The sequence below is a fragment of the Paenibacillus sp. J2L1-98 genome, from assembly GCF_056269405.1.
Window position 1 is genome coordinate 57,406 of sequence record NZ_JBWDNW010000009.1, and the last position, 115,343, is coordinate 172,748.

100 protein-coding genes and 1 pseudogene (2 of these 101 only partly in view) are annotated in these 115,343 nt (G+C 47.6%); 85 read left to right on the plus strand and 16 right to left on the minus strand.

The genetic code is table 11. The features are described 5' to 3' along the window. The 9 genes from AC0YNZ_RS17535 to AC0YNZ_RS17575 form a co-directional block, all read left to right on the plus strand. Window positions 1-1,528, plus strand: partial view of a 2-isopropylmalate synthase gene (locus AC0YNZ_RS17535; RefSeq protein ID WP_475827973.1) — the 3' portion only. The gene continues 26 nt to the left of window position 1, outside the view; only the last 1,528 of its 1,554 coding nucleotides appear in the window; the start codon falls outside the window, past its left edge; it ends in the stop codon at window positions 1,526-1,528. 47 nt (window positions 1,529-1,575) lie between these two features. After that, window positions 1,576-1,725: a hypothetical protein gene (locus AC0YNZ_RS17540; RefSeq protein ID WP_475827846.1), complete on the plus strand. Its 150-nt coding sequence runs from the start codon at window positions 1,576-1,578 to the stop codon at window positions 1,723-1,725. Window positions 1,726-1,731: 6 nt separating this feature from the next. Next, window positions 1,732-2,388 carry a class I SAM-dependent methyltransferase gene (locus tag AC0YNZ_RS17545; RefSeq protein ID WP_475827847.1) on the plus strand — a complete coding sequence of 219 codons (657 nt, stop codon included), beginning with the start codon at window positions 1,732-1,734 and terminating at the stop codon, window positions 2,386-2,388. 536 nt (window positions 2,389-2,924) lie between these two features. Then, window positions 2,925-3,668, plus strand: coding sequence for an ABC transporter ATP-binding protein (locus AC0YNZ_RS17550; RefSeq protein WP_475827848.1), 744 nt, complete (start codon window positions 2,925-2,927; stop codon window positions 3,666-3,668). Window positions 3,669-3,734: 66 nt separating this feature from the next. Further along, complete coding sequence (locus AC0YNZ_RS17555; protein WP_475827849.1) at window positions 3,735-3,944, plus strand: hypothetical protein; 210 nt, start codon at window positions 3,735-3,737, stop codon at window positions 3,942-3,944. Between the two features lie 48 nt (window positions 3,945-3,992). Further along, window positions 3,993-4,922 (plus strand): polyprenyl synthetase family protein, encoded by a 930-nt coding sequence (locus AC0YNZ_RS17560; protein ID WP_475827850.1) that lies wholly within the window; start codon window positions 3,993-3,995, stop codon window positions 4,920-4,922. Between the two features lie 127 nt (window positions 4,923-5,049). Further along, complete coding sequence (comX, locus tag AC0YNZ_RS17565; RefSeq protein WP_181426258.1) at window positions 5,050-5,220, plus strand: competence pheromone ComX; 171 nt, start codon at window positions 5,050-5,052, stop codon at window positions 5,218-5,220. A 32-nt stretch (window positions 5,221-5,252) separates the two neighbouring features. After that, window positions 5,253-7,649 carry an ATP-binding protein gene (locus AC0YNZ_RS17570; RefSeq protein ID WP_475827851.1) on the plus strand — a complete coding sequence of 799 codons (2,397 nt, stop codon included), beginning with the start codon at window positions 5,253-5,255 and terminating at the stop codon, window positions 7,647-7,649. Beyond that, on the plus strand, window positions 7,627-8,277 hold the full coding sequence (locus AC0YNZ_RS17575; protein ID WP_110772555.1) for a response regulator transcription factor: 651 nt from the start codon (window positions 7,627-7,629) through the stop codon (window positions 8,275-8,277). Before AC0YNZ_RS17570 ends, AC0YNZ_RS17575 begins: the two co-directional genes overlap by 23 nt. A 142-nt stretch (window positions 8,278-8,419) precedes the next feature. Here the strand turns inward: AC0YNZ_RS17575 and AC0YNZ_RS17580 are convergent, their stop codons facing one another. Together AC0YNZ_RS17580 and abc-f are read right to left on the minus strand one after the other, a co-directional pair. Then, window positions 8,420-9,355 (minus strand): phosphotransferase family protein, encoded by a 936-nt coding sequence (locus AC0YNZ_RS17580; protein WP_475827852.1) that lies wholly within the window; start codon window positions 9,353-9,355, stop codon window positions 8,420-8,422. A gap of 25 nt (window positions 9,356-9,380) precedes the next feature. Beyond that, entirely contained in the window at window positions 9,381-11,315 is a 1,935-nt protein-coding gene (gene abc-f / locus AC0YNZ_RS17585; protein WP_475827853.1) for a ribosomal protection-like ABC-F family protein, read from the minus strand. A gap of 153 nt (window positions 11,316-11,468) precedes the next feature. Between abc-f and AC0YNZ_RS17590 the strand changes: the two genes are divergently transcribed. The 8 genes from AC0YNZ_RS17590 (at window position 11,469) to AC0YNZ_RS17625 (ending at window position 17,229) form a co-directional block, all read left to right on the plus strand. After that, window positions 11,469-12,077 carry a 5-formyltetrahydrofolate cyclo-ligase gene (locus tag AC0YNZ_RS17590; RefSeq protein ID WP_475827854.1) on the plus strand — a complete coding sequence of 203 codons (609 nt, stop codon included), beginning with the start codon at window positions 11,469-11,471 and terminating at the stop codon, window positions 12,075-12,077. An 89-nt stretch (window positions 12,078-12,166) separates the two neighbouring features. After that, the gene (gene moaC, locus AC0YNZ_RS17595; protein ID WP_475827855.1) at window positions 12,167-12,646 is read left to right on the plus strand and encodes a cyclic pyranopterin monophosphate synthase MoaC; all 480 of its coding nucleotides are present in this window, start codon (window positions 12,167-12,169) and stop codon (window positions 12,644-12,646) included. Window positions 12,647-12,673: 27 nt separating this feature from the next. Then, on the plus strand, window positions 12,674-13,168 hold the full coding sequence (locus AC0YNZ_RS17600; protein ID WP_475827856.1) for a MogA/MoaB family molybdenum cofactor biosynthesis protein: 495 nt from the start codon (window positions 12,674-12,676) through the stop codon (window positions 13,166-13,168). Further along, window positions 13,165-14,217 (plus strand): molybdopterin-binding protein, encoded by a 1,053-nt coding sequence (locus AC0YNZ_RS17605; protein WP_475827857.1) that lies wholly within the window; start codon window positions 13,165-13,167, stop codon window positions 14,215-14,217. The genes AC0YNZ_RS17600 and AC0YNZ_RS17605 overlap by 4 nt, the downstream gene beginning before the upstream one ends. Window positions 14,218-14,273: 56 nt before the next feature. Next, the gene (locus AC0YNZ_RS17610) at window positions 14,274-14,507 is read left to right on the plus strand and encodes a twin-arginine translocase TatA/TatE family subunit (protein WP_110772562.1); all 234 of its coding nucleotides are present in this window, start codon (window positions 14,274-14,276) and stop codon (window positions 14,505-14,507) included. Between the two features lie 130 nt (window positions 14,508-14,637). Then, the gene (tatC, locus tag AC0YNZ_RS17615; RefSeq protein ID WP_475827974.1) at window positions 14,638-15,390 is read left to right on the plus strand and encodes a twin-arginine translocase subunit TatC; all 753 of its coding nucleotides are present in this window, start codon (window positions 14,638-14,640) and stop codon (window positions 15,388-15,390) included. A gap of 661 nt (window positions 15,391-16,051) precedes the next feature. Further along, window positions 16,052-16,828, plus strand: a complete 777-nt coding sequence (locus AC0YNZ_RS17620; RefSeq protein WP_475827858.1) for a heparinase II/III domain-containing protein — start codon at window positions 16,052-16,054, stop codon at window positions 16,826-16,828. Beyond that, a complete protein-coding gene (locus AC0YNZ_RS17625; protein ID WP_475827859.1) occupies window positions 16,768-17,229 on the plus strand; it encodes a hypothetical protein in 462 nt (153 codons plus the stop codon). The genes AC0YNZ_RS17620 and AC0YNZ_RS17625 overlap by 61 nt, the downstream gene beginning before the upstream one ends. A 268-nt stretch (window positions 17,230-17,497) precedes the next feature. Here AC0YNZ_RS17625 and AC0YNZ_RS17630 read toward each other — a convergent pair whose 3' ends face one another. The 4 genes from AC0YNZ_RS17630 to AC0YNZ_RS17645 all read right to left on the minus strand — a co-directional run bounded on the left by AC0YNZ_RS17630 (window position 17,498) and on the right by AC0YNZ_RS17645 (window position 23,406). After that, window positions 17,498-18,334, minus strand: a complete 837-nt coding sequence (locus AC0YNZ_RS17630; RefSeq protein ID WP_475827860.1) for a sugar phosphate isomerase/epimerase family protein — start codon at window positions 18,332-18,334, stop codon at window positions 17,498-17,500. A gap of 62 nt (window positions 18,335-18,396) precedes the next feature. Then, a complete protein-coding gene (locus AC0YNZ_RS17635) occupies window positions 18,397-19,932 on the minus strand; it encodes a GMC oxidoreductase (protein WP_475827861.1) in 1,536 nt (511 codons plus the stop codon). 266 nt (window positions 19,933-20,198) lie between these two features. Then, window positions 20,199-21,815 (minus strand): beta-N-acetylhexosaminidase, encoded by a 1,617-nt coding sequence (locus tag AC0YNZ_RS17640; RefSeq protein WP_475827862.1) that lies wholly within the window; start codon window positions 21,813-21,815, stop codon window positions 20,199-20,201. Between the two features lie 700 nt (window positions 21,816-22,515). Further along, window positions 22,516-23,406 (minus strand): helix-turn-helix domain-containing protein, encoded by an 891-nt coding sequence (locus AC0YNZ_RS17645; RefSeq protein ID WP_475827863.1) that lies wholly within the window; start codon window positions 23,404-23,406, stop codon window positions 22,516-22,518. Window positions 23,407-23,625: 219 nt separating this feature from the next. Between AC0YNZ_RS17645 and AC0YNZ_RS17650 the strand changes: the two genes are divergently transcribed. The 23 genes and pseudogenes from AC0YNZ_RS17650 to AC0YNZ_RS17760 form a co-directional block, all read left to right on the plus strand. After that, on the plus strand, window positions 23,626-24,774 hold the full coding sequence (locus AC0YNZ_RS17650) for a glycoside hydrolase family 88 protein (RefSeq protein ID WP_475827864.1): 1,149 nt from the start codon (window positions 23,626-23,628) through the stop codon (window positions 24,772-24,774). Between the two features lie 342 nt (window positions 24,775-25,116). Next, entirely contained in the window at window positions 25,117-26,073 is a 957-nt protein-coding gene (locus tag AC0YNZ_RS17655; RefSeq protein ID WP_475827865.1) for an ABC transporter permease, read from the plus strand. 110 nt (window positions 26,074-26,183) lie between these two features. Continuing rightward, window positions 26,184-27,062 carry a carbohydrate ABC transporter permease gene (locus AC0YNZ_RS17660; RefSeq protein ID WP_475827866.1) on the plus strand — a complete coding sequence of 293 codons (879 nt, stop codon included), beginning with the start codon at window positions 26,184-26,186 and terminating at the stop codon, window positions 27,060-27,062. Window positions 27,063-27,170: 108 nt separating this feature from the next. Next, complete coding sequence (locus AC0YNZ_RS17665) at window positions 27,171-28,721, plus strand: extracellular solute-binding protein (RefSeq protein WP_475827867.1); 1,551 nt, start codon at window positions 27,171-27,173, stop codon at window positions 28,719-28,721. 84 nt (window positions 28,722-28,805) lie between these two features. Beyond that, window positions 28,806-29,843: a response regulator transcription factor gene (locus AC0YNZ_RS17670; RefSeq protein WP_475827868.1), complete on the plus strand. Its 1,038-nt coding sequence runs from the start codon at window positions 28,806-28,808 to the stop codon at window positions 29,841-29,843. Between the two features lie 26 nt (window positions 29,844-29,869). After that, window positions 29,870-31,669: a cache domain-containing sensor histidine kinase gene (locus AC0YNZ_RS17675; protein ID WP_475827975.1), complete on the plus strand. Its 1,800-nt coding sequence runs from the start codon at window positions 29,870-29,872 to the stop codon at window positions 31,667-31,669. Between the two features lie 292 nt (window positions 31,670-31,961). Then, on the plus strand, window positions 31,962-33,080 hold the full coding sequence (locus AC0YNZ_RS17680; protein ID WP_475827869.1) for an alginate lyase family protein: 1,119 nt from the start codon (window positions 31,962-31,964) through the stop codon (window positions 33,078-33,080). 150 nt (window positions 33,081-33,230) lie between these two features. Continuing rightward, on the plus strand, window positions 33,231-34,982 hold the full coding sequence (gene uidA / locus AC0YNZ_RS17685; protein ID WP_475827870.1) for a beta-glucuronidase: 1,752 nt from the start codon (window positions 33,231-33,233) through the stop codon (window positions 34,980-34,982). A 124-nt stretch (window positions 34,983-35,106) separates the two neighbouring features. Further along, window positions 35,107-36,771 (plus strand): GMC oxidoreductase, encoded by a 1,665-nt coding sequence (locus AC0YNZ_RS17690; protein WP_475827871.1) that lies wholly within the window; start codon window positions 35,107-35,109, stop codon window positions 36,769-36,771. Between the two features lie 6 nt (window positions 36,772-36,777). Next, entirely contained in the window at window positions 36,778-38,274 is a 1,497-nt protein-coding gene (locus AC0YNZ_RS17695; RefSeq protein ID WP_475827872.1) for a GMC oxidoreductase, read from the plus strand. Window positions 38,275-38,288: 14 nt separating this feature from the next. After that, complete coding sequence (locus AC0YNZ_RS17700; protein WP_475827873.1) at window positions 38,289-39,116, plus strand: sugar phosphate isomerase/epimerase family protein; 828 nt, start codon at window positions 38,289-38,291, stop codon at window positions 39,114-39,116. 487 nt (window positions 39,117-39,603) lie between these two features. Next, window positions 39,604-40,770 carry a YhgE/Pip domain-containing protein gene (locus AC0YNZ_RS17705; protein ID WP_475827874.1) on the plus strand — a complete coding sequence of 389 codons (1,167 nt, stop codon included), beginning with the start codon at window positions 39,604-39,606 and terminating at the stop codon, window positions 40,768-40,770. Window positions 40,771-40,846: 76 nt separating this feature from the next. Then, on the plus strand, window positions 40,847-41,437 hold the full coding sequence (locus tag AC0YNZ_RS17710) for a TetR/AcrR family transcriptional regulator (protein WP_475827875.1): 591 nt from the start codon (window positions 40,847-40,849) through the stop codon (window positions 41,435-41,437). A gap of 304 nt (window positions 41,438-41,741) precedes the next feature. Beyond that, window positions 41,742-43,574, plus strand: coding sequence for a hypothetical protein (locus AC0YNZ_RS17715; protein ID WP_475827876.1), 1,833 nt, complete (start codon window positions 41,742-41,744; stop codon window positions 43,572-43,574). 37 nt (window positions 43,575-43,611) lie between these two features. Further along, complete coding sequence (locus tag AC0YNZ_RS17720) at window positions 43,612-44,742, plus strand: glycoside hydrolase family 88 protein (RefSeq protein WP_475827976.1); 1,131 nt, start codon at window positions 43,612-43,614, stop codon at window positions 44,740-44,742. Between the two features lie 18 nt (window positions 44,743-44,760). After that, window positions 44,761-45,978 carry a DUF2264 domain-containing protein gene (locus AC0YNZ_RS17725; RefSeq protein ID WP_475827877.1) on the plus strand — a complete coding sequence of 406 codons (1,218 nt, stop codon included), beginning with the start codon at window positions 44,761-44,763 and terminating at the stop codon, window positions 45,976-45,978. A 650-nt stretch (window positions 45,979-46,628) separates the two neighbouring features. After that, window positions 46,629-46,910 carry a co-chaperone GroES gene (gene groES / locus AC0YNZ_RS17730; RefSeq protein ID WP_053374210.1) on the plus strand — a complete coding sequence of 94 codons (282 nt, stop codon included), beginning with the start codon at window positions 46,629-46,631 and terminating at the stop codon, window positions 46,908-46,910. Between the two features lie 74 nt (window positions 46,911-46,984). Then, window positions 46,985-48,613, plus strand: a complete 1,629-nt coding sequence (groL, locus tag AC0YNZ_RS17735; RefSeq protein ID WP_110772567.1) for a chaperonin GroEL — start codon at window positions 46,985-46,987, stop codon at window positions 48,611-48,613. 122 nt (window positions 48,614-48,735) lie between these two features. Next, the gene (locus AC0YNZ_RS17740; RefSeq protein ID WP_475827878.1) at window positions 48,736-49,023 is read left to right on the plus strand and encodes a hypothetical protein; all 288 of its coding nucleotides are present in this window, start codon (window positions 48,736-48,738) and stop codon (window positions 49,021-49,023) included. Window positions 49,024-49,462: 439 nt separating this feature from the next. Further along, complete coding sequence (locus AC0YNZ_RS17745; RefSeq protein ID WP_475827879.1) at window positions 49,463-50,167, plus strand: EndoU domain-containing protein; 705 nt, start codon at window positions 49,463-49,465, stop codon at window positions 50,165-50,167. Window positions 50,168-50,252: 85 nt separating this feature from the next. Continuing rightward, entirely contained in the window at window positions 50,253-50,816 is a 564-nt protein-coding gene (locus AC0YNZ_RS17750) for a hypothetical protein (RefSeq protein ID WP_475827880.1), read from the plus strand. Between the two features lie 35 nt (window positions 50,817-50,851). Continuing rightward, the gene (locus AC0YNZ_RS17755; protein ID WP_475827881.1) at window positions 50,852-51,697 is read left to right on the plus strand and encodes a hypothetical protein; all 846 of its coding nucleotides are present in this window, start codon (window positions 50,852-50,854) and stop codon (window positions 51,695-51,697) included. Between the two features lie 10 nt (window positions 51,698-51,707). Further along, window positions 51,708-51,821, plus strand: a pseudogene (locus AC0YNZ_RS17760) (TCP-1/cpn60 chaperonin family protein); the annotation flags it as partial. A 185-nt stretch (window positions 51,822-52,006) separates the two neighbouring features. Here AC0YNZ_RS17760 and AC0YNZ_RS17765 read toward each other — a convergent pair. Further along, a complete protein-coding gene (locus tag AC0YNZ_RS17765; protein WP_475827882.1) occupies window positions 52,007-52,675 on the minus strand; it encodes a FadR/GntR family transcriptional regulator in 669 nt (222 codons plus the stop codon). A gap of 324 nt (window positions 52,676-52,999) precedes the next feature. Here AC0YNZ_RS17765 and AC0YNZ_RS17770 point away from each other — a divergent pair, with 324 nt between their 5' ends. The 5 genes from AC0YNZ_RS17770 to AC0YNZ_RS17790 all read left to right on the plus strand — a co-directional run bounded on the left by AC0YNZ_RS17770 (window position 53,000) and on the right by AC0YNZ_RS17790 (window position 58,812). Further along, on the plus strand, window positions 53,000-53,644 hold the full coding sequence (locus AC0YNZ_RS17770) for a bifunctional 4-hydroxy-2-oxoglutarate aldolase/2-dehydro-3-deoxy-phosphogluconate aldolase (protein ID WP_475827883.1): 645 nt from the start codon (window positions 53,000-53,002) through the stop codon (window positions 53,642-53,644). 13 nt (window positions 53,645-53,657) lie between these two features. Next, window positions 53,658-54,809 (plus strand): galactonate dehydratase, encoded by a 1,152-nt coding sequence (gene dgoD / locus AC0YNZ_RS17775; protein ID WP_475827884.1) that lies wholly within the window; start codon window positions 53,658-53,660, stop codon window positions 54,807-54,809. A gap of 459 nt (window positions 54,810-55,268) precedes the next feature. Continuing rightward, window positions 55,269-56,231: an ABC transporter permease gene (locus AC0YNZ_RS17780; RefSeq protein ID WP_475827885.1), complete on the plus strand. Its 963-nt coding sequence runs from the start codon at window positions 55,269-55,271 to the stop codon at window positions 56,229-56,231. A gap of 18 nt (window positions 56,232-56,249) precedes the next feature. Beyond that, window positions 56,250-57,158, plus strand: coding sequence for a carbohydrate ABC transporter permease (locus AC0YNZ_RS17785; protein ID WP_475827886.1), 909 nt, complete (start codon window positions 56,250-56,252; stop codon window positions 57,156-57,158). Between the two features lie 40 nt (window positions 57,159-57,198). Next, the gene (locus AC0YNZ_RS17790; protein WP_475827887.1) at window positions 57,199-58,812 is read left to right on the plus strand and encodes an extracellular solute-binding protein; all 1,614 of its coding nucleotides are present in this window, start codon (window positions 57,199-57,201) and stop codon (window positions 58,810-58,812) included. A gap of 90 nt (window positions 58,813-58,902) precedes the next feature. On the opposite strand, the gene AC0YNZ_RS17795 is transcribed toward AC0YNZ_RS17790, so the two are convergent. Beyond that, window positions 58,903-61,206, minus strand: coding sequence for a helix-turn-helix domain-containing protein (locus AC0YNZ_RS17795; protein ID WP_475827888.1), 2,304 nt, complete (start codon window positions 61,204-61,206; stop codon window positions 58,903-58,905). Between the two features lie 150 nt (window positions 61,207-61,356). Here AC0YNZ_RS17795 and AC0YNZ_RS17800 point away from each other — a divergent pair, with 150 nt between their 5' ends. The 8 genes from AC0YNZ_RS17800 to AC0YNZ_RS17835 all read left to right on the plus strand — a co-directional run bounded on the left by AC0YNZ_RS17800 (window position 61,357) and on the right by AC0YNZ_RS17835 (window position 71,432). Further along, complete coding sequence (locus AC0YNZ_RS17800) at window positions 61,357-62,643, plus strand: alpha-L-fucosidase (RefSeq protein WP_475827889.1); 1,287 nt, start codon at window positions 61,357-61,359, stop codon at window positions 62,641-62,643. 25 nt (window positions 62,644-62,668) lie between these two features. Further along, complete coding sequence (locus tag AC0YNZ_RS17805) at window positions 62,669-63,547, plus strand: sugar phosphate isomerase/epimerase family protein (RefSeq protein ID WP_475827890.1); 879 nt, start codon at window positions 62,669-62,671, stop codon at window positions 63,545-63,547. A gap of 44 nt (window positions 63,548-63,591) precedes the next feature. Beyond that, window positions 63,592-64,617, plus strand: a complete 1,026-nt coding sequence (locus AC0YNZ_RS17810; RefSeq protein ID WP_475827891.1) for a carbohydrate-binding family 9-like protein — start codon at window positions 63,592-63,594, stop codon at window positions 64,615-64,617. A gap of 6 nt (window positions 64,618-64,623) precedes the next feature. Continuing rightward, window positions 64,624-67,269: a transglutaminase domain-containing protein gene (locus AC0YNZ_RS17815; protein WP_475827892.1), complete on the plus strand. Its 2,646-nt coding sequence runs from the start codon at window positions 64,624-64,626 to the stop codon at window positions 67,267-67,269. Continuing rightward, the gene (locus AC0YNZ_RS17820) at window positions 67,266-68,303 is read left to right on the plus strand and encodes a glycoside hydrolase family 18 protein (RefSeq protein WP_475827893.1); all 1,038 of its coding nucleotides are present in this window, start codon (window positions 67,266-67,268) and stop codon (window positions 68,301-68,303) included. The genes AC0YNZ_RS17815 and AC0YNZ_RS17820 overlap by 4 nt, the downstream gene beginning before the upstream one ends. 697 nt (window positions 68,304-69,000) lie before the next feature. Then, window positions 69,001-70,086, plus strand: coding sequence for an RNA-guided endonuclease InsQ/TnpB family protein (locus AC0YNZ_RS17825; protein WP_475827894.1), 1,086 nt, complete (start codon window positions 69,001-69,003; stop codon window positions 70,084-70,086). A gap of 274 nt (window positions 70,087-70,360) precedes the next feature. After that, on the plus strand, window positions 70,361-70,654 hold the full coding sequence (locus AC0YNZ_RS17830) for a hypothetical protein (protein ID WP_475827895.1): 294 nt from the start codon (window positions 70,361-70,363) through the stop codon (window positions 70,652-70,654). Between the two features lie 13 nt (window positions 70,655-70,667). Continuing rightward, window positions 70,668-71,432: a hypothetical protein gene (locus tag AC0YNZ_RS17835; protein WP_475827896.1), complete on the plus strand. Its 765-nt coding sequence runs from the start codon at window positions 70,668-70,670 to the stop codon at window positions 71,430-71,432. Window positions 71,433-71,522: 90 nt separating this feature from the next. Here the strand turns inward: AC0YNZ_RS17835 and AC0YNZ_RS17840 are convergent, their stop codons facing one another. Further along, window positions 71,523-72,083: a hypothetical protein gene (locus AC0YNZ_RS17840; protein WP_475827897.1), complete on the minus strand. Its 561-nt coding sequence runs from the start codon at window positions 72,081-72,083 to the stop codon at window positions 71,523-71,525. Between the two features lie 473 nt (window positions 72,084-72,556). On the opposite strand from AC0YNZ_RS17840, the gene AC0YNZ_RS17845 reads away from it, so the two are divergent. The 5 genes from AC0YNZ_RS17845 (at window position 72,557) to ligD (ending at window position 77,805) form a co-directional block, all read left to right on the plus strand. Beyond that, a complete protein-coding gene (locus tag AC0YNZ_RS17845) occupies window positions 72,557-73,447 on the plus strand; it encodes a hypothetical protein (RefSeq protein ID WP_475827898.1) in 891 nt (296 codons plus the stop codon). Between the two features lie 144 nt (window positions 73,448-73,591). Then, complete coding sequence (locus AC0YNZ_RS17850) at window positions 73,592-74,671, plus strand: YheC/YheD family endospore coat-associated protein (RefSeq protein ID WP_475827977.1); 1,080 nt, start codon at window positions 73,592-73,594, stop codon at window positions 74,669-74,671. 210 nt (window positions 74,672-74,881) lie between these two features. Beyond that, window positions 74,882-75,835, plus strand: a complete 954-nt coding sequence (locus AC0YNZ_RS17855; protein WP_475827978.1) for an ATP-dependent DNA ligase — start codon at window positions 74,882-74,884, stop codon at window positions 75,833-75,835. A gap of 237 nt (window positions 75,836-76,072) precedes the next feature. Then, window positions 76,073-76,912: a deoxyribonuclease IV gene (locus AC0YNZ_RS17860; protein ID WP_475827899.1), complete on the plus strand. Its 840-nt coding sequence runs from the start codon at window positions 76,073-76,075 to the stop codon at window positions 76,910-76,912. Beyond that, window positions 76,909-77,805, plus strand: a complete 897-nt coding sequence (gene ligD / locus AC0YNZ_RS17865) for a non-homologous end-joining DNA ligase (RefSeq protein ID WP_475827900.1) — start codon at window positions 76,909-76,911, stop codon at window positions 77,803-77,805. Before AC0YNZ_RS17860 ends, ligD begins: the two co-directional genes overlap by 4 nt. A gap of 47 nt (window positions 77,806-77,852) precedes the next feature. Here ligD and ku read toward each other — a convergent pair whose 3' ends face one another. From ku to AC0YNZ_RS17880, 3 genes are all read right to left on the minus strand, one after another. Continuing rightward, window positions 77,853-78,689 (minus strand): non-homologous end joining protein Ku, encoded by an 837-nt coding sequence (gene ku, locus AC0YNZ_RS17870; RefSeq protein ID WP_475827901.1) that lies wholly within the window; start codon window positions 78,687-78,689, stop codon window positions 77,853-77,855. Window positions 78,690-78,836: 147 nt separating this feature from the next. After that, window positions 78,837-79,148 (minus strand): hypothetical protein, encoded by a 312-nt coding sequence (locus tag AC0YNZ_RS17875; protein WP_475827902.1) that lies wholly within the window; start codon window positions 79,146-79,148, stop codon window positions 78,837-78,839. Between the two features lie 157 nt (window positions 79,149-79,305). Beyond that, entirely contained in the window at window positions 79,306-79,530 is a 225-nt protein-coding gene (locus tag AC0YNZ_RS17880; RefSeq protein ID WP_475827903.1) for a hypothetical protein, read from the minus strand. A gap of 216 nt (window positions 79,531-79,746) precedes the next feature. Here AC0YNZ_RS17880 and AC0YNZ_RS17885 point away from each other — a divergent pair, with 216 nt between their 5' ends. From AC0YNZ_RS17885 to AC0YNZ_RS17950, 14 genes are all read left to right on the plus strand, one after another. Next, window positions 79,747-81,564, plus strand: coding sequence for a cache domain-containing sensor histidine kinase (locus AC0YNZ_RS17885; protein WP_475827904.1), 1,818 nt, complete (start codon window positions 79,747-79,749; stop codon window positions 81,562-81,564). Further along, a complete protein-coding gene (locus AC0YNZ_RS17890; protein WP_475827905.1) occupies window positions 81,557-83,077 on the plus strand; it encodes a response regulator in 1,521 nt (506 codons plus the stop codon). Before AC0YNZ_RS17885 ends, AC0YNZ_RS17890 begins: the two co-directional genes overlap by 8 nt. A 197-nt stretch (window positions 83,078-83,274) precedes the next feature. Continuing rightward, window positions 83,275-84,744 (plus strand): ABC transporter substrate-binding protein, encoded by a 1,470-nt coding sequence (locus AC0YNZ_RS17895; RefSeq protein ID WP_475827906.1) that lies wholly within the window; start codon window positions 83,275-83,277, stop codon window positions 84,742-84,744. Between the two features lie 81 nt (window positions 84,745-84,825). Further along, window positions 84,826-85,764, plus strand: a complete 939-nt coding sequence (locus AC0YNZ_RS17900; protein WP_475827907.1) for an ABC transporter permease — start codon at window positions 84,826-84,828, stop codon at window positions 85,762-85,764. A 54-nt stretch (window positions 85,765-85,818) separates the two neighbouring features. Then, window positions 85,819-86,736 (plus strand): carbohydrate ABC transporter permease, encoded by a 918-nt coding sequence (locus AC0YNZ_RS17905; RefSeq protein ID WP_475827908.1) that lies wholly within the window; start codon window positions 85,819-85,821, stop codon window positions 86,734-86,736. 34 nt (window positions 86,737-86,770) lie between these two features. Next, window positions 86,771-88,090: a glycoside hydrolase family 125 protein gene (locus AC0YNZ_RS17910; protein ID WP_110772595.1), complete on the plus strand. Its 1,320-nt coding sequence runs from the start codon at window positions 86,771-86,773 to the stop codon at window positions 88,088-88,090. Next, entirely contained in the window at window positions 88,087-91,224 is a 3,138-nt protein-coding gene (locus AC0YNZ_RS17915; protein WP_475827909.1) for a beta-galactosidase, read from the plus strand. The genes AC0YNZ_RS17910 and AC0YNZ_RS17915 overlap by 4 nt, the downstream gene beginning before the upstream one ends. 19 nt (window positions 91,225-91,243) lie before the next feature. After that, window positions 91,244-93,982 carry an alpha-mannosidase gene (locus AC0YNZ_RS17920; RefSeq protein WP_475827910.1) on the plus strand — a complete coding sequence of 913 codons (2,739 nt, stop codon included), beginning with the start codon at window positions 91,244-91,246 and terminating at the stop codon, window positions 93,980-93,982. Window positions 93,983-94,117: 135 nt separating this feature from the next. Continuing rightward, entirely contained in the window at window positions 94,118-95,659 is a 1,542-nt protein-coding gene (locus AC0YNZ_RS17925) for a spore germination protein (RefSeq protein ID WP_475827911.1), read from the plus strand. 32 nt (window positions 95,660-95,691) lie between these two features. After that, a complete protein-coding gene (locus AC0YNZ_RS17930; RefSeq protein ID WP_475827912.1) occupies window positions 95,692-96,873 on the plus strand; it encodes a Ger(x)C family spore germination protein in 1,182 nt (393 codons plus the stop codon). A gap of 27 nt (window positions 96,874-96,900) precedes the next feature. Continuing rightward, on the plus strand, window positions 96,901-97,110 hold the full coding sequence (locus AC0YNZ_RS17935; protein WP_475827913.1) for a hypothetical protein: 210 nt from the start codon (window positions 96,901-96,903) through the stop codon (window positions 97,108-97,110). Between the two features lie 40 nt (window positions 97,111-97,150). After that, window positions 97,151-98,269, plus strand: coding sequence for a GerAB/ArcD/ProY family transporter (locus tag AC0YNZ_RS17940; protein ID WP_475827914.1), 1,119 nt, complete (start codon window positions 97,151-97,153; stop codon window positions 98,267-98,269). A 130-nt stretch (window positions 98,270-98,399) separates the two neighbouring features. Then, window positions 98,400-98,639: a YolD-like family protein gene (locus AC0YNZ_RS17945; protein WP_056640488.1), complete on the plus strand. Its 240-nt coding sequence runs from the start codon at window positions 98,400-98,402 to the stop codon at window positions 98,637-98,639. A 205-nt stretch (window positions 98,640-98,844) separates the two neighbouring features. After that, the gene (locus AC0YNZ_RS17950; RefSeq protein ID WP_475827915.1) at window positions 98,845-100,077 is read left to right on the plus strand and encodes an aminopeptidase; all 1,233 of its coding nucleotides are present in this window, start codon (window positions 98,845-98,847) and stop codon (window positions 100,075-100,077) included. A 90-nt stretch (window positions 100,078-100,167) separates the two neighbouring features. Here the strand turns inward: AC0YNZ_RS17950 and AC0YNZ_RS17955 are convergent, their stop codons facing one another. Further along, a complete protein-coding gene (locus AC0YNZ_RS17955; protein ID WP_475827916.1) occupies window positions 100,168-100,578 on the minus strand; it encodes an ImmA/IrrE family metallo-endopeptidase in 411 nt (136 codons plus the stop codon). Between the two features lie 8 nt (window positions 100,579-100,586). Next, window positions 100,587-101,012 (minus strand): helix-turn-helix domain-containing protein, encoded by a 426-nt coding sequence (locus AC0YNZ_RS17960; RefSeq protein WP_475827917.1) that lies wholly within the window; start codon window positions 101,010-101,012, stop codon window positions 100,587-100,589. Between the two features lie 268 nt (window positions 101,013-101,280). On the opposite strand from AC0YNZ_RS17960, the gene AC0YNZ_RS17965 reads away from it, so the two are divergent. From AC0YNZ_RS17965 to AC0YNZ_RS17980, 4 genes are all read left to right on the plus strand, one after another. Continuing rightward, window positions 101,281-101,439 (plus strand): YvrJ family protein, encoded by a 159-nt coding sequence (locus AC0YNZ_RS17965; protein WP_442952955.1) that lies wholly within the window; start codon window positions 101,281-101,283, stop codon window positions 101,437-101,439. 19 nt (window positions 101,440-101,458) lie between these two features. Then, window positions 101,459-101,671, plus strand: coding sequence for a hypothetical protein (locus AC0YNZ_RS17970; RefSeq protein WP_475827979.1), 213 nt, complete (start codon window positions 101,459-101,461; stop codon window positions 101,669-101,671). Window positions 101,672-102,194: 523 nt separating this feature from the next. Further along, window positions 102,195-102,980: a DeoR/GlpR family DNA-binding transcription regulator gene (locus AC0YNZ_RS17975; protein ID WP_475827918.1), complete on the plus strand. Its 786-nt coding sequence runs from the start codon at window positions 102,195-102,197 to the stop codon at window positions 102,978-102,980. A 136-nt stretch (window positions 102,981-103,116) separates the two neighbouring features. Then, window positions 103,117-103,395, plus strand: coding sequence for a hypothetical protein (locus AC0YNZ_RS17980; RefSeq protein ID WP_475827919.1), 279 nt, complete (start codon window positions 103,117-103,119; stop codon window positions 103,393-103,395). A 98-nt stretch (window positions 103,396-103,493) separates the two neighbouring features. Here AC0YNZ_RS17980 and AC0YNZ_RS17985 read toward each other — a convergent pair whose 3' ends face one another. Beyond that, on the minus strand, window positions 103,494-104,627 hold the full coding sequence (locus tag AC0YNZ_RS17985) for an alanine racemase (protein WP_475827920.1): 1,134 nt from the start codon (window positions 104,625-104,627) through the stop codon (window positions 103,494-103,496). A gap of 214 nt (window positions 104,628-104,841) precedes the next feature. Between AC0YNZ_RS17985 and AC0YNZ_RS17990 the strand changes: the two genes are divergently transcribed. From AC0YNZ_RS17990 to AC0YNZ_RS18020, 7 genes are all read left to right on the plus strand, one after another. Continuing rightward, window positions 104,842-105,900, plus strand: coding sequence for a CobW family GTP-binding protein (locus tag AC0YNZ_RS17990; protein ID WP_475827921.1), 1,059 nt, complete (start codon window positions 104,842-104,844; stop codon window positions 105,898-105,900). 139 nt (window positions 105,901-106,039) lie between these two features. Further along, window positions 106,040-106,558, plus strand: coding sequence for a hypothetical protein (locus AC0YNZ_RS17995; protein ID WP_475827922.1), 519 nt, complete (start codon window positions 106,040-106,042; stop codon window positions 106,556-106,558). Between the two features lie 294 nt (window positions 106,559-106,852). Then, window positions 106,853-109,345 carry a bifunctional diguanylate cyclase/phosphodiesterase gene (locus AC0YNZ_RS18000; protein WP_475827923.1) on the plus strand — a complete coding sequence of 831 codons (2,493 nt, stop codon included), beginning with the start codon at window positions 106,853-106,855 and terminating at the stop codon, window positions 109,343-109,345. 166 nt (window positions 109,346-109,511) lie between these two features. Beyond that, window positions 109,512-110,039 (plus strand): sigma-70 family RNA polymerase sigma factor, encoded by a 528-nt coding sequence (locus AC0YNZ_RS18005; RefSeq protein WP_475827924.1) that lies wholly within the window; start codon window positions 109,512-109,514, stop codon window positions 110,037-110,039. A gap of 63 nt (window positions 110,040-110,102) precedes the next feature. Further along, on the plus strand, window positions 110,103-111,290 hold the full coding sequence (locus tag AC0YNZ_RS18010; RefSeq protein ID WP_475827925.1) for a hypothetical protein: 1,188 nt from the start codon (window positions 110,103-110,105) through the stop codon (window positions 111,288-111,290). Further along, window positions 111,287-112,240 carry an ABC transporter ATP-binding protein gene (locus tag AC0YNZ_RS18015; RefSeq protein WP_475827926.1) on the plus strand — a complete coding sequence of 318 codons (954 nt, stop codon included), beginning with the start codon at window positions 111,287-111,289 and terminating at the stop codon, window positions 112,238-112,240. The genes AC0YNZ_RS18010 and AC0YNZ_RS18015 overlap by 4 nt, the downstream gene beginning before the upstream one ends. Continuing rightward, window positions 112,237-113,115, plus strand: coding sequence for an ABC transporter permease subunit (locus AC0YNZ_RS18020; RefSeq protein WP_475827927.1), 879 nt, complete (start codon window positions 112,237-112,239; stop codon window positions 113,113-113,115). Before AC0YNZ_RS18015 ends, AC0YNZ_RS18020 begins: the two co-directional genes overlap by 4 nt. Window positions 113,116-113,152: 37 nt before the next feature. Here the strand turns inward: AC0YNZ_RS18020 and AC0YNZ_RS18025 are convergent, their stop codons facing one another. Continuing rightward, window positions 113,153-113,842 carry a hypothetical protein gene (locus AC0YNZ_RS18025; protein WP_475827928.1) on the minus strand — a complete coding sequence of 230 codons (690 nt, stop codon included), beginning with the start codon at window positions 113,840-113,842 and terminating at the stop codon, window positions 113,153-113,155. 156 nt (window positions 113,843-113,998) lie between these two features. Between AC0YNZ_RS18025 and AC0YNZ_RS18030 the strand changes: the two genes are divergently transcribed. Then, window positions 113,999-115,048 carry a LacI family DNA-binding transcriptional regulator gene (locus tag AC0YNZ_RS18030; protein WP_475827929.1) on the plus strand — a complete coding sequence of 350 codons (1,050 nt, stop codon included), beginning with the start codon at window positions 113,999-114,001 and terminating at the stop codon, window positions 115,046-115,048. Between the two features lie 148 nt (window positions 115,049-115,196). After that, window positions 115,197-115,343 carry the beginning of an alpha-galactosidase gene (locus tag AC0YNZ_RS18035; RefSeq protein WP_475827930.1) on the plus strand. It continues 2,046 nt past the right edge of the window, so 147 of the gene's 2,193 nt are visible here — the first part of the coding sequence; the start codon lies at window positions 115,197-115,199; the stop codon falls past the right edge of the window.

Below are 115,343 nucleotides of genomic sequence, written 5' to 3' on the forward strand. Positions count from 1 at the left end.
GACGCTGCGTGATGGCGAGCAATCGCCCGGCGCTTCCATCGATCCGGAACGTAAAATCATTATTGCCCGCCAGCTTGGCAAACTGGGCATCGATGTCATTGAGCCCGGCTTTGCGGTATCGAGTCCAGGCGAATTCGCAGCTATACAGCAAATTTCCCGCGAGCTGCAGCATGTTGAGATCGCCGGATTTGCCAGAGCGGTAAAGCTGGATATCGACGCTGCCGTGAAAGCGACGCAGGATGCGGCTCGAAGACGGCTTCACTTATTCATCTCCTCGTCGGACATTCATCTTAACCATCAGCTGCGCAAATCGCGCGACGAGGTGGTTAAGATTGCCCGGGATATGGTCGCCTACGGCAAGCAATTCGTTGATGAAATTGAATTTTCCGCGATGGATTCCACGCGATCGGGCAGAGAGTTTGTCATCCAGCTCGTTGAGGCGGTAATTGCCGAAGGAGCGACAATTATTAATTTGCCCGATACGCTCGGTTACGCGATGCCCGAGGAGATGAGCGAGCTGTTCCGCGCTGTTCGGACGCAGGCTAGAGGCGGCGACCGTGTAAGATACAGCGCGCATTGCCATAATGACCTTGGTCTTGCGGTAGCCAACAGCATTGCAGCGATCCATGCGGGCGCTACGCAGATTGAAGTAACCGTAAACGGAATCGGCGAAAGAGCGGGCAACTGCTCCTTGGAAGAGCTGGTTATGGCGATTGAAACGCGCAAGGATGCGATTCAAGCGGAAACGAACATTCAAATTGGAGAGATTTACGAAACGTCACGAATGGTCAGCCGCGCCATGAACTTCCCTATCGCTTATAATAAGCCGATCGTTGGACGCAATGCGTTTCAACACGAATCGGGCATCCATCAGGACGGCCTGCTGAAAAACCGCAATACGTATGAAATCATGGATCCGGAAGCAATGGGTATCTCGCGGAATATGATTATTCTGGGCAAGCATTCCGGCCGCCATGCGATTAAGCATCGCCTTTCGGAATACGGCATCGAGATGTCCGATGCTCAAATGCAGGATGTGTATGAGAAGTTCAAGGAAACAGCCGATGCTCAAAAAATCGTCACTGACGATGAGTTGATCCGAATTGCCGGCGAGCTGACACAGACGCAGCCAGATCCATACGTGCTGGTTGATCTGCATGTTCATGCCGGATCGCAGCGTTCGCGCACGGCAATGGTAACGATTCGTGAAAATGAGCGCGGAGCAGAGCAGACATTTGTTGCGATGGGAGCAGGCCCGCTTGAGGCGGTTATCCATGCGATCCAGCAAGCAATTCCGGTTGCAGCCGAGTTTGAGGATCTGGAGCTGCATTCGTTATCAACAGGCGAGGACGCTTATGGGGAAGCCGTCGTCAGCATTGTGCACAAGCAGCAGCGCTTCCGGGGCACTTCCATTCATAACGACATCGTACTTGCAGCGGCGCAGGCCTATGTCTCAGCATGCAATCAAGCGGTTATGACAACGGGAAGCAGAAATGTTGATGCTGGTCCAAGTAGGGCGGCTAACTGACAAAACAAAGATTAAATTCGAAATAACCGTCAAGGGAGAGGTTTTTTTTGAACAAAATTATTCAATATTACAATCAATTTGATGAATGGGGGCGTCTCGAAAGAGCGCCCCTTGAATTTACCGTTAATTGGCAGCATATTAGACGGTTTCTGCCAAAGAACGGGCATGTTTTGGATAACGGTGCGGGACCTGGCTAATATGCGATGGAGCTGGCCGGTTGCGGCTACGACGTTACACTAACGGACTTGACGCCACGGCTGGTGCAAATGGCAAGCGAGAAGGCAAATGAGCTTGGTTTAACTGAACGTTTTAAAGGCTTCCATGTTGCCGATGCCAGAAACTTAACGATATTTCCGGATGAGCAGTTTGACGGTTCCCTTATGATGGGACCGCTTTATCACTTACAGCTGCAGGAGGAGCGGGACCAGGCTGTTAAAGAGCTTTATCGCGTGACGCGGAGCGGTGGATATGTGTTTGTCGCATTTATGACGAGGATCAGACATTTGCTGAGTGCGCTCGCTCACCCGCAGAGCTGGAGGCCTCTCGACAATATCGGAGATATTCAATCCTTCATGGAAACGGGCGTTTTTAATCATACCGATGAAGGCAGATTTACAGGCGCTTATTACTACGATATAGCTGACATTAAACCGTACATGGAATCACATGGCTTTGAATCGGTTAAACTGATCGGCTCATCGAGTGTTGCCGGCGCTTTTGCTCAAGAGCAGTTCGAGTATTGGCGATCGCTTGGGGAGAGCGAATATGCGAAATATATGGCGCTTATATTTGAGTACGCGGATAATGTCAATCTACTAGGTTCATCCTCTCACTTGCTTTATATCGGAAAAAGAAATTAAGCAATAATTTTTCCAAAATTAGTGTTGTGCACAAAGTTATCCACAATTGAGTGCGTTTCTGTGTATAAAACGGTGAAAAGCCCGAAAATACTGGATTTACTGAAGCTAAACAATGTGAGCGAAAAGGGGATATTTTTTTCACAATGTGGATGTGGATAATGTGTATAACGTGGATAAAGTTTTTAAAACGTATGAGTTTGTACCTATAAAACGACGAAATCCGCGAAAATACTACTGCAATACTCCTGTACTATCGACAGAATTAACTAACAATTTATACAGAGTTGTTGATATCTTTGTGGATAACCGTGGATAGCTCATTTTTCGATAAAGTGGAAATAAGACTAAGGTTTTCCTTCCGTTTTGCGCTTTCTTTGCGGTCACGCAAAAATTTTGCGTGAAATACCAGTCAGGTTTTCGGTGAAAAAATAAGTATTATGCGTTATCGTGAAACTAAGACGCATTTAAAACATATAACTCACCTTAAATCAAATAGCTCTCGCAATTTATAAGTGTGAATGGAGGTTAACCAAGGGATGGATAAGCAAACGATCATTCAGGTAAGTTCGGTCAGCAAATATTATGGTGCGAATAAGGCAGTGGATCGAGTATCCTTCAAAGTAAATGAAGGAGAAATTTTCGGCATTATCGGCACACATGGCGCTGGAAAGACGACGCTGCTTGAAATGCTAATGGGCATTCGTATGCCAGACCAAGGCAGCATCCGCATATACGGTCATGATGTGGTGCTTGAAGCAGAACGGTTGAAGGAAGACATCGGAATCCATCTGCAAAGCACGTCTTTGGTCGATAAAATGAATGTTCGAGAGGCAATGGAGCTTTTTCAGGGCTTTTATAAACGGAAATCTGATTTGGACCGTATCATTGAACAGTTCGGACTTAGCCAGTATTCGGATAGATTAGTAAAGCGTTTATCAGGCGGTTGGAGACAACGCACGGCATTAGCGATCGCATTAGTAAATGACCCGAAAATTATATTTTTGGATGAGCCGACAACGGGACTTGACCCGCAAGCCAAAAAGGATTATTGGTCGTTGCTGCAGCTGCTTCAGCAGCAGGGGAAAACAATCGTTGTCGCCTCACATGATATGGAGGAAATTCAACGTAATTGCAATCGTGTTTGCGTTATGCGTAAGGGGGAATTTGTTACTTGCGATAATCCGTCGACACTGATTGCGCAATTGCCGGGCGGCGGTATGACAATGGAAGCCGTTTATATGCATCATGCAGTTGAAATGAATAGGAGTGTTAGCGTATAAGGAGACGGTAGATTCGGAAGAGACTGATAACTGTATACGTAAACCTCAAGGAGGGCTTTTAAGTAAATGGATCATCGCGATTACATCGAAGGTCCGTCACTCGAGCGCAGAAAGCTGCTAGAAAAGAGAATGGAGATGATTGCTAACTTAATGAATCAATTAAATGAGGGGGAAAATCAGAAGCAAGAGCATCAATCGGACAAAAAGCGCAAACGCATCGAAGACTGCAGCGGCATAATGACAATAGTAACGGTCCTTCACCGTATGTTCACATAGCGATTTCATAGTATAATATAATGATCTTGATTTGGCGGAGGATCGATTGTGAACAATTGCATTCCACTCATTGGTCAACAAATGCGATGGCAGGTTCAGCGCTATTTTACAGCTGAACCTCTTGTTCATTTCGCAGAGCTTTTTATTGAGGACAAGCTGGTTGAATCCATTCGCTTCGGGCAGCTGACGGTTATTCACTATCGTATGTTCGGCGGCAAAGGCGATGAAGTGTACCATGCTGCTGCGGCAGTAGAGCTGTTTATTTTGGCGTCGGATATATTGGATGATTTGCAGGATCAGGACGCGCCGCACAAGCCGTGGATGCAGGTTCCTCAGCCTGTCGCGATTCATGTCGCTTCAGCACTCCTAACGTTGTCGCAGCAAGCGATGTTAGACTGTACGTCAAATGATGAAATCCGAATGGCTCTTCTGAAAATGATGAATGCTAAGCTGCTTCAGGCTGCTAACGGTCAAATGATCGACATTTTGAATGAAATGACGGATGAGCAATCCTACTTGGATATGGTTAAGCAAAAATCAGGAACACTTCTGCAGTTTGCTTGCATGGCCGGCGTAATGCTGGCAGGCCAGCCATGGAATAACGTCGTTGCGGAATACGCGACGGAGATAGGAATAGCGGCCCAAATTCAAAATGACCTCCGTGATTTGCTGCGTTGGGATGACAAAAGTGACTTCCTAAAGCGGAAACGCACCCTGCTTACGATGTATTTACTCGAGGGCGATGCGGAAGAGGATCAGTGGATTAAAGCATATTATCAAGGAAATATATCTGCTGAAGACGTTGCGCCAAAGCGCGAGCTTTTTCTCGAAACATGCGAAAGAACCGGAACTATTTTGTATGGTTCTGTCATGAGCAGGATGCACTACAATCGATTTGAGGAATTACTAGAATCTATTCAGGAAATAAGTCCTTGGAAATCGACGTTTTTGCAGATATTGAACCAAAAAAATGCATAATAACAAACCGCGCAAAAGTCATTTCGGTAATTACCAATCACTTTTGCGTTTATTGTCGATTCGTTTCCTGTTATAGTAGATACGTGTACCAATAATACTATTTTAGTAGAGAAGCGGAGGAGTTTAAATGTTAAAAGAAACGATTCGTCAATTGGTAAGCAGCACAGAAAAAATGTCCATGACCATGGGTGGTCAGTTGCAGCTAGCAGGTGTTTCCGCAGCAGAACAAAAAGCTCTTTTTGGTGAACTAAAGGAAAAAAACGAGAAGAATAGCGGTTACGCATACATGTGGAACTAGCATAATGATTTGTTGGAAGGGAAGAGGATTGCATGAGACCTAACATATTTAATCGCATTGTTGCAAGCCTCTTCCTGATCGTCTTTCTAGCTTCTATTTTTTACCTGACTTCAGTAATAGTTAGAATTCCTTCAATTGGCGCTGTATTGATGGAGGAATCCGGTCATCGTTATTTTGTAAAGTCGATAGAACCAGCAGGACAAGCGGAAGTAAAAGGAATTAAAATCGGAGATCAGGTATTAGAAGTAGATGGAAAGCCAGTTCAGGAGTTTGAAAATGTTAAGAAATATAATTCGATCGAATATGCCGATTATGTTCTTGTTCTGCATAACGATAATTTAGCGCAGAAGATTGAGTTTCCTAAGGGATGGACTGGAGATCATTCTTTATGGGAGCTGCTGATTCAGTTATATATCCCAGGCGTATCGCTCATTATTTTTTGTGCCTTTTCAGGATTTCTGTATGCTAAACGAAGAAATGACAAAGCAGCAATCTTTCTTATTTTGTTTTTTATATCTATCGGACTAAGTTATTATAGCTCTGCAGCATCAAGCCGCAGCGATCCCGTAGGACTAACTATTATTTATTTGGTTTTGCCATTTATACCAATGCTGTTTATGAGCTTTATGAATATTTACCTGCAGAGATTTGACGTTCAATTCATTAGCAAGCCAATATTGAATACTTTATTTGTATTAGTTGGCCTGGTAGGTATCGGAAGCTTGTTTTATATTTGGACAGATCTAGCATCCAGCAATATCTATACTTATCTTCAAATAGCCTATAGCAGTTCCGTACTGGTAGGTAATTTTGCATGCGTTTATATGCTAATTCGAAAATTTATTAAGCATCGGCGTACAAAGATGCATTCTTTATTTACCATTACGCTAATTTCGCATCTAGTAGCGTTTACCCCGTTTGCTTTATTGAATTTATTGCCTCAAATCATTGGTAAGGAGCAGGTTTTGCCTGCGGCGTTTACTGCGCTTTTCCTATTCGTTTTGCCAATCGTCTATTTTTATCTTTCAACCTCAAATCAATTGTTTGATATCGATTTTATTTTGACGAGATTCAAATACTATACAGCGCTTGCCCTGGTTCCATCGATAATTGTGTCAGCACTTGTAGCGTTTGTTATGCTAGGGGAGAAAGATCCGTCGTGGTCCGCATGGTTTGGCGTATTTTTTGTCATTTACATCGGAATGACGTTGTTTTTATATGCGAAGGAACAAATCGACCAACGCTTTAGGCCTAAGCTCTTTAAGGCGATGTATAGCTACCAGGATAGTCTTGACCGCTTCTCGCGTAAAGTTGCCAGAGTGATGAAGCAAGGGGATTTGGAAGCAGTCCTTAAACAAGAAATATCAGAGCTTCTTCCGGTAAAACGTATTACCTTTTTACTAGTGGAGCAATCGGAGAATACGGTTTATCCGATGGGAGAGCATCCTGAGGAGCTCATAACTGCGGAATTTTTGCTGGGAACAGTGAATTCCTTGCAAGTTGGCGAGTTAATTGAGCTGCCATATGGGCTGGGTCTTGTTATAGGCAGGCAGCGGTCGAGGTACCATATATTATGGATCGGTATGAAGACGAACCATACCCGCTTTAACTCTGACGAGCTTCGCTGGTTAAAGACGATGTCGAACTATGCCAGCATCGTATTTGAAAACTTATATTTAATCGAGGGATTGATCGAGGATCTCGAGTCTGAAGTTCGCAAAGAGCATTCCACCTCGCCTTGGGTACTTCGCCTTCTATTCTGTCTATCTGAGAATGAAAGAAGAAAGCTTGCTGCGGATTTGCATGACTCGGCACTGCAGGATCAGCTTCTCTGGTACCGAAAGCTGGAAGCTATCATGATGGATTATCCGATCTCCGATAAACTTGGACACGAGCTAGAGGATATAAAAGAAGGACTCCTTGATGTAATCCATCAAATACGCGAGACCTGTAATGAGCTGCGTCCGCCGCTGTTGAAAGAGATGGGCGTAGTTGAGGCAGTTGAATCTATCATTGAGCACACTCAAATGCGCGTGAACTTTGCTGTCGATTTCCGTGCAAAAGCATTTAATCGACCGCTCAATGAGGAGCAAATTACGGCCATTTACCGTATCGTGCAAGAATTACTCCGCAATGCGGACAAGCATTCGCATGCAAAATTAGTTATTCTTGAGCTTGAACTACGCAAAGGAACCATATATTTCCGATATCAAGATGATGGTGTCGGTATGGATGTCAATCAAATGATTGTCTCTTTTGAGCATATGGGCTTGTCAGGCATTAAAGAGCGGGTGACGGGTCTTGAAGGAGACATATCATTTTATTCAGAGCGCGGTAACGGCCTAGAGGTTGTTATTTTGTTGCCAGAAATTATGACAACCGGCAGATCGGAGAGGGGTATATCGCGTGATTCGTATCTTATTAGTTGATGACCATCCTTCCGTTGGGGAAGGGACAAAAAATATGATTGAGCAGGACTCCGAGATGTCGGTATCGGTCGTTTTATCCGCTATCGAAGCTCTGGATATTGTGCAAATCGACCACTTCGATCTCATATTATGTGATCTGAATATGCCAGGCATTAGCGGACTAGAATTGACGAAGCGTCTCATTCAACAGGATCCTGAGCGCAAGGTTATCATTTATTCCGGCTACGAGATTGGTTCGCATTTTAATTTGCTCATTGAGTCGGGTGTTTCCGGTTTTATATCAAAGACGGTATCCAGGGAGCAGCTGCATAATGCGATCAGGTGCGCGATGAGAGGGGAAACAGTTATTCCTATCTCACTATTAAAGCAGCTTAGGCGGCATGAGGTAACGATTGGACGCTCGGAAGTAACGATTGAAGATGTATCCATCAACGAGAAAGAGCAAACGATTTTGCATGAGGTAGCTACCGGCATTAGCAATAAGGAGCTGGCTGTCATGCTGCATGTGAGTCAGAGAAACGTGGAATATCAGTTATCGCGTATTTTCGAAAAATTAAATGTCCGTTCTCGCTCGGAAGCGATAAAAGAGGCTCAGCGTTTAGGCTTGATAAGCTTAGAACAATATTAGTCATAATTTTAGATTCGGAATGCTTTACATTCATTTACTGAATTAAGCATTTAACGGGTTAATTATAAACGGCAGGCTAAGGAATTCCTTAGCCTGCCGTTTCGTGTTAAAGCCCTAAAACATATAAACAGAAATTCTGGTTTTACTGGTTGGCTGCTCTTTCCAGCAAGCTGAGCATGTAGCTGTCCAAGCGCTCGACCATTAACGAATTGGTTAGTCCGGTTACTCCAAATGCAGGCCAGCCTGGATATACGGAAGGTGGCCCGGACAGGACTTCGATCAAGGATAGGAGATCCCAATAGGGCTCATATTGAAAGGTAGAGCCGGCATGTTTCTCATAAGCAGTCAAAAAAGCATCAGCAGCCGCAACGTCATAGAGCTGAGCTAAATTTAACCGGCAATGACCAATGTCGATTCCGGCAGGACCTTGGCATGCATTGACCCAATCGACAACACCGCTCACTTTGTTGTTCGACCACAGCACGTTCGTCGGATGATAATCCCGATGAATAAAGCAGGGTTTCACAGTAGGCCGTGGTCCCTTAACCAAAGCGATGACCTTGTGCCAAGACTCAGGATAGCTGGACCAGGAAGGAGCTTGCAAAGAAGAAATGTCATTGTATGTGAAATAGTTCCAGGGAAAATGGTCAGCAGCGACAGTATGAATCTGAGCGAGCGCTTCCGCCAAACCATCTAGCCACAGCTTAAAATTTGGCGGATGCAGGACAACGGTACCAACTAGCTGAGACATCAATACAGCAGGGATTCCGCATTCGGCACCAGTCTTGTCAAAAGCAAGGATTCGTGGTGCGTGTACGCCCGTCTTCGCCGCCCAGCGCAGGCTTTCTGCTTCATGCAGCGGCAAATCGGGCTCTTGGCGCAACCATTCCACATTGTTGAATTGCCGTAAAACGACTTTTGATTCGACTCCATTGACTTGAAGTGCGATGCTGTGGACAAGGGACGACATACCGCCATGCAGCCGATTAACGGATTGAATCGAAGCTTGCGGGTGTACGGCTTCAAGTACCCATTGCTGCAGGCGTTCAGAAAGCTCTTGTTTAGAATCGGCGTTCATTGCCTATCCGCCCTCTCTTATTTTTTTACATATATTGCTCCCATTCCTCATAGGCGGTCGATAAAGAGGTTTTGCGAGCTTCCAAGGCAGCTTGGATTTCTTGAATGCGGATATAATCATTGAAAATTGCAGGATCAGCAAGCTGCTCCTCCAACTCGGTAATTTGCTGCTCAAGCGACGCAATTTCTTGCTCTAATTGTTCGACTTTGCGCTGCCTCGTGCGTTCTTCCCGTTTGGCTTGTTTGTCAGCCTCGTAGGAGTTTGCAGGCGCATTGTCGGAATTAGCTGCAGATTTCGAGCCTGAAGCCTGTTTTGACAGTGCCTCGAGCCGGGCTTCTTCGATTTCATTTTTTTTCTCTATCATTTCGTCATAATTTCCTAGGAAATGATCGGTTCCTGACGGTTTGAGTTCGACAATGCGTTCAGCCATCTTGTTCAGGAAGTAACGGTCATGTGAAATGAAGAGCAATGTTCCTTCATAATCGAGCAAGGCGGCTTCAAGCACTTCTTTGCTGAAAAGATCGAGATGATTGGTAGGCTCATCCAAAATAAGCAAATTGGCCTGAGCAAGCATGAGCTTGGCTAATGAAACACGTGCCTTCTCGCCGCCGCTAAGCGATGAAATACGTTTCAATACATCTTCGCCGCTGAATAAGAAATTGCCGAGCACAGTACGTATACGTGCTTCCTCCATATGGGAGTAGCTGCCCCAAACCTCTTCAAGAACCGTATTTTGGCCGTTCAGCCTCGTTTGCTCCTGGTCGTAGTAGCCGATCTTAACATGGGTTCCAAAGTGAATCGTACCTGTAGTCGGGGCGTTTTGACCGACAATAACCTTCAACAGGGTTGATTTTCCAATACCGTTAGGGCCAAGCAACGCGACGGTTTCGCCGCGTGTAAGCTGAAAGGAAACATTGCGGAAAAGAGGCGTATCCTTACCTGGGAAAGTAACGGATACATCATTTACAGCCAGTACGTCTTTACCTGTTGAACGCTCGATCTCGAATGTGAAGTGGGCTTTCTTCAGATCACCCTGCGGCTTGTCCAGACGCTCCATTTTGTCCAACGCTTTGCGCCTGCTCTGCGCTCGCTTGGTTGTCGAAGCGCGAACCAGATTGCGCTGAACGAATTGCTCCATGCGCGCAATTTCATCCTGCTGCTTCTCGAATTGCCGCATACCAATTTCGTAATCGGCAGCTTTCAGCTCCATATAGCGGCTATAGTTTCCGGTGAACCGCTTGGAGGTATGACGCTCGATCTCAATAATCGTCTGAACGAGCGCATCAAGAAAGTACCGGTCATGGGATACGACAAGAATGGCACCCGAATAACCGCGCAAGTAAGATTCTAGCCAGGTTAATGTCTCGATATCGAGATAGTTGGTAGGCTCATCAAGCATGAGCAAATCCGGTGCTTGAAGCAAAATACGTGCCAAGGCAAGACGGGTTTTCTGGCCGCCGCTTAGCGTTGAAATTAAGGTATCAGCGGGAAAGCTTCCGAAGCCCATCCCGTGAAGAACGCTGTTAATGCGCGTATTGATTTCGAAGCCGCCTTGCTCACGGTACCAGTCCGAGCGCTTGGCGTAGCGGTCGAGAGTATCCGCATAGCGTTTCTCGTCCTCATGAAGAGCAGGATCGGCAATTTTGATTTCGAGCTCGCGAAGCTCCTGCTCGGCTTCGATTAAATGGGAAAATACAGCGCGCATCTCCGCTTCGATGGTTCGATTGGATTGTAAGCCGCTGTTCTGAGCGAGATATCCGATTTTTGTTTCTTTTGCTTTATGGATAGCGCCCGAATCAGCAGACATTTCGCCTGCAATAATTTTAAGGAGCGTTGACTTGCCGGCGCCGTTTACGCCTACGAGACCAATTCGTTCCCGTTCCAGCACCTGCATGGAAATATTGGATAATACGACATTTACGCCGTAGCTCTTTGTAACGTTAGAAACCTGAAGCAGCATTTTGAAACCTCCAACAAATAATTGTAAAGAAAGGATGCTTTCACTACTCAATAGTGTACCATAAACGAGCGCTGGCATTGGCGAAAGTTGCACAACAGTGGTAAACTACAATTAATGAAAGAAAATGATGGGAAGTAGAATAGGTGAATGCTTTTGGTTGAACGATATCAATTTGGCGATAAAGCTTACATAAGAAAAGAAATGGAAATAAAACGGAATAGCATTTCGCCTGAGCAGCGGAAATTGTGGTCACAGTCTGCCTGCGCGAAAGCGGGAATTTTGCTGGAAAGCCGTTCTATAACAGCGTTTATGGTGTATTTATCTTTTCGGAGCGAGCTTGATTTATCCAGTCTCATTGAATGGGGCTGGCAGACGGGGCGTGACGTGATTGCGCCAAGATGCATCGCGGAGGACCGCACGATGACGCTGCATTATTTGCGGAGTTGGGACGATCTGATGCCTGGTGCTTACGGTATTATGGAGCCGAATCCTGCTGTAACACCGCCAATCGACAATGGCTATGCGCCGGATGTTGTGTTTGTTCCAGGCCTCGCCTTCGATCGGCAAGGTGGCCGCCTTGGCTACGGCGGAGGATATTATGACCGCTTTGCGGAAACGGTTATTAGAGGAGCTGGCGGACAAGCCCAGACTTTGTGGCTAGGAGTGTCGTTCGAAGCACAGCTCATGGCTAAAGTTCCTCTTGAGGAGCACGATCTAATCATGAATGGAATGATTACCGAACAAGACGTTTATTTGCTATAGCGCAAGATTTGAGGTAAGCAATCATCGCGAAACGAAGCTTTTGCCGCTAGAGGGCGAAGCATCCGTTTACGCTAGAAGGAGCGATAGAGGTGGAGCTGACACATTTTAACGAGCAGGGCCGAGCGCGCATGGTGGACATCTCCGATAAGGAAGTCACTTCACGTACGGCAGTCGCTCAAACCAGAGTTACGATGAACCCGGATACATTAGCACAAATCAAGGCAGGCAAGATCGGAAAGGGCGATGTGCTGGCTGTGGCTCAGGTTGCTGCAGTAATGGCCGCCAAAAAAACTGCGGACTGGATTCCAATGTGCCACCCGCTTCCGCTTACAGGCATAAATGTGGTATTCAGCGATAATGGGACGGATGAGCTATACATAGAAGGCACTGTAAAGACTACTGGAAAAACAGGTGTTGAAATGGAGGCACTTACAGCCGTATCTGCGGCAGCTCTAACGGTGTATGACATGTGCAAGGCGCTGCAAAAGGATATGATCATTGGGCCGACGCAGCTCGTTTCCAAAACAGGCGGTAAAAGCGGCGATTATCGAATTTCGTCAAACTCGTAACCAGATTAGGGATGGGAGGAATGGAAGATGCGGTGGAAGGTAGCAATATTAACAGCAAGCGATAAAGGCTCACGCGGGGAACGTGAAGATACAAGCGCACAGGTTATTCGTGAGTTAATTGAGGAAGAGCTGGGCGGCGAAATTGTCGATTACCGGATTGTCCCGGATGAGCAGGATGAAATTATGGCAGCTATCATTGAAATGACCGAGTATTTCCATGCCGATCTTGTACTTACAACTGGTGGAACAGGTCTTGCAGAGCGCGATGTTACTCCTGAAGCAACGCTTAAGGTCATTGACCGCGCTGTTCCTGGGCTTGCGGAAGCGATGCGTATGGGAGCGCTCCAGAAGACGAGAAGAGCGATGCTCTCTAGAGGAGTGTGCGGCATTAGAGGCAGCTCGCTCATCGTTAACCTGCCTGGAAGTCCGAAAGGCGTCCATGAGAGCCTGATGGCGATCATGGATCAATTGCCGCATGCGCTGGGCATTTTATCCGGACAACTGGGGGAGCATAGCGTATGAGCCAAAAGCAGCAAACGGAGGAAGGCGCTCAGCAGCTGGGAACGACTATCCTTAGAGAGGTGTCGGTATACGATGCGGTTGGACTGCGCCTCGCTCATGATTTGACGCGAATTATTCCCGGTACGTTCAAGGGGCGCTTATTCAAAAAAGGCCATGTCGTGACGGAAGCAGACATCCCAAATCTTCTCGATATCGGCAAAGAGCATATTTATATCATGGAGCTTGGCGATGACGAGCTTCATGAGGATGATGCAGCGATTCGAATGGCTGAAGCTTTATATGGCGGTCAACTGCTGCTATCCGAGCCGCATGAAGGCAAGGTGAGCATCAAATCGAATCTGCTTGGCTTGGCGGATATAGACAAAGGAATTGTTGATGCCATAAATGCTTTAGGTGAAATTGCGCTTGCTACGGTCAAGACGAATACAGTCGTTAAGCCAGGGCAACCGCTCGCCGCGACGAGAGCGATCCCGCTTGTCGTACCTAAAACAAAGGTTGAAACGGTAGAGCTGCTGGCTGCTGAATACCGCCAGGCAAATGGCGGAGCGTCGCCGCTGCGCGTACGCCCTTTCCGCAAATTTCGCGTAGGACTGCTAACGACCGGCGGAGAAGTCTTTAACGGCAGAATCGAAGATAAATTTGGTCCGGCCGTAAGAAGCAAGCTGGAGGAGCTGGGATCTGAGGTCGGGGAGCAGAGGTTTGCTCCCGATGACCGACAAATAATTGTCAAGGAAATACACTATTTGCTTGATCAACGTTATGATATGATACTAGTGACGGGCGGAATGTCGGTAGATCCCGACGATCGCACGCCGGGCGCGATTAAAGCCTCGGGAGCAGATATCGTAAGCTATGGGACGCCAATGCTTCCAGGCTCGATGCTGCTTGTCGGTTATTTAAACGGAGTACCAATTATGGGCTTGCCAGGCTGTGTCATGCATGATCCGTATACGTCCTTCGACGTTCTTCTGCCGCGTATTCTGGCGGGCGATACGATTGCCCGCGAAGATATAATCAGCATGGGATACGGCGGTTTAAATAGCTGTTAGTTGTTTGATGCTTACAGAGCAGGTTTACTACGTAAAAATTTGAGGAGGTTAACGAAATGTCAGGAATAGGTGCAACGGGTATCATACTGCTCGTGTTGGTCGCTTTACTTCTGTTTGGACCGAATAAACTGCCAGAGCTTGGCCGTGCTTTTGGACGGACGCTGCGTGAGTTTAAGTCTGGTGCCAGAGAAATCATGGACGACGACGACCGCAAGGATAAGGAATCTAGCCGGGTTGAAGTAAATCGTTCAGAAAATATAGATAAAGACAATAAGCGGCTTCCGGATTAATCGGGCCCGCTTTTTTCTTGAACAAAAGGCAGTAAACAGCAGGCGAAGGAGGTAAGTGCAGGTGGGAACGGAAGAAAGCAGCAAATCGGAGCAGACGTCACGTAAAGCGATTCTTCGCGAGGAAGGGCTCATGCCGCTTCTGGAGCATATCGGAGAGCTGCGGAAGAGAATCTTTTACGTGCTTATCATACTAACAATAGGGCTAATCCTCGGAATCATATTCGCGCAGCCTACTTATAACTTTCTAATGAGTCAAAAGCCTGCAAATACGATTTCCTTACATACGTTTTCGCTTTGGGACGGAATCGGCATGTACATGAAATTCGCATTTGTCATCGCCTTGATTTTGGCACTGCCTGTAATTGCCTATCAGCTATGGGCATTCGTCAAGCCGGCATTGCGCAAGAGCGAGCAGCGTTCCACGCTGAAATACGTACCGTTCGCTCTCATTATGTTTTTAATCGGGCTGGCATTTTCGTATTATGTTGTGTTTCCGCTCGCGTTCAACTTTACAAGAACCATTTCGCAGCATTTGAACCTGGAGGAAACGTATGGCATCGCACAATATTTTACGTTTATGTTTAATTTATTAATTCCGATATCGCTCCTATTCGAGCTGCCGCTCGTCATCATGTTTTTAACGGCTATCCGTTTGGTGAATCCGAAGCGGCTTCGCAAAATGCGTCGCCTTGCCTATTTCATAATGGTGGTTATCGGAGTTATGATTACGCCGCCGGATTTCATATCTGATATTCTAGTGGCAATTCCATTAATCATTTTGTATGAGGTAAGCGTGTTTCTATCCGGAACGGTGCACAAAAAACAGCTGGCGGCCGATGCCAAATGGGAAGCGGAATATGGGGAATCGTATAATAAGGCTTAGCAAGAAAGTATAACGACAGGATAATCCCTACTAAAAAACCTTGATAATTCAAGGTTTTTTTTCTTTATAGGGGAATTCATGTCGTTTTTTTTACGACATGAATTTCCCTATAAAGTAGTTGAGCGACAAGAATATCACTTTAATATATGCAAAGACGCTTAACCTCTTGGAAAACTCCCATCGCAACGGTGCCAGACGCAAGAAAATTAACCATAAGCGCGCAGGTTTTATTATTTCACCTGTCTACCGTATGGGGAGCATATCAGACTTTATTTTCTCGTCCATGGCCGCCGCTGTTTCTATTATTGGTTCAGTCTAATACTTTATTCTCCTTGAACAGTTGTAAAAAAAAGAATACGGATTCAAAAGTTGAACATTGCCTTCTTGCGCATCAGCTTCTATCATCTTGGTGAATGAACAAAACTTTGTAATGAGAGGGTGCTTCTATGGGACGAATGTTGATTCTACTCGTAAGTTTGTCCTTGTTTCTATCTACCTGTATATCGGTGAAGTATGGACGCGTTTTTGCCGCCAATGACGAATTCGATGACCTCCGCTTGAAATGGGTTAATCTGCTCACTTGTGCAAGCGCTTACAGTATGCCGGTTTCGGACTCATTCCTAGAGGCTAAAATTAACGAGGCGGATGCCAAAATCACTTCATGCGTGAACTCCGTTCCTTGCATTCAACCCGAATTAACAATTATATGAACGCAGTCAATCGATTTGTCCCGAATCCTTACGCCCAGACTGTGAAATCGGCGTACTACCCGAACGTTACCGCCTCGGCCGGAATGATGACGGGAGCCAATCTGACCGATCAAGCGTTTAGCGTAGCCCTTCACGGTATTATCGTCATCCTGTCCGTCTTTCGCGCGGCTGCTTCCTCCGAAGGGAGCGGCCTGACCAAGTTGGTGAACGGAAGAGGCTGGCATCTGCTTGTCAAGCATAGTCCGTTTGGGGGAGAGCACGATCATATGGACCGGCGTGGCCTGTCTTTCGGGAGCGGAAGCGTTTCGCTGATTGCCGATCCGGGAACGACGGCGTATGGCGTTCCGCTTCATTATGGATGGTTCAAGCATACGTATTCGCACAATACGGTTTGTCTGAACGGTCAGGACCAGCCTCCGGCCGACGCAAAGCGGCTTCAGTTCCGGGACGAGAGCTGGGGCTGCATGGTGGAAGCGGCGGTGGAGCGGAAAGGGGGGCACTATAGGATGCGGGATTGCATTCAACTCCCTGCGGAAATGTGCCCTTGGCACGAAGAATCGTACGCCGGCGCCCGCATACGCAGAATGAACATCATGACGGACTTTCTTTTGGTGGACATCGTGAAGGTTTACGTTCCGGAGTCGAGGGAAATGAAATTGATACGGTTATGCATATCAGCGGTCAACTTGCCGGCCAATCGGATTGGCAGCGATCGGAAGAACGGCTAAGCGAGCTAACGCAAGCCTTGTTCGTGGACAAGAAGTCCAAGCCGCTTGACGGTCAAGAGAGTCTGAAATGGACTGTAGGTGGAGGGACGCTTCAGCATTTCAGCTGGTGCTCTCGTTCTGCCATTCTTCTCAAAGCCCATACGCCGGACAATCCGCCCAATACGACCCGGCAATCCTTCATCCAGAGAGCTTGGGCGCAAGGGGAGACGGTGTTCGTGAATGCTTTCCGTTTCAACGCTGACAGCCAAGGCGATCCAGCCTCAGAATGGTCGATGTCCATCGAAAGTGCGCGCCCCTGCAAGGAGCTGGTTGTAACCGTTCATTGTTCAGGGCAACCGTTCCGCTTTGCTTTGCAATGGGGAGAAGATGAGCATCTTACGCCTTCTGTGATTCATATCTAATCGTCTTGCAAGCGGAATTCCGAAGGTACCATGCGGTCTTTTCCTTAAAGCTTCTGTAAAAATAGTGCTTGCTGCCTTAGCCGAGCTGTTCGTCTATGGGGGGGGATTGGAATGTATACAACACCATTAATAAAAAAGCGGTATGGACGTTATGGTAATAATCATTGGATCGCATACAGCCCAAAGTTAAAGAGAGATGTAAATTTATTTAGTGATCTTGAATTTGATCATTGGGTGTTAATTGAAACCGATCCGACAGGTGGGCCATTTAACCCCAACAAACCCCTGCTTCTTTAAGCAGTTTCTTCAATGCTTTTGCGGCTGTTACGGAGAAATCAGGATGTGCTATACCAGGTGTGCCTTTTGGTTCAACCGAAATAAAGCCGGAATAATGTTTCTCTTTTAATGCAGCGATTAGTTTTCTTATTTCACCGTCGCCTTCGCCGGCAGGAACTACTTCGCCCGTATTTACTCTGGCGTCTTTCATATGAATGTAAGCTATGTAAGGTGCTGCAAGAGGATATGCATCTGTCATCGGAAGAACTTGGGCTCTAATGAAATTCGCAGGATCGAACGCCAAGCGCAGGTGAGGAGAGCGGATTGTTCCAAGAATATCGCGGGCACGGTCCCCGTTATCCACATAGAAAGGGGGATCATTGTCGATGAGTAGAGTGACCCTCTCCTGTTCGGCGATATGAGTCAATATCTTCATCCTTTTCAGAACTTCGTCTTTATATTTGTACTTGTCTTCTCCCTTTGGAATTGAGAAAGAAAAAATACGGATGTAAGGGGTTCGAAAATATTTAGCCAGATCAATGGCCCGCTTGAAATCCTTCAGCTGAGGGGTAAAATCTACTGTGATTCCAGTATTTCCGATCGGTGAAGCGATGGATGCGATTTTGAACCCCCGGGCATCCAGCCGCTTTTTTATGTCTCCAACCTCTCGGTCTGTTAGTTGCAGCACATTTTTTTCGTTCACACTTCGTAAATCGATATGATAAATGCCTTCAGTGGCAAGAAGATCCATCTGCGTTTCCAAATCCGGAGAAAACTCGTCGGCGAAAGCAGATAAAGTGACCATATGGTTTCTTTGTATTTCGGCCATTTTAAGACAATCACATCCCATATGTAAATTGTATATATGTTATCCTTTGCTTTCACTTTCGATTATTGAAATGTAGAAGCGATATAATCTGCAGTACGAATCGCCAAAGCAACGGTCGATAGGGTCGGGTTGGCGGCCCCGGAGGAAGGCAGTACGCTGTTGTCGGCTACATAGAGACCGGGTACGCCGTGAATTTGCCCATAACGGTTCGTTACAGAGGTCAAGGGATCGTCCCCCATTCGGCACGTCCCAGAATCGTGATAGGTCCTTCCGGGCAGCCTCATACAGATGTCAGGTACGCCATTTTTGGTGACCAATCGTGTTCCCAATGCTTCGGCCGCATGAATGAATCCATCCGCCATTTGGCGAATGACGGATCGATCTTTCTCGCTGTAAGAAAAATCGACCCGGAGCTGAGGAAGGCCGTATTCGTCTCTCCTGACAGGATCCAGGCTGACTTTGTTTTCATACCGTGGCTCAACCACGCCGAAACCCGTCATGCTTACTTGTAGCTCCTCACGTAAAGGGATTTCTTGATATTGATACCAGAAATCCGATTGGATTTGGATCTGATAAGAACGCACATTCGAGTAGGGAATCAAGATTCCCAGGTTGCCCAGATTCTCGGGAAATTGCCCGCGTCCGATCGTGGAGGAAACTTCCGCACTGGAATGATTCGTTAAATAATGGCCGATGGCCCTTCCCGGAATTCCGGAGTACAGCAAAAGGCGGGGTGTTTCCAACGCACTCGCAGACACGACGACGGTTTTTGCTTTGAGGTCATAGGTTTTCCTATCCGGCGACATGACTTTGACTCCGGATACGGCCCTTTGTTCCGTGATGATTTTAATGGCTCGCGAGTTAACTGCCAAGTCGTACGGAAGCAAATTCAAAGCTCTGCCAAGGAAAACAATTGAACTGAAGTATGCATTGGAGTGCACTTCCCCATACCTCGTCCTTTCCAGATCAACCGCTACCGGAATGTCTATGGCTTCTGGATATCCTCTCCCCCTTATCCGCGCAAGGAGGACCTCTGTAAATGAGGAGCCTTGGGTGTAGTTTGAAGATACTCTCATCACCTCTTCGGCGATGTCATAGTAATATTCCATCTCCTGAGGTATAACAGGCCAGTCCGCCAGCTCGGAAGCATGCATCCGCGGACAAACCGCTCCCCAAAACAAGGTTCTTCCCCCGAGTGTCGTAAACTGCTGGGCCCCGCGGAATTGCGGCAGTAAATTCCCGATCGGTTTGGAAATTATGGGATTGGCAAAATATTTATTCACTCGTTCCGCATCCATTGTTGCGATATTACGTACATGAGTATTCAGCAAAGCTTTACCCGCTTCCACTATCCCGATCTTTTTGCCGCTTTTTTTCCAGTGCTCACAGAGCCTCCACAAGACAGCTCCTCCTCCAGCCCCGCTGCCTATAATTAACACGTCATAATTCGTTTGCGCCATGTTCTCCAAGGGTGTTGTCGGTATCCAGTCCTGCATAAATTCTGATGGAACATCCGATGTGCAGAAGGGGGGAAGGGCCTGGCTGCCCGGGTAAGGGAAGTTAGATTGGGGAAGGGCAACGGTTTTACCGGCAATCACCGTGTCGGGATCCGGAAACCGCGGATTAAGGGACAGCAGGTCTTGTAAATCGGCATCTTGTTTGGCTGCGATTTTCCGGAGAGAATCCCCATCCCCTGCGACATATACTCTCAGCTGGAATCACCTTCCTTTGGAAAAATCCATATCCGTATATGTTTATGTGGAGTGGTCGAATTAAAATACACCAATCCTACTATCGCGCATATGTCCGACGGCCGGAGTTTTCTCCGGCGACAGCTATGTGATCTATTATGCTGCCAGAAGGATTATTGCTCAGGAAACGCATTCGTTTCTACAGAGGAAGCAGTTGTCGGTTTATTCAGATTCGTATAACTCCATGGTACAACCGGGTCTGGGTAGAAATGAATGCCCTCATTAATCATTCTCGAACCTTGAGCTGCCAGCCTGTATTTATACTCATTCCAATCTCTCATACTTTTTGGTGTCCAGCCCACTTCAGCGTAGCCAGGCATTCTTGGATAGCTCATATATTCAATATCAGCCATCGTTTGTACCGTTTCTGTCCATAAGGGAGCTTCAACACCCATGACTGCGCTTTGCGGAGCGAAATCGGTAGGATCCCACTGATAAGTATCATCTGTCGGATTGTAACCCGCAAACGTTCGACCAATGGGGTTGCTGCTATCATACTTATAATCCAAATACGCTTTCGTCTTAGGAGAGAGAATCATATCTATACCTGCATCCGATGCAATGGTTGTAGACCAGTTTTGCAGTAAGGAATCTGTATCCACTAAACTTGGTCGAACGGACGGATTCCACCCAATCAACTTCTTTCCATGATTAGCGACGATCGTTTTCACCCTGCCGATAAAATAGTCATAATCAGCCTGGGTTGTTGAACTAGCTTCATCACCGCCAATATGAATGTACTGTCCGGGCGTAATGGCAGCAATCTCACGTATGACATCATCAATGAACTTATATGTTATTTCCGACTGGGTCATAAGTGTACTGAAGCCCACATTTGTTCCGGTATACAAGGTTTTTTTTATTCCATCCGGATTCAACTCTCCGTAGGAAGCTAAAGCAGCGTTAACATGTCCCGGCATATCAATTTCGGGAATAATGGTGATATATCGGTCTTTGGCATAATTAACAATATCCGCATATTCTTCCTGAGTATAATACCCTCCGACACCTCCGCCAACTTGTGTGCTGCCACCGATCGTGGTCAAATCCGGCCAGGAATTGATCTGGATTCTCCAACCCTGATCATCGGTAAGGTGGAGATGAAATACATTCATTTTGTATTGGGCCATAAGATCTATCGAGCGCTTGACCTCATCAACAGTAAAGAAGTGTCTGGCAACATCAAGCATATGGCCGCGCCATGAATAGGCGGGAGCATCGGTTATGTTTGAACTTTGAATTACCCAAGGTACGCCTGTAACAAGAATACGCTTCTCAATATCAGCAGGAAGCATCTGACGCAGGGTCTGAATACCTCTAAAAAGCCCTTCCGGGGTATAAGCCGTTATTTTCACATCACTTACAGTCGTATTCAGCTTATAGCCTTCCTGACCTAAACTCGAGCTTCCGCCGATTGTGGACAAATAAATGCTACCAGCAGGAGGCTTACCTGATTTCACCACATTGAAGCCAAAACCGGTAGCCGGTTTTAATTTATCAGCCAAATATTGGCCGATCTTATAAATTTCATCGGTTTGAGCCATGCTTGTCCCCTGAACATATATTGATGTACTGCTCGTTAAAGTGAAATTCCCTGAGCCCTTTGTATATATGACGGGTTTGGGTATGATAGGGGCAGGTTCACCAGCGCTTACCGTCACTGATAAGGATAGTAATAGTATTGTTGTGAAAGACAGTCCGATTAAAGCTCTTTTGAAATACTTTTTCATATGCCTTTCCTCCACTTTTAGATCTTTACTCAATTCACGGCGTTTGTACCGGGTACGCCAAATAGTCTGGGGGGATTAGGAGATCTAAGTCTGGCAGATGGAAGGATTCCAAGAATTGAGCCAGTCCACCATATTCGTAGTATCAGTTGTTGCAGCGGTGTAGAAGCTCAAAAACTTATTGAACTTATCATCAGAGTAATCGATATCCATAGGGTTACCTTAAATTATATTATTATCCTATATTTCGCAATTGAAGGCGTCTGTCATCGGAAGAACTTGGGCTCTAATGAAATTCGCAGGATCGAACGCCAAGCGCAGGCGGGGAGAGCGGATTGTTCCAAGAATATCGCGGGCCTATATATCGGTTGAACCGCAAGGCACACTCGGTATCGCACATCCGGATTTCTCCGTGAGAGTCACAAAAAGCATTGAAGAAGTTGCTTAAGGAAGCAGGAGTTAGTTGGGTTTAAAAGGCCCGCATACTCTGCTTCGGCAAAAGGGTGTGATGAAACTGAGGCTATGGATCGCTGGAGACGGGGATACGTTGAGGAAAATTGCGGATAAGCCAATGTTCGAAAAGAGGATCTCATTGCCCTCAATCCGTACATTTCCGCTCCTGATCTAAATATTTTTGAGAGACCCGTGAAGCTTCCTTTCTCAACCGGATCGATAACCAAGCAGATCTCCCCATTCTTTATTCTTAGCTGGATGGAGACGGCGTACCACCACTTAACTGTTCTTTTTTAAATTGATAAGGACTCAAGCCGACATGTCTCTTAAACGTTTGACAAAAGTATGAACAATTGGGTAAACCTACTGTTTCGCCTATATCTTTAATCGAAAGGTCTGTGGATCGGAGCAGCCAGCACGCTTGGCGAATGCGGCGGGCCGTCATGTATTCCGTGATACTGCTGCCTACCGATTTACGAAACAGGCTCGATACATGATTAGGTGATAGATGCACGGCTTGGGCGAGCCTGTTCAGCTCAAAGGGTTCCATGTAATGCTCCTCAATCCATTCCATGATGTTTTCGGCCGTTGTCGAAGGTCTGCGAAGGCCGGGAAATTCGGATTCTTTGTTATCGTCCCAAACGGAACGAAGATGATGAAGCAGTGTGGTAAGGAAGAGTAATTGCTCTTCCAGCAGCAGCTCCGGGGGACATTGCCGCAGGGCGCGCGAATGAATTTGTATCAAAGCATCCAAACCCGCGCTGCCTACCGCGTTCACGTTTTGTAGGGTTGCCTTGTCCTTCCACAGTTTTCTTAGAAAAGCTTGAAGTCCCGGAAAAGTCCGAAGAACTTCTTCCAATATCATCGGCTCGAAAACAAATAAGGAGCGAATGTACGACTGATTGGGGAGACCCGATATCCTAATGCGGTGAAGCTGGAAGGGGCTAAAATAAAATAAGGAGCCCGGAGCGAGCTCAAATATTTGCCTCTCCACTATGACATGGCCATGTCCTTCATGCACATATAAAAATTCCATTCCTTGATGAGCGTGATAAATCTCACTGAATTCATTCGTTCGGTCTTTATAAAAGCATAGCTGAACGGGATGCCGGTTTAAATTCATATAATTCATCAGCCTCATCGGATCCTGCAGCTCCTTTTTCTTATGGGCTCTAATATCGTAATATAACAACATTTTATCATAAATGCCTGTAACTAAATCAGGGGAACTTTTGCTATTATGGACTTGTTCATATATTACGGGAGGCCGCTGAATCTGCAAAGCAGATCGACCGTTATGTGGGAAAGTGAAAGTTGCGATTGTGTGCGACAACAGCAGAGAATGTTAGGAGGAGCATCTATGATTCAAGTATCGGATCGCTGGAAAGAAGCCAAACAACTGCAGGATTTACTCCCCGAAGCTTGGGAAGCGCTGCAGATAAAAGTAGATCGCATGATCGTACAGCTTGAAGGAAAGTCTCCGCATGTGGCTAAGGAGGATGGCGTATATGATAATTTGCATCTCGATTGGTGGACATCGGGTTTTTGGCCCGGGATTTTATGGATCCTTTATGACATGACGGGGCAAGAGCATTATAAAACGGCTGCTTGGGATTGGGATATCCGGCTTGAACATCTATTTACCGAAGATAATAATTTTCATCACGATGTCGGATTTCAATTTTTGCCTACCGCGGTCATTAAACATAAGTTGACGGGGTGTAAGGATGCATTGCGCCGAGGACTTTATGCGGCAAATTTCTTGGCAGGCCGATTCAATCACGCCGGTCAATTTATTCGCGCTTGGAATCAGGATAAGCTTGGCTGGGCCATTGTGGACTCCTCCATGAATTTGTCCATTCTGTTCTGGGCAGCCAAAGAAACGGGCGATCCGCGCTTTGAACACATTGGCCGGAGTCATGCGGACACGGTCGTCAGCAAATTTATCCGCAGCGATGGCTCCGTGAACCATATCCTTAGCTTTGATCCGAAAACGGGCGAATTTATCGAGTCCTTAGGAGGGCAAGGGGCTGGACCGCACTCTGCCTGGAGCAGGGGAGCGGCTTGGGCGCTGCACGGCATGGCGAATGTTTACCGCTATACCGGCGATAGACGCTATTTGGAAGCATCGCAGCGCGTGGCTCATTACTTCCTGGCTTGCTTACCTGAGGATTCCGTTCCCCATTGGGACTTCAGGGCAGAGGAATCACTTGATGCGGAACCTAGAGACACATCAGCGGCTGCTTGTGCAGCCTCAGGCCTCTTGGAGCTTGCAGATGCCATTCCGGGAGCGGCTGGCAGCATGTACCGCCGTGCGGCTGAACGTATTCTGTTGTCGCTGACCAAGCATTATGGTACTTGGGATCATCCAGATCATGAAGCGATACTAATAGCAGGAACCGGTCACAAGCCAGCGGGGGAGAATATCGATGTTTCTCTCATTTATGGCGATTATTACTACGTCGAGGCTTTGGCCAAGCTACTGGGGTGGAAAAGCCGCATATTCTAGATAAATATGAAACCATCATGAATAGAAGAGGCTATTCCTTGCATCCTAAGAAGGAAATAGCCTCTATTTTTAAAAAAACCGATTGGCATAGAACTCACTATATAACCCTCGGTGCCTCCACCGGATTCTCTAATAAAAGTAAGCCTATTACTTTTTCCCCGGTTGAATTTGTCCTTTTACCAGTATTATGGCTCTTCCCCCAATAACCGCATCATCCTACCGACGTTTGATATTCATCTTTCACCTTAAGAAAAGCTAAGTCGAGTATAAGTGGAATCATGGTTGAACTGACTGGACGGATATACAATTGGAGTATAACACAAGTAGAAAGGAGTAGTAGATTTGGCGAGCAAGCTTATCAAGGCCGATAATACGGCGAATTTTACGAGAAACATCCCCCAGGTTTTATCGTTCGCATGGAAGTACAAAGCGTTATATTTTCTTGCCCTGCCCGGACTTGTTTATTTTATCATCTTTAAGTATGTACCTTTGATGGGAGGAGTTATTGCTTTCCAGAATTACAGTATTTTCAAAGGCTTCAAAGGAAGTCCATGGGTAGGGTTTGAGCATTTCAAGCAAATGTTTGCCTACCCAGACTTTATTCATATTCTGGAAAACACACTCATCATCAACTTTTACGATCTGGTTTTGGGGTTTCCTGCGCCCATCATTCTAGCTCTGATGTTGAATGAGTTAAGAAGCATCTTATACAAAAGACTGCTTCAAACCGTGATCTACATGCCGCACTTTCTGTCATGGATTATAGTAAGCGGGATTACGATCGGGATATTGTCGCCTTCGACAGGAATTGTCAATCATGTGCTTGGTTTATTCGGAGTAGACCCTATCTATTTCATGGGAGAGGATTCGTACATTAAAAGTATACTTATTGGTTCAGGTATATGGAGAGATAGTGGATGGGGAACCATTATTTACTTGGCAGCTCTTACCAGTATTAATCCGGAGTTGTACGAGGCTTCCGAGATCGATGGAGCAGGGCGTTGGAAGCAAACTATTTCTATTACGCTGCCATCCCTGATGCCGACGATCACCATTTTGTTTTTGCTCAAGATTGGTCACTTTATGGACTTTGGATTTGAACGTGTTTATGTATTTTTGAACCCTCTTAACAATGAGAGCGGCGAGATTCTGGACACCTACATTTACAAAGCCGGATTGCTGCAGCAGCAATACAGCTATACAACGGCAGTGGGACTGTTCAAGTCCGTGGTCGGTCTGGTCCTTTTGTTCTTGGCTAACTCATTGAGCAAAAAATCAAATGGTGAGGGTCTATTCTGATGAAAGGAGCCCTATGCATGTGCCGCATTTTTTCTCAAGATATTGAAATTCTAAGAATAAGTGAGCCAACGAAAGAAAACATTATTTTATAGGGGGAGGTTCAACCACTCATGAGAGAACCGAGTCTTGGAAGAAAAGTATTCCTTGTCACTAATAGCTCGATTTTGCTTGTGATCGGGCTTGTGATGTTTCTTCCGTTCTTGAACATTATCGCCCAAGCTTTCAGTCATTCCGCAGCTATAGAGAAGGGGGAGGTTCTGTTTTTCCCGGTACACTTTACAACCGAAAACTTTGAAGTGGTTTTTGGTGATCCATCCATTTGGAGGGCTTTCGGCATAACCGTGTATATCACAGTGCTGGGTACACTTATTAATTTAGTGGCAACCGCTACTTTCGCTTATCCTTTGTCACGACAGGAGTTTATCGGTAGGAAATATGTACTCTTATTAGTCCTTTTTACGATGATCTTTTATGCTCCACTTATTCCGAATTTCCTGATCATACGCGAACTAGGGTTAATGGATAGTCTATGGGCTCTAATGATACCCGGAGCCATTAGTACATTTAACTTTTTCGTCATGAGGTCGTTCTTCCTGCAGATTCCAACAGAATTGATCGACTCCTCCAGAATTGATGGCTGTGGGGAAATGCGAATCCTTTGGAATATGGTGTTACCCTTGTCCAAGCCTGCCATGGCGACTCTCGGTATATTTTATGCCGTAACCCATTGGAATGCCTTCCAATCTGCCATCTATTACATTAATGATCGCAGGTTGGCACCTCTTCAGGTTAAACTGAGGGAGATGATCATTCAAGATGAATTTAAGATCGATCCTAACGCGGAAGCTTTTAATTCCGCCATCATGTCCTCTCCGGAAGGTATCAAAATGGCCGTTATCCTGGTAGCAACAATTCCAATTATTATGGTCTATCCGTTCCTGCAGCGGTATTTTGTGAAAGGTATGTTGCTCGGATCTGTAAAGTCTTAAGAAACCATTGGAAGAAAAGGTAAGGACGGAATAAGAAAAAGCATCGTGTAAACGCTCACTGTCTTCTTATATATTCATTATTATAACGATACAGAAAAGAGGGGTACCATGAAAAAACAGATCGGAGTGCTCTTGTCCAGTATTTTATTAGTATCCGTATTGGCAGCATGCGGATCCGGAAAAGAAGCAGAAAAACCAGCAGATAATAATAAGTCTCATGCGGCGCAAGCAAAATTCACCATTTCCATGAGAACCAATTCGAATAAGTATATTGAAACCTCCCAAGACATAAATGAAGATCGGTTGGTTAAGGAGCTGGAAACGAGGTCCAATACAGACCTGAATATCCGTCTCATCTCCCATAATGATTTTGACCAGAAGATGGCCCAAATGTTTGCTACGAACGACATCCCTGATGTGGTTCAATCTAATTCCATGTATGAGAAGGATATGGCCGGATCCGTCAGTGCAGGCGTATTTATGCCGTTAGATGATTTGCTGCAGAAGCACGGACAAAACCTGTTGAAGAAAATCCCGAAAGAAGCCTGGGATTTGGTGAAACATGAAGGTAAGATCATGGCTATTCCGGAGTGGCTGACTAATATGAATCGCCGGGCAACCTTCATTCGAATGGATCTTTTAGAGAAGACGGGGCTACCGGTTCCGAAGACTGTCGATGAGTATTTGAATGTAATGAGAGCCTTCAAGAAGCTTGGTGTAGAGCAGCCCTTCGGAGTAAGAGAGGGATTGAAGTATGCGGATATCTTCTTTGGTGCTTACGATGTCTATCCGTATCAATCCATGTTCGAGCAGAAGGGTGACCAGATCCAGCCTAAGTTTATGAATACGGATCGGATGATCAAGGCCATCGAAACTTATAAAACGATGTTCAGCGAAGGTCTGATGCATAAAGAATTTGCTACCATCAACTCAACCAACCTATCGAATAGCATCAACTCGGGTAAGGTTGGTATCTGGGCAGCAAATGCCAACCTTTTGCCAAGCTTGCAGACCAAGCTCAGCGTGACGGTACCTGGTGCCAAGATTGCTATCATTCCTTCCCCTGTAGGGCCTGACGGAAAAGGCGGAAATTTTCTGTACAAACCGGCCGTTCGTTACTATTATATCAACAAGAATGTCAAGGACCCGGCTGCAATCATCAAGTTCTTTGATTGGATGGTTAGTGATGAGGCTGCCAAGTTCTTCACCTATGGTTTAGAAGGTGAGAATTACACGACCGAAGGCGGTAAGATTGTCTATAAGCAGCCGAAAGATGAGAAGGGAACACTGGAAGAGGCCTTCCGTTCCGACTGGCTGTGGATGGTCAAGGACACCACCTATAACAAAGGGCTGCTCGAGCAGACGGACAGCGGTAAAGAATTGATTAACGTTATAGACAATATACTGACCAAGGAAGGCAGGAATGGCATCCAGTTCAACCCGAGTCTTCAAGCCCAAAATCCGGATGTGATTTTGGGTGGAGATACGGCGGCGCCTTTGCTCACCAACCATATCATCAAGATGATTTATGGAGCGGAACCGGTCAGCGATTGGCCAAAGGTCCTGGATGAGTGGAAGTCCAAAGGTGGAAACGAGATAATCAAGGAAGCCACCGAACGCTTCAACAACAAGTCTGGGATTGTCGTACCCAAGAATTAAGCTCAATATTGAAGTAAGAGTAGAACTCCTTGCGGATCGTAAGGAGTTCTTTCCTTCAAATACACAGGAAGCGGGTGAAGCCTTTTGCTGCGAATTGATATCGTCGATGATGAGCCTGTCTTGATCAAAGGATTGGTTACACTTCTTGAGAAATCAAGCGTGCTTGGCGCATCGCCCTGCATCCGGACCTCAATGAATGGAATGGAAGCGTTGGAGAAAGTATTCCAAGAACCCCCGGATATTTTATTCACGGATATCCGAATGCCCGTTATGGATGGTCTAGAATTGTGCGAGCGCTTGCAGGAAAAGAAGCTGCACACCCAAGTGGTTATAATCTCAGGTTACGGGGACTTTGCCTATGCTCAGAGATGCATCTCCTACGGAGTCAAAGAATATTTGCTTAAACCAGTGACGGAGGAGGACATGGAGGAATTGCTTCGCAAACTTATGAAGGAACGAGCGGAGCTTGCCGAGAGCCGGCAATTGCTGTATGCCATCGACCAATGGACTGATAAGCTGGAGGAATCAATCTGGAACAACCGGCACGAAGAAATTCAGCATATGACTGACGGAATAGTGGAGCAACTGAAAAGGTCTGCTTTACCTACAAAAGCCGCTGTCGAATTGCTTAGAAAAACAACTGTACTCTTAATCAAAAAGCTGAATGAACGCAATGTATATCCTTTCAGGGAGGAACCGAGAATTGAAGTGGGAGATCTGGAGCTTGCCACAGGCATGTTTCGGCAATCCATTCAGGATTTAACGGGGTACTTGGTATCCAAGCGGAAGGGACAAGCCAAGGACCCGATTGAAGAAGCCAAGCGATATATTGTTCTTCATATCGCCAGAGAATCTTCCTTGGAGGAGGTTGCTGCTCAGCTGGGTCTTAGTCCCACTTACTTTAGCGCCTTGTTCAAACGGGAGACCGGCGAAACTTTTATCCAATACCGTTTACAACGCCGCATGGAAAAGGCCATTAAGCTGCTTCAAGACCCTCAGTGGAAAATTTCAGATATAGCATTAGAAATAGGCTATTCGGATACTCCCCATTTTAACCGGATATTCAAAAAGGTTGTCGGAAAGACGCCGACGGAGTACAGAGAGGGCCTTGGTATTCTATGAAAAGAGGAAGCTTGGCTTGGAGACTAATGTCCGTTCTTGTTGTATTGATTATTGGGTCTCTTAGCTGTCAAGGGATCTTGTCTTATTATTACTCAGCTGAAAAACTAGAGGAACAGGCGCAAACAATCTTGACTCAGAATATCAAGACGGCAGCTTTCCAAACCGATCAATATCTGCAGACATTCGAATTTGCAAGCAATTCGATAATTGGAAATATTGATATCCGCTACTGGTTGGAGATTGATGAAGAATCGGGTCCGCAAAGCTTATTCGACTATTATTCAGTTTATCAACAAATCAAGAAGTATGTTCTGAAGCCAGTGCTTATTTACTACCCGCAGACCACTCTTGTGTACTTAATACGACGGGACGGCCGAATTGTCTACGAGGAACGGGATGGATATCAGCCCCTGCAGACGGATCAGGCGGCAGAAAGGATTGGTGATTTGCTGGCCGTAACATCGGACGATGGCAGTTTATCTGTGCTGACCAGCAGCTTGAATCCCGATACGAAGGGTTTTACCGTATCAATGGCACGGAAAGTCAGGGGGCTGCACTCTTATGGCATTGAGGGAGTGCTGGCTATAGAATTTAAGGCTCAGGAACTTGCTCAGCTTTGGAGAAGTATTGATTTGGGTAACGGCGGGTATTTCTTTATTATTGATGAGGAAGGGCGACTGATCTACCATCCGGATGTCGGCATGATCGGTACGAAATTGAAGGCCTCTCTTATGAAGAAGCTTTCTTCTGGAAAAACGAGTTTTTCGGACGACGGTGATCGAATCAACCGAATATATGTTACCGGTGAGTCCCGCTACGCTGGTTGGAAGCTGGTTGCTTCGGTACCTGTCAAAGAGTGGACCAAGCCTATTAATTCCATCAGGACGATAACCCTATGGATAGGGGGAGTAACCCTGATTCTGGCCGTTGTTATTGCTTTCCGATATATACAATCCATAACCAGACCCATTAGTGAGTTGAGGGAAGGCATGAGGGAAACGGAGGAGGGTAATTGGTTTCATCTTCCGGATCCTAAACGCCAAGACGAGGTGGGCGAGCTCATTCATAGCTACAACGTGATGGTTACCCGGCTTTCCAGCATGATCGACAGGGTGTATAAGAGTCAACTGGAGCGCCAGAAGGCGGAATTTCAGGCACTACAGCTGCAGATCAATCCCCACTTTCTCTACAACTCACTTGCTACTATTAACAGCTATGCCATCCAGGAAGGGGCAAAGGATATTTCCCGGATGGCGAAGTCCATGTCATTCATGCTGAGGTATGCCATTCAGACGAATCTGGAAGAGATTACTGTGGCGAATGAACTCAATCATGTTTTGAATTATATGGAGATTATGAACCATAGACTTCAGAAGCAATTCGTGATTGAGGTACTCATTCCCCCGGATTACCTTCTGGAGAAAATGGTTCGGCTAACCCTACAGCCAATTGTGGAAAATGTCTTTCATCATGCGTTTCCTATGGGAGTGATGACAGAGCATTACATTCGGATTAACGCAAATATGGATGGGAGTCTGTTCTGTTTAACCGTGGAGGATAATGGTTCAGGAATGTCCCCTGAACGTCTTGCACTTGTTCGTGAACGCCTTGGCAGAAACCGCTTGGCGGAACCCTCCAAAAATGGGGATGGCACTGGCATTGGAATTGTGAACGTACACCGTCGAATTCAAATGGTGTTCGGTGAAGTGTATGGTCTGAGTATTGATAGTGTGTTTGGAAAAGGAACTCGTGTGACGATGCGTATGCCACGCATCGAGAAGGGTGAAAAGCTGATAAAAGAGGACACTTGGGGAATCACGGAATAAATTATGGACGTTTACTTTTTGAAACACTTTCCGTTTAATGTAACGATCGGTTAGAAACAGCCCACCTGTTTGATAGGAGGGCTGTTTTCATAAGAAAAGATAGATGGACAGTAAAGGAGATCATGGAGAGGAGCTCGTATGACTCTTATAATAATGATTGTAAGCGCTTCTGAATGAGGGTCCTGAATGTACGGAACATAGTGAATACGTGAGTCTGTCTACATGATACTAGAAAATTATGGAAATACTGGTTGCCTGATCGCCACTAACGAAAAGGAGAAGATGTTACTCCATGGAGACGTATTTATGGAATTTGAAGCAGCCTGACTTATTAAAAAAGAAGCTAGGGGAGCAGGCTTATCAAGCTTATTATCAGACCCTCTTAAAGGAAGCAAAGCACTCTCTTCAGGCAGGGGCCTACAAGGTAACAGATAAGAAACTCCTACCTCCAAGCGGAAACAAGAAGGATTATATGAGCTTCGGTATTTATTGGTGGCCAAATCCTGATACTCCCGATGGACTGCCCTATGTTAGGAAGGACGGGTATCGAAATCCGGAAGCGGATCAATATGATGAAGTAAAGCTTGGAAAACTGATACATCATCTTTCCATTCTGACGTTGGCTTATCACTACTCGGGCGACGAGGAATTTGCACTTAGAGCAGGCTTCCTGCTTCGCGTATGGTTTCTTGATTCCGATACGGGGATGAATCCTCATCTGAATTATGGTCAGTCGATTCCGGGAATTTGCGATGGACGGGGCATCGGTATTATTGACACCCGGAATTTGGGGATATTGGCAGATGCCGCTTCGCTGCTTGAAGGCTCTTCAGGGTGGTCAGCTAAGGACGGTAAAGCCTTACGAGTCTGGTTCACTGCCTATTTGGATTGGCTGACGACAAGCCCTCTTGGGATGGAGGAGGCGAAGGAAAACAACAATCATGGAACGTATTATGATGTACAAGCGGTTGCGTTAGCCATGCACGCCGGCCGTTTGGAAACGGCAAGAGGATTGCTGGAGAAGGCTGCTGAACGAAGGATACTGACACAGATGGAATCGGACGGAAAGCAGCCTCATGAGATGGTTAGGCCGATCGGGCTAGACTATTCAATGATGAATCTGTGCGGCTTAATGGACCTTGCACAGCTTGCTCAGCATGTGAAAATCGACTTATGGGGTTATCAATCATCGGAGGGAGTAAGCATACGAAAAGGTGTTGATTTTCTGGTGCCATACCTCACTGGTGAAGAGGCTTGGCCCTACGAGCAGATCAAGCCATATGATACGTATACAGCCTGCATTCTCATGATTCGTGCGGCTGCAGCTTATGAAGAGTGTAGATATGCTGGCATTGCTGAAAAACTGTTAGGAAGGCACGGGGGGCTTAGCTTTTGGAGATTGGTGTGGTGAACTCTCTAACGGTACAGCCTTTCAGTTATAGAACATTGTAGGCTGCGAACGGCAGATGATTACTAAGCTACCATGGGAAGCAACCGGTTCTTGTAATAATGTTAAGCCGCAAATCAGTTTTATTTGCATTAATGAATCGGAGGGGGACTTATGCTTTATCCACAAATGACAGCAACGCGTATCCTGATTTCTTTAGACGGCTTGTGGCGCTTTGCGGCAGACGCCGCCAATGATGGCGAAGACCGAGGCTGGACAGAGAGTTTGCCGGCCGACCGCGAGATGGCGGTTCCTGCCAGCTGGAATGAGCAATATCAGGATTTGATGTATTTTTTTGAAAGCGGCTGGTATGAACGTGAGATAGAAATACCGGTGACAATGCAAAACGAGCGCATTTGGCTGCGAATTGGCGCGGCCAATTATTTGTCGACCGTGTGGGTGAACGGTGAGCAAGCCGGAACCCATGAAGGCGGACACTTGCCTTTTATCATAGAAATGACGGAGTTGGTCCGATTCGGAACTCCAAACCGGATCACCATCCGGGTCGATGCGAGAATCGCGGCTGACCGGCTCCCGCCGGGGAATGTAGAGGATGAGCAGGTCATTGGCTTCAAGGGACAGTACCCGAACAATTACTACGACTTTTTCCCTTATGGCGGGATCAATCGCCCGGTGACCTTGTTTACGACGCCACAGACCTACATTGAGGACATTCGAGTCAACACGGACGTAAACGGCGGGCAAGGGAAGGTGGATGCGCGAATCCGTCTTCGGCACACGTTCCGAGGAACGTGTCAGGTCCGCATCAAGGGGACGGACTGCCAAGCGGAAATTCCGGTTAGCGGAACAGGGGAGTCATCCGAACTCAACGTCAGCTTAGATGTGCGTCAGGCGAGGCTCTGGTGCCCGGAGGACCCTCATTTGTATGACCTTGAAGTACAAATGAAGGATGAGAGGGGGGCTGCGGTTGATCAATATGTCCAGGCCTTCGGCATTCGGACCATCGCATTCGAGGGGACGAAGCTTCTGCTGAACGGAAAAACCATCTTCCTTACCGGCTTTGGTATGCACGAGGATTTCGCCGTGCTCGGCAAAGGCATGCATCCGGCCGTGCTCGCCAAAGATTTCAATCTGTTGTCATGGACAGGGGCTAATTCCGTCCGCACGTCGCACTACCCGTATAGCGACGAGTTTCTGCAGTACGCCGACCGGAAAGGGCTGCTGGTTATTGGCGAGACGCCATTCGTCGGCTTTGTACGAAGCCACTACAAGGGCACTGCCATTTTGGACAAAGCGAAGCGGGTCATCACGGAAATGCTGGAGCGGGACCGAAACCATCCTTGCATCATCGCTTGGAGCCTGGCTAACGAGGGGGATACGTTCGTTCCGGAAGCCGATCCGTTCTACAAGGCGCTCTACGACCATGCCAAGAGCCTGGATCACACGCGTCCGGTCACGATCGTTAACTGCGTTGACGTCGAACAGGATGTGGCGCTAAAGCATTTCGACTTTGTTTGTATTAACCGTTATTACGGCTGGTACGAGCAGGCCGGGAAGTTGGACGAGGGCTGCCGGGTGCTGGATGAGAAGCTCGACCGATGCTTTGAACTGCTCGGAAAACCGGTGATGGTGACCGAATTCGGTGCGGATGCGGTGGCAGGTGTTCATACCGATCCGCCGGAGTTGTTTAGTGAAGAATATCAAGCGGAGATGGTGACCCGTCAGTACAGCATCATCCGCAGCAAGCCATATACGATCGGTGCGCATGTATGGGCGTTTGCCGATTTCAAAACGAGCCAAACTCCATCGAGGGTTGTCGTGAACCGGAAGGGAATCTTCACTCGCGATCGCCAGCCTAAGCTTTCGGCACATAAGCTGAAGCAGCTTTGGAGCACACAGAAATAAACACACAGAAATAAACACACAGAAACGATGTAAAAAGACGCCGCGCGGGTGTCTTTTTGCACATTAGAGTCCATATACATGAAATATCCCGAAGCATTGGAAAAGACCGAAGGGTGGGACCCACTTGAAAATCAGGATCGCTCATGACGGGGAGACGCTAAGAACGATAGCGAAGAACACAAATATGACCCTCGACGATCTTATATCTCTTAACCCTCGCATTAGAAGTCCCGACCTAAACATCTCAGGCCAACCGATAAAACTACCTGCTTCAATTGCAACGACTACAAATCAGTATGACAAAGTCCTTCCCCCATGCCCGGCGCCGATGGTAACGACAGCCTTTTTAAAGAGCTGGATTCCTCAAACAGACTTGGAAACTATGGCTGAAAAAGAATATGATGTCTTAATTGTCGGCACTGGCGCGGGAGGAGGGGCCGTCCTTTGGAGATTATGCGATCAATGGCGGGAAAATGGTAAATCAATAGCCATTATTGATGCCGGGGATCTGTTGTCGCCCACTCATGCGGCGAATATTCCTTCAATGAACAGCACTCGGGTAAACGACTACTTCGAATCTGAAGCACGGAATAGAGAGAAATTCCTCCCTGATTTTGCCGGAGCAAAGCAAATTTTTGCCCTTGGAGGAAGAACTATATTTTGGAATGGAATCAGCCCGCGCATGAGCCCGTCTGAATTGCAAAAATGGCCCGTTAGTATGGATGAGATGAATCGATACTATGCTATTGCCGAACAGGTGATGAACGTCACAGATCATTATACTTCTGGTTCGTCGATCACAGAACGATTGCTAAATCGGTTGCAGAAGAACGGTTTTCCCGAAGCGGCTGTCGTCCCGATAGCCGCTAATCTAGCTCCATCAAGTTATGGTCAACTTAGTCACAAGGATGTTTTTTTCAGCTCTATCATTTTTTTGGCCGAAGCTCTTAATCAACGTGCTTTCGATTTGGCGGTAAACGCCCGTGCCGTTCAAGTGCTGGTTGATCAAGGGAAAGTCACCGGAGTCAAGGTGATGTCAACGAAAAATAAGAAAAGCTACATGCTCAGAGCGAAGAAGGTCGTATTGTCGGCCAGCGCCTTTGAAACTCCGCGACTGCTGCTTTATTCGGGAATTGGAGGACGTGCGCTCGGTCATTATTTGACCAACAATTCTTTTATCGCAGCCTATGGCAAAATCAGCCGCAGCGAGTTTCCGAAAACGTTGGGTACACTTTCCGTTCTGGTTCCTGAAACGGCCGAGAGACCTTATCAAATTCAGCTAAGAGGACCGATAGAATTTTTTTGGTATCAGCCTTATCAAGAACAACCTTTTTTGCAGGAATTGCCCATTCTTTTTCTCTGTTCCGGCAAAGTTGAATCCCGATTTGAGAACAAGGTAACTCTGAATTGGGATAGGAGAGATGAATACGGGGTGCCGGAGTTTCAGGTTGTTTTTTCCTATAGTGAAGTGGATCGCGCCGTTATTCGTCAGATGGAGGCTGGCTTCAAACAGGTTTCAAATGCTGCCGGAATAGTACTGACTGCCGCGGGCGGAAATCAAGCCTTCTGTCTCGCGCCCCCTGGAGAGGTCCAGCATGATTCATGCACATGCCGGATGGGAGTCGATCCGTCCACATCAGCGGCAGACAGAAATGGGCAAATCCATGGCGTTTCCGGACTTTATGTAGCGGATAACAGTGTCCTGCCTTCCATATCAGCCGCAAATTTAACTCTGACAACGGTTGCTCTTGCGATTCGAACAGCTGATCATATCATAAGACAGGAATGAGTGTATATGATAAATCACCATTCTCATGCGAACCACGGTCAAAACAACCGTATGCCTGATGTCCCCCCATGTCCGCCGACGCAGATCACCGAAGTCGTCCGTTCCTGGTTTCCGCTCACCTCTCTCGGGCAAATGGCTGATAAGGAATACGATGCCGTCATTGTCGGCAGCGGTGCGGGTGGGGGAGCCGTACTATGGCGACTATGCGAAAGATGGAGAAATAGCGGTAAAAAAATAGCCATGGTCGAGGCCGGTGACCTGCTGTTACCTACACATGCATGGAATCTAGCTATATTGTCCGGGGGACGCACAGATTTATTGTTCTCCAATCCGGAAATCAAAAGACCGCTTGGAAGAAAGCTCCCTGAGTTTTCTGGTGCGAATCAAATTTTTGCGCTCGGGGGAAGAACGCTGCAATGGAATTTGGTCGCTCTTCGAATGCCCTTATTTATCCTTGCAGGATGGCCTGTCCCGATCAGAGAGATGGATTTTTACTATAAGATCGCCGAAAATGTGATGAACGTTACGAAGACATTTGACCAGCAATCGCCGTTCACTCAAATCCTGCTTCAGCGGCTCTGGGATCATGGCTTTGCCGATGCATCCGCTTTTCCGAGGGCGGTAGATCTTAGACCTACTCAATACGGGCAAATTCATTCTAACGTTTTTTTCAGCTCTCTCTCTTTTTTGGCTGAAGCCTACAATCATAATCCCTATGATTTAGCCGTAAACGCTCGTGCCGTTCAGGTGCTCGTCGAAAAGGGGAGTGCTGCCGGGATCAAGGTGATGTCGCCGGACAAAAAACATTTCGTACTGCGGGCTAAGACTGTTGTACTGGCGGGAAGTACGTTTGAGACACCGCGCTTGCTGCTTGCTTCAGGGATCCAGGGAAGAGCAATTGGCCATTATTTGGCGGATAACATTGCGGTAAAATCATTTGGAACATTGTCCCGAAGCAGCCTTCCGGAGCTATTGGGACGTCTAGCTATCGTCATTCCGAAGACGCACTCGCACCCCTATCAGATCCAGATGGAGGCGGATGCGTCTTTGGAGCCGTTCATTCATTTTGCGATATACGGATGGGGGCTGACTGAACCGCAATTTGAAAATAGACTTACTCTGAGTCGCTCTAGGAGAGATGAATATGGCGTCCCGGAAATACAGGCTCATTTTTCGTACGGTGCTAAGGATTATGAAGTGCTCCGACAAATGAATGCAGGCATCAAGCAGGTTTACTCTGCGATCGGTGCCTCTTTAAGTCCGGATATCGACGACTCGGCATTTTGCCTAAGGCCGCCGGGAGATGACAATTCAGAGTGCGGTACTTGCCGTATGGGAGACGATCCATCGACTTCGGCTGTCAATCGCTACGGTCAAATTCATGGCATTTCCGGTCTTTATGTAGCGGATAACAGCATTTTGCCTAACGTTGGCGCGAATCCTACTTTGACTACCGTTGCCTTGGCCATTCGTACGGCCGATTATATCGCCGGGGCAGGATGAAAGGGGGCTTTGCATTGAATTGCTCCGTCACCTTATCTGCGTTCGGGGATGAGATTGCTTCGAGACTCGAGGTGCAAATGGATATTTTATCATCCGAAAGAATCGATCATCTTGATTTGCGTCTAATTGAAGGGAAAAATGTAGTTCAGCTTACCGATGATGAAATGGCTAACATAAAAAAGCGTCTGGAAGCCCGTCATTTTAAAGTAGCGTCGATCGCTTCACCGGTAGGAGGAGTTTTTATAACGGAGGACTTCGCTCCTCAGATCGAACAGTTGAAGAGGGCGATTGTAACGGCGAAATATTTCAACACGCCGTATATTCGCATTTTTTCCTTCAAAATTCCAAAGGAAGATCCTCCTTTCCAGTATAGAGATGAAGTATTAAGACGAATGAAGGAGTTTGCCCGCATCGCTATGCAGGAAGGGGTTATTTTGCTAATCGATAATGAGCATTATGGAAGCAACGGCGAGCGGCTTCGGGATATTTTTGAGGAGGTAAACTCCTGTCACCTGCGTTTGGCGTTTGATCCTGCAAACTTCATCAAGTTCCAGGTCATGCCGATGACTGATGCGTATCCGCTTGTCGAGCCGTATATCGGATACATTCATATGAAGGATGCCCGTGTTAATACGGGTGAGGTGGTTTTGCCGGGCATAGGGGACGGGCAGATCAGACAACTGCTTGAAGCAGTGAAAACAATTAAGTACTCCGGATTTATAGCCATAGAACCAAAAGGAGAGCCCGGAATGACGGATATCGGATTTTTCCTTGCGGCGGTCCGGAATTTGAAGAAGCTATTGGCGGAGCAAGGAATACATTGGAGAAATAGCAACGTGTAGGGGCAAAGTTAAGCGGCCTGATCTGCCGCTGTCGAGAGATTTTTTGAATGTTCTTGCTTTAATGCACTGCTGCACAAAAGGCATATTTAAAAGTGCTGCAAAAGATAAGTGCGAAAACGATTTATGAGATCATTAAACAGAAGAATGGCACTGCGAATTAGGGTAACCTATTTCGTAGTGCTATTTTATGTTACAAAATTGCTTTTAAACCGCTGTTTTTTTATTTGTAAAGATTCGTACTGAACCAACCATTCGCACCATTGGGATATTTTAGCTTTATGCAATATAGGGACTTTCATGTCTTTGAAAAAACGATTTTATTCTTTAATGGAGACTTTTCTTGTTGTTGAATCTAAATGGGGATTTTCTTGTCGTTATTCTAATAGATAGTCCTCTTCTTTTTTTGTTGACAAAACAAATCGTTCTGCGTAATATTTAAACAAACGTTTTAAACGGTTGTTTAAATAGAGAGCGGGAGTGGATAAGCATGAAAAACGCATTGCAAGCATTTATGAAACGTCCGACAACTTGGATCGGCATGATTACCGCACTAATGTTTCAGGTCATTTTCTCGGTCATTTGGATGACGGGCTACAACGGCGTCACGGACCGCGTCGATCAGCTGAAAATTGCGGTCGTTAATGAAGATCAGCAGATGGGACAAAAAATTGCGGGCAGTTTAATACAAAATTCGCCTTTTGATGTGAGACTGGTTGATAGCATAGATGAGGCAAAGCAGCAGCTAAACGAGCGTGAGCTTCAGATGGTTGTACGGGTACCGGCTGATTTTTCGCAGAAGGCGGCAGCGGCTGACGGTTCAGCTTCCATCCAATATTTCATCAATGAATCGAATCCGGCGCTTATTAAAAGCATCATGAGCGGCGCTGCGGCACAAATAACGGCGGAGGTTAACCGTCAAGCGGTTGCAGGCGGCATTCGAACTGTACTGGGCAATATGAGCATGCCAGCCGAACAAGCATCGGCAGCAGCGCAAGGATTATCGCAGCGCGTCACGACCGATATTCAATCCACGAATACGGTACAAGGAATGAACAACCAGATGGTACCGATGATGATGGTGCTTGCCTCCTATGTCGGCGCTATGATCATGGGGATGAATTTTGAGCAATCTTCAATGGCGGTAAGCGCGGCTGTCGGCAGATGGCGCCGTTTTGCCACAAGAAGCATCATTAATGTTGCGGCAGCCGTGCTTGTATCGTTAGTAGGCTCTACCCTGCTTGCTTCCTTTGGAGGTCAAATGACTCAAGGGTTCCTTCATATTTGGCTGTTTCAGCTGCTGTTCTTGTTAACCTTCATCTTCGCATCGCAAATGTTTCTTTATATGTTCGGGATGGCGGGCATGCTGTTTAATATTATCGCCTTGTCGGCACAGCTTGTTACCTCGGGCGCAATCGTTCCGCGTGAATTGCTGTCTGATTTCTACATCAAGCTGGGCGATGCCCTTCCGGCTACTTATGCGGTAGAAGGCACGATGAACATCTTGTTCGGCGGTCCGGCTGCGACGTCTGACGCTCTGGCGCTCAGCGTCATCGCAATAATCGCAGCTGCGGTTAGCCTGCTTGCCGTAGCTGTGAAACGGCAGGCTGTTCCCCAGCAGCAGCCGTCCGCGGTCATTGCCGGTCAAAGAAGATAAGCTCTAACCCGGCCTTGCTGTTTATCCGCAAATACGCCAAAATAAAAGAAATAATACGCTTCTATGGAGGACCGTCATGACAACAGGAGATGCGGATATAAAAATGAGAATATTGTTAGCGGCCAAAAAGCTGTTCGCCCAATACGGCTTCGAAAAAACGACCGTTCGGCAAATATGCGAGGAGGCAGGCGCTAACGTCGCGCTCGTGTCGTATCATTTTGGCGGTAAAGAAAATATGTTCGGCGCGATATTCGAGAGCTTTTTTCCTAACGATCAAATTGCCGGGGTAGACCCCTCCCTGGATCCTGTGCAGGGTGTCAAGCTCGTCATTCGCGAGGTAACGAAGTTTCGTTATAGCGATAAGGAGCTAGTATGTATCATCCAGCAGGAAATTATAATGAATACGGACCGCATTAAAAAAATACGCGAGCATGTCATGCCGATGTGGAGGCTGCTTCGCCGGTGGCTCAAACAGGGCGGGGAGCAGGGTCTGTTTCATTTCCGGTCATTAGATACCACGTTGATGAACATCGTCGGCACACTGTTATTTCATAGACATACGGAATATTGGACCATTTTGATTGAGGAAGAGACTCCAACGCTTGAGAACATGACCGAGGATTTGACGGCGTTCATTATGGGCGGACTGCAATACCGGGATAATTAGCCGGATCTGACAAATACCGTACGCGAGAAATCGCTGTGCGGTATTTTTTTGTATGTTCATCTTAATTTGAATTTTTCAAAAACAATTTCAACTATAGTTCATAAAAGTACTGATTTTTCACTACTAAGTACAAAAGAAAAATAATATATTAAAGCTAAATTATCCACGAAAGGCGGAGATGGCGAAGAAAGTACAGGGAGTAGGAGGCAAATATTAATTAAGCTGTTCAAAACGTTTTCGGGTGTAACACCCGTCGAATACAGAAGCCAGCAGAAGCGCGGATAGAATAGGAGCGTAATAAATCATGAAACGCAAGCTGATAATGGAGATACTTGAGCGTAGCAGAAAGCGCGGACTAGCGATGCTCGCTTTGGACGGGGCGGCTGAAGGCTTGGCGGCAAGTTTGCTTGCGTCTGAATCGAATCGGACACTTCTAGAGGAGATCAAGGCGGAGGCCGACCGGTTTGTGCAGACGCAAGATCCCGAGCTTACGTATGCGCTCTTTCGCATATACGGCGATACGGGCGAGCGGTTAGCGTATGAGCGCGTTTATTTTGAACGGCGCAAGAGGCTGAACGCTTTGGTTATCATGGCGCTGCTGGAGCCGGAAAATGCGGTTTATGAAGCTGCAGCACTCAATATTATTTGGTCGGTTTGCAATGAATTTACTTGGTGCCTGCCTGCCCATTTCAATGCGGGAGTTGAGAAGCCGGACATCGATTTATTTGCTGCGGAGACAGGCTTTGCGCTTAGTGAGATTTTATTGTTATGGGGAGACCGAATGCCTGAATTGCTGCGGAAACGGATAAAGTCCGAGGTAGAGCTGCGGATTTTTTGTCCTTTTTTGGAGCAGGGCCCATATGGGTGGGAGACCGCTGATCATAACTGGTCCGCGGTATGCGCAGGGTCGGTTGGCGCTGCCGCCCTCTATCTCATAGATGATTCAGAGCGGCTGTCCAGGGTGCTGGAGCGGGTGCTTGCATCGCTTGATTGCTATTTGGCCGGCTTTGGGGAAGACGGGGCATGCGCGGAGGGTTACTTATACTGGCAGTACGGCTTCGGCTACTACGTTTATTTCGCTCAGCTCTTAAAGACAGCGACAGATGGCGAAATTAACTTATTTGCATCAAGCAAGGTTAAGGAGATCGCGCTCTTTCAGCAGAAATGCTTTACAGGCGGCCGAACCGTCGTCAATTTCTCTGATTCGCCTTCCGAAAGCGGTATCTTTATGGGGCTTAGCTGCTGCTTGCACCGTGAATATGAAGAGGCGACCGTACCGGATGCGAGCCTTAGAGCGGACTATTCAGCAGATCACTGCGGCCGCTGGGCGCCTGCGATCCGAAATTTGCTTTGGCTTAAGGATGATTGGATGGAGGCTTCCGGTAAAAAGGCGATCTGGCCTGCCGAATCGTATTATTTGCCCGATGTGCAGTGGCTTTTGTCCAGGCATGTTAAGGAGGATGGCGGTAGCTACAGCTTTGCGGCTAAAGGCGGCCACAATGAGGAGCCTCACAACCATAATGATGTAGGCCACTTTATCGTGCATGCGGACGGACAAGCTTATTTGGCTGATTTGGGCAGCGGCAAGTATACGGCGCAATATTTTGGCCCGGAGCGCTATTCGCTTTGGTGCAACGGTTCTCAAGGACATTCGGTTCCGGTTATCGACGGCCTTCATCAGCAAAATGGAGCTTCATACCGTGCAGCGGTCAAGGAGACTTATGCCGGCGAGCGATTTGATCAGCTGGTGCTGGAGCTAAGCTCTGCTTACGGGCATTCCAAGCTTGAGCGGCTGGAGCGCCGATTCCACTGGGAGAAGGAAGGGCTGCCGGCCTTAAAGCTGACCGATACGATTTTGTTTGCCGCCGGCAGCGGCGAGGAGTCAGAGCAGCTCGTTACGGAGCGGTTCATCACATTGCTTGCTCCCGAGCTGGTAACGGAAGGACGAATTCTCCTATCAGGAAATCGTCGTTTAAGCATTGCCTATGATCATAAGGTATGGAAGCCTGTCGTAACTTCACGAAGCGATATCGATCATTTCGGACGTGAGCGGTTCTGGTATACGCTTGATTTTCATGGAGCAGCCGCAGCAGGGGTGCCTTTGACCGCGTCGTTTATTTTTCAATTTGACTCTTAATATAACTAAATTGCTGCAAGGAGAGGGAATATTGGACATGGAACAGATCAATTGGGTAAATGACGCTTGGGAGAAAGTACATGAGAAGGTAACGAGAACGAGCAGCCGCATTGGCGCAAGATTTCCGCATGCAAGCGTGGATGGGACCTATGTGCTGGAAGCGCCCCATTGGTGGACGGCAGGCTTCTGGCCGGGATTGCTTTGGCTGTTGTATCGCGATTCGGAGTCGATGGATGACCGCTATAAGGACATTGCCGAGTCATGCGAGCAGCAGCTCGATGAGGTGCTGGCCGGGTATGACCGATTGGATCATGATATCGGCTTTATGTGGTCGCTTACGAGCGTAGCCCGCTATAAGCTGCTGGGCGAAGAGCAGTCGCGCAGACGCGCTCTGCTTGCTGCGAGCGTATTGAGCGGCCGTTTTAATGTAAAAGGAAATTATATAAGAGCATGGAATCCGTGGAGCGAAGACGACCGCAACGAAGGCTGGGCCATCATTGATTGCATGATGAATTTACCTTTGCTCTACTGGGCCAGCGAAACGACCGGCGATCCGAGATTTAAGCATTTGGCGATGGCGCATGCGGATACGGTGCTGAATTATTTTATCCGGACGGATGGCTCGGTCAATCATATCGTGATCTTTGATCCGCAAACCGGTGAATTCGAAAGCGTAAACGGCGGGCAAGGCTTTGCGCCGAATTCGGCTTGGTCGCGCGGCGCGTCGTGGGCGATTTACGGAATGGCGCTTAGCTACCGGTATACAGGTGAGAGCAGATACCTGGAAGCCGCGAAGCGGGTTGCGCATTTCTTCCTTGCGAACTTGCCCGAGGATTCGGTGCCGCATTGGGATTTCCGTTTGCCTTCGGGTGTTGATCGTTACCGCGACACATCGGCAGGCGCTTGCGCGGCCTGCGGCTTGCTTGAGATTGCGCGAGCGGTCCCGGAGGAGGAGTCGGAGCTGTACCAAGCGGCCGGAGAGAGAATACTGCGCTCCATGTACGAGAACTACGGGGCTTGGGACAATCAGGCGGAAGAGGGCTTGATCCTGCATGGGACAAGCCATTACCCTGAGCGGAGAAATATTGATGTGCCGCTAATATACGGCGATTATTTCTTTGTAGAAGGTTTGGCGCGGCTAAGAGGAAATGCCGCAACTTTCTGGTAGAACGGAGGACGATTGACATTGAATAACAGACCACAGACTGACAGTCAGCTCCCTGATCGCGAATATTGGCTGGAGCAGCTGTTAGCTATTAGCAATCCTGTACTCACGTCGCTTGCCGAGCGCCGTCTCAAAGAGCGGATGCCGATTGAAATCGCGGAGACTGCCGGAGCGAATGAAGCGGAAAAGGCTGAAGCATCGGCGGCGCTTTTGGCTGACCGGGCTAAATATACGCATTTGGAGGCGCTTGGACGGCTCCTGTCCGGCATGGCTCCATGGCTTGAGAACCGGCAGATTTCCGGGGCCGAGGAGGAGAAGCGCAGCCTTTATGCTGTGCTTGCCCGAGAGGCCATAGATGCCGGCACCGATCCGGGATCGCCGGATTACATGAACTTTAGCGAAGGCTTTCAGCCGATTGTCGACGCGGCATTTTTGGCGCAAGCGATTTTGCGGGCGCCTGTAGAACTATGGGAAAAGCTTGCGCAGCGCGTGAAATTGAATGTGATTGCAGCGTTGAAGCAAACGCGGACGAGGAAGCCTTTTTTCTCGAACTGGCTGTTATTTGCGGCAACGATCGAGGCGGCTCTGTTTAAGTTTGGGGAAAGCGACTGGGACCCTATGCGGATCGACTACGCTTTAAAGCAGCATGAGCAGTGGTATTTGGGTGATGGAGCCTATGGAGACGGACCGGAATTCCACTGGGATTATTACAACAGCTTCGTTATCCAGCCGATGCTGGTCGATGTGCTTGCCGCGGTAGGCGGTCAATACGGGGAATGGGACGCGATGCGGCCTGCGGTAACGGACCGTGCCCGGCGCTATGCGGCCGTGCTGGAGCGTTTTATTGCACCTGATGGAACGTATCCGCCAATTGGAAGATCGCTGGCTTACCGCTTCGGCGCCTTCCAGAGTTTAGCCCAAAGCGCCTTGCTTGAAGCATTGCCGGAAGGCGTCAGTGCCCCGCAGGTGCGCTGCGCATTGACGGCAGTCATTCGCCGCACGCTGGACATGCCTGGCAACTTTACGCCGGAAGGCTGGCTGACGATCGGCTTTTGCGGGCACCAGCCGGGTATTGGCGAGCGTTACATTTCGACGGGAAGCCTTTATTTATGCTCCGAGGTATTTTTGCCTCTGGGCCTGCCGGGCGAGCATCCGTTCTGGAGCGGCGCAGAAGAGGCCTGGACTTCGAAGAAGGCATGGTCGGGACAAGCTTTTGGCATAGACACGGCTTTGAAGTAGACTTGAGAAGCAGGGACTGTCTCAGAAGCCAAATGACTGCAGGGGCTTTTTTCGGGCTTAGGCATCGTTCGTCGGAGGGCGGCGGTTTAATTCGATTTTTTGAAACTAATTACCGTTCGCTATCCGATAACGGCGGTTTAGTGTGATTTTACCTATTTAAACAGCGTTTTAGGAGAGCAGCTTCTAAAAATGACCGATTAATTTTACAAAATAGAGCTAATCGGCCGTACTCCCGCCCTGAGCGCGATTTAGTTTAGTGAAATGAAACTGCATCACTCACTTTTTACATCATCACCCGCTTACAAATTCAATAAGTGCTGTCTCTCAGGTTTTTAGACCTTTTGAGATAGCACTTTTTTTTGCCGCTGTCAGGCTGCGCTTGATTCTGACCTCTTGGAACGAGAGTTGGTTCGAGATAATATTCGGGTGTTCTCCGGCGGGAATGGGATTCGCGTGAACGGTTTAACGGAAGGATGAAACGGGAATGATTGCTGCTGCATTGGGGATAGTGTAAATTAACGGAAAATTAAAACCAAGCACTTGAAATTAACATTGAAAATGAGTATGATAAACATAGTTGTTAGCACTTGAAGGTTACGAGTGCTAACGAGAATAAAAGAAGCGACAAATATTGAAGGAGGCTATTTTCAATGATCAAACCTTTGGGTGAACGCGTATTGATCGAAGCAATCGCGAAAGAAGAAACAACCGCTAGCGGTATCGTATTGCCGGATTCGGCGAAAGAAAAGCCGCAAGAAGGTAAAGTGGTAGCAGTTGGCAGCGGTACGCTGAAAGATGGCGTTCGTGTTGCTTTGGAAGTTAAAGAAGGCGACCGCGTTCTTTTCTCCAAATATGCAGGTACTGAAATCAAATACGAAGGCAAAGAGTATTTGATTATGAAAGAAAGCGAAATTCACGCGATTTTCGAATAGAAGCCCGCTCCGGGACACATAGAAGGCAAGACTAAGCAGTTCTACTTAAACTATTTTTGGGAGGTTTTACGTTAATGGCTAAGGAAATTAAATTCAGCGAAGACGCTCGCCGCGCAATGCTGCGCGGAGTTGACGCACTTGCAAACGCAGTTAAAGTAACACTAGGTCCAAAGGGACGTAACGTTGTACTTGAGAAAAAATTCGGAAGCCCGCTCATCACAAATGACGGCGTATCCATCGCGAAAGAAATCGAGCTTGAGGACGCTTTCGAAAACATGGGCGCTCAACTCGTTAAAGAAGTAGCAACAAAAACTAACGACGTAGCAGGTGACGGTACGACTACCGCTACTGTTCTTGCACAAGCGATGATTCGCGAAGGCTTGAAAAACGTAACGGCTGGCGCTAACCCTATGGTTATCCGCAAAGGCATCGAGAAAGCGGTTAAGGCTGCTGTTGAAGAGCTGAAAGCAATCTCGAAACCTATCGAAGGCAAACAGTCGATCGCACAAGTTGCTTCGATCTCGTCCGCTGACGATGAAGTAGGCCAATTGATCGCAGAAGCAATGGAGAAAGTCGGCAACGACGGCGTTATCACTGTAGAAGAGTCGAAAGGCTTCGTTACAGAGCTTGAAGTGGTTGAAGGTATGCAATTCGACCGCGGTTATGTATCTCCATACATGATCACAGATACAGATAAAATGGAAGCGGTTCTCGACAACCCTTACATTCTTATCACTGACAAAAAAATTACGAGCATTCAAGAGATCCTTCCGGTTCTTGAGAAAGTCGTTCAATCCGGCAAACAATTGCTGATCATTGCTGAAGACGTTGAAGGCGAAGCTCAAGCTACACTAGTAGTGAACAAGCTTCGTGGAACATTCACTTGCGTAGCGGTTAAAGCTCCAGGCTTCGGTGACCGTCGTAAAGCTATGCTTCAAGATATCGCTGCTCTAACAGGCGGCCAAGTCATTACAGAAGAACTCGGTCTTGAGCTGAAATCGACTGGCGTTGAATCGCTGGGTTCCGCTCGTCAAATCCGCATTACTAAAGAAACGACAATTATCGTTGACGGCAGCGGCAACTCCGCTGACATCGTTGCACGCGTGAACCAAATCCGCGCTCAACTGGAAGAAACAACTTCCGACTTCGATCGTGAGAAGCTTCAAGAGCGTCTTGCAAAACTGTCCGGCGGCGTAGCAGTAATCAAAGTCGGCGCAGCTACAGAAACAGAATTGAAAGAGCGCAAGCTCCGCATCGAAGATGCCCTCAACTCCACTCGTGCAGCGGTTGAAGAAGGTATCGTATCGGGCGGCGGTACAGCTCTAATTAATGTATACAGCGCTGTTGCTGCTGTTAAAGCAGATGGCGACGAGCAAACAGGCGTTAACATCGTTCTTCGTTCCCTTGAAGAGCCGATCCGCACAATCGCAGCTAACGCAGGCCAAGAAGGCTCCGTTATCGTTGAGCGTCTGAAAAACGAAAAAATCGGTGTAGGCTACAACGCAGCTACTGGCGCATGGGTGAACATGTTCGAAGCAGGTATCGTTGACCCTGCTAAAGTAACGCGTTCCGCACTGCAAAACGCAGCTTCCGTTGCGGCTATGTTCCTGACAACTGAAGCAGTTGTTGCCGACAAGCCAGAGAAAGACAAACCGGCTATGCCTGATATGGGCGGTATGGGTGGAATGGGCGGCATGATGTAGGGTTTCAGCCCTTACATTTGTGAAATAGTCTAGACTATTTCAGCCCAGTCTGAGAACTGGTCACGAAAAAAATATTTTCTAAAGTGTAGACTACTTCCTAAAAACAGGAGGTAGTCTTTTTTATGTTGTTAAAATTTGCTTATCAGGATTTTTTGGATGACAGACGGTTTAAGAACATAACAAAGCAAAACATATTTTTAAATGAAGAAGAACTAGAACTTGTAGAAAGTAATAGCATACAGGCAGCTGGGAAATGGCTTAAAGTTCAGGAGCTATGTAGTTCCATCTTCTCTTTTTGTTTGTTTAATCCTGAGATATATTACCTATTTCACCATATAATCGTTGGAATTCAAGGAAATATTATTGCATTTCCTAATAAAGTAAAGTTAACGGCGAGAACAGCTACCTAAGTGGATTATAAGTGATAGGGTTATAAAGGGCCTGTTTGTTGCTCTGATACTATGATGAAATTATTGTTCGCTAGAGTGTTGTTGTGGTTTGAGGAGCGCAAAACTCATATCGGAAATTACTAATCTTATTTTTGGATCTAATGTATTAAATTTATGTTATTCTATTAGAGTTCATTTTCATTTTAATGTAAAAAACATTTTATTAACGATAATAGAGAAGCATTTATCGTCAAAATTAATTAAAAAAGAGAATCCGTTGATTATTAAACTTTGCACTTATTTTATACGATGCCCACTAATGCCCTATAAATGATTCTATAGGTACAAATTTACAAAAATAATTTACATCAATGATAAGATATGGTACTGTTTGGTAATGAAATAAATAAGTTGGCCAACAAAATTTATTTTCGTATTTAACATTTAGGGAGGCATTAATTTGTTTAAGAAAAGACTTTTAATAGCTATTATTTCATTTTCTATACTAACAGTTACTATGTTACCACATGTATCTTTTGCTAAAGCTAGTATTGCGGAAGATACTAACCAACGAATTGTGACAGAGGAAATTAAGCAAAGAACATTAGATATTATCTCGAATGCAGAATCATCTTCTCAAGAACAAAGTCAATTTGAAACAAAAAGCATCTTAAGAATTATTATGACAGCAGCTAAAATACTTTATGGTGCTACAAAAACATATAATAAAGTTACTGAAAACTACGTTGAAAATGCTATAGAAGCTGAATTTGATGGTATATCATGGTTAAACCCTTCTAACTCGAATTTAGAAGAAATTTGGGTACTTGGTACTGGGTATTATGTTGATTTTAAATTCGGTACTGAAGCTAGGGGGATGGAACATATTTTATCGAAACATCATCCTAAATATTGGACCGGGCAAGGGTATGGAGAATATAATTCATTTTTTGATGATACAACTACTATGCAAGACATAATTGCTATTGCAGCTGTAATCATTAATCAAACAAATGATAATAAAAATAAAGTAACAGCAAACAGAACATCAAATGTTGCAGTTGATGGAGAATACAATAATAAGCAATATCGAGTTGTTATTAGTCCTGATTTAGAAGTTGTGACTATTTATCCTCTTGGTTGGAATGTGGCAGAATCACAGTAACATTAAAAATTTTATTATCCGGAAAGCCATTGGTTTTCCGGATACCCCTAATCTTAAAAATCTTAATTATCTTTCTGGAGGTCTTATGATAAAAATAAGTACTTTTTTGCTTTTGTCTCAGCAAACTCTTCAGAATTTCCATGCACAAAAATCAGATGAAAAAATGCTGGATAAGTGCTTTACTAGCATTGACGAAACAAATATTATTAATGTCTTACACTCCAGAAACAGTTATAAGGATAGTAATGATTTTAATATGGCTATTGTTATTAATGTTGATAATGAAATTAAGCTTGGATTCAGTAATTGGGGATACGACTTATGGAGAAGCTACATTAGTACTCTATCAAATTATATTCATAGTAACTTTAATTATGGTAATTCAATTTACGGCACTGATCCTTATGTCATTTCATTTCAGCATGTAGGACTCATTGATATTGAGGTTACTTTAAGATTTGATGGAGTAAATGGTAATGCAGTAGTTAAGTCATTTGTTTTAAATGAAGAAGCCTTCATTCAATCATTAATTCAATCTGCGGAATACTATTACATGATGATGCAAAAATATAAATTTTCAGTCCCTACAAAGTTAATTCATCATCTGAATGAAATTAAAGAAAGTATTAGTAATAAGTATAACGCATAATTTTTAGTATATTTTAATAGGAGTGTCTCATACTAATGAAAATATATAAAATTTCTATATTGTTAATTATTATGTTGTTTTCCCTAACAACTAATGTATTTGCAACAGCTTCGAATCAATCTTCCACAAAACCTTATATTGTTTTAGAGGAATATTTAACTGCTGCTATAGATGGGAATTATAAAAAATTAAGTAGTTTAACTCTTGACGAGCGTTACGAAAGTAGTTCGGAAAAGGAATTTAAATATCAAGAAACAATGATTGACGATCATAAAAAACCTGTTTCATTTGTTATTTTAAGTGAAAAATTGATATCAAGTATGCATTATGAATTTGTTGTTCAATTGAATTTTAAAAATCAAGGGATAGCAAATGTCCCTTTCACAGTAGTAAAGAATAATACAAACTGGAAAATCAAAATATCAGCAGATGTATTAAATGAAAATGAAAACTTTAAAGTGATTGATACTGGTGTTTATGAATCAGCTAATTCATCTTTAATGTCATCAAGCAGCACAATGAGATGTCAATGGAGTTTCTCAAAACGAGTTGATGGAAGAGAATTTACAACACTTTGTGATAATTTTAGTATTAATGCTCCTAATTACAGTGTTTTGTTAAATCTTCAGCAGTATAATGATAATGGTGACACTGATATACCTTTAATTAGATATGATATTATTGAAGTTAAATGGTATGGTATTCAAGTTTGGGGATATACCGATGTAATTGGAGAGAAAAAAGGTCAGGCATATCAAGTTAATGTTTATGGCGATACTAAAGGAGCTAGCAATTGTTATATTAGATTCGTAATTAATGATGTTCCAAATAAGGTAACTACATTTCGAGGATTTGGTGAGATTTACGATACTGCAATCTAACATAAGATAGTCGTTTGCGGCGATGTTCCTGACAACTGAAGCAGTTGTTGCCGACAAGCCTGAGAAAGACAAACCAGCTATGCCTGATATGGGTGGCATGGGTGGAATGGGCGGCATGATGTAATAAGGGTGATAAACCCTTATGCATCAAGGGTTCCCTAAATAGGGAACCCTGCTTAACCACCTCGAACAAATAAAAGGCTTCTCATGAGTTCAAATTGAACTTCGTGAGGAGCCTTTTTATTATGAATTGCGCAGTAATGGGAAAGACGGAAGCTGCAGCAAGATTTGAATCAGAAGGTAAGTTGGTTACTTCTTTAATGCTTCAAGCATGTCGCAGATATGACTATGCATGAGCTGTCTTGCCTGCTCGCTGTGCCTTTCCTCAATGGCGATCGCAATTAAGATGTGATAATTGGATGCTTTGGTACGCATATGAGGCAAGGTGTTAGTCTGCTTGCGACCTTCGGAGAGAAGGGGATAGATGGACTCCAGCATGCGAAATAGGACAGGGTGCTGTGCTGACTCTGCAATGAGCTGATGGAAGGAAAGATCGGTATCCAGAAATGGCCCCCCTTCTTCCATCTGGTTAACCATGGAGTCAGCCAGCGCACGAAGCTGCTTGACTTGGGAGCGCGTAGCATGTTCTGCACTTAGGGCAGCGAGCTCTGGTTCAATGAGCAATCTTGCTTCCAGTAATTTAACGAGAGAAATATCTCCCAGTTCCTTAAGATTTGCAGTAGGGTCTTCCAACAACAATGGATCGTTACGTACATACATTCCCCGTCCATGTTCGATGCTGACGTTTCCTTGGCTTTCCAGAGTCCGCAGCGCTTCTCTTACAGTGGATATACTAACCGCCAGATCCTTAGAGATCTCTTGCAGCGTTGGTATACGTGATCCGGGCGGCCATTCCCCGCTAATAATTTTCTGTTTAAGTACATCTATTGTCATTGTAAAGGTCGTTTTTTTCATCATAACAATCCCCTGTGTATCTTCATATTAGGTTTATATTAACATAATCGAACAAGCTCCACCTAATAGTAATTACGTATTGACAGCTAGAAATAAAGATACTATGATACCTTCTTAAAGATCTGATCTTTATGTGATAATAAGTGATTAAATGAGTGATTACAAGTTTATCCCTCTTGTTAGATCATATCTATATGTATTAAAATAAGAATTATTAAATATAGATATGATCTATAAAAGGGTGCCCGCCGTTGCAGCAGAGGAGGAGGATAGGATGGAAGCCGTTACTTTTGGAGAATCCATGGTTCTGTTTGAGGTGAAATCATCATGAACAAAAAGGAAAAGCTGCAGCAGTTAAAGGATTCCGGCATCGTTGCAGTCATTCGTAAGCCTCCGTATAACAAGGTCATTCAGATTACGGATGCGCTGGTCTCAGGCGGCGTTGGAGCGCTAGAGGTTACGGTTGATACAGACAGGGCATATGAAATCATTGCTCAGTTGAAAGAGCGATACGAAGGTAAAGCCCTGGTTGGCGCAGGTACAGTATTAGATGAACAAACAGCGAAGGCAGCGATCGAAGCTGGAGCTGATTTTATTTTCTCACCGATCCTGGATGAAGCTACGATCCGTCTGACCAATCGATATGGGCGGATCTCGATTCCAGGGGTCATGACACCGACAGAAATCGCGAAGGGGTATCAATACGGTGCAGACGTGCTTAAAATATTCCCGGGCTCCTCACTGGGTGTCAACTATATAAAAGAGCTGTCGGCTCCGCTCGGACATATTCCGATGATGCCAACGGGCGGAGTTACTTTGGACAATGTAGGACCATTTATTCGCGCAGGCGCTGTGGCCGTCGGAATAGGGAGTTCATTAACGGACAAGAGAGCGATTGAAGAGGAACGGTACGATGTGCTTACAGATTTAGCCAGACAATTCAGACTGGAAATCAAAAAAGCCAGAGAATAGGGAGAGGGTAACTTTGAAAATTACTAAGTTTGAGACTTTTATCGTACCACCCCGTTGGCTGTTCTTAAAAATTGAAACGGATGAAGGAATTGTTGGATGGGGAGAGCCCGTAATTGAAGGCAAAGCTCATACGGTACAAGCGGCTGTAGATGAGCTCATGGATCTGTTAATCGGGAAAGATCCGCTTCGCATTGAAGATCATTGGCAAGTGATGTACCGTGGCGGGTTCTATCGTGGCGGATCCATACTGATGAGTGCGATCGCCGGGATCGATCAGGCGTTGTGGGATATTAAAGGGAAATATTTCAATGCTCCAATCTATCAGCTGCTGGGCGGGGCATGCAGGGATTCGATGCGTGTCTATTCCTGGATCGGCGGGGATCGACCGAGTGATGTCGGACAAGCGGCATTGGAGAAGCAGCAGGCAGGCTTTACTGCTATTAAGATGAACGCTACAGAAGAGATGCAATATATTGATAGCTATCAAAAGGTGGATCAGGTCGTGGAACGGGTAGCAGCGATCCGTGCTGCCACCGGTTCAGACTTTGGCATTGGTGTGGATTTTCACGGTCGTATTCATAAACCAATGGCTAAGGTACTTGCCAAAGCATTGGAGCCTTACAGGCTGATGTTTATCGAAGAACCCGTGCTTCCGGAAAATAACGAGGCACTCCGGGATATTGCCAATCATACAAGTGCGCCGATTGCGACGGGTGAAAGAATGTTCACACGCTGGGATTTCAAATCATTGCTGGAAGATGGCTATGTGGATATTATTCAACCGGATTTATCGCATGCAGGTGGAATTACAGAGTGTAAGAAAATCTTTGCGATGGCGGAGGCTTATGATGTTGCAGTAGCCCCTCATTGTCCTTTAGGCCCGATTGCACTAGCTGCCTGTCTGCAAGTTGACGCAACAGCTCACAATGCAGTCATTCAAGAACAGAGCCTCGGTATTCATTATAACCAAGGGAATGATCTGCTGGATTATATAACGGACCCCGGCGTATTCTCCTACGAGGATGGGCATGTGAAAATTCCGCAGGGCCCGGGACTCGGTATTACAGTTAATGAGGAGTACGTCCGTAGAATGGCGTCGGAATCCCCGCATCGGTGGAGAAATCCGATTTGGAGACATAAGGACGGATCGGTGGCTGAATGGTAGGACGCAAGGTTCTTTTTGATTATTAAATTAAAAACCCGAAGCTTCGCAAGAGTTCACCGAACTTTTGCGGAGCCTTTTTTTTTTGCGTGTTTTTGTCACATTAATTCTATTCATTAGATTTCATGAAAACGCATACATGTCATTCTTGACTAATCAATTTTCGCCTATGCTGAAGGCTTGTCTACCCGCTCTAATACGATTGGTATTATTTGCGGAGGGCGATAAACGGGGGTTTTTAGGACAAAAATGACACATAATCGCTATTGTCAGAATAATCGGAGTAGTTTGCCATCAAGCGCTTTCTCACTGTAGTATGCGCTTTCATCCGTAGTTGAAAATGACATATTTACGGATTCTCCAATTGTCGGCTATCGTTGGATTTGTAAGCGATAGCATGTATCGAATCTGTCGCTAATCACGAAGTTAACAACAATAACGAAACCGGGAAGGGGTGATGCTATGCAGGAGGCTAAAGGTATTGTAACGGGCAGCTTGCTTCCGGAACCGGATACGGCGAAGAACAGAGTGTGGAGAAGGGTTGTTCAGAATTGGGAGCTTTATCTATTCATTGCACCCGCATTTTTCTACTTTCTTATCTTTTCTTACGGTCCGATGTACGGCATTCAAATTGCGTTTAAAAACTTCATACCTACAAAAGGGATTTTCGGAAGCCCTTGGGTTGGGGTCGATCATTTTGTCCGATTCTTTAATTCTTATTATTTTTGGGACTTGCTGTGGAACACTTTGAGTATTAGCCTGTATGAACTCGCCATCGGGTTTCCGATTCCGATTATTCTGGCGCTGGCTTTCAACGAGTTGAAGAGCGGCTTCTTTAAACGGATGGCCCAGACCGTCACTTATGCGCCGCATTTTATTTCTGTTGTCGTTATGGCGGGGATGATCATTACGTTCTTGTCGCCTTCGACGGGAATTGTCACACATATTATTGAATGGCTCGGCTTTGACTCGCCTGATTTCCTGACGGACCCTCAGTGGTTCAAAACAATGTATGTTTTCTCGGGTGTCTGGCAAAGCGCAGGCTGGGGTACAATTATTTATTTAGCAGCGCTTTCCGGGGTAGACCCGGGTTTGCATGAAGCGGCGATTATTGATGGAGCCTCACGATTCCAGCGTGTTCGCCACATTAACATCCCGACGCTTATCCCAACGATGACGATTCTATTGATTCTGAATATGGGAAGTCTGCTTGGGGTAGGATTTGAGAAAATACTATTGCTGCAAAACTCGCTAAACATGGAATCATCGGATGTCATTTCGACTTTCGTGTATCGTTCGGGGCTTGTGGATGCCCAGTACAGCTTCTCAACGGCGATCGGCTTGTTCAATTCCGTAATTAATGCGATTGTGTTAGTTGTGGTGAATCAGATCGTCCGGCGTACGAATGAAAACAGCTTGTGGTAGAAAAAGGAGGTGTGACCGATGACTTCAGCCGTAAAAGAAACCGGACGGGATAAACTATTTCTGATTTGCAACTATATTTATGTATTCCTTGCCTTTATCATTGTAGCTTATCCTGTCATTTATATGATCAGCGCTTCCATCAGCGATCCGAAGTTAGTCGGTTCCGGTGAAATGTGGCTGTGGCCGAAAGGCATAACGTTTGAAGGCTATCAGCGGGTGTTTCAGAACGAGAGTATTTGGACGGGATACGGCAACACCATTCTCTATACGGTGGTCGGAACAGCGGTCAATTTATTCGTTACGCTGCCTGCGGCCTATGCGCTAAGCCGTAAAGATTTTGTAGGACGCAACTTTTTTATGGGTATGTTCATGGTCACTATGTTTTTCGGCGGCGGCCTTGTGCCAAGCTATCTGCTTGTCAAAGAGTTAGGGATGATCGACTCGATGTGGGCGATTGTGATCCCTTCAGCCGCATCGATCTGGAACATCATTGTATCCCGCACATTCTTTCAGTCTTCGATTCCGAAAGAGCTGCAAGAGGCTGCACAGATCGACGGGTGCACGAATATGCGGCTGTTCATTAAAATTATTTTGCCGTTATCGATGCCGATTATCGCGGTTATGGCTTTGTTCTACGGCGTGGGTAACTGGAACAGCTATTTCTCGGCACTTATCTATTTGAACGATGCTGCGAAATACCCTCTGCAGCTTGTGCTGCGTCAAATTCTTGTCCTGCAGGAAATGTCTGCTCAGGGCGGGGCAGGAATGGACGCTTCAACGGCGTCGGCCCTCAACAATAAGGCAGAAATAGCCGCGCTGGTCAAATACGCCGTTATTATCGTAGCGACTGCGCCGATTATCGCCATTTATCCGTTCCTTCAGCGTTACTTTGTGCAAGGTGTCATGATCGGTTCCGTTAAGGGCTGATCTTGCTCATAAATGATATTAAAAAGGGAGAGGGTTTTTGATGAAAAAGCTTCATAAAGCATCATCGCTTCTGCTCAGTCTCACGCTGCTCGTCTCAGTAGTTACGGCATGCGGCTCACCGAACGATGAGGGTAAGACGAGTGGCGGCAATACCGCTGCCGAAACGTCGACATCCAACGAGTCTAAAGGGGTCAGTAAAGAAGGGTATCCGATTGTCAGCGAGCCGCTTACGCTCAAGATGATGTCTCAGGATGTCGGCGTTGCCGATTGGAACAAAATGCCCGTACTGCAAGAGATGGAGAAATTAACAGGCATCAAGCTTCAATTCCAGAACGCCCCGCTCGACAGCTTTGCAACGAAGAAAAATCTTGTATTTGCCAGCGGAGACTTGCCGGATATGTTCTATGCTGCGGATCTTAAACCGGCAGAACAAGTTACTTACGGTTCTCAAGGCGTACTTATTCCTCTTGAAAAATACATTGATGAAGGCTATGCGCCGAACATCAAGAAAATTTTTGACGATCATCCGGATATCCGCAAGTCGTTCACAACGCCGGACGGTCACATTTATGCGCTGCCGAACGTCGATTTGGCGGCAGTATGGTACCGCGGACCGATGTGGTATAACGGCAAGTTTCTGAAATCGCTCGGAGCGGCAGAGCCTAAGACGACAGAAGAACTGTACGCCTATCTGAAGCGCGTTAAGGATGAAGATGCGAACGGGAACGGGAAGAAGGATGAAATTCCGCTCACCTCCGTTAAACTGGACGATTTGCGGATGTACTTCCTTGGCTTCTGGGGCATCTACGATGAGGTCGTCTATGCCGATAAGGAAGGCAAAGTGCATTACACGCCTCAAGAAGAGGGATACAAAGGATATTTGACATTCCTGAACCGTCTCTGGAAAGAGGATCTGCTTGACCATGAGACATTCTCGCAAACGGACGAACAGAAGAAGGCGAAAGGGAAAAACAATCAAATCGCATTGTTCAATGACTATTTCCCTTACTTTACGCTAGGCGGCGAGCCAAGCGGAGACAATCCGCTGATGACGCCTGTGAAGAGTGAAATTGCCGGCTCACCGGTCTATGGCAAGCATCCCGGCATTTCTGCAAACGGCACTTTCGCCATCACGAGCAGCAACCCGTCTCCGGAAGCTACGATGCGTTGGGTAGATTACCTGTACAGCTATGAAGGGGCTACTTTGTTCAATCAGGGTCCGGAGAACCTGCTTTGGAAATATAAAAATAAAGAAACGCACGAGAAAGAATGGCTTCCCGTTCCGGGCGGCGGCGACCGTGAAGAATACCGCGGAACGATCACGCCGAACTATGGCATCCTGACGCCGGGCATGAGCTCAAGCGAGCTTGCCGTAGGACTTCGCAGCGATTTCGACTTATGGATCGATAAGCAAAACGCAGAAAAACTGACGCCGATCGGCAAAGCTCCGTTCCCTAACGTTTACTTGACGAATGAAGAGCAAACGGAGGCTTCTGCTTTGTTATCCGATCTGAACACGTACGTGCAGCAGATGGAAGCGAAGTTCGTAACCGGCCAGGAATCGCTGTCCAATTGGGACAAGTACCTGGATCAGATTAAAAAAATGGGCGGCGACCGTATCGCTGAGCTTTATCAAAGTGCATACGACAGATAAGACACAGACCAATAAACCTGCCCGTGCATGAAGCAAGAAACGAGCAACACCCGGTCATGCGATAGGGATGACCGGGTGTTGCTCTACCTTTTATGATTCATCATCCGGATCGGACGCCGACCCGGCCTGCTCGTTCTCTCCGTACAGCTTGCGGTATTGACCGGGCGTATAGCCGGTTTCCTTCTTGAACTTCCGGATAAAGTTAGGCGTATCCAGATAACCGACCTGGATAATGATGTCTTTCAGCGGAGCGTTCGTCGTTTTTAGTTGGCGCATAACCTCGTCCACCCTTTTTTGCCAAATATACTGGATGAAGTTGAGGCCCATCTTTTCCTTGAATGACCGGCTGACATGCGAAGGCGAAATCGCGAACTCGAAGGCTATCGTCTCCAGACTGAGCGTATGGTCCATGTAATGATCGTCGATGTAGGACACAATCCGGTCGATCTGGGATTGCTCTTCTTTCTGATTGTTGCGCTCCACTTGACTGCAGATTAGGGAGGCGAGATTCAGGAAGCCGCTCTCCAGTTCATCCAATGAATGGGTGTATATCATATTCGGGGCAATTTCCTGCATCAAATTATGAATACCGAGCTCGGATGCGGTTTTCAGCATCGTATTTAGAATGTCAAAGCATATACAGCGTTTGTGCAGCGCAGGCAGCTCGGATGATTGCAGGCTGCGGAGTGACTGACTGATCATTTGTGCAGCCACGTCATAGCTTCCCAGCTTCAGACTTTGAGTGAGCTTCATCAGTGAGTTGTTCGGGATCCAGAACGTGTGATCCGGCGTATAGTGCAGCTTCTCGAAATAAGTGACGGTGCCAAGGCCGCTGGATGCCCGCAGTTCGAATGCGGAGCAAGCTTCGATAAACGATTGATTCAGCTGATCCGGATTGGAATAACAGGTTCCTACGCCAATCGCGGGAGTGACGTCGAATGTCTCCAGCAGGCTGCTGCGCACCGCTTCGACGATGTGGCGAATAGGCGTGAATTCCTGCTCCGCTTGATTCATATTGAAGCTGATAATGAGCGCAAGCTGATCCAGTTGAGGAAGCTCTACGCCATAGGCATGAGCAGCCAGTTCCGGGAATTCGATCTGGGCAAGCAGCTCGATCATTTCCTGCCGCTCCTGCCGCTCGCTCTGCGTATCCTCCATTTCGCCCCATCCGATCACGATAACAAAGTGATGAGTCCGGTTGAAATGAAGATCGAAGGCTTCTTGAAGCGCCGGCGTAAGACTTTGCGCATTCCCGTATTTGAGCAGCATGGACAGGAAATGATTGCGGGCGTATGGCTCTTGAAGGTCCACACGCGAGCTGTATTCCTGCAGCGCTGTCCGGATTCGGTCAAGCTCGTTGCCGGCTGCTGCCGATTCGTCCGCCGGATGGCTCGGTTTGGATTTGGAATTTGCGAACTCCAAAAGCGTAGAGATCGGCTGGTATTGCATTCTGGCAAGAACGAGAGCAATCGCGGCTCCAACTAAAACGACGATGATGAATAACATGACGATGAAGCTGCGGACATGCACGACACTGCTGAAAAATTGCGCGCTCGGCATGACGGTTACATATGTCCACCCGTTATTTTCCGACGTTACGGATACGATCGAATGCGGCTTGCCATCTAATATTTTATCGTGAATGCCGGGAGAGAGACCGAATAAGGATTTGGCCTCCGCATTAGTTAAGGCTTCGCCCTGCCGGTTGTCTACAAGAATTTGGCCTTTGTTATCTAGAATATAAGTCAAGCCTTGATAATTGCCCAGAACCGAATCAATTAAACTCGTAAGCTCGGATTCCTTGATCAGATACATGATCGTTCCGTGCGGGTTAGGACTGTATGGTGTGACGGGAACAAGATACGCAAGCATCGAATCCTGCAAATAAGAATTGCGGATGACGGTATCGGCCGGACGCATCGTTGGAAACTTGACATTGTTTAAATCCTGGAAAAGCGTTTCTTTATTCCAGCTTTGGAAGTTGAAAGTATTCGTGAATACGTCTAGGCTCGACAGCCCTTTCGCAGAGTAAATATTCTCATCCTTGTGGAGATACAAGAACATCTCGCCAATGATAGAGCTTGTCGCTTTATATTGATCCAGCGCTTGAATGGCTTCCCCGCTGAAGTAAGGATCATGAATCCGATAGGGTGTTAGTCTCTTGTCATAGGATACGCGGGATGCAATTTCGCTGAGCTCCTTCATCCGGCCGTCGATTATTACTTTGGTTTGCGTTAATTGATTGAGACGGGATTGTTCAATTTCGGAACGGAGATTGGTGACTGCGTTTTGGTAGATGAATAGGGTCATCAGCACTAACGGGATTAGTAAAATGAACAAGTAAGACCAGATGTATTTTAAAAATAGTTTGGATTTAAAGTAGTTCCATTTCATTAATTCTGCCTCCTGTTATCTACCAATCCGTTTAGTTGATTCTTATCATACCAACAAATTTACAATTTGGACATAGAGAGGCATAAGACTAAACTTGTTCATTTAGCGATAGACCTATTCCGGATCAAGGAACTGAAAGGGGAAATAAATATGCAGAAGTGGTTTGAGGAAGCTAAGCTCGGTATTTTTATTCACTATGGCATTTATGCCGTGGATGGAGTCGCTGAGTCGTGGTCTTTCTATAACGGGAGAATGTCCTACGAAGATTACATGAAACAATTGGAAGGCTTCACGGCAGCGAAATTCGATGCGGACAAATGGGCGGATTTGATCGAACAGTCAGGGGCGAAATACGCCGTTCTGACGACGAAGCACCATGACGGAGTAGCCCTGTGGGACACCAAGTACAGCGACTTAAACGTTGTGAAGAGGACGCCGGCGGAGCGGGATCTGATAAAAGAATATGCGGAAGCCGTTACGAAAAGAGGCATTCGCCTCGGGATGTACTATTCGTTGATTGACTGGTCGCATCCCGATTATCCAAGTGTGTATGAAGGCGGTAAGGTGCCGGGCGATTTGAGCAAAGTGAACAGATTTTCAAGCCCGGATGACGGCATTCAGGATGAGGAGAAATGGAACAGGTTTCTGCAGTTTAACAATAATCAGCTGCGGGAGATTTTGGAAAACTATGGGAAGGTTGATCTGCTCTGGTTCGATGGGGATTGGGAGAGAAGCGCCGAGCAGTGGAATTTGCCCGGGTTCAAGCAGTACCTGCAATCCTTCAACCCGGATATTATCATCAACTCGCGTCTGCAGGGTCATGGGGATTATAAGACACCGGAGCAAGGGATTCCGATTACGCGTCCGGAGGGACCATGGGAATTCTGCACCACCATCAACAGCTCTTGGGGATATGTCGGGACGGATGACAAGTATAAGTCATTGAACCAGATCATTCGAATGTTCTGTGACTGCATCACCCTGGGAGGCAACATGCTGCTCGATATCGGGCCTATGGAGGACGGAACGATTGATAAGAGACAAGAAGATATTTTACTCGGACTAGGGGAATGGATCCGCACGCATGAAGAAGCGGTGTTTGGAACAGAGGAAGGCATCATGACCCGTTATTATTTAGGCGGCAGCACCGTTTCGAAGGATAAAAAGACGTTGTACCTCTTTGTGTATGACGATCCGAAAGAGAATGTATGCCTGAAAGGATTATCCAATCCTATTAAAAAAATTACGGTGCTTCATTCCGGCAAAGAGCTTACGCATGAAATTCATGGCGGAGTGCCGTGGTTCAACATTCCCGGAACGACATGGATTCATATAACACCGGAAGATACGCATAAGCAGGTAACCGTCCTTAAGCTGGAATTTGATGAGGAACTGGAAATGTACGGAGGTTCCGGCGCTGTTGTCACACATAACTAGCAGCAATTTCTAAGGAGGTAGAACGATGAAAATCGGCTTAAGCTCTTATAGTTTATTAAAAGCGATTAAATCCGGAGAGATGAGCATCCTTGACGCGATCCGCTGGATTGCCGAGAACGGCGGGGAGCATATGGAAATCGTCCCTTACGGATATACCTTGGTGGATGACCCGGAGCTGGCGGATGCGGTCCGGGAGACAGCGAAGGAAGCTGGCATTGCGCTGTCCAATTATTCGATGCCGGCGAATTTCGTGCAGGATACGGAAGAAATGTTCGACGAGGAAGTAGCCAGGGTCAAGCTGCACGTAGATCTTGTGCACCGGCTCGGCATGAAGCATATGAGGCATGACGTGACCGCCTTTACCATTCCTCAAGAGAAGATGACGATCGGATGGTTCGAGGATCATCTGCACCTTATGGTGAGAGGCAGTCAGCTGATCGCGGACTATGCCGCGCAGTACGGCATTACAACGACGATTGAAAATCACGGCTTCAGCGTACAGTCCAGCGACAGGGTTCAGCGTGTCCTGCATGAGGTTGCACGTCCGAATTTTAAGACAACGCTTGATATCGGCAATTTCATGTGCGTAGACGAAAATCCAATTATCGGCGTCAAGAAAAACCTGCCTTATGCATCGCTCATTCATTTCAAGGACTTCTATTTCCGTCCGTACGATCAGCACCCGGGCGGCGGCGACTGGTTTTTGACATCGAACGGAAACTATTTGCGAGGGGCGATTGTGGGGCAAGGGGATATTGAGATCCGCAAAATCGTTAAGCTCATTAAGGAGTCGGGCTACGACGGCTATATCACCATTGAATTCGAAGGCATGGAAGAATGCAAAGCGGCCTCCCGCATCGCAATGGACAACTTGCGCCGCTTCTGGGACGATTGTTCGCTTTAAGCGAATTTCATAGATTAATCAATGCAGATACCGGAGGGGATAACATGAATTTAAGCGGAGTGCCGGAGCCGAATATTGAATATGCACCCAAACATTATATTTGCCGGCGTGCGACGGAGAAGCTTGTTCTCGACGGCCGGGTCGATAAGCCGTTCTGGGCAGCGGCGGACTGGACAGATGATTTTGTCGATATCGAAGGCGACCTTCGACCGAAGCCCGCGAAGCAGACCCGCGTAAAAATGCTGTGGGACGATCATTATTTTTATTTTGCGGCGGAATTGATAGAAGATCAGATTTGGGCGACGTTGACGGAACGGGATTCTGTTATTTTCTATGATAATGATTTTGAAATCTTTATAGATCCCGACGGAGATTCCCATCACTATTACGAGTTCGAAATAAATGCGCTGAACACCGTTTGGGATCTGCTGCTCATTAAGCCCTACCGGGACGGAGGCCCTCCGGTTAACGGCTGGGATATTAGCGGTCTTCAGACGGCGGTGCATATCGACGGCGAGTTGAACCGGCCGGGTGCGGCGAACCGGAAGTGGAGCATTGAGGCGGCAATGCCGTGGAAGAGCCTGCGCGAGTGCGCGGCTGAGGGCCGTCCCCCGGCGAAGGGGGAGTTTTGGCGCGTTAATTTCTCGCGCGTCGAATGGCGCGCAGAGGTGCAGGACGGCGAATACCGCAAGGTTATCAACCCGGATACGGGAAAATCATATCCGGAAGACAACTGGGTGTGGTCTCCGATGGGTCTGATAAATATGCATTATCCGGAGTTATGGGGCTATGTCGTGTTCGCTGATGAAGACGGCCCGGAATCGTTCTTGCAGCCGCCGGATGAACGCATAAAGTGGGAGCTGCGCAAGCTCTATTACCGTGAGCGCAACTACTTCGCAAGTCACGGTACATTTACTAACGATTTGAATTTGTTAAGGAGCGACGGCGAGCATTGGAGCATTACACCAGTGATTGAGACGACCCGCACCCTATTTCAAATTTCAGCGCCGTCATCGGATGGGAAGTCCAGCTTCTGCATCAGAGAAGACGGGAAGCTATGGAAGGAGTGAATACGTTTGACCCTGCAAACCTCCGTATTCTCATTGGATCATCAAGCAATGGAGCTTATCGAACGTAAGTTCCGCAAGAAGCAGCTAATCGCCGGGGCTAGAGCGCATGAGCTGTTCGGTATCTTTCAGCAGGAGCTGACCGAAGAAGAGACTTGGGCGCTCAAATTTTTATTCGCCTATATGCCGGTGAACGATTTGGCCGACTATGACGGAAATTTATTTTTAAGCCATGTGCGCCGGACGCTTGACATTCGGAGGCAGGTGCCTTGGGGAGAGCGGGTACCCGATCACCTATTCCTGCATTTCGTACTGCCATACCGGGTAAACACGGAGGATATCGAGGATTCACGCGGTATTCTGTACAGCGAATTGGCGGACCGCACGAAGCAGTTATCGATGGCGGATGCGATTCTGGAGACGAACTACTGGTGTCATGAGAAGGCAGCCTATATTGGAAGCGATCTGCGGACGATCTCGCCGCTGACGATGATCCGGAATGCGCGGGGGCGCTGCGGCGAGGAGTCGACGCTTGCGGTTGCCGCGCTTCGGAGCATTGGCATTCCTGCCCGTCAAGTGTATACGCCGCGCTGGGCGCATTGTGACGATAATCACGCTTGGGTGGAAGCGTGGGCCGACGGCAAATGGTATTACATCGGCGCTTGCGAACCGGAACCGCTTCTGAATCAAGGCTGGTTTAGTCCGCCAGCCCGGCGGGCGATGCTGATCAACACGCGGATTTTTGCGAATTACGAGGGACCGGAGGACATCACGCTTGCCGATGAATGGTTTACAGAAATCAACTTATTAGAGGGCTATGCGCCTACCCGGACGATTACCGTACTTGTGAAGGATGAGCAGGGCCAGCCGATTAGCGGTGCCGATGTTTATTTCGAGTTATACAATATGGCTGAGTTGTACCCGATTGCTATATTGCCGACGAACACGGAGGGCAAAGCCTCATTCAAGACAGGATTTGGAGATATAGTGATCCGTGCAGTGAAGGATGGGAGATGGGGAGAAGACAAGATCAATGCTGCCCACGGCGAACTCATCGAGCTTGTTCTGGATCAGACGCAGCAGCCGGATGGAACGGCAGACTTTGACATGGTCCCTCCGCCGGAACGTAACGGAGAGGCTGCCGATCCGCTTTCTGAGGAGAAGATTTTGCGGCACACCAGCCGTCTGGAGGAAGGCACGAAGATTCGAAGCGGCTATGAGCATACCTTTCTGGACGAAGAGCATGCATCGAAGCTTGCCGAAGCTGCTGGTCTTCCGGCGGAGCGGGTATGGGATGTGCTGCGCAAGGCGCGCGGGAACAGCCGCGAGATCGCCGCTTTCCTGCGGGAGCGCTCCTCCGAATATGGAGAGTGGCCGCTGCTGCTGCTGGAGTGCTTGAACGAGAAGGATCTTGTCGATACATTCCGCCCTGCACTCGATGATCATTTGACCTGCTCCCTATCGCAGCGCGGAGAGCTTCCGCAGGATACATTCATCCGTTATATCCTATGTCCTCGTATCTTATATGAGATGATCGTGCCTTATAAGCGGTTGTTCCAGGATGCGTTCACCAAAGAGGAAGCGAAAACGTTCAGGGAAGATCCTTCCGAGCTTGTCCGGAAATTGGATATAGAGTGGGAGCTTTGGGAGGACCTCCCTAACTTGAAGGGCAAGGGAAACCCGGCAGGCACCTTCAAAATCAAGAAGGGAGACCGGATCTCCTTGGATATCCTGTTCGTTGCGATCTGCCGCAGCCTTGGCATTCCGGCACGGCTGCATCCGAGCGAGCACAAGCCGCAATTTATGAAGAACGGCAGCTGGCAGAATGCGTTATTCGCGCAGGGAACGATGCAGCTGCAACCGGTGAAGAAGGACAACGGCACAGTGCTGCTTCTTCGTGATAGCGGGTCTTCGGCAGAAGCTCCGGCTGCTTCGTATTCCGAAAATTTCACGATTGCCCGGCTGGAGTACGGAATCTATAAAACGCTGTTCTACCCTAACGGGAAAGCGGATGTGTACGATGAACCGTTCGAGGTTGAACAAGGCTCATACCGGATGACATCGGGCATACGATTGAAGGACGGCACGGTACGGGTGTGCTTTACTTATTTCACGGTGCGGGCCGGGGAACAAACAGATATTCCGCTCACATTCCGCGAGGCGCTGCTTGAAATTCCTGTGCTGGGGATCATCGAACGAAACCATATGCTCACTATGCTGGACGGTTCCGATAAGTTGATTGGAGAGCTGATCGGCATGAGCGGGGCAATCGTAGCCTGGATGGAGCCGGAACGCGAGCCCACTAAGCATTTGATCCGTGAAATCAGCGAGCTTGCCGAGTCGTTCGATGAGTTCGGAGCTCCGATCGTTCTCGTTGTCGGCGATTCCGAGTGGGCCTCGTCGTTCGATCCCTCCCGTTATCCGCAGCTGCCGTCTTGCGCCCTATTTGTGAGGGACTCCGCTTACGCTGCGCTGCCGGCCTTTATATCCCAGCCGCCGGCTAGCGAAGCGGGCTTCCCGCATCTCTTCGTGCTGGACGGCCAAGACCAAATTCGTTACACAGCATCAGGATACAAGATTGGAACGGGGAAGGAAGCTTTCCGGATTTTAACCGGCATATGCCGGCAAACTGCAGAACGGGGTGGTATAGAATGACGAAGCGGAAATATATCGTGGCGGGTTACGCCGTCGATTCCAAGCTTCCTGACCTAACGAGGGAAGATTTGTTGAAGTTAACTCATTTGAATGTAGCTTTTGGACATGTGCGCGGCGATGAAATCACTACGGATCATTTGAAGCATATGGACCTTCTTCGGAGTATTAAACACGAACATCCTGAGCTTACGATTCTATTGTCCGTCGGCGGCTGGAGCGCTGGCGGGTTCTCTGAAGCGGCATCTTCCGAAGAGGGGAGAAAACGTATGGCTGATTCGGCTGTTCGCGTATTAACCGACTTTCCTTTCGATGGAATCGACCTGGATTGGGAATACCCCTGTTATGGGGAAGCGGGCATTGCGTCAAGTCCTGAGGATAAGCGGAATTTCACCTTGCTTCTAAAGACCATGCGGGAAGCATTGGACCGCAAAGGCGCGCATGATAGCCGGCATTACTTGCTTACTATTGCAGCAGGCGCCGATCAATATTATGTAGATGGTACGGAAATGGATCAAGTCCAGCAGTACTTGGATTTTGTTCAATTGATGACCTATGATATGCGCGGAGGATTTCAAATTTTGACGGGACACCATACGAATCTGTATACTCCGCCCGGAGATTTGTTCCGGATCAGTGTAGACGCCTCCGTTAACCTGTTCATCCGTGCAGGCGTGCCGAAGGAGAAAATCGTCATCGGTGCGGCATTTTACTCTAGGATCTGGCATCAAGTTCCGGGCAATCGTAACGGGCTTCATCAGATGGCTGGAAGCACCGGCGGATATGGACCGGATTTCACAACTCTTGCAGCAGAATACATCGATAAGAACGATTATATCCGTTACTGGGACAGCGAAGCCAAAGCGCCGTACCTCTATAATGGAAACAGCTTTATATCCTATGACGATGAACAATCGCTGCAGCATAAATGCGGCTACATTAAGCATGGCGGACTGGCCGGCATGATGTTTTGGGAGTACAGCTGCGACGGGACGCACAGGCTGCTCGACGCGATTTATGAAGGACTCATGGAATAAATAATTCAACAATGATGCGAAAAGATGAGGAAATGGCGGTGCAGGGGGTAGTCCTGTACCGCCTTTTCTTGATTTCGTTCGAGTGCTGCTTTCTTCAGCAGATTATGGGGAAGCGAAGGCCAACCGATCTCAAGGCCTGCCTTTGGCATGCCGTAAAGCAGGAAAGCCGGAACCCCCGGTTATTCAAGCGGGTATATACGGCCGAATCGATTAGGTAAAAAATGATTTAGTTTCATTTCACAAAACTAAATCGCACTCGGGTTGCGAGAAAGGCGGATTAGCTCTATTTTGCAAACGTAAATCGGTCATTTTTAGAAGCAGCTCTCCCAAAACGCTGTTTAATTAGACAAGATCAAACTAAATCGCCTCTATCGGATAACAAGCTTAAATTATTTTCTCAAAATCGAATTAAACCGCTTAACGATGAACGATATTTAGACCTGGCAGTGAAAAGAGAGTGTTTAGATGAGTGGATGGGAATCCTCCCCATTTTTATGGGGTAGATGAAAGTCCGCTTTGACCCAAATCCCGGTTTGGGGGTACAAGGGGAAAATATTGTTTTATGTGTAACGTAAATAACCATCATTCCGTTAATCTTGCCCCGACACGATCTAGAAATACGAACGTTTGTTTGCTATAATAAACCAACGGAATTTCGAATAAATACACCCCAATATCAAAAGAAAGGAAACGGCTAATGCAACGAACCTATAAATTTCGCTTGTATCCGACCAAAGAAGAGCTAGAAAACATTCACTTCGTACTGGAACGATGCCGTCTCCTCTACAATCGCTTGCTCGCAGAACGAATCGCCGCCTATAAGCAAACGGGTCGGAGCTTAACCTACTACGAGCAAAAAGCAACGTTACCGGAGAGAAAACAACACATACCTGAACTCAAAAACGTCCATTCTCAGGTCCTTCAACATGTCGTAGAGAGGCTGGACAAAGCGTATCAAGCCTTTTTTCGTCGTGTCAAAAACGGCGAGAAAGCGGGCTTTCCGAGATTCAAGCCTAACCGCAGGTACAACTCCTTTACCTACCCGCAGAGCGGATTTTCCATAAAGGGAAAGCATCTTGTGCTTTCCAAGGTCGGTGATGTGCACATTCGACTTCACCGGCAACCGCAAGGAACCATTAAGACGTGTACAATTATGGTCAAGAATGGTAAATATTATGCTTGTTTTTCTTGTAAAGTCGAGAGTCAGCACCTTCCAGCGTCAGAAAAACAGATCGGTATTGACCTTGGCGTGTCACAGCTTGCTGTAACATCCGACGGTGATCGGATCGAGTCACCGAAATTTCTTCGTAAAAGCGAAGGAAAGCTGAAACGAAAGCAGCGTGCGGTATCTAAGAAAAGGCACGGTTCAAACCGCCGCCACAAAGCTGTATGTGACCTGGCTAGGCTGCATGAGAAAGTAGCTAATCAACGAAAGGATTATGCTCATAAAGAATCTCGAAAACTGATAAATGAATATGGATTCATTGCCTTCGAGGATCTGAATATACAAGGGATGGTCAAAAATCATCACCTTGCAAAAAGCATTGTAGATGCCGGTTGGAATGGGCTTGTTCAATTCGTGACGTACAAGGCTGAAAGTGCCGGGCGTCAGATTGTGCAAGTGAATCCATCAGGTACATCGCAGCGATGCTCAAGCTGCGGAGAAATCGTCAAAAAATCACTTGCTGTTCGTATCCATCGATGTCCATGCGGATACGCAGCAGATCGCGACGAAAATGCAGCTATTAACATATTGAAACAAGCCTTGCAAAACGTATCGTAGTGACACTAACCAAATCAGGCTAGGAACTAGCCTTCAAGGAGAGACGAGGTTACGAGTCTCGATGAACTGAGAAGCTCTCCAATTCAGTGGAGAGAGGTTCACAAACAATGTATTATTCATATCCGCTAAATGTGTGGAACGAGCAAGCCTATTTTCCAAAATACACTATCCTTTAACAAAGCGAAACATATCCTATTAGTAAGGAAGATACTACCGGATTGGGTGTGAATCGATGCAAGAGTTTCTAGGTTAAGGAGAGAGGACTGAAAAAACAATGCCATACGGACGCCGTTCATCACGAGCTAAAGTAAATATCAACATAAAAAACATCAACGTCACAACGATGAGTGGTTCCGCCTCCTTTAACGTTGGAGACTTCGCAGTCATTGACCCGATAAGCAGTCAAAATACGGATACAGATAACTTTAACAGCAACAATAACGCCAGCAGGACAACGACTACTCAGCATGGCGGAGCTGGAGCGTTCAATACCGGTAACAACAATAAGTTTAATACACCGTTTAACCGCATCAACGATCTTGGGAACGGCGGGAACGGAATTGTCTAGGAGGAAATTCAAATTGAACAACTGCCAGTACCCTTATGCCCAATATCCATATTCCTACGCCTATCCTTCCACCTATCCGTACGTTGTCCAAAATCCAAACACGCTTCCCGCTTCTGATGCAGCCATGCTGCAATCTTTGCAGCATATGCAGTATGTTCAGCAGCAAACGATGCACATGCTGCTGCATATGCAGCGCCAGCTTGCCGACATGCAATCCACCGTAGCGTATATGAATCAGACTCGTCAGCCTTCCAATACGTACGTTCATAATGATTTCGAAAAATTTGAAATTATTCTCGATTCCATCAATCTGGAATCACTCAGCGGTACCATGCAGATTGGCTTATTCAACGGCTCAGCGCCTACCAGCGCTTTGCCGCCAATTATAACCTCGACCAATATAACGCCTCAGGGAAGTCAAGCTGGTGCTCTAGCACCTCCTTCAGGTATAACCCCGTCACCGGGTGCAGCACCAACTCCGGGCATATCCCCGTCTTCGGGGGAAGAAGACTTTCTCGGCAGTCTTCTTCCCGGCAGCGGCGTTCCTCAGGATGTCAGCATCCCGCCTGGGCTTCCGCTTCCGCCTGGTGCGACACTTTCGCCCGGAACCATGCCTACGTCTCCGGGTCCAGAACCGCTTTCCCTCGTGCTTCCGCCGGGAGCAACATTCATTCCTCCCGGCATGACGCTGCCTCCGGGTTCGGTTGAAATCGCGCCGGGTATCGCCGTGCTGCCCCCTGGCACGATGCCGATTCCTGCCGGTTCGGAGGCCCGCTAACCGTTACCGGAAACGGGTGAGCGTATGTATGCAGGCCTAAGAATGAAAAAAGACACGGAATGAGGCGCTTAGTTCGCCGATTTCGTGTCTTTACTTCAAGGTCCGCTTGATCTCTTCCAGCCTTTGCTTCAAAAATTCCCGCTTCTTTACCTTTAATTCTTCTTTTATCTGGTGCAGAAGCTCCGCGTCTTCCTCTCTTCTCGGATTCATCACAACCGGCTGCGGCGGGCCTGGTTTGACCGGCTCCACTGTACCGGTATCTTTCGAGTGGCTCTTGTATAGTTCCAGCGCCGGCCGTTTCATGAGATCGAGCTCCGCGAACGGACTGCCTTGCTCCTTCAAATCATTTTTCCAATACTGGTACGTCCGCTCGTACAAGCTCTTCACTTCACCTTCGTTTAGCCAGCCCTTTCTTTGCCATTCGTCAATCGTCTCATTGATTAAAAACTGCTGAACGGCCAGCTTAATCTCCACATTCATAATTTGATCCTCGATCATTCCGATCACTTTCTCCATCACCCGTGAATATACCGGCACAGCGGTACCCGCATTGCCGCCTGCGCGTTTTATGTCCCGCTTGGAATAGACAGGCTTGCGCTTCTTGCTGACGGCCTGTGTCTTCTTCCGGCGTTTCGATTTATTCCTGCGCATTGCTATCGCTCCTTCAAGTGCATCATGCTGCCTGCTGCTCCATCATATGCCGGACGAAGAGCGACTCGTGACACGCATGTATATCACCGGATCACATGTATGCAGCGAATAGCTCATAAACATATAAGCATCTTTGATTTACTAAAGGGTGTGTGAGAAGAGTTGGGAATCTATCTAACCCGAGAGGGAGATTCTCTTAGAAAGATGGCCAAAAAATATTATTTGATCAGCTCGTCGCTCTTAATCCGCATATTGTATAATCGTGAAAATTAATTTAATCGATCGATGTGACCTTGCCTCGCCAAGTCGTTCTTGCCTTAAAGGCGCTATGCTGACGACTCCAAGCCTTGATCAGGTGTACTTAGCATGCGGCAGCACCGATGCACGATTTTGCAGATGGTGACATATATTTTATACGTCAGACACAAGTGTGAAGGATTTAAATTTAATTTATTTAGAAAAGAGGTAAAAAAATGGAGGATAAAGGAGCTGGGAACAGTCATTTAGATTTAATCATTGTACCTCAGGTTCCATTAACACAATTTTTTAATACTACTTTAAAAGGAAATTGTGTAGCTAAAGGAGTAGGAATGCGTAATCGGGGATTTGGAACCATAGATTTCACCGGGCTAATCCCTGCTCGTTCAACCATAGTGAATTCATTTCTTTACTGGGAAGTGATCCGCAGATCTGGTCAGGCAGCAGATCCTACAGGAACACTGAATGGTACTCCTATTATCGGGGCAAATATTGCACCGGCAATTGGAAACCCATGTTGGGGTTCGGGTGTTGCGGATGTTTTTCGTGCGGATGTTACGGGGATTGCAACAGGAGGAGTTAATACGCTTACTGGCTTTCCTTCAGGTGATACAGACAGCTCCTCGCCATTTTCCAGCGCAACTGCTCCCCTTATCGACGGAGCGTCTATTGTTCATGTCTTCTCCAATCGTGCACTGCCCTTAACAACAGTAATTATTAACGACGGAGGCGTAAGCTTCTTTATTGATACCGTCAGTACAACGTTAACTGGTTTCTCAGCATCCCCTCCCGTTAGTGCTAAGACTATTTATATTGTAGGAGACGGTCAAGCCGAATTTGCAGGTGATCAAGCTTTATTCAACAGTACAGTTGTTGCCGGTCCAACAACATTGGTAAGATCCGCTGACGCATTTAACGGCCAAGATGGAATTGATGCCGGTATAGATCCTGTAACTGGCCTGTGGGATACACTTACAGTAGACGTAAGTTCCTTGATCAATCCAAATGATAGGAATGCTACTGCATCCGTTTTATCATCAAGTATTGGAGGAGACTGTTTGACTTATATTGCTCAGATTTTATGTGTGAAGACATTCGGAAAATAACAGGGGTGCGGCAACGATTCTCACACAAGATTAGCGGAAAAACATTGAACACGGCCAATAGCGGCATTGCCGATCCAAAAACACGGAAGGGGAGCTGACTCATCAGGAAAGTTTTCTTCTTTGAGCAAAGGAGTGATTGAGTTGGTGAAATCTAAGAATTCGACTTCTTTACTGGGGATCTGTATGTCAGCTACACGAAATCGGATCGTTAAAGGAGCAATGTTTAATCAAGTTAGTGAGCGTCTACGAAGGTTCCAAAGCAATAATGCCCGTATTATCCTGTTTTCCTTGGAAGACTTAAATCTTCAGGATTTACATGTTACAGGATTTTATTTTGATAACAAATCAAGGGTTTGGAAAAAAAAGATGTTCCCTATCCCCGATGTGATCTACATGCGTTGTGGCGTTGATAAATTAAGACTGAGAAAGATGGAACAGGTTATCGGGCGCAAAGTATTCAACAGTTTCTTTTATGATAAATGGCGGGGGTGGAATTTGCTTGCAGGGAGCGATTTGCTGCGTGATCATCTTCCTGATACACGGTTAGTAAAGAATGAAATGGACCTGCAGCAGATGCTGAAGAAATATAAAGATGTATTTCTTAAACCAATCAGCGGGTATGGGGGCATGGGGATTGCCCATGCCCTGCTGAAAGAGGAAGGGAGTATACAAATTATTTATCAGAATAAGGAGAATGCAGGCTATAAGACATTTGAGAACTGTAAAACACTCTGGAATTGGATTCATGCTAAATTATCCCCTAATCCTTATATTGCACAGCAAGGGATCCATACCTTTCCGTGGAAGGAGAAGCCAACGGATATTCGTCTGAATATGAACAAAAACGGTAAGGGCGAGTGGCAAGTGACGGCTCTTTTTTCCCGTTTCGCCCTAAACGGAAGCCATATCGGCGGTGATCGAGGGATCCAATATATGCCCTTAGATATTAGGGAGTTATTGTCGGAAATGTTTTATGATGACGATGATAGAGTGGAATATATGGAAAAATATATTGTTGAACTCGGATTTAAGATTTGTCAGGTTTTGGACGACTCCGGGTACCATATTGCAGATATTGGAATTGATCTCGGGATAGATGAATGCGGAAGACTGTGGACTTTTGAAGTGAATCCGACCCCATGTCCGTTTGGACCGCCGATTGAAGATCTTTCGTGGACAATGCCTTTTGAATACGCTCTCTATCTTGCTTCGAACAAAGCTTAATATAGATACTTACAATTGGACTGTTTTTTGAAAAAAATATCTGGCGTAAGCAGCCCATAATGGAGTTTATTGAGACGGCCCCATCAGCCTGTTGAGAAACCTCAACATCAACAATTGCGATCAGGGGCTTATTTAATTATTACAAATAGGGAAACCTTATTAATAACTAAACCCGTTGGAAAAACCATAAGGATGGCGATGAAATCTAATATGCAACTTAAACTCATTTGCCCTTTTGAACCAATAAGCACATCTTCCGCGCCCGCAGGTGGGAACTGGGTCACGCAGATAAAGTGGGACGGGGTGAGAATGTTACTCTATTATGATGGACATGAAACAAAGTTGTTCAATCGGAAACTGAACGAGCGGACTAATCAGTATCCGGAGTTTCAAGATATACGGTCTTTCTGCTGCTCGAACTCAGTCATTCTGGACGGAGAGGTCATAGCTTTTGATCAAAGCAAACCTTCATTTCATGAAGTGATGAGAAGAGATAGCTTAAAACAACTTCAGAGAATTAAACAATCTATAAATCAAGTCCCCGTTACATACATGATTTTTGATATTTTGTTTTATAACGGTGAATGGGTCACTGACAGACCTTTAGATTATAGGCTGCAGTTACTTGAATCGATAATTTCACCTAATCATAATGTTCAGATCGTCCAGAATTTTCACGACGGGGCGGCGTTGTTCAACTTGATGAAACAAAATCGAATGGAAGGAGTGGTCTATAAGGACCTGAGCAGTACCTATAGCATTAATGGAAAAGACGGCCGCTGGAAAAAACATAAGGTGATGAATGATTTAATCGCAATTGTTGGTGGGGTAACCTTTAGACATAAAGTAGTAAACTCATTGCTTCTGGGAATTTATACAAATGAGCAAGACTTGGTTTATATCGGCCATGCGGGTACAGGTAAATTGACTCAAAAAGACTGGGCATCCATAACGGAAGCGGTGACAGAAAGACAGATTTCACAAAGACCGTTTATAAATGAGCCTCAAAGGTCTAAAGATGCAATCTGGGTGAAACCTGAACTCACATGTAAAGTCGAGTACCTGGAGCTTACCCCCGGTGGGACTATGCGTCACCCAAGTATTCAAGCGGTTGTTGATGTTGGAAAGAACGAATGTACGGTAGATCAGATTAAGGGAGAATAAGTGAAACATTAAGATAAAAGACAAGACAATTTTTTTGACTCCCGCGGGTCTTAATAATGTCTTGTCTATTTAACGTTATTCATATATCTACATAGTCAATCATCTAAATTTACTGAATTTGTTTCGGATTACAAGATGAAAATGCGATTATCCTAGTATATTTGATATTTGTCTAAGGAAGTATAAAAGTATATTTGCCTAAGAAGGATGAATGGCTTTAGTGAGGGGAGAAAAAGAATGAAGCTTGGAAGTCATGTGAGTATTAGAAACGGATATCTTGCCGCAGCCCGGGAGGCATTAAAGCTGGGGGGAAGGGCTTTTCAATATTTTCCTAAAAATCCGCGCAGCTTGTCTGTGAAGCCCTATGATCACAGGGATGCAGATAACTGTAATCGTTTTTGCCAAGAACATGGACTTATTTCCATAGCACATACCCCTTATCCCACTAATTTATCGATCGAAGATCCAACGATGCAGCAAGTGATGATTGATTCCCTTTTAAATGATTTAGATATTGCTGAAGCATGTGGATCAACCGGCCTTGTCGTACATTTTGGGAAGTATAAGGGTCATGATCCCCTGCAGGGATATAAGTTAATGATTGAAATGCTGAATAAAGTTCTTATAAACTGGAAAGGTAAATCCCTTTTACTTATTGAGAATAATGCTGGACAAGGGGTGAAAATGGGGATCATGGTTGAGGAGTTTGTGCAAATCCGTGAACTGACGGATTATCCCCATAAAATCGGGTATTGCCTCGATACGTGTCATGCATTCGCAAGCGGGTTATGGACAGGGCATAATTGGACTGCAATCATGGAAAAGGGGATTGATTTAGGGTACTTCACCCACCTTAAAGCTGTACATCTTAATGATTCCGTATTTCCGAGCAGTTCCTTTAGGGACCAACATGCCAATGTCGGAAAGGGATATATCGGTGAAAATAACATGAGGGAATTTTTGCGCACCCCTGTAATAAGGGATCTGCCTATCATCTTGGAGACACCGAGTTCTCAGGGTTATTCTCATCGGGATGAGATTAAATATGTATACACACTCGCGGGGTGGGAAGCATGATCAAAGAATTTGAAATTGAGGTTGATGGGCATGCAATTAGGATTACGAATCCGGAGAAACTGCTTTGGCCAGAGTCCCAAATATCCAAACTAGACCATATAAGATACCTGATTGAAATGGCGCCCTATTTCCTTCCTTATGCCAAAGATCGGTTGTTAACCACCATCCGCTATCCCAATGGGATTCATGGAAAATCGTTTTATCAAAAAAATCTGCCTGATCATGCTCCTGCTTGGGTTAATACCCATGTCTGGCGAGATACCAATTATATTTTAGCTAATGATGTCCCGACGTTAATTTGGCTTGGAAATCAAGCGTGTTTAGAATTTCATGTATCGTTCAATCTGTACGATCGGCCGAAGCTTCCAACAGAATTAGTGTTTGACTTAGATCCTACCGATGTGGATAACTTTACCTTAGTATTAGAAGTAGCCTTACGAATCAAGGAAGTCTTAGATTCGTTAGGACTTGTCAGCCAGCCGAAAACATCAGGTGCTTCAGGTTTACAAATCTACATACCGATTGAGGCGCGTTATACCTATGAGCAAACACGTCATTTAAATAAGTTTATTGCCCAGTATATTGCGGATAAATATCCGGAGCTGGTTACGGTCGAACGCCTCGTTAAAAATAGAGGGACAAAGCTGTATTTTGATTATATACAACACGGGGAAGGGAGAACATTACCCGCCCCCTATTCCCCGCGTGCAAGAAAGGAAGGATCTGTATCAACCCCTGTGACATGGGAGGAGGTTCGAATTGGTTTTTCTCCACGTGATTTTACAATAAAGAACGTGAAACAGAGAGTGGATAAGATGGGGGACTTTTTCGATGTAATGACAAAGCAAAAAGCAAAGCAATCCATCGATCAGCTGCTTCAATTTATCAAATGAAGGATCTCTCAATCTCATCTGCCCGTTTCGCGACAGGGACTGACTGTTCATGACACGACATCCTTCGCTTTCTTCGCGGGGCTCTTCCTTTTTTTCGGCGCGGCGGGCGGTATTTTGGCAGCTTCAAGAGAGGCCTGCAGCGCGGCCATCAGGTCGATGACATTCGTGCGGCCGGCTGTCGGTGCTGATACCATGTCGACGCTTTCGCCGGCAATTTTCTGCTGGATGGCATCCAGCATCGCGGCGCGGTAGTCATCCGTATACTTTTCAGGGTTAAAGGTTTCGGACAGCTGCTCAATCAATGTCTTTGCCATTTGCAATTCTTTTTCGTTTACTTGGATTTGCTCCGGAAGATTTGGGACCTGCGAAAGGGAACGGATTTCATCAGGATAATGCATCGTCTCCATGCAGAGGCAATTTCCGACGGCGCGGATTGCGGCCAGGCTGCTTTTGCTTCGAATCGATATTTTGGCAACGCCGATTTTACCCGTCTGTCTGATCGCCTCAAGCAGCAGGCTGTAAGCACCGGCTCCGGCCATGTCCGGGGAGAGATAATAAGCTTTTTGAAAATACAATGGATCGATATCGGTCAGATTAACAAAGTCGAGAATTTGAATGACCCGCGCGGCTTCCGGCTTTATCGCATCCAGTTCCTCTTCGTTAAACAGCACAAACTTGCCCTTTTCATATTCAAACCCTTTTGCGATATCTTCGGGCTTGACTTCTTCCTCGCAGTGGGGGCATGTTTTGGTGTAGGAGATCGGCATGCCGCATGCCTTATGGATTTGGCGGAAATGAATATCCTTGTCATCCGTAGCCGTAAACATCTTCACTGGTACATGAACCAGTCCAAAGCTAATAGCACCTTTCCAAACTGTATGCATACAATCCCCGCCCTGCCTTTTTCCAATAGGATGCTCTCGTTTGACAAAACTATACGAACAAAGCCCGGCTCTCGGCCTTGCAGCAAATGCGGAAAAGACCCTTCACAAGTTCGTCTGAACTTGTGAAGGGCCTTTTTTGTTCTGAAGCTAGCTGTCGCTTTCCCGCTGTGCAGCTTTCGCAAGCTGCTGCCTCAACTCAGCGTTCTTAGCGGCCAGCTGCTTGGCTAAATCAGCCAGCGCAGCATCAATTCTGGCTACCTCGCCGTTTAATTTTGTAATTTGGGTCATTTTGCTGCTTAGATCACTGGGGGAGGAGCTCACTTTGATATTTTTTTGCAGCTGCTTTATTTTGGAGAGAGCCTTTTCTCTTTTGTTCTTATCGTTAAAGCTTTGCTTTTGCATTTCAGCGATTTCTCTTTTTAACCGGCTTGTTATGGATGAAGTGAAGCTAATGGACATGGGGGCACCTCATAATCGTATAGTGTTGCGTCGCCCCATTTTACTATAAAAAATCCGTTTAAGCGAGAAAGAAAGGCCCGAAAGAACGGCACCATAAGTAAAGTGCCATTCTCCCGGGCCTCCGTTCATTCGGAACGGTTTAACTGCTGCTGTCCAGCTATTGATCGATGTCTTGCTTTTGCTGCGGTCTGTTCGTACCTGCCTTGAGAGGTTTCCGTCCGACAAATCGTCCAATCAGAATAAATAACGGAGAGGTTTCGAGCTCGGCTAGATTGAGCATATCTGCCCAGTTGAAAATGACCAGAAACGGCAGTAATCCAATTGCAAGTATGCTGAAGATAAACCCGATGGAAAGACTGCGTATTACTTTGCCTAGTGTCATGTTCTCATCCCCAATCCTGCTTTTTTCCTCACCTTTACATTATATGCCCTATAGGCATCACCATTCAACTCTTTAAGGAATCCAATACTGGGAGATGCTTGGCGAGCGGCCGCCTGCCTACTTGTGTCCGCAAATCATACTGAAGTATCATTAATCGTTGTAGCGCAAATCGTATATACGTGGCCGCTTTGGGCATGCACGGGAAAGGAGTATATTTTGAAGGCTAGAAGCTTATACGACAACTATGTCAAAAATAATCTTTTCATGAAAATGATTCTGTTGTTCGCGCTGATCACAACGGTGACGATCGTGACTTTTTCCTATTTCATGTTTAATGTCATGTCGGGATCGATTGTCCGCAATGAGCTGGAAAATCAGAAAAAAGCAATGGATAGCGTGAACAGCTATATGACCCGCAAATATGAATCGGTGCAATCGATCATGCTGGATGTGTATAGGAATGAATCGTTATCGCTTCATCTCTCCTACTTTTTGCAGCATCCCTTCGAGGAATACATGAAATATCAGTTGGATCAATATGCCGATGAGGCGAATATAGACATGCCGAAGGGTCTGGACTATTTTGAGAATAAGCTTGAGAATGATGCGGATATCGAGAATCTGCTGCTGTACAGCTCGGAAAAGCAGTTTTTGTACGCGTACAAGCAGGGGCATGTGTCCCGGTTAATTTCGACTAATGCCTCGCGCTCTTATATACCGGATGCGATGGCTCTCGAGAACGCGATGGTTTCGGTGCCGAACGCTTGGGTACGCCATGCGATTGATCAGCATGAGCCGAAGCTTTTCGCCATGCGCGTTCCTATAACGGACAAAAACACGTTAAAAAATATCGGGCAGCTGCTCGTTTATTTCAATTCGGAACGTATTAAGAAAGCGTTAGAGAGCTATGAGGAGCAATTAAAGGGCTATATTCTCGTATTAGGACCGACGGGAGAAGTGTTGTTCGACTCCTCCGGCCGCTATTACGGCGGCCGCTATCCTTATGCGGATAAAATCGATTCCCTATACGATACGGCGATGCTTGAACAGGAGTCCTATGTGACGACGCTGACGCAAAATCAAGCCGGCTATCTGGTGGTGGGCGTTGCGCCGAAGTCGGAGGTCGCCGCGGCTTATCAAGGGCTGAAGCGCACCATTATATTGATTAGCGCGATTTGCATCATTATGGTGCTGCTGGTGCCGGTTCTGGTTGTCATTAATTTTGCGAAACGAACGAATAAAATTATTAGGTTCATGCGAAAGGTGGAGAGCGGCGATTTATCCGCGCGCATCCAGGACGAGAAAGAGGATGAGCTCGGACAAATTTCGCGCAGTTTTAACGATATGCTGGACGAACTAACAAAGCACATTGACCGCGTGTATAAAGCCGAAATTAAGCAAAAGCATACGGAGCTTGCTGCCCTCCAGGCAAGAGTGAATCCCCATTTTCTGTACAATACGCTCGAAGTGATAAGAATGAGGGCCGTATCCCAAGGGGCGAAGGATGTAGGCGAAATGATTTACAGCTTGTCGGTGCTGTTCAAAAGCTTCGTGCAGCCTAAGGGTGAGAATACGCTCAAGGATGAGCTTGAGACGTCCCGTCTTTATCTGGAGCTGTTCCGCATTCGCTACAAGGACAAGCTGTCCTACGAAATTATATGCGAGGAGAGCTTGGCATCCAGAAAAATAATGCGAATGGCGCTGCAGCCGATTATTGAAAATTATGTTGTACATGGTCTTCAGCCGCGCAGGCCGGATAATCACATTAAAATAAGCGTCCGGCAGGCCGAGAGCAGAATTCGGATTCAGGTTGAGGATAACGGCATCGGAATAGAAGCTGACCGGTTGGAATTGATCCGCGAGTCGATGGAATCTCTGGAGGAAAGCGGCGATTCTTTTGGCCTGCGCAGCGTGCACGAAAGATTGAAGCTGCTCTACGGAACGGATTACGGCGTTGAAATCAACAGCACGCCAGGCGTTGGGACGATTGTAACGATTGAGTTTCCCGAGCTGGAGGAGGCACAGCATGTATAGAGTATTTGTGGTAGATGACGAGCCGTTCATCATTGAGGGCTTGTACGATATTATCGATTGGGCGGCTTACGGTCTTGAAATCGTCGGCTCGGCGGAAAACGGTCAGGATGCGCTTGAAGCGCTTAAGCAATCGTCTGCGGATATTTTGTTGACGGACATTTCGATGCCGGTCATGGACGGCTTAACATTAATCCGGGAAGCGCGGAAATTCCGGCCGGATTTGAAGGTTATCATTTTGAGCGGCTATAACGAATTTGATTATATTAAGTCCGGACTGAAGCTTGGCGTAGAAAATTATTTGCTTAAGCCGATTAATATCGACGAGCTGCAGGAGACGCTTGCGAATACGATCGACAAGCTGAATATGACAAGACCGGACCGGTTATTTAGCGATTATGATATTCGAATTCTTAGGGATAATATATTATATCGCTGGTTAACCGGACGCATTGCGCCGAATGAGCTGCTCGAACGCACCGATATGCTGGAAATCCGGATTGATGCTCCTTATCTGGTTACCGCCGTGCTCCGGACGGAGAATCAATTCGAGCCGTCTTATGAAGCGGCGCAGCGGCTTGCCGTTCAAGATCCGTCGATGCTGCCGTTTGTAGACATTGACGGCGATCTCGTTATCGTATTTATGCTTGAGGATAAGGAAACGGGCAAAGAGAAAGCGATGAGCGTGCTTGAAAATATGCAAAAAAGGCTCGCGCCAAGCCCCTTGCGTATTTCGCTCGGCAGTGTGGAAGCGGTGGGTGAGGGCGCGCCGCAGAGCTACGCCCATGCGAAGAAGGCGCAGGAGTATTTCTTGCTGTCTGACGAACCGGCTATACTCGATTACGATTCGCTTTCGGAGAAGAACCGCATAGGGAATATTGCGTCCCAGCCGCTTAATTGGTCGACCTTCTCGAAGCTGATAAAGGCGAAGGATCTGGAGCAGCTCCATGCGGCAATCGATGCAGAATTCGAGCATTATCAGACGCTTGAGGGAGTTACGCCGGCATACATTCAAAGCATGGCGATCGAGATGATGATCCGGTTCAAGATGGAGCTCAAAGAAATTAAGCAGGCGGATCAGCCGGAGCTGTACAAAGCGGGCTTCGTGCAGATTATGCAGGCTGAGACGATTGAAGGCCTGGTCGCGGTCGTCAAAGAAGCGGCTGCGCTTACTGTGGATTCGCTCATGCGTGATGTGAAGAGCCCGATTATTCAGCTGCTGCTGGGCTATGTGCATGAAAACTATGCGCAGGCGCTGTCGCTGAAATCACTTAGCCAGCAGTACAATATCCATCCCGTCTATCTCGGTCAGCTGTTTCAGAAGGAAACGAATGAATCCTTTACCGAGTATATCAATAAATATCGGATCGGCAAGGCGAAGGAATTGCTGAAGGAAACCCAATTGAAAGTACAGGAAATCGCCTTGCAGGTGGGCTACTGGGAGACCGGATATTTCTACAAGCAATTCAAGAAATATGTCGGCATCTCACCGACCGACTATAAAGGACTGCTCTAATGCAAGATAGGGTAGTCTTTTTTTTCTTTAATTTGTACACCATACCTTTAGTTTGTTGTCTATTTGAAAATCGTTACATCCGTTATTTTTAAGTTAGCCCTTCAAACGCAGCGCGTATGAGGGCAGAGCAACAAAGTAAGCGTATGCTTTTGCAATCGGATTGTGCTTCGCAACATGATACGGGGAGGATTTAAACAATGAGTAGAAAGAAAAGAAGCTTCACGGCGGCGCTATCGCTGCTGCTGGTCATGTCAATTGTGCTAAGCGCTTGCGGGGGCGGCAAAAAAGAAAGCACGGAAGGCACTCCCGAAAAACCGGTAGAGCTAATCTGGTATACGATCGGTACTCCGCAAAAAGATGTGGATAAGGTTATGGCGGAAGTGAGTAAATACACGGCTGAAAAAATCGGCGTCACCATCAAAATGAACATGATTGATTGGGGCGACTATTCCCAGAAGCTGCAGGTAATGACAGCCTCCGGTGAGCCGGTTGACATGATGTTTACCGCGTCATGGGCATTCGACTACGTTCAAAACGCCAGAAAGGGTGCATTCATGCAAATCGATGATCTGCTCAAGGAGCATGGTCAAGGCATTATCGATACGCTTGATCCGGCATTCCTTGAAGGCTCCAAGATCGATGGGCATAACTACGGCATCCCGGCTAACAAAGAGCTGCCTGCTCAAGAGGTATGGCGCTTCAACAAGCAGTATGCAGATAAATACAAGCTGGATATTTCGAAGGTGTATACGTTAGAAAGCTTGGAGCCGCTTCTGAAAACGATTAAAGAAAACGAGCCGGACGTATATCCGTTCGCTGTTGATAAAAACCAAATGCCTTACGTGCCATACGACTATGTGATCGAGAAGCTGCCTATGGCAGTGCCGCTCGATACCAAAGACTTTAAGATCGTTAACGTGCTGGAAACGCCGGAGATGAAACAAATTTTGAAAACGATGCACAAATACTATCAAGCAGGCTACATCCCTACGGAAGCGGCTACGATGGATTCGATGACAGATGTTCAAACGACGGGCAAATGGTTCGCAGACCGTGCGACTTCGCAGCCGTTCGCTGATAATCTATGGTCGGCAAGCTACGGCTACCCGGTCGTATCGACGCCTGCAAGCGATGCGCTTATCTATAACTGGTCTGTTATGGGCTCGATGCAAGCGATTTCGGCTAACTCGAAATATCCGGAGAAAGCAATGGAATTCCTTAACCTGTTGAACACAGATCCTGTGCTTCGCAACATGGTCGATTCGGGAATCGAAGGCGTCCACTACAAGAAAGCAAGCGACAATGTGATGGAAAATCTCGACGAATCGAAAAACTATGATATGCCAACCTTCTCGCTCGGCAATGTTATGCTTACGTATTTGAATACGACTGATCCTGCCAACAAGTGGGAGGAGTTCAAGAAATTTAACGATGCGGGAACGCCGGCGCCGCTTCTTGGCTTCAACTTCGATACGTCGAAGGTAACGACAGAAATAGCGTCCGTGCAAAACGTGAAGGAAGAGTTCTGGGCGGCGCTAATGACAGGAACAGTTGATCCTGAAACTTACTTGGCCCGTGCGAATGAGAAGTTTAAGGCAGCCGGACTGGATAAAATTATGGCTGAAGCGCAGCGCCAGCTTGACGAGTGGAGAGCCGCGAACAAGTAAGCAAGCGGGAAGGTATGAGACGGGTGCCCGGCATTCGATTCATACCTTCTCTCATTAATCTGACAGCAGAGAGGTGATCACGTGGGAGCCTTTGGGCGATTTTTCAAAGATATTAATAAAAATAAAGCGATGCTGGTGATGGTGCTGCCGGCAACACTCTGGTTTATTTTCTTCTCCTATTTGCCGATGGCCGGCATGGTTATCGCGTTCAAGGAATACCGCTACAGCCGGGATGGTTTTCTGGCCAGCATTATCGAGAGCAAATGGGTCGGCCTGCAAAACTTTAAATTTCTGTTCAGTACGAACGACGCTTATATCATTACTAGAAATACGGTGCTCTACAACATCTTTTTTATCGTGCTTGGTCTGGTCATAGCGGTTGCGATGGCCATTATGCTCGCTGAAATTACGAACAAGAAACTAGCTAAGGTTTATCAGACGGGTATGTTCCTGCCTTATTTCCTGTCATGGGTTATCGTCGGCTATTTCGTATTCAGTTTCCTCAGCATGGACCGGGGCGTCGTGAACCAAATCGCCGGCTGGTTCGGCATCGATCCGGTGAACTGGTATTCGGACCCGACCTATTGGCCGGTCATTATCGTCGTCGTCTTTCTATGGAAATCGGTCGGCTATAACAGCGTCATCTACTTGGCGGCCATCATGGGCATCGATAAATCGCTTTATGAAGCGGCGATGATCGACGGCGCCAACAAATGGCAGCAAATCCGCAACATTACGATTCCGATGCTGACGCCGCTTATTACGATTTTGACGCTGCTTGCGATCGGCAAAATCTTTTACGCGGATTTCGGGCTGTTCTATCAGGTGCCCCGGGATTCCGGAACGCTCTACAACGTAACGAATGTTATCGATACCTATGTGTATCGCGGACTTAAATCGACGGGTGAGATCGGCATGAGTACGGCGGCGGGCTTGTATCAGTCGCTCATAGGCTTCGTGCTCGTTATTACATCGAACGGAATCGTTCGTAAATTCAACAAAGACAATGCTTTGTTCTAGGGATAGAGGCTATCTGCCCGAACAGGCAAGCATTGCGAAGGGAGGAAAACCGCTGTGTCCGTTCAAACGACGAAAGGCCGCGATTTTCATAGGCTTACGCCCGTTTGGAATATCGCTTTCCATTCCGTGGCCGGTATTTTTGCATTAATATGCGTATTTCCTTTTTTGTTCGTCACTGTTATTTCGTTTACGGATGAGGCGACGCTGGCCCGGAACGGCTATCAGCTGTTTCCGGAAAAATGGAGTGTTGAAGCTTACAGCTATTTATTTAAAGCGGGGGATCAGCTTCTTCGCTCATATGGGGTAACGATTGCCGTTACCGTTATCGGAACGGTTATCGGTGTCGTGTTTACGGCGCTTTTCGCTTACGCTATCTCGCGTCACAGCTTTAAATATCGCAATTTTTTCGCTTTTTTCGCCTTTTTTACGATGCTGTTTAACGGCGGGCTCGTGCCGACTTATATTATTGTGACGCAGCTGCTCGGACTTAAAGATTCGATATGGGCGCTAATCCTGCCGCTTGCAGTCAACGCCTTTTACATTATGATACTAAGGACGTTTTTCTCGACGATGGTGCCGGATGCGATTATCGAATCGGGCAAAATCGACGGCGCGGGAGAGTTCGGCATCTTCTTTAAGCTGGTGCTGCCATTGTCGCTGCCGGGTCTCGCTACCATCGGTTTGTTCAGCACGCTTGGTTATTGGAATGATTGGTTTAACGCTTTGCTGTACATTAACACGCCGAATTTAGTGCCGCTGCAGTCGATGCTGATGCGGATTGAAAATAGTATGCAATTTATTATGCAAAATTCTCAGAACGCGTCGCTCAGCATGGGCGTGCTGCAGTCGATGCCGCAGGATACGTCGCGTATGGCGATGGTCGTTCTCGCTACCGGCCCGATCGTATTCGCTTATCCGTTCTTCCAAAGATATTTCATTCAAGGCTTGACGGTTGGCGCCGTTAAAGAATAACTACGAATCTGTTTTCCGAAAAGGAGTATACACCATGGAGCAATTTAGATTACCGAAAATTCCGATGCCGGAGCTAACGCTGCCGGAGGCGGTTCAAGCTGTGCTGAAAGAAGCGGAGCAGAAGCTGGCGCATCGCCCTAAGCTGCTGCAGTTGTTCAAAAACTGCTTTCCCAATACGCTCGAAACGACGACTAAGCTGATGGAAGACGGCACAACCTTCGTCATTACGGGCGATATTCCCGCAATGTGGCTGCGCGATTCCGTCGAGCAGGTCATTCACTACGTCCCGTTCGCGAAGCATGATAAGGACTTGCAGCGGATCATCGGCGGATTGATCAAACGGCATATTTCCTATATCCAAATCGATCCTTACGCGAATGCTTTTAACGAGACTGCGAATGATTGGCATTGGAATACGACGGATGAGACGGAAATGTCTCCGTGGGTATGGGAGCGCAAGTTCGAGCTGGATTCTATCTGCTTCTCGATGAGACTGGCCCACGCTTACTGGAAGGAAACGGAGCTGACGGATATTTTCGATTCCGGCTTCAAGTCGGCGATGCGCAGTATTGTAGACCTATGGAAGACGGAGCAGCGCCACTTTGAGCGTTCTCCGTACCGCTTTATCCGGGATAACGGCATTCCGACAGATTCGCTGCGCAATGACGGGCTCGGTATGCCTGTAAATTACACCGGCATGATTTGGTCGGGTTTCCGTTCGAGCGATGACGCTTGCGATTTCCATTACAATGTTCCTGCGAATATGTTCGCGGTCGTCGCGCTGCGTCAAATGAGGGAAATAGCGGAATGGGTATTCCGCGACATGGATTTCGTTAAGGAGCTGAAGAAGCTGGAGGATGACGTTGATCACGGTATTCAGCTGTACGGAATTTATCAACATCCGGAATTCGGTCCGATCTATGCTTACGAGACGGATGGCTTCGGCAATTACTGCCTCATGGATGATGCGGGCACGCCGGGGTTAATGTCGATCCCTTATCTTGGCTATACGGCATCCGACGATCCGATATATGTGAATACGAGAAATTTCGCTCTTAGCAAGCACAACCCGTTCTATTACGAAGGAAAGGCAGCTAAAGGAATCGGCAGCCCGCATACGCCGCCTGGCTACATTTGGCATATGGCATTGTCGATGCAGGGGCTTACGGCAGCAAGCGACGAGGAGAAGCTGGCTTTGATCGCGATGCTGGAAGCGACTGACGGGGATACGGGCTACATGCATGAAGGCTTCCATGCGGATGATCCGGCTGTATTCACGCGCAAATGGTTCGCTTGGTCGAACAGCTTATTCTCGCAGCTTGTCTACAAGGCGATGAAGGATGAACTTTTATGAGCATGAGCACTATTATTTTTTATGATCCGTCGTTTCCGCTGGATACGCGCCTAAACGCTGATACGGAGGAACGTCTTGTTCAAACAGGCCATGTCGTTCAAGCGAATGAGCTGGCAAACGCGCTGCGCGCTGCGGAGGGCGGCTGCTTTGTGAATATGCATGCTCCTTTTTTCCCAAAGGACGCATGGGCCCAAATCTTAGCGTATTTGAAGCGCGGCGGGGGCTTGATCAGCATTGGCGGCGCGCCGTTTAAGCGCCCGGTTTCCAGAAGCGATGCCGGAGCCTGGAAGGCGGAGCCGGAGCAAACGGCCTATCACCGCGAGCTTCATATCCATGAAATCTTGTCTGTTGACGCAGCCAAGGTCAAGACGCTGTCTGCGCTCGCTGAGATTCCGCTGCTGCAAGGCAAGGAATCGTTGTTCGAGGCGCACGGTACGTGGAATCTGGTGCCCCATGTGACCAAAAGCAGCGATTTGCCTCATCAGATGGGTTCGGCAGGCCCAATGGACGCACAATTGTACCCGCTGCTCACGGGAGTTTCCGCCGAGGGAAGAAACGTTGCCGCTCCAGTCGTGCTGTTGGAAAACACGAAAGGCAGCTTCGCGGGAGCGCGCTGGCTCTTCGTCAATCAGCCGTTAACGGACAGATTTTGGCAGGACGGCGGCGTTCAGGAACTTCACCGCTGGGCGGAGTACTGCGCGGAAGGCGTAACGGAGCTTTGGCTTAAGCCGAACTACGCCTCCTATGAGCCGGGAGAGCGGGCGATGCTGACGCTGCAAATGCAGCAGCTGAGCCGTTCCGCTGCCGCGAATAAAGCTGCTGCAGCGAGCTGGAGCTTCTCCATCACAGTGGAGCATGACAGCATACCGGAGCAGCGCTGGACAAGCAACCTGCAGGAGGAAGCGTCCGGCAAGCAGCTCATTGTCCGCATACCGGTTCCGCTTACGCTTGCGAGCGGTTATTACAAGGTAGAATGCAGGGCTGAGTCATCTGCGGGAGAAGTGCGTATTCTTCGTCAAGGCTTCTGGGGTTTTGACCGCGAGCTGCTTGCGGAAGGCAGTCCGGTCACCTGTGAACGCGATTATTTCGTGAAGGACGGACGGCCGATGCCGGTCGTCGGCATGACGTACATGACCTCGGATGTCGCGCGTAAATTTTTGTTTTTGCCGAATGCTTCGGTATGGGAGCGGGATATGGCCCAGATGCGCAAAGCGGGTATTAATTGGATCCGTACCGGCATATGGACAGCTTACCGCAACGTGATGCAGGTGGACGGACATGCTTCGGAGGAGGTGCTGCGCTCAATCGACGCGTTTCTGCTGACAGCCAAGCGGCATGATCTGCAGGTGACGTTTACTTTCTTCTCGTTCACCCCGGAAACGTGGGAAGGACAGAATCCATACCTTGATCCCCGCAGCGTGGAGGCACAGAAGCGGTTCATTAGAGCGATCGTCTCGCGCCATAAGCAATCTAAGCATGTAGACTGGGATTTAATCAACGAGCCGTCGATGTTCGATCCGCCGCGTATTTTTTCCGACGGTCCAAGATCGCCGCGCGATCCCTTCGAGCAGGCCGCATATGCGGATTGGCTGAAGGAACGCCATGAATCGCCTGCGCGGCTGCAGGAGCTGTGGAATATGACCCCGGAACAGCTGCCAAGCTTCGAATCGGCCGTACCGCCGGAGCCGGAGGAAATCAACTTTGACGTGCAGGATATGCATCAGGGCAAGAAGGGGACGCGCTGGCTGGATTACGTGCTGTTCTCTATGGATATGCATAACCGCTGGGCACAGCAGCTGTACCGGACGATAAAAGAAGAGTGTCCTGATCATTTGGTTACGGTCGGACAGGATGAAGCGCTTGGCGCGCAGAGACCTTCTCCGTTCTTTTACAGCGAGGCTGTCGATTATACGACTGTGCATTCGTGGTGGTTGAATGATCATCTGGTATGGGACAGCATTTTTGCCAAAACGGCGGATAAACCTAATCTCGTGCAGGAAACCGGCATTATGTACGTGGAGACGCCGGAGGGCCGCGCGAAGCGTTCGGAAGCGGAGCTGCGGAATATCCTTGAGCGCAAGTACGCTTACGCCTTTGCGACAGGCGGAGCGGGTGCGGTTCAATGGATATGGAATACGAATTATTATATGGATAATGCGAATGAATCGCATATCGGCGCGCTTCGGGCGGACGGAACCGAGAAGCCGGAAGCAGATGTATCGTACGATTTCGGGCGGTTTATGGAAGAGATAAGAGATTTGTTTAGAGATCGGGAGCTTGAGGACACGGCTGTCGTTTTCCCGTACTCGAATGATTTCTCCAACCGCAAACTGGCATTCGACGCGACAACCAAAGCAACGCGCGTGCTCGCGTACGAGCTGAACAAACCGTTCCGCGGCGCTTCGGAATACCATCTGGACGAGCTGGAAGCAAATCCGGCAAAGCTGGTCATTGTGCCAAGCGCCCATAATATAGACGATGCTGCCTTCGATCAGCTGCTTGGCTTGGTCGAACGGACGGGTGCGACACTCCTGCTCACGGGTCCGACAAGCCTGGATGCCTATTGGCGGCCAGTTCAGCGTCATACGGAGCTGCTCGGATCGAGAAAGCTTGCGAATGTGCGCCGTGAGGAGCAGCTTCGCATCGGCGATCGGGTGCTGCCCGTTTCTTACGGCAACCGCCGGATTGCAGAGGTATGGAAGGAAATTCGGATAGAGGGTGCTAAAGCAAACGCCGATCAGCTGTTCGAGCTGCCGCTCGGCAAAGGACGGATGATCTGGTGTCCGCTGCCGGTCGAGCTGAATGACCGCATCGAGCCCATCTCGGCTCTATATCAATATGCATTAGCTTCAGCAGGCTGTACCGAGGAGCTGGAGTGGATAAAAGGCGGAAGTTTGCCGGGCGTATACGGCCGGAAGCTGACATTCCAAGGCGGAGCGCTGTTTGTATTCGTGTCGGAGAGCAGCTTTGACGCCGATATTGAGGTGAAGGATCCCGCGAACGGCGCCGGCTACTCCTTCATGCTGGAGAAGGAACGTTCCGTGCTGTTTGCAGCCGATAACAACGGTCAGCTGCTGTCGGTATACCGGCCGGATCAGGTGAGAGTGACCGTAACGCCGGCAAGCAACGACTAACAAGAAGAGGGGATCAACGATGACCTACCAACGAACAGCCCATATCATCTCGCATACCCACTGGGATCGCGAATGGTATTTGCCCTATGAGAAGCATCATGTGCTGCTTGTGAAATTGATGGATACGCTGCTTCATACGCTCGATACCGATCCGGACTTCAAAAGCTTTTATTTGGACGGACAAACGATCATATTGGAGGATTACCTGCAGGTTCGCCCGGAGAACCGGGAGCGCCTCGAACGTTATATAAAGGAAGGCCGCATACCGATCGGGCCTTGGTATATTTTGCAGGATGCCTTTCTGACGAGCAGTGAAGCGAACCTTCGCAACCTGCAGATTGGCCATCAGGATGCGAGCCGTTACGGAACGATTGCGAAGGTCGGTTATTTTCCGGATACGTTCGGCAATATCGGCCAAGCTCCGCAAATATTGCGGCAGGCCGGCATTGATAATGCGGTGTTCGGAAGAGGCGTGAAGCCGACCGGGTTTAATAACACGGTTGCGGATTCCGAGTATGAATCTTCCTTCTCCGAGCTCATCTGGGAAGGGCCGGACGGCTCCCGCGTGCTGGGCGTATTATTTGCGAACTGGTACTGCAACGGCATGGAAGTGCCAACCGATGAAGCGGGCGCCAAAGCATACTGGGAACGCAAGCTTGCGGAGGCGGAGAAATATGCCGCAACCGGCCAATTGCTGTTTATGAACGGATGCGACCATCAGCCGATTCAGCAGGATTTGTCCGCAGCGCTGGCCACGGCAAGACGGCTCTTTCCCGATACGGAGTTTGTTCATTCCAATTTCGAAGATTATTTGGCATCTGTGAACGATTCGCTTACCCGCGAGCTGTCTGTCGTGAAGGGCGAGCTTCGCAGCCAACGGACGGACGGGTGGTCGACGCTCGTGAATACGGCGTCCGCACGCGTTTATTTGAAGCAAATGAATCAGCTTGGCCAAGCGATGCTGGAGAAGGTCGCTGAGCCGCTTGCTGCGATTGGCTATTCGCTTGGACAACAATATCCGCATCATTTGTTTACGTATGCCTGGAAAACGCTTATGCAAAACCATCCGCATGACAGCATTTGCGGCTGCAGCGTGGACGAGGTTCACCGCGAGATGGTTACCCGCTTTGATAAGAGCCGCCATGTTGCGGAAGCTATTATCGACGACAGCAAAAAAGCGGTTGCCGATGCTGTAGACACCTCTGTATTTGAGCAATATGGCGAGGATGCGCTGCCGTTTATCGTGTACAATACGACGGGCTGGAAGCGCAGCGGAGTAGTGGAGGTCGAACTGGACGTTGCCCGCATCTATTACCGCGACGGCATGCCGCTGAACGAGATGAATCAAAAAATGTACGGCATCGATATAACCGGAAGAACGCTCGTTGACCAAAGCGGCGCTGCGATCTCCCATACGGCCGATGATTTGGGGCTGCAGTTCGGCTATGATTTGCCGGATGATAAGTTCCGCCAGCCTTATATGAGCCGCAGGGTGCGGTTAACGTTCGAAGCGGAGCAGGTTGCTGCGCTTGGCCTGGCGGCATACGCTTGGGTTCGGAATGCTATGCCTGAAGAGCAGCCGATTGTATCGCTGGTCCCGGAAAAACATACGCTCGAAAACGAGCGGCTGCGGATAAATATTGAGAGCGACGGATCGTTTAACCTGACTGATAAACGCAGCGGTCAAATCTACCGCGGGCTTGGCGTGTATGAGAACACAGGCGATATCGGCAACGAATATATGTACAAGCAGCCAAATGGCGAGCAAGCTCTCACGACGAAGGGGCAGCCGGCAAGCATTCGTCTGATTGCGGACACGCCTTACCGCGCCGCATTCGAAATCGTGCACGAATGGGCTGTGCCCGCGTCTGCAGAAGACTATTTTGAAATCGAGAAGCGCGAGGCGGTATATTTCCCTGAGCGGAAATCGCAGCGTGCGGATCGTATGGTGCCGCTTACGATTCGAACCGAAATTGCGATCAGCCGCGAAGGACGCGGCGTGGAATGGAAATCTTCCTTCAACAATCAGGCGAAGGATCACCGGGTTCGCGTATTGTTCCCGACCGATCTTGCGGCAGCGGTTCATCATGCGGATTCGATCTTCGAGATTGCAAAGCGCGATAACGAACCTGCCGCCGAGTGGGTTAATCCAAGCAATGCGCAGCATCAGCAGGCGTTTGTTGACGTGAGCGGCGGGCATGCGGGCATGACGGTTGCGAATTTGGGCTTACATGAATACGAGGTATTGCGCGATGGACGAAATACGATTGCAATCACGCTGCTTCGTTCAGTTGCCGAGCTTGGCGACTGGGGCGTATTCCCGACGCCGGAGGCGCAGTGCCTGGGCGAGCAGAGCTTTAGCTTGACCGTTATTCCGCATAACGGAGAAGGCGCTGCATCCGGCGCTTATGCCGCGGCGTATCAGTTCCAGGTGCCGTGGACGGTCGCTCAGACGGGAGTTCATCAAGGCGAGATGGCTCCTTCTTATAGTCTAATCGAATGGGAAGGCTCCGGTCTTGCTTTCTCCTCGCTCAAGGTTAACGAACAATCCGGCGATGTCGTTCTGCGATGGTTTAATATGAGTACGGTTGAGACGGAGCTGATGCTGTCAGCAGCAGCTGCTCCAACTCTGGCGGAAGCTTATAAAAGCGATGTGCTTGAGCGGCAAGGAGATGATCTTGCCGGCAATGGGCAGCGATCTTATAAATTGCCTGTTGGGCCATGCGAGATTGTGACCCTTGGTTTTAAGCAATCCTAAATAGTGAAGAAGCCCTCTGAAATGGCCAGCCATTGCAGAGGGCTTCTTGCTGTTTACTGCGGCACTGATCTGCGTTTATCCCGGTTTGCGGATGGTCATAATGGAAAGAGACAACGGAACCGGAGACTAGAGAATATGACCAAGCCTATCCAGGATTCATTTGATGACAAGTCTCAGTTTGAGCAAGCGGGAGAGCCATTAGCAGCGGATGTTAGGCAAAATATGGAGATGATATTGCGTGACTTGGGCGGCAGCGACGATGTCGTCATCCGTGAAATCCGCAGCGAGCGCAGTCCTTCACCTGCTGCTGCTGTCGTCTATATTGACGGCATGTCTGATGCTGCCATTATTAATAGTTATATTTTTGACTTGCTGGACCGCTCTTTACAGCATGTGCAGGAGAGCGGGGAGTATGCCGCGGCAGAGAAAACGGCTCTTGCAGAGAAGCTGCTATTTGGCATTGGTTCGATTAAGGTTGTTTTGGATACGGGAAAGCTTTATCAGTCGTTGTTATCCGGGGAGGCCATTATTTTCCTGGATGGCAGCGACCGCGCTTACCGCGCGGATATCCGCCAGTGGAAGGGTCGCGAAGTCACCGAGTCGACCAACCAGACATCGATTAGGGGACCGCGGGAGAGCTTTACCGAAACGCTCAGAGTGAATACCTCGCTCATACGAAGAAAAATCAAGGATCCGCGGCTATGGCTGGAGACGGTCGCGATCGGCCGCATTACGAAAACCGATGTGACGATGATGTACTTAAACGGGATCGCTAAGCCTTCCGTTATCCAAGAAGCGCGTTCCCGTCTGCATGCTATTGATATTGACGGCGTGCTGGAGGGCGGCTATATCGAGGAATACATGGAGGATGCGAAATATTCACTGTTTCCGACTGTGTATAATACGGAGCTGCCGGATAGCGTTGCCGCACAGCTGCTGGAAGGAAAAGTAGCGATACTTGTGGATGGAACGCCAAACGTATTGCTTGTACCGACGCAATTTATCAGCTTCATTCAGTCTGCAGAGGATTATTATCAGCGGGCTGTTTATGCGAGCCTGCTTCGTATATTGCGTGTGATCAGCGGGCTCATCTCGCTGCTGCTTCCATCCCTCTACATTGCGATCACGACCTTTCACAGGGACATGCTTCCGACCTCCTTGCTGATCAGCATCGCCGCGCAGAGGGAAGGTGTGCCTTTTCCGGCCTTTTTCGAAGCGATGGCGATGGAGATAACCTTTGAGATTTTAAGGGAAGCAGGACTTCGTATGCCCCGGGCGATCGGTCAGGCCGTATCCGTCGTCGGTACGCTAGTGATCGGCCAAGCGGCTGTCGAGGCGGGAATCGTCTCCGCTGCGATGGTTATCGTTGTGTCCGTAACGGCAATCTCAATCTTTACGTTTCCGGCCTACAGCATGTCGATCCCTGTACGGATGCTGCGCTTTGCATTCATGGGACTCGCGGCTAGCTTTGGCTTGTTCGGCATCATTATGGGCTTGTTTACGCTGCTGCTGCATTTATGCTCGCTGCGCTCCTTTGGAGAACCTTATATGGCGCCATTAAGTCCGTTCATCGCGTCGGATCAACAGGATGCGCTTATCCGAATGCCGCGGTGGCTGCATTTTAAGCGGCCAAGCACCTCACAGAGAGGCAACCGAATCAGACAGCGTAAGAGATAGAGGGAAGGCAGGAAGGAAGGAGCTTGAGCGCGATGCTGCATAAAGCGGTGATGATCTTATTATGTATGCTGCTTCTGACAGGCTGCTGGAGCAGGCGCGAGCTTAATGAGCTGTTAATCGTGCTTGGTATGGCCGTTGATTGGGAGGATGGCGAATATCTCGTTTCCTATCAGGTCGTTAACCCGGGCGAGATTTCTGCCCAGAGAAGAAGCGGAGACCGTTCTCCCAGCACACTCTATCAAGGCAGAGGGAAGACGTTATTTGAGGCTGCGCGAAAATTAACGACCGAAGCTCCACGCAAAGTATACGCAGGCCATTTGCAAATTTACGTAATCGGAGAGAATCTCGCAAGGAAAGGAATAAGCGAATTTCTTGATAATACGCTGCGGGATAACGAAACGAGGATGGATTTTAATGTAATCATCGCGAAGGGCATGAAAGCTGAGGATATTCTGAAAATCTATACGCCGCTGGAGAAATTGCCGACCCAAAATATGCTGCACTCGCTGCAAACCTCGGAAAAATCATGGGCGCCGACCGTCTCCGTTACGATGGACGATATTCTAAGTACGCTTTCTGTAGAAGGCAAGGAGCTGGTGCTTACAGGCATAGAAGTGATTGGAAACCAAAAAACGGCGGAGACGAAGAAGAATGTGGAAACTTATAAACCCAAGGGATACTTTCGCTATACAGGAATCGCGGCCTTTAAAAATGATAAGCTGATAGGCTGGTTTAATGAAAAGGAGAGCAAGGGCTATACGGACATTACCAACAATCTGGACAGCACCTCCGTTGAACTGCGATGTGATGAACATCAATATACGGGGATAGAGATTACTTCTTCGGATTCGCGTATTGAAATGAAGGTCAATAACGGTAAACCGAAAGCGGATGTTTATTTTCGGACTGAAGCTAACGTCGTAGACAGATCTTGCAAAAATGTGGACCTTACCGATCCCGGTACGCTTGAAAAGCTGCAGCTTCAGGTCGGTGAAGTCATGAAAAGCAATGCGAATGCTTCCGTGATGCATGCTAAAAAGCTGAAATCCGATATATTCGGCTTTGGCAGCAAGTTAGGCCAGCAGCATCCGGCTTTTTGGAAGAAAATCAAGAAGGATTGGAACGACGAATGGTTTCCAAATTTAGAGGTTCAATATCATATCGAGGTATTCATCCGCAAAACGGGAACGACTAGTAACTCAACGATGAGATGATAGGTCTAATAGCGGGAGGTTGAAGCGATGCCGTCTTTTATTGGCGTATTGGCAATTGCCGTTTTTACGGCTTGGTGGGAGCTGCCGAAACTGATTGAACGGAAAAGAACGAAGGAGATTGTTGTCTTCATAACGTTGCTCCTTATTGGAACGGGATTGTACGGGGCGCTGACGCTAAATGTGAAGCTGCCGAATCCATTTCTTCTGATCAAGGCTGTCTTCAGGCCGTTGTCGTAGGCAGAGTGCATAGGGGAAACGAAAGGGAAGTGGAGAAGCCGTGAATAAAGACGCAGCAAGCCATAACGGTCAAATATCGGCCCGGCAATTTACGATTTTGGTCATTTTGTACACAGTAGGAGATTCCATACTCATTATTCCAACGCTTGTCGCAACGGCCTCCAAGCAGGATGCTTGGGTCGCGATGCTGCTCAGCCTCCTCTTGGGGCTTGGAGCAGGCGTACTATTCGGACTGCTAGCGAAAATGATGAACGGCATAAACATCATAACTTTCGTTCAACGATCATTGGGGAATGCGGCAGGCAGTTTAGTTGGCATCTTGTTTATCGTTTATTACATTTATATCCATATTACCTTAACTAGTGAAGTAAGCCAATTTATGACGACGCAGCTGATGCCGGAGACGCCGATTAATGCGATTGTATGGCTGTTCATGGTCGTAATCATTATTGCCTACCGGCTTGGCGTGGAAGCCTTTGCCCGTATGGGTGAGCTGCTCTTTCCGGTATTTCTGCTGTTGTTTCTATTCCTGGTCGTATTGCTGCTGCCGCAGATTGACTTATCGAAGCTTCAACCGGTAATGGCTGATAGACTACCGCCTGTGATGCATGGGGTGTTTACCGCGTTTACGATACCATTCACTGAGCTGTTCGTTATTCTCATGCTCGTGCCATGCGTAGCAGGTAATAACAATACGATGAAGCCGCTGCTGATTGGGATTGGTGCAGGCGGAGTGATATTATTCGTGACCGTTCTTCTGAGTGTGCTTGTACTGGGCTCCAGCTTAATGGAATCGAAGTATTATCCGGCGTTCGTACTTGCCCAAAAAATAACGATCGGAGGCTTTCTGGAGAGAATGGAGGCCATATTGGCATTCATCTGGATTGTAACGGTTTTTTTCAAAACATTAGTCATTTTCTACGCTATAATGCAAGGCATAACGCAATTGCTGCGATTAAAGGAAAGCAATATGCTGACAATACCGCTTGCTATGCTTTTATTGGTAGGCTCCGTCATCAGCACGCCTAATATCGCCGTTTATAATGAAATTAATCAAGCCTATTGGCCATGGTTCGATCTGACGGTGTGCGTGCTGCTGCCTGTTTTATTATTGGGATGGTTTTATGTAAGAAGAAATAGCGATAAAAAGGTAAGCTAACTCGATTACCGGCATGCTATAATAGGTATATTCGCGTAACTTAGATGGATAGAAACAGGGTCTCCTCGGAGGTGAGGGGGTCCTTTTTTATTGAGAATAGGGTTGCCATACATAGCAGGAGGGGAAAAAAGTGGCAAAAGGACCGAAGCGGCCAACCAGAGATGAATTTGAGCTGGAGGAGCTGGGCGAGCGATTGGTAGAGGCCAAGCAGGAAGGCACGGAGCTGCTGCTGACAATTTGGGCATCCGAGCAGGTGAGGGGCGTCATTACGGCGCTGGATTCAAGAACGAAGAAGGTTCATGTAGAGCATATGGGCGCCGTAACGAAAATTCCTTTCTTGGACATTATGAAGGTGGAAAGCCCGTATTAAAGAAAGAAGCTTGTTAGGGAAGAAATACGATATTCCTTTGAAACAAACAGGCCTCCCTCGTTCAAGTGCTGAACGCTAGGGAGGCTTATTAACATCTCTAAGCCCCTCTAGCCTCGTTTGAGCAATTCATAGGAGAGCCTTATAATGAAGGAAGGCTAACGCTTGAAAAACCTGTAAATTCATCAAGGAGGCGGAACGATTAGATATGTACCCATCACAACAGCATTTGGAAAATTACGCAGCGCTCGCGGTTAACGTTGGCGTCAATGTGCAGCAAGGGCAAACGGTTGTCGTCATGGCGCCGATTACGGCTGCTCCTTTGGTACGTCTTATTGCGACAAAAGCTTATGAGGCCGGAGCGAAAAACGTGCATGTGGAATATAACGATGAGGAGCTATCGCTCATTAAGTATAAAAAAGCGCCTGAGGAGGCTTTCTCGGAATATCCGATGTGGCGGGCCAAAGCCTGGGAAGAATACGTGGAGCAAGGTGCTGCATTTATCCAGATATACTCTCCGAACCCCGATCTGCTTAGCGGCGTAGATCCGGCCCGGGTAGCGACGGCATCTAAGACAGCTTCTGCTGCGCTTAGCGGCTACCGCGGTTCGCTGATGAATCACACCAATGCCTGGTCTCTTATTTCATATGCTACGCCGGAATGGGCAGCTAAAGTATTCCCGGATATTGCGCCGGAAGAAGCCGTTCAGAAGCTATGGGAGCGGATTATAGATGCAACCCGGATCGGCTTGGAAGATCCGATTCAGGCATGGAAGGAGCATAATGCGAAGCTGCTCCAGGTGGTTGAGCTGCTGAACCGCAAGCGCTACAAACAGCTCCAGTACGAAGCGCCAGGCACAAGCTTGACCATTGAGCTGCCGGAAGGCCATATTTGGCTTGGCGGCTCCAAAGCAAACGCCAAAGGCATTTTCTTTAATCCGAATATGCCAACGGAAGAAGTATTCACGATGCCGCATAAAGATGGAGTGAACGGCACGGTTCGCAGCACGAAGCCTCTAAATTATAACGGGCAAGTGATTAACGGCTTCTCTTTGACCTTCAAGGAAGGTAAAGTCACCGATTATTCCGCCGAGCAGGGCTATGAGGCGCTGTCAAATTTGTTGAAGACAGACGAAGGGGCTAGACATTTGGGTGAAGTCGCTCTCGTGCCTCACGACTCTCCTATCTCCAACTCCAATGTGATTTTCTTCAATACGTTATATGATGAGAACGCCTCCTGTCATCTTGCGCTGGGCCAGGCGTATCCGGTTAACCTCGAGGGGGGCACAAAAATGTCGCCTGAGGAGCTTCTCGCTCATGGAGCGAATAGGAGCCTTACTCATGAGGACTTTATGATCGGGTCGCCAGACATGAATATTGACGGTGTGACGCAGGCGGGCATTCGCGAGCCGATCTTCCGCAACGGTAACTGGGCGATCTAGTCTTCTGATCCTGACAACATTTATGCGAAAAGGCTTTGATTCCGCAGCAGACTCTGCCGGATCAAAGCCTCTTTCGTATGCTGCGTCGTATCAAAAATAAAACTTGTACATTTCCGCAGGGACATGATTTCGCTTAAGCAGCTCCTCAAGCGTCTCGCTGGCAGCGGGAGAATCGCCGGCCGTCAGCAGCCTTACTGCAAATTTACTCGCTTGCCGCTCATACTTTCCCGCATTAAAAAACGACTGCTCATCCAGCCAAAAGCGGTTGAAGCCAGGGTGCAGCCGGTCATGCCCAAGCTCATGCGCGCAGACGAACCGGCGCCAATCCTCCGGCAGCGAATCATGGATGACGATAAACCTCCGGCGCAGCTTTTTGAAATAGAGTCCGCGCGTGCCTTCGCCGAGGTCTGCATAACGGATATGAATGCCAAGACCCTCAGCGATCGTGAAGGGATCGTTGGTCTTGAATTTCCGGATGAGCTTCAGAATCATTTTATCCATAGCAACACCTACCCTTTGGCATCATCAGGAGCATCGCCCTTCGAATCGGTCTTTTTTTTGTGCTTATTCATTTGCTTAGCTTCCCAGAACAGCCCGGTCAGCACGTCCATTACGCGCTGACGGTCGGCCTCACTCAGAGGTACGCCGTCGAACATAATTTCCCCGTCTTCTTCTAACAGCTTCTTGAAGTCGCGCTTATCCTTATACGTCGCCCAATCGGGAATAGTTGCCGGTGCTGCATCGCGGCCAAGCAAATAATCGGTTGTCGTGTGCAATAGATCAGCCATTTTTTGCAAATCCTCGCTTGTCGGCGTTACCCGGTCGTTCTCGATATGCCCGACATTCGACCGTCCCATCTCAAGTTTCGTGGCGACATCCTGCTGAGTCAATCCGCGTTCGATTCTCAATTGTTTTATTCTGGTCCCCAGTGACATTTTGAATACCCTCCATTTTCGTTTTACGGTATTTAAAATACTTGACGGTATTATAAATACCTAATACAATGAGATTTATCAGGTTAACTTGCATATATGGTTTTGAAAGAATAAAAGTGATATTTTAAATACCTATTAGGTAGTATATTTTGTTACAGTGATATTGTCAATACCGAATCTACCATCAATGCGGCCTGACAGAAAGCACGATTTTGACTAATTGGGTATTTTAAATACCGTTTGATATATTATGAAAGGAGGTGAACTTATGATGGAGACGATATCAATTGCCCCAATAATTGCTGCGGTTGGACAAGTCGGATTTCCTATCGTTCTAACCGTCTACTTGCTTATTCGTTTTGAGAAAAAAATAGATGCGCTTTCGACCTCAATTATTGAATTAATTCACGAACGCCGGGATAAATGATGCGGGGACCGTTAAGGGAATAACGCTATGCTCAAGCAGCAGGCTGCTGCGGATTCGGCAGCCTGCTGACGTGTTGGCCAGAATTATAAAGTCAAAGAAGGAATTAGATCATATTCCCGTCATCGCCGATGCCGATTTTGGTCATACTTCTCCTCTGTGTACTTTACCTATAGGCGGATATTCATACATAAAAGCTGATGAAAACCATATAGAGATCATTATTGAAGACTAAGGAAAAACCAGCTTTAGGCAACTGCTCATTTCCTGCAAAAGCCCATACGCTTTTCCCCCTGTATCATAGGATATTGTGTAAGACAACAAAAAGGAGATGAACAAATGAACTATGGAGTAGCAGGTGCCAATGTAGGACCAGGACACTGCGCACCTTACCCGGTTGCAGGCGTAAGCCAATGCGTAGGCGGATCCTCAAACCTTGGCTTTATTCTCGTTCTCTTTATACTACTCGTTATTATATTGCGCTCTTGTTGCCATTAATCGCCCAACTGAAGCTAGCTTCTGAGCCGGTATAAGCGTATTGCTACTAACTGCAAGCATAATAACATCCCTAAGGCGCCTAAGCCTTAGGGATGTTATATGATAGCTTTTTGGACGAGCTTATGAAAAAAGTTATTTACATCGCTTGATAAGCGGGGCATTCGTAAGCATGATAAGATTGAGACTTAAGTAGAAGTACGGTAAAATACGGATATTAATCTTAACGGATGCTTTAAGCTGAAGATGAAGGGGAAATCGCGATGTCGCTAGCCGGAGAAGAGCGGAAGCAGATCATCATTAATATGCTGCAATTGCAAGGAAAAGTACGAACGCCGGAGCTTGTGCAGGCGCTTGACGTATCTTCGGAAACGATCCGCCGCTATTTGGAGGAGCTGGAGGATGAGCTCAAGCTAAAGCGGGTTTACGGCGGCGCCGTGAAAATTAACGTGGAGCGGGAAGAGCCGGATTACGTGAGGCGCGAGGTGCAGCAGGCTGAGGAGAAAAGAAGGATCGGACGGGCTGCTTCCTCCCTTATTCAGGATAATGATGTCGTTGTCATCGACGATGGAACGACCACACTGCAAATGATTGATACGCTCGCATACAAAAAACAGCTCACGGTGCTCGTGACGTCCGTCTATATCTTGAACTTGCTGATCAGCTACAAAAACCGTAACATTTTCGATGGCGAAATCGTTCTGATCGGGGGCCGCATTAATTCGAAGCATTACCGGACCTCCGGGTCGCTTGCGATGGAGTTTATGACTAATTTCAACGTGGACAAAGCGTTTATCGTTGCGGACGGTTTGCAGATCGATAGCGGCATAACGAGCTACGAGGATGAGCGCGGCGTATTGGCAAGGACATTCATGAAACAGGCCAAGCAGACGATCGTGCTGGCGGATTATACTAAGATCGGTACAAGCCATTACTATAAAATTGCCGACTTCAAAGAAATCGATATGATTATTAGCGATGTGCCGCCTCCGCCGGTTTGGCGTTCCAAGCTTGATGATCAAGATGTGCATTGGATCGTAGCGGAATAACAAGCAAGCTGATCACTTTATATAAAGGGTGTGGGCTGCAGCCAAAAATGAGCAGAAGCACATTTTGCACAAACGCCTATACACATTTCGTCTCAATTCATAGGATACTGTACCTAGATACAAAGGAGATGAACAAATGAGCTATGGAGGAGTAGCAGGTGCCAATGTGGGACCAGGACAATTCCCAGTTATGGGTGCTAATGTAGGACCAAACGGACCTTACCCAGTTGCGGGTGCTAGTGTAGGACCAAACGGACCTTACCCAGTTGCGGGTGCTAGTGTAGGTCCAAACGGACCTTACCCGGTTGCAGGCGTAAGCCATTGCGGACCTGGAGTTGGCGGAGTATTCTCAAATGTAGGAACTATTTTAGTCCTATTCATTCTGCTTGTAATCATTTCCCGCGCTTGCTTGTAGTATCGACACAGCTTACTTGTAAATCGGTAAAATTGCGTTTCCACTAACTGAAATAGGTTTAAAACCCCCAAGTGCCTGAGCCTTGGGGGTTTGGCATGCTATTCGAGCATTCCGCGTGCCGCTACAGCTGTCTTGCGCAGCTTTCCGGACGATTCCTTGATATAGACGAAGCTGTGTAAATTGACCGTACTGCAAATGTGATTAGGGATGATACGAATGACGTCGCCCACCTGATACGCCGCATCCGGCTTTACCCGAATCATGCCATGCTCTTCGTTCATGCGTTCCAGCACCGCATCGGGATCGCATGCAATATGGCCGAAGCCCTTGAGAAACAGCGGGGCATTGCCCGGCTGTATGTCTGTCGCAAATGTTTTGCTTCCGCCATCGATAATGATTAAGTCATCCGTGGGACGGCTGATGACTGCAGCGAGCACGGAGCCGGCGCAATCATCAAGGGTGCAGGTGCCGAAAGCGGCCTGCATCCGGTCCTGATAAATGTAAGTGCCGGGACGGACCTCGGTCACGCCGTCAACCTCGGCAGCAAACGCCGCAGTGGGCGAGGATCCGACGCTTACGTCTTGAATAGCAATTCCGGCGCTTCTTAAAGCTTTTGCCGCATCCGCCATTAGACGGCCTTCCTCATGCCCGGCGGCTCTCACATCGAGCGTCGGGGCACCGCTAAGCATTGCGCCCCGATAGGTGAAAATGCTGCTAAGCTTAATCCCGTTTAGCCCGGAAATTTGCTTGGCCAGCTGCACCGAGTTGTCGATTGCAGCTCCAGTGCGCCGAAGACCCGTTTCCAGCTCGAGCCGCACCTCAAGCTCGGCGCCTTTATGCACGGCCACGTCAGAAATTCGTTTAGCGCCTTCCAGGCTGTCCACCCCGATGATCAAACGAATGCCAGACATACTTAAACGGGCGGCTCTTTCAAGCTTAGATTTAGCGATAAGCGGATAAGCGACGAAAATATCGCGAATGCCGCCGTTTGCCATTACTTCAGCCTCGGAAATTTTTGCAGCGGTAATGCCGACAGCGCCGGCGGCAATTTGCCGGAATGCCATCTCCGGCAGCTTATGCGTTTTGGCATGGGGACGAAGCTTCACGCCGCAGCGCTCTGCCGCTTCCGCCATTGCAGCGATATTGGCGTCGACAATGGTGCTGTCGATGACGAGACAAGGGGTTTCCAGCTCGCGCCCTTCAAATAACGGTGGTTTCATTATGCCGCTCATTTTTCTATTCCTCCTACGTTAAGCATATATGATGCTATTATATATCACTGAGCTCGCTCGTAATGCGGTTTACCGGCATCTTGGAGGAGGATCTATTGATTAAAATGAATCAAGCTCTGTTTCTTCCTTTAACAGATGAAAGAACGTAACAGTTACGATATAATAGAGCAATGAATGAGCCTTATTTAAATACGCAAAAACAGGAGAAGCTGCAATGAATAATAGAGAACCACATATACCCGTACATCTGCTGTCGGGATTTCTAGGAAGCGGCAAGACGACGCTGCTAGGCAGATTGCTTGACTATTACAAAGCGCAAGGCAGGAAGCCGGCTGTCATTATGAACGAGCTGGGAGATATTAATTTAGACGGGCAGCTGCTTGGCGGTGAGGTGCCGATGGCGGAAATGTTAAGCGGCTGTATATGCTGCACGATGCGCGGCGATTTGGGCATGGAGATCAGCACGATTATTAGCGAGCATCGGCCTGATGTCATTTTTATCGAATCGACAGGTGCCGCAAATCCGATGGAAACGTTAGACGGGGTAACGGAAGCGGCTATGTATAAAGCGATCGACCTGCGCAGTGTTATTACGGTAGTAGACGGACCGGAGCTGCTGGAGCGCAGCCGAGACGGCAAAGGGCGCACGTTCAAGCTGATGCAGGAGCAAATCCGGTGCGCGACGATTTTGCTGCTGAATAAGGCGGACAAGCTGGAGCCGGATCAGCTCGTGGAAGCGCAGCAGCAGCTGCGCGAGCTAAATGCCCATGCCCGGATCATTGCGACCATCCGCTGCGCGATTGACGATTGGAGCTGGCTGGAGGCGGAGGCAGAATCAGAAGCTAACTCCCGTCTTCATGCAGATATTGAAGCGGGGCAGCATACTCTTAGCGAGGGTGGAACCTGTTCGGCTGCCGGCTGCTCTCACGATCACGATCATAACCACAATCACGAGCATGACGCTCATCATCATTCGCATGAGCATGTCATGGTCGTAACGCATTATTGGCGAAGTCCGGTAAGCAGCGAAGCATTTGAGTCGCTGCTGCAGAGGCTGCCGGCTAACATTTACCGTGCGAAGGGGATCGTGACGTTTACGGATGCGCCAAGCCGGTTTCTGTTTCAATACGCATATAAGGAATCTGATTTTATGAGAATCGAGCCGCAGGGGCATGTAAACGATGTGGCGGTATTCATCGGGGAGCATTTCTCCAAGGATTGGCTGCTCAGGGAGCTGGAGCTTCTGGAGCAGGCCGGGAATATGGCCGAGTAAGCCTGGCTCGTTCGAGGGAGGAAAATGTCGAAAACTGCCATTATCATGTCTATACACGTGAATGCTTGGGCAAAATAATCCAGATGAGGCTTGGCTACAGCCTCTGCATCACGAAAGCAATGGAAAGGTGTGGCAGCAAATGATTAGAAAATGGTTTATTCCCGCCGTGGCGCTTGCCGTTCTGTTTTCAGTCGCTCCTGTGTGGGCAGCGAAGTCGGTATCGGCTTTGCCGGATGCTTCATTAGTGGTCCAGCATCCTGAAGAGTCCGATGGGCATGTGCATCACAAGGGAAAAATGACGCGCAAAGATTTTGAAGCGTACCGGCTGGAGAAGCTGAAGGAAATAGCTACCTACTTTGGCATTCAAACGGAGGGGAAAACAGCTGAACAGCTGAAGAAGGAAGTAGAGGCAGCGAAGCTGGCCAATAAGGATAAGTGGGAAGCCTTTAAAGCGGAGCATCAAGCGAAGCGGCTGGAGCGTTTGCGCAAAATAGCCGAGGAGCATGGCATTAAGACCGAAGGCAAAACCTCGGAGCAGCTGCGCGAAGAGCTTTACCTTCTTCATGGCGGAAAAGGCAAACGTCCTCATCGCTTGGAGGATCATGATCGTTCCGCCGATGATAACGATAAGCAGAAGGACAAGCAAAACCAAGTATAGCCTGAAATTCAATCGCCTTCCCGTTCATTCCCCGGGAGGGCATTTTTGCGTTAAACCAAAGAAGTGAAAATATGGAATAACATTCCCTCTAATTGAGCTCGAAATAAGGGCAACCGACTCTTGCGTCGTGAAATAAAAGGTGTGGGAAGTAGGTCGTTGTCGAATTATATAGTGATTTTATCCTATCTTTCTCATTGTGTTTGGGTCAAAATGTCAAGTATACTAGAGCCATATCATAATTTGACATATAGCGTCGATTGTCTGCTTTGTTCTAAAACAAGGGGCTGATAGAAGTTGAGAAAGATTAGGCTAAGCATTGCTCAAAAGTTAATATTTTCTCTTGGCCTGCTTGTTATTCTTTCATTTGCTATTTTAGTATCTACCCACCTTATTAAGCTGTATGAGTCCAATCTGCGTGAAAGCGAGCTTCTCGCGCAAACCCAAACAATGGCATACATAAATCCGTTTTCGAAGTCGATGGATCAAACGATGGCGATGCTGGAGACGCTGAAAGCAACCATGCTTCAGATGAACAAGGATCATCTGCAGAATCGTGAATACATCGTCGAATTGCTGCAGCAGGTGCTTAGCAGGACTCCTGAAGTACTAAGCGTTTACACGCTATGGGAGCCGAATGCGTATGACGGGAAAGATGAGCTTTACCGCAACAAAAATAGCTACGATGATGCTACCGGGCGGTTTATTCCCTATGCGGTGCGCAAGGATGATTCCATTGCCGTTTTGGCTCTTGAGGATTACGAGGATAAGGAGAAAGGGAGCTATTATCAAATTCCTAAGCTTACCAAATCCTTTTCATTAATAGAGCCTTATTCTTACGATGTAGAAGATAAATCGATATTAATGACTTCGCTTGTGCTGCCTATTCTGGACGGGCAGGGTCAATTTTTAGGAATAGTAGGGGCGGACATCTCGTTAGAATCAGTCCAGAAACATATTGAAGCTTTTCGGCCGTTAGGCGGTTACGCAAATATTATTACGGCGGATAATAAATATTTGGCCAACGGCAGAAATCCGGAGCTTGTTAATTTTCCTTATCAGCTATGGTCGAATTACGATGAGCTTGAGGCGATGAAAGGGACGAAACCGCAGTTCGGTTATTCGCAAGGCCCAGACGGTGACGGGACTGTCCTGCGAATATTTTATCCCATACCGATTCATCAAGTACTTTGGTATATCGAAACAGTCATTCCAAAAAAGAATATGCTGTCGGATTACTACAAAAGCCTTAGGGAATCGATTCTTATAACAGGGCTTGCCCTGCTTTTTATGACGATTGTTATGGTGCTGCTCGTTCGGAAAATCATTTTGGTCAATATTCATAAGGTTGTGCAAGCAACCTCTGCTGTCGCCATCGGAAACGAGGAGATGCAGCTAAGCATTCGTACGAACGACGAATTCGAATTTATGGCGAATCATTTCAATAATATGCTTAACCAGCGGAAGGAAGCAGAGCATCTGATCGAGTACCAATCGACGCATGACTTAATGACTGGTCTGCCGAATCGCTATGCTTATCATCGCTACATGGAAGGGAAAACAGCGGCGGGAGCTGCGGCGCAGGGTCACTTTACCCTGCTCTTCATCGACCTTGACCGGTTCAAAATGATAAATGATACGCTCGATCATGCGATGGGTGACCAATTGCTCCGCCAGGTGGCGGAGCGCATCGTACGTACGGTTGGCAGCGGGGGGCGCGTATTCCGGTTCGGGGGCGACGAGTATATCGCTCTGCTGGAAAACATCATTCATCTGCATCAGGCCATGCGTATAGCGGAAGAGATATTGTCGGTCATTTCTGAGCCAATCAGGCTAAAGGACCGGATGTTCTATATTACGGCAAGCATCGGAATGAGCATTCATCATGAATGGACGCCAGCCGCTGCGGATCAGCTCGTGAAGGAAGCGGACATTGCGATGTACGTCGCCAAGAAAGAGCGCAACACGTGCAAAATATATTCCCCTTCCATGAATGATGTGTCGAAGAGGGAGCTTATTCTTGAGAACAGCATGTTAAAGGCGTTAGAGCTCGGCCAATTTATGCTTGATTACCAGCCGAAGATCGACGTGTCTACCGGAAGTATTTTTGGAGCGGAAGCATTAATTAGGTGGAGGCACCCGGAGCTTGGCATGGTGTCGCCGCTGGATTTCATTCCGATTGCGGAGAAGACGGGCTTTATTATACCGCTGGGCGAATGGGTGCTCTATACGGCCTGCCGGCAGCTTAGCGAGTGGGAGCGGATGGGCTTGCCGCCGCTTACGGTGAGTGTTAATATGTCGATGATTCAATTCCAGCAGAAGCAAATCGTACATACGATCGAACATATCATTTCGGATGCGGGCATACGTCCGGAGCAGATCGAGCTGGAAATTACAGAGTCGATTTTTATGGATAATCCCGCGCATACGCTCAAAATATTGCACGAGCTGCAGCAGCTGGGCGTTAAGCTGTCGCTTGATGATTTTGGCACCGGCTATTCATCGCTCAGCTATTTGCAAAACATTCCGCTGCATACGTTGAAGCTGGATAAATCCTTTATAAGCGGCATCGTGAATGATATTAAGAAGCAAATGATTTTCAAATCCGTCATCGTCATCGCGCATAATTTGAATTTGAAGGTAGTTACGGAAGGCGTGGAGACGCAGGAGGAGCTGCGCATCATACGCGATCATAAATGCGATGCCGTTCAGGGCTACATTTTTAGTCCTCCCGTTCAAGCGCCTAGGTTCGCGCAGCTTTATCTGGAGCATTTGAAAGAAAATGCCTGATGGCCATTCCGTCTTCTCTAACCGGGGAGACGGTTTTTTTATATTTTTCGGTCGCGGGGCAGTAAAATTTACTTGATAAAATAATGTTTGAGCAGATTGTGTTACAAAATGACGGGAAGCATCGTCTTACCTATAGCTTAAGCAAAAAAAGAAGGAGGACAATGGAATGGAACATTCGGCGCCGGATTTGTTTCGTCAACAATTTAATCAGCATTACCAGGCGGTAAGGCGCAAGCTTATTGCGCTTATTCGGGACGAAGCAGCCGCTGAGGATCTCGCCCAGGAAACATTTCTGAGGCTTTACCGGAATCCGCCGGATCAGCCTGAGGCAATTGGAGGCTGGCTTCATCGGGTGTTGACGAGGCTGGCCTATGACTATATGGATAAGAAGGCGCGGGAGCGCAATCTAACGCAAAAGCAGGAGCAAAGCATGCTGGCTCAGCCGCAAGCGGCGCCGTCCAATGAGCAGCAGCTCATCGATAAGGGCGAGCAGGAGCAGGTACGGGGCTGGCTCGACAGCCTGCCCGAGCGGGATAGGCAAATGCTGCTGCTGCGTTATGAGGGGTATAGCTACGCGGAAATTGCGGAGCGGCTTCAAGTACGCCAGCCGCAGGTCGGCACGATGCTGCGGAGAGCCGGCGAACGGCTAAAGCGGCAGGCGTTGAAAGCAGAGGGCGCGATGTCTCATGAATAGAAAGAAAGCGAGTGTCGATTACGCCTTGTTATACAGGTCAAAACCGTTTAGGAGGAGTTCGAAATGACAACCAACGATGCTTTGAATAAAAAAGAACAAGAGCAGACTGCGGCCGCATGGGCGCGCCTTGAGAAGCAGCTGCAGGCAGAGGAACAATCGCCGCTCTGGAAGCAATGGGAAGAGCAGGGGCAGAGCGGTCATGCCGCTTATGAGGAGAAGGGGGGATCGGCAGCCGCAAGCGCAGCTCCGCACGCTTCTGCGCAAGCTATGGCGCTCCGTTCGATAGGCGCACAGGAGCAAGCTAATTCCGTTCCGCTGGGGAGAGCGCGCCATGCATCAGGCGATGCTGGAAGCAAATCGGGCAAGCGCGGAGCAGCCCGCCGCTGGTTCAAACGAAATATGGGCAAGACAGTTGCGGCATGCGCCGCTGCAGTAATCACGGTAATTATCGCTACGCCTTCAACGAATGAAGCGCTGGCTGCATGGCTGAACACGTTTCGCATGGATAACGTGATGGTTGTGCAGGAGAATGATTTGGTATCGCTGATGAACAGCTTTATTAATGAGGGAGAGACGCTCGAAATGTCTAACCGGTTCGGTGATTTCGAGCAGACATCGCATGGGAACTGGCAGCAGCTTACCCCTGAGAAGGCTGCAAAGCAGCTTGGCTTCGATATTCCGGCCGTAACGGTTGCGGACAGCCAGGTCATCGATATTACATCATCCTCTTCACAAACGTTTAAGTTCAGCTTGAAGGTGGAAGAAATCAATCAAGCGATGCGTAAGCTGGGTGCGGAAAAGCTGCTGCCGTTATCGGTGGACGGCAAACAAATTACGTTTGACACGGGAAAAAGCACGCAAATTTCCTATTCTCCGAAAGAAGGAGAAACATCTAAGCAGCGCGTGAGGATTAACTATTTAGAGGCTCCGACGATTCAAGTCGATCCTTCCGTAGATGTAAAGGATGCTTTCGAGGCGGTTGTAAGGTTCCCGGCGCTTCCGGATCATATGCGCACATCTCTTTTGCAAGCCTCGAGCTTGGAGGATGGCAAAATCCCGATGCCGCTTATTACGAAAGGTGATCCGAAGAAGATCAGCATAAAAGGCGTCGATGTCTACGTGGAGCAGTCAGATAGCAATTATTCAACAGCGACGTGGCTCGAGAAGGGCTATATCGTGACAGCGGGCTTTGAGGGCTATGGAAATTCTCAAAAAGTAGAATCCGCTATTGCGGAGCTGATCCGCTCATGACAGCCCATGCCATTGAGACCACCCAATTAAGCAAAGATTATGGCGACGGGCGCGGCTGCCGCGACGTCACGTTAACGATTAGAGAAGGGGAAGCCTTTGGCTTCCTCGGCCCTAATGGAGCAGGCAAAAGCACGATCGTCAAAATGCTCACAGGTCTGATCAAGCCAACCTCAGGCAAAGCTCAAATATTCGGTCATGCTTCCGGCACTATCGAGGCAAGGCGAAGATTGGGCTATTTGCCTGAGTTATTTCGTTATCCGGACTGGTTGACCGGTGAAGAGGTGTTAGCTTTCCATGCAAAGCTTTGCGAGCTGGATCGTACGGCTGCGAAGCGGCGTATCCATCAGCTTCTCGATGAAGTCGGCATCGGCAGCCGCGGACGGGACCGGCTCAAAGGCTATTCCAAAGGCATGCAGCAGCGGCTTGGCCTTGCATGCGCGCTGCTTGGAAATCCCGAAATCGTCTTTCTCGATGAGCCGGCTTCTGCGCTTGATCCCGTCGGCAGACATGAGGTGCGGGAACTGCTTGCAAGGCTGCGAAGCCAAGGGAAGACGATATTTCTTAATTCGCATTTGCTTGAGGATGTTGAGCAATTATGCGATACGGTCGCTTTGCTTAATAATGGTCAAGTGCTGGTTGAGGGCAAGGTTACGGAGGTGCTGCGCTCGCAATCGAATTGGCGTTTGCGGGTCAGCGGTTATACACCTATGGCGCCTGAACGTATCCGGCAGATGCTTGGCGTGAGTGTCGGTGTTTCCGGGCATCCGGCCGGCGATGATTCGGTCTGGCTTGAGATGGAGCTGGACGATGACGAACAAATAGGCTTGGTCAATTACATACTCATAGAGCTGGGGCTGACGATTTACGAGGTTGGAAAAATAAAGTCGCGGCTGGATGAATGGTTTCTGCAGGCCGTATCCGGTCTTGAGCATAGGGGGGAGCGCAGATGACCGCAGTTTGGAGTTTAACGTGGAAGGAGCTTATCCGCAAGCGGGTGACGCTTATGACGATCATTATGACCGTCCTATTCTGGGTTGCCTTTTGGTTCGTTGCAGATGCGATCGCAGGCTCTTCGCAAACGGTTAATTCGGTTGATTCCTCGCTTGATTTGTTCAACAAATTTATGAGCGGCGCGATGGTGCTGACGCTCGGTTTTTTCTTTGGGGCGTTTGCGATCGCATTTCTGGCGATATTCAGCTCCGTTGCCGCTGTGACCGGTGAAGCGGAGCAAGGGGTTTTGCAATCGGTACTCGCAAGGCCGATTCCGCGCTGGAAATGGTTTATGGGAAGATGGCTCGGCTTTGTTACTTATGGAGCACTGTACGCACTCGTATTATTTGTTTCGATCATTGCGATATGCCGGATAGAAACAGGCGTTTTATTCGACGTTTCCGTGCTGCTCAAATCATATGTTCTATTTGCTTCCGTTGTGCCGCTGCTTGTGTCATTAACGATGGTTGGCTCTTGTTTTCTAAGTCCATTAGGAAATGGGATCGGCATGACGCTGCTGTTCGGAATGGGCTGGCTCGGAAGCACGATCGGACGTTTTATGGGCATGGGCAGAATACAATTGGAGGGGATGAAGACGCTTGAGACGATTACCGGATTAATCAAGATGGCGATGCCTGCGGATGCTTTGCAGCAGCGGATGCTAAGCGAATTGTTTTCCATTTCGGAGCTTGAAGGACTAATTAACCTTAACCGTGATCTTAGTATTTTCTCCATTGGCAGCACGCCGTCAAATTCCTTTTTAGTATATTGCGCGATTTACACAGCAGCTATGCTTGCTGCCGGCTTGTTTATTATGAAGCGAAAAGATTTTTAAGGAGAGCTGCCCCCATGAGGAGGCAGCTTTTCGTTTTTTATATCGTCCATTGGGAGTGGACGATCGCACTTACATACCAGGCTCCGTTTAACTCCTCAAGCACCAGAATAAGGCTTTCCCAATCCATTCCGTCATATTGAGGGTCAAAACCGCTGAAATAATAATCCATCACAAAGCTGTTTGGGAATACGTCTTCAATGTTAACGATCGTGTTCCCCGTTCCTTTTATTTGATCTACGCCTACGGTCTCCGGTTCAATAAAATTCTTATCGTATACAAACTTGTCATAATACTGTTGAAAGGTTAGAGAAATCGGTTCGCCGGAGCCGTCATAGGAGCCCCAGTTGTAAACGGTCGGATCTGTTAATGCCGGCAAGCCTGAAGCTGGAAATACTTTGGCAGTCGCAGTGTCAATGTGCGCATAGGGAGAGAATAATAGACCTTTATCAGGATGAATGTAAGCTGCAAGCGTGGACATGTCAGCGTCCTTCAAAGCCAGAATGACTGCGGCCGCCGCATCTTCGGGCGTAGCAGCTTCCGGAGGCTCATTATCGACATCGGTGCTTGGTTCGCTTACCGCAGTTGGTTCAGGCGTTTCCGGGCTTTGATTTTGACCATTATTCGTAGCTGTGTTTCCGTTTCCTGCATTGGTGTTCGGTTGGTTTGCATTTGAGCTGCAGGCGGATAGAAGGAGCGTTAGCACGAGAACAGCCATCCATTTTTTCATATTCATCACCCCATATGTGATTTGGTTTTAAAGTTTCTTTATCAAGTCAGACGTGAGTTGAGCGGAAAAGTTGCATAGGTGCTTGTGGACTTTATTTTTCTCTGATAAACTATATTTATTGTTCAGTAAAAATATTAACTAAATGCGGAGTGTGGAATGGCGACAATAAGAGAAATTGCGCAGCAGGCGGGCGTTTCAGCTGCTACTGTATCAAGGGTTTTGAATAATGATGTCACCCTGTCAGTAAGCGAGGAAACACGGACGCGTGTATTCAGTATTGCCGAGCAACTGCAATATAAGCCGTCCAGATTGCGAAGAATGAAAAAGGAAGAGCAGCTCTCCCGTCAGCAAATCGGCTTGCTCATGTGGTCGTCGCTTGAGGATGAGCATGAAGATCCTTATTTCTATTCTATTCGCAGAGGCATTGAATCACGCTGCGAGGAGCTCGGAATCAGTATTATTAAAGTGCTTCGTGGCAACAGCCGCTCGGAGATGCAGCCCGTGCACGAACTGGATGGCGTCATCGTTGTCGGTTCGATCGATGATAATGATGTCCTTCAATTGTACGGTAACGGCAATCGGTTAGTTTTTGTGAACCATTCGTACGAGCTGAACGAGTACGATACGGTGAAGATGCATTTTGAGCAAGCGACCAGGGCGGTTATCTCGCATCTGATAAAGCTGGGGCACGAAAAAATCGGCTACATCGGCGGTAACGATAATGTGTACCGACTGAATCGTCAATTTGATTACACGGAGAACGATGAGCCGCGGCGCATATTTTTCGAGAAGGCGCTGCGTGAGCTGGGACTTTATGATGAAAGCTATGTGGTGAAGGCGTATTGGTCGTCTAACAGCGGATACGAAGCGATGAATCAGCTGCTCCAGCAAGGCTCACGGCCGACGGCTTGCTTTATCGGCAGTGATCCGATGGCAGTAGGCGCGCTCCGGGCGCTGCATGAGCATGGCCTTAAAGTGCCGGAGGATATGGCGATTGTAGGCTTTGACGACATCGAAATTTCCGAATATTTGAACCCGCCGCTAACAACCGTTCGTGCACATACGGAGCAGATGGGCAGAGCGGCGGTCCAGCTGCTGCTTGAGCGAATTGAAGGACGTGAGGCGGCAGTTCATATGACGATCAATACAACACTCATCGTTCGCGAAAGCTGCGGCAGTTCTTTGAAAAAAGACGAAGCAGAATAGTAAACCCGGGTACAAGGATATCCTTCATCCAACGTGTACCCTGTCACCGCATGCGGATATTTAGTTCAGCTTATACCGCTGATTTTCAATAACTTTATAGAAAATGCTTACGAGACTAATTTTTTTAAATTTTAGGAGGGTATTTATTTTGACTATTCAATATGATCAGCAGCGCTCGGTATTTCATTTGCAGTCGAAGGATACGAGCTATGTCATCCACGTTACGAAAACAGGCTATCCGGCGCATATCTACTGGGGCAAAAAAGTCCGCGGCGTACAGCTGGAGCGGCTTTTT

Excerpts from the sequence above, each read along its gene's own strand:
- AC0YNZ_RS18030 (WP_475827929.1), top strand. The coding sequence starts at position 113,999 with ATGGCGACAATAAGAGAAATTGCGCAGCAGGCGGGCGTTTCAGCTGCT.
- AC0YNZ_RS17855 (WP_475827978.1), top strand. The coding sequence starts at position 74,882 with ATGCAACTTAAACTCATTTGCCCTTTTGAACCAATAAGCACATCTTCC.
- AC0YNZ_RS17975 (WP_475827918.1), top strand. The coding sequence starts at position 102,195 with ATGTCGCTAGCCGGAGAAGAGCGGAAGCAGATCATCATTAATATGCTG.
- AC0YNZ_RS17780 (WP_475827885.1), top strand. The coding sequence starts at position 55,269 with ATGCAGGAGGCTAAAGGTATTGTAACGGGCAGCTTGCTTCCGGAACCG.
- AC0YNZ_RS17935 (WP_475827913.1), top strand. The coding sequence starts at position 96,901 with ATGCCGTCTTTTATTGGCGTATTGGCAATTGCCGTTTTTACGGCTTGG.
- AC0YNZ_RS17570 (WP_475827851.1), top strand. The coding sequence starts at position 5,253 with ATGAGACCTAACATATTTAATCGCATTGTTGCAAGCCTCTTCCTGATC.
- AC0YNZ_RS18015 (WP_475827926.1), top strand. The coding sequence starts at position 111,287 with ATGACAGCCCATGCCATTGAGACCACCCAATTAAGCAAAGATTATGGC.
- AC0YNZ_RS17750 (WP_475827880.1), top strand. The coding sequence starts at position 50,253 with ATGATAAAAATAAGTACTTTTTTGCTTTTGTCTCAGCAAACTCTTCAG.
- AC0YNZ_RS17680 (WP_475827869.1), top strand. The coding sequence starts at position 31,962 with ATGGAGACGTATTTATGGAATTTGAAGCAGCCTGACTTATTAAAAAAG.
- AC0YNZ_RS17715 (WP_475827876.1), top strand. The coding sequence starts at position 41,742 with ATGAAACGCAAGCTGATAATGGAGATACTTGAGCGTAGCAGAAAGCGC.
- AC0YNZ_RS18005 (WP_475827924.1), top strand. The coding sequence starts at position 109,512 with ATGGAACATTCGGCGCCGGATTTGTTTCGTCAACAATTTAATCAGCAT.
- AC0YNZ_RS17555 (WP_475827849.1), top strand. The coding sequence starts at position 3,735 with ATGGATCATCGCGATTACATCGAAGGTCCGTCACTCGAGCGCAGAAAG.
- AC0YNZ_RS17720 (WP_475827976.1), top strand. The coding sequence starts at position 43,612 with ATGGAACAGATCAATTGGGTAAATGACGCTTGGGAGAAAGTACATGAG.
- AC0YNZ_RS17860 (WP_475827899.1), top strand. The coding sequence starts at position 76,073 with ATGAAGCTTGGAAGTCATGTGAGTATTAGAAACGGATATCTTGCCGCA.
- ku (WP_475827901.1), bottom strand. The coding sequence starts at position 78,689 with ATGCATACAGTTTGGAAAGGTGCTATTAGCTTTGGACTGGTTCATGTA.
- uidA (WP_475827870.1), top strand. The coding sequence starts at position 33,231 with ATGCTTTATCCACAAATGACAGCAACGCGTATCCTGATTTCTTTAGAC.
- groL (WP_110772567.1), top strand. The coding sequence starts at position 46,985 with ATGGCTAAGGAAATTAAATTCAGCGAAGACGCTCGCCGCGCAATGCTG.
- groES (WP_053374210.1), top strand. The coding sequence starts at position 46,629 with ATGATCAAACCTTTGGGTGAACGCGTATTGATCGAAGCAATCGCGAAA.
- AC0YNZ_RS17795 (WP_475827888.1), bottom strand. The coding sequence starts at position 61,206 with ATGAAATGGAACTACTTTAAATCCAAACTATTTTTAAAATACATCTGG.
- AC0YNZ_RS17895 (WP_475827906.1), top strand. The coding sequence starts at position 83,275 with ATGAGTAGAAAGAAAAGAAGCTTCACGGCGGCGCTATCGCTGCTGCTG.
- AC0YNZ_RS17620 (WP_475827858.1), top strand. The coding sequence starts at position 16,052 with ATGCGTGAACTCCGTTCCTTGCATTCAACCCGAATTAACAATTATATG.
- AC0YNZ_RS17960 (WP_475827917.1), bottom strand. The coding sequence starts at position 101,012 with ATGTCACTGGGGACCAGAATAAAACAATTGAGAATCGAACGCGGATTG.
- AC0YNZ_RS17605 (WP_475827857.1), top strand. The coding sequence starts at position 13,165 with ATGAGCCAAAAGCAGCAAACGGAGGAAGGCGCTCAGCAGCTGGGAACG.
- AC0YNZ_RS17845 (WP_475827898.1), top strand. The coding sequence starts at position 72,557 with ATGGAGGATAAAGGAGCTGGGAACAGTCATTTAGATTTAATCATTGTA.
- AC0YNZ_RS17790 (WP_475827887.1), top strand. The coding sequence starts at position 57,199 with ATGAAAAAGCTTCATAAAGCATCATCGCTTCTGCTCAGTCTCACGCTG.
- AC0YNZ_RS17955 (WP_475827916.1), bottom strand. The coding sequence starts at position 100,578 with ATGGATAAAATGATTCTGAAGCTCATCCGGAAATTCAAGACCAACGAT.
- AC0YNZ_RS17825 (WP_475827894.1), top strand. The coding sequence starts at position 69,001 with ATGCAACGAACCTATAAATTTCGCTTGTATCCGACCAAAGAAGAGCTA.
- AC0YNZ_RS18020 (WP_475827927.1), top strand. The coding sequence starts at position 112,237 with ATGACCGCAGTTTGGAGTTTAACGTGGAAGGAGCTTATCCGCAAGCGG.
- AC0YNZ_RS17675 (WP_475827975.1), top strand. The coding sequence starts at position 29,870 with ATGTCCGTTCTTGTTGTATTGATTATTGGGTCTCTTAGCTGTCAAGGG.
- AC0YNZ_RS17840 (WP_475827897.1), bottom strand. The coding sequence starts at position 72,083 with ATGCGCAGGAATAAATCGAAACGCCGGAAGAAGACACAGGCCGTCAGC.
- AC0YNZ_RS17890 (WP_475827905.1), top strand. The coding sequence starts at position 81,557 with ATGTATAGAGTATTTGTGGTAGATGACGAGCCGTTCATCATTGAGGGC.
- AC0YNZ_RS17800 (WP_475827889.1), top strand. The coding sequence starts at position 61,357 with ATGCAGAAGTGGTTTGAGGAAGCTAAGCTCGGTATTTTTATTCACTAT.
- AC0YNZ_RS17580 (WP_475827852.1), bottom strand. The coding sequence starts at position 9,355 with ATGAACGCCGATTCTAAACAAGAGCTTTCTGAACGCCTGCAGCAATGG.
- AC0YNZ_RS18010 (WP_475827925.1), top strand. The coding sequence starts at position 110,103 with ATGACAACCAACGATGCTTTGAATAAAAAAGAACAAGAGCAGACTGCG.
- AC0YNZ_RS17820 (WP_475827893.1), top strand. The coding sequence starts at position 67,266 with ATGACGAAGCGGAAATATATCGTGGCGGGTTACGCCGTCGATTCCAAG.
- AC0YNZ_RS17710 (WP_475827875.1), top strand. The coding sequence starts at position 40,847 with ATGACAACAGGAGATGCGGATATAAAAATGAGAATATTGTTAGCGGCC.
- AC0YNZ_RS18025 (WP_475827928.1), bottom strand. The coding sequence starts at position 113,842 with ATGAAAAAATGGATGGCTGTTCTCGTGCTAACGCTCCTTCTATCCGCC.
- comX (WP_181426258.1), top strand. The coding sequence starts at position 5,050 with ATGTTAAAAGAAACGATTCGTCAATTGGTAAGCAGCACAGAAAAAATG.
- AC0YNZ_RS17965 (WP_442952955.1), top strand. The coding sequence starts at position 101,281 with ATGATGGAGACGATATCAATTGCCCCAATAATTGCTGCGGTTGGACAA.
- AC0YNZ_RS17550 (WP_475827848.1), top strand. The coding sequence starts at position 2,925 with ATGGATAAGCAAACGATCATTCAGGTAAGTTCGGTCAGCAAATATTAT.
- AC0YNZ_RS17880 (WP_475827903.1), bottom strand. The coding sequence starts at position 79,530 with ATGACACTAGGCAAAGTAATACGCAGTCTTTCCATCGGGTTTATCTTC.
- AC0YNZ_RS17705 (WP_475827874.1), top strand. The coding sequence starts at position 39,604 with ATGAAAAACGCATTGCAAGCATTTATGAAACGTCCGACAACTTGGATC.
- AC0YNZ_RS17985 (WP_475827920.1), bottom strand. The coding sequence starts at position 104,627 with ATGAGCGGCATAATGAAACCACCGTTATTTGAAGGGCGCGAGCTGGAA.
- AC0YNZ_RS17910 (WP_110772595.1), top strand. The coding sequence starts at position 86,771 with ATGGAGCAATTTAGATTACCGAAAATTCCGATGCCGGAGCTAACGCTG.
- AC0YNZ_RS17610 (WP_110772562.1), top strand. The coding sequence starts at position 14,274 with ATGTCAGGAATAGGTGCAACGGGTATCATACTGCTCGTGTTGGTCGCT.
- AC0YNZ_RS17875 (WP_475827902.1), bottom strand. The coding sequence starts at position 79,148 with ATGTCCATTAGCTTCACTTCATCCATAACAAGCCGGTTAAAAAGAGAA.
- AC0YNZ_RS17810 (WP_475827891.1), top strand. The coding sequence starts at position 63,592 with ATGAATTTAAGCGGAGTGCCGGAGCCGAATATTGAATATGCACCCAAA.
- AC0YNZ_RS17995 (WP_475827922.1), top strand. The coding sequence starts at position 106,040 with ATGATTAGAAAATGGTTTATTCCCGCCGTGGCGCTTGCCGTTCTGTTT.
- AC0YNZ_RS17830 (WP_475827895.1), top strand. The coding sequence starts at position 70,361 with ATGCCATACGGACGCCGTTCATCACGAGCTAAAGTAAATATCAACATA.
- AC0YNZ_RS17805 (WP_475827890.1), top strand. The coding sequence starts at position 62,669 with ATGAAAATCGGCTTAAGCTCTTATAGTTTATTAAAAGCGATTAAATCC.
- AC0YNZ_RS17770 (WP_475827883.1), top strand. The coding sequence starts at position 53,000 with ATGAACAAAAAGGAAAAGCTGCAGCAGTTAAAGGATTCCGGCATCGTT.
- AC0YNZ_RS17740 (WP_475827878.1), top strand. The coding sequence starts at position 48,736 with ATGTTGTTAAAATTTGCTTATCAGGATTTTTTGGATGACAGACGGTTT.
- AC0YNZ_RS17785 (WP_475827886.1), top strand. The coding sequence starts at position 56,250 with ATGACTTCAGCCGTAAAAGAAACCGGACGGGATAAACTATTTCTGATT.
- AC0YNZ_RS17695 (WP_475827872.1), top strand. The coding sequence starts at position 36,778 with ATGATAAATCACCATTCTCATGCGAACCACGGTCAAAACAACCGTATG.
- AC0YNZ_RS17630 (WP_475827860.1), bottom strand. The coding sequence starts at position 18,334 with ATGGCCGAAATACAAAGAAACCATATGGTCACTTTATCTGCTTTCGCC.
- AC0YNZ_RS17950 (WP_475827915.1), top strand. The coding sequence starts at position 98,845 with ATGTACCCATCACAACAGCATTTGGAAAATTACGCAGCGCTCGCGGTT.
- AC0YNZ_RS17625 (WP_475827859.1), top strand. The coding sequence starts at position 16,768 with ATGCATATCAGCGGTCAACTTGCCGGCCAATCGGATTGGCAGCGATCG.
- AC0YNZ_RS17920 (WP_475827910.1), top strand. The coding sequence starts at position 91,244 with ATGACCTACCAACGAACAGCCCATATCATCTCGCATACCCACTGGGAT.
- ligD (WP_475827900.1), top strand. The coding sequence starts at position 76,909 with ATGATCAAAGAATTTGAAATTGAGGTTGATGGGCATGCAATTAGGATT.
- AC0YNZ_RS17665 (WP_475827867.1), top strand. The coding sequence starts at position 27,171 with ATGAAAAAACAGATCGGAGTGCTCTTGTCCAGTATTTTATTAGTATCC.
- AC0YNZ_RS17915 (WP_475827909.1), top strand. The coding sequence starts at position 88,087 with ATGAGCATGAGCACTATTATTTTTTATGATCCGTCGTTTCCGCTGGAT.
- AC0YNZ_RS17990 (WP_475827921.1), top strand. The coding sequence starts at position 104,842 with ATGAATAATAGAGAACCACATATACCCGTACATCTGCTGTCGGGATTT.
- AC0YNZ_RS17600 (WP_475827856.1), top strand. The coding sequence starts at position 12,674 with ATGCGGTGGAAGGTAGCAATATTAACAGCAAGCGATAAAGGCTCACGC.
- AC0YNZ_RS17930 (WP_475827912.1), top strand. The coding sequence starts at position 95,692 with ATGCTGCATAAAGCGGTGATGATCTTATTATGTATGCTGCTTCTGACA.
- AC0YNZ_RS17645 (WP_475827863.1), bottom strand. The coding sequence starts at position 23,406 with ATGAGGCTGATGAATTATATGAATTTAAACCGGCATCCCGTTCAGCTA.
- AC0YNZ_RS17980 (WP_475827919.1), top strand. The coding sequence starts at position 103,117 with ATGAGCTATGGAGGAGTAGCAGGTGCCAATGTGGGACCAGGACAATTC.
- tatC (WP_475827974.1), top strand. The coding sequence starts at position 14,638 with ATGCCGCTTCTGGAGCATATCGGAGAGCTGCGGAAGAGAATCTTTTAC.
- AC0YNZ_RS17545 (WP_475827847.1), top strand. The coding sequence starts at position 1,732 with ATGGAGCTGGCCGGTTGCGGCTACGACGTTACACTAACGGACTTGACG.
- AC0YNZ_RS17640 (WP_475827862.1), bottom strand. The coding sequence starts at position 21,815 with ATGAAAAAGTATTTCAAAAGAGCTTTAATCGGACTGTCTTTCACAACA.
- AC0YNZ_RS17650 (WP_475827864.1), top strand. The coding sequence starts at position 23,626 with ATGATTCAAGTATCGGATCGCTGGAAAGAAGCCAAACAACTGCAGGAT.
- AC0YNZ_RS17660 (WP_475827866.1), top strand. The coding sequence starts at position 26,184 with ATGAGAGAACCGAGTCTTGGAAGAAAAGTATTCCTTGTCACTAATAGC.
- AC0YNZ_RS17765 (WP_475827882.1), bottom strand. The coding sequence starts at position 52,675 with ATGATGAAAAAAACGACCTTTACAATGACAATAGATGTACTTAAACAG.
- AC0YNZ_RS17925 (WP_475827911.1), top strand. The coding sequence starts at position 94,118 with ATGACCAAGCCTATCCAGGATTCATTTGATGACAAGTCTCAGTTTGAG.
- abc-f (WP_475827853.1), bottom strand. The coding sequence starts at position 11,315 with ATGCTGCTTCAGGTTTCTAACGTTACAAAGAGCTACGGCGTAAATGTC.
- AC0YNZ_RS17755 (WP_475827881.1), top strand. The coding sequence starts at position 50,852 with ATGAAAATATATAAAATTTCTATATTGTTAATTATTATGTTGTTTTCC.